Here is a 110,365-nt window from a genome sequence, read left to right on the forward strand (position 1 = left end):
GCCTCGACCGCCGATCGGATCGGCGGGCTGCAGCTTATGTCAAAGGCCATTGTCAGCAATCATGAGAGTGGGGAGATTGGATGTCGCATTGGCTTTCGCCAATCTCCAATGCTTGCGGATAAGCGAGACGCTGAAGCTGCCATCTCCCCCCTTGAGGGGGAGATGTCCGGCAGGACAGAGGGGGGCGCTGTCCCGCCATCATGAAAACATCTTACCGAACAGCAGCATACGTCCAACACCTGCCACCATGATTCAATGCCGCGAGGGTGAAAAACAATGACCCGTCACGTCACCTTCATGACCATCGACGATGCCGAGCATTATACGCCGCAGCAGCGCGCCGAGATCATTGCCGCCTATCCGGCGCATGAGCGTGAGGCGCGGGCCAAAGGCATTCCGGTGCTCGGCTCCGGCCGCATATTTCCGGTGGCCGAGGAGCTGATCGCCTGTGAGCCGTTCCCGCTGCCGCGCTATTGGCCGCGGCTCGGCGCACTCGATTTCGGCTGGGACCATCCCTCGGCGGCGGTCGAGCTCGCCTGGGATACGGAGGCCGACGTCGTCTATATCACAAAGGCCTGCCGCGCTTCGCAGCAGACTCCCGCCATGCAGGCGCTGACTCTGAAACCGTGGGGCGAATGGCTGCCATGGGCATGGCCGCGCGACGGCCGCCGCGAGACACTGGAGGGTGCCGGCACCGCGCTTGCCAAGCAATATTCGGCACATGGGCTGAACATGCTCGCCAGCCATGCGCAGTTCGCCGACGGTTCGGTATCGGTCGAGGCCGGGCTGATGGACATGCTCGATCGCATGCAATCAGGCCGCTTCAAGGTGTTTTCGACGCTTTTGCCGTGGTTCGAGGAGTTCCGGCTCTATCACCGCCGGGATGGCCAGGTGGTGAAGTTGCGCGACGATTTGATGGCGGCGACCCGCTATGGCGTGATGATGCTGAGGGAAGCGGTGGTCGACCCGGCGGTGTTCAAAGCCGCGCGGCGGAAGGCGGGGCAGGCCGATCCGCTGGGGGCGTTTCGGTGACCATCCGCATCATCCCCGCCACACTGCGCGATCTCTCCTATATCGCCGCCAACCTGCGGCCGGAGGACCGAGCCGAGATCGACTGCCAGTTCGACGAGTGGTCGCCGGCTTTGCTGGCGCTGACGGCGCTGCAGGGGTTTGCCTATGTTGCCGAGCTCGACGGCAATCCGGAGGCCGGCTTCGGCGCCGCCGAACAGCGCAGCGGGCTGTGGATCGCCTGGAGCTGGGGCACGCGCCGCATGAGGCGCTGCGTGCCTGGGATTACGGAATTCTTTCACGCCGTGCTCGGGCCGCAGGTTGCGGCGCACGGCGCCTGGCGGGTCGAGGCGCGAGCGCTGGCCGCCAATGAATTGGCGCTGCGCTGGCTGGCCCGGCTTGGTGCCACGCAACGCTGCCGCCTGCCGGGCTACGGCCGGAACGGCGAGGATTTTCTGCTCTACGACTGGACGAGAATCTCTCACTTTGGAGAAAACCATGTGCCTTTTTCAAAAGCCGCCGGCGCTGAAGCCGTTGCCGCCGACACCGACCATTGCCGACAAGGACGTGCAGGCGCGCGAGGCCGCGTTGCGGGCCCAGCTGGCGGCCAATGATGGGACCGCGGGAACGGTGAAGACCGATTTGTCGCCCAGTGAGCTCACCGGCCAGCGCCGCGTGCTGCTGGGGGTTTGACATGGGCGCGATGAGAAGAGTGTTCCGCAACCGCGTGCTGGCGTGGTGGTACTGGCGCCGGCACGCAAGGTTGGTGAAGAAGAGAGGCGGGTGATGCTGCCGATCTCCCCCCTCGTGGGGGAGATGCCCGGCAGGGCAGAGGGGGGCACTGTCCCGCCGGCCTTGGTGATCAATTTGTAAGTTGCCGCCATCGGCTCATTCCGGCGGGAAACGAAAACAGAGGCTGGCGTTCCTTCGCGCCCCCCTCTGGCATGCCGGCCATCTCCCCCACGAGGGGGGAGATCGCAGCTTCCGCGTTTTCCGTAACAACCGAGCGCAAATCGTGTTCCTTCCGCACGGTTGACATTCTTCCCTCAGCCGCCATGCTGCATTGCAACATGGCTATCGAGAAGTTCGGCATGACGGAAACATCGCGCATCGAGTGCCTGGACGGGCTTCGGGCGCTCGCCGCGATCTGGGTGCTTATCGGGCACTGCCTGCTGCTGACCGGCTGGCAGGTTCCTATCCTCGGCGAACCGGACCTCGGCGTCGATCTGTTCATCATGCTGTCCGGCTTCCTGATGGTGTTCCATTACCAGCTGCGCCAGGACAAGGAGCCCTGGCAAAGGCCGGAAACCTGGCTGAAATTCTGGACCCGCCGCTACTTCAGGATAGCGCCGCTGTTCTACGTCATGCTGTTCGCTGCCCTGGCGCTTGGCCCCTATCTCTACCAGTCGAGGATGGTCATCGACGAGTTCCTGCTGAGGTCGCCGCAGGCGCCCGAGCGTTATCTCGACAGCGGCCTGAAGAATATTGGCGCCCATCTGCTGTTCCTGTTCGGCCTGGTGCCGAATTTCGCCTATCGCACGCCGCTGCCGGACTGGAGCCTCGGGCTGGAGATGCAGTTCTATGCGGTGTTTCCGGCGATCATGCTGCTGGTGCGCAGGCTTGACTGGGTATGGAGCGCCATTCTGGTCGCGGCCACCGGCAGCGCGATCGTGTTGTTGATGGGGCAATTGTCGGTGCATTTTCCGATGCCGTCGTTCCTGCCGCTGAAGATGCAGATTTTCCTGTGCGGGATGCTGCTGGCGGGCGTCGTCCATCAAAGGCAAAAGCGGCCCTTCGCATATCTGGCGTTGGCCATGGCTCTGGCCGCGCTGCCCTTCGGCGGCGGCTATGGGCTTGGCAAGCTTTTGATGCGGGAAGCGCTCGTATTGGGTTTCTTTGCCCTGGTTCTCTACCGGATGCTGCCGGGAATGATGGGCATCGTGGCCAGAAAGATCGCCATGACGCTCGCCAACAGGTTCTTTCATCTGATGGGTGAGCTTTCCTTCAGCATCTATTTGATCCATCTGCTGGTTCTCCAGCCGGTCGCGGCCCTGGTCATCACCCAGTTCGGCCACGAATTGTCGGCGCCGCTGCGCTTTGCGGTCGTCACTGTCGTCGTTCTGCCGGTGGTGTGCCTGCTGTCCTGGATCACCTACACGCTGATCGAAGTGCCCGGCCAGAAGATGGGACGTTTCGTGGTGCAGCGTTTTGGGCGGAGCCCGGCGCTCGAGGGCAGCGCATGATCAGCTGAAACTGCCGATTTCCCCCTCGTGGGGGAGATGCCCGGCAGGGCAGAGGGGGGCGCTGTCCCGCCGGCTTGTGGATCATTTGTAACGCGACGTTAGGCGAATTCCGGTTGGGCGAATCCGGTCGGAAAAACATAAAAAACGCAGGCTTGCGATCCTTCGCGCCCCTCTGTCCTGCCGGACATCTCCCCCACAAGGGGGAGGTCGGCAGCTTCGGCGTCCCGCCGCTTCTTTTCAATCAAATCCATCAAGCGAGGCTGACCATGAGCGATTCCCGTGCTCGCGATATTCTGTCGCGACAGGCAGAACTGGAGAGCGAACGCAGCCAGTACGAGCATGTCTGGGAGGCGGTGTCCGAATTCTGCGACCCCGATGCGCCCGATATGTGGAGCGGCCGCCGCCAGGCCGGCACGGATTCGCAGGCCGAACGGCAGGAGCGGCGCGGTGCGCGCGTCTACGCCAACACCATCAACTCGGCCGCCAACCGGCTGGCCGCCGGGCTGGAAAGCCTGATCATCCCGCAGTCAGAGAAATGGCATGGGCTGTCGACTGCGGCAATCAACGACGAGGAAACCGACGAGGAAAAGGAATGGGCGGAAGCGCTGCGCGATTTCCTGTTTTCGCTGCGCTACTCCGCCAATTCGAACTTCGTGCCGGCAACACAGGCATGCCTGCGCAATGTCGTGCGCTACGGCCCAGCCTATCTCTACGCCGAGGAGGGTTTTGGCGGCACGCTGATCCGCTATGCCTCGATCCCCGTGGTCGAGGGCTATCTCTCGCGCAACCGCTGGGGCCAGGTCGATATTTTCCACCGCCGCTACGAGCGCACGGCGCGGCAGGCGGCGCAACTGCTCGGCTATGAAAAGCTGCCGGTGCGGATCAAGGTTCTGGTCGACGACCCCTCGAAATGCGAGACGAAGATCTCGCTGATCCAGTGCATCCAGCCGCGCGACGAGCGCAAGATGTACAGTCTGAGCGGCACCTATCAGTATCTCGATACGGCGTTCGCTTCCTATCACGTCATCGAGGACGAGGAGGTGATCGTCAGGGAAAGCGGTTTTCGCTCGTTCCCGGTATCGTGCTTCAACTGGCGCCGCTACGAGGGCGATCCCTACGGCATCTCGCCGACCATCGAGGCGCTGACGACGGTGCGCGAGGAGAACGCCGTGCGGCGCTCCGGCCTGCGCGCCCTGCAGCAGATCACCGATCCGGCGACCGCGTCCAAGGCGCGGCTCGACTATGTGCCGGTGCTCAATCCCGGCGAGAATTATCCGGGCCTGATCGACGATGCCGGCCGGCCGCTGATCGCGCCCATCGCCACCGGCCAGAACCCGACCTATGCGTTCAATTATGCCGACAGCCGGGCCGAGGAGATCCGGGACATGATGTTCGTCAACCTGTTCCAGACGCTGGTGCAGAACCCGCAGATGACGGCGACCGAGGCCTTGATCCGGCAGGAGGAGAAGGGCGCGCTGCTCGGGCCGTCCGGCTCGATCATCCAGGCCGGCTTTGCCAGCAATCTCGACCGCGAGCTGGGTATTCTGGAAGACAAGGGACTTTACGAGGAAGACAGCCGCTTCCTGCCGCCGGCGAGCCTCGCCGGCAAGGCGCTGCGGCCGACCTTCACCGGCCCGCTCGACGTGCTGCGCCGCTCGGCCGAAGCCCGCGACACCATCCAGGTGGTGACGACGGCCATGCAGATGGCGCAATTCGATCCCGGCATCATGGACAATATCGACGGCGATGAAGCACTGAAGATCGTGCAGGGCGCGGGCCGCAGCCCGCAGCGCATCTTTCGCCGCCAGGACGAGGTGGCCGGTATTCGCGATGCTCGTGCCAAGGCCCAGCAGGAACAGGCCGGCATGGCGGCGGTCGCCGCCGCCGGCAAGGTCGCCAGGGATGCGGTGCCGGCGGCCGTACAGGCGCGCGATAGCGGCCTGCTGGATGGACTCGGCGAGCTGATGCCGCAGGGTGTGCAAGATGCTTCGGGCGGGCAGGGCGTATGAGTGGCAAACGCTTCGCCCATTCCAGCCAGGCCGGCGGCCCGGCCAAGGCGCAAGATGCGCTGGCCAAGGCCTATCTCAGGGTGTTCTCAGGCCAGGACGGCGAGATGGTGCTGGCCGACCTCACGGCTGCGACCGGCTATTACCGCCGCCCGTCCTATGGCGAGTGGCTGGCCAAGACCAAAACGCCGAACGGCTTCGAGCTGCACAGTGCGCTGAGCAATGCGCGGGCCGAAGTGGTGCAGCACATTATGGGGTTTTTGACGCTGGACGAAGCGCAGCTGGCGGCGCTGGCAAAGGCGGCGAGGCTGGAGGGGAGGTAGGGTGGTGGAGGACCTGTGGCTAAGTCTTGCTCAAATCTACGGTGAGTCGCAACGGGCTGGTTTTGACGCCTGGCGGCCAACACCTCTGGACCGATTTCGAAAGTTGTCGGGCCGCTTCCGCCGCTGCTTCCGAATGAGGTTCGTAGGATACAACCGTAACCGACTTGATCTTGCCGGCCTTGTCCAGTGTCACCTCGAAAGTGGCTTTGACACGATTGTCGACAGCGGCCACCGGCAAGACCAGGCATTCGTCAATCCGCTCAACACTGACAGCCTGTCTGGCGTGTGCGGAAACCGAACAAACAGCCAGCAGTGAGGTCATCAAAAATCGCATCGTCGCCCCCTTTGGATAGCAGACGATAGCGCCGACGTTTAATCAGCGGAAGGACCAAATCATCGGGGAAAAAGGATGCGCCGAGGCTGAAGCTGCGCCCCTCTCCCCGTTCTACGGGGAGATGATGCCGGCAGGCAGGTGAGGGGCGGAGCCGGCATGTCAGAAGTTTGCGCTGCCCCTCATCCCCCTGCCGGGACCTTCTCCCCGCAGAACGGGGAGAAGGGGGCACGCTCAATAATCGCCGTTATAATAGCGGTCGTCACAGGGGGCGGTGTAGATGCGGCCGCTGTTGCGATCCTGATAACGGCAAAGCTGTTCGCCGCGCGGCTGCGGCGTGGTGGCGTTGCCGACGACGGCGCCCAGCAAGGCGCCGGCTCCGGCACCGATGACCGTGCTCTTGGTGTTGCCGCCGATCGCCTGGCCGGCAAGCGCACCGGCGCCGGCGCCGAGCAGCGCACCGGTGCTGGTTCTCTGCTGTGCTTCGGTCTGCGCGCAGCCTGCCAATGCGGCGGTTACGAGCATGGCGGCAATGGCTCTGGAAATGGTCATCGTCTGGTACTCCCTTGAAGTCTATGAACTAATACACGGGCCGATTTTGCCAAGTGCGGTGGCATTTGCGGCGGAACATAGGCACTGAGCCTCACGAAATAAGACATGGTTGTTTTAGTCTGACAGCTCGGTTTCGGAAAGAAATGTAACCGAACAAGACGACGGAGCTTCATCTCAAATCGACCTTCGAGGGGCTACGCTGCCTCGATCTGCATCACCTTTTTTGCCGCAGCGGTCAGAAATCCGGATCGGCTGTAGCCGTGGCGCTCTGCATATCGATCGATCTGATCGAGGATATCTTCCGGAATGGTGACATTGACGCGCACGACTTTCGCCGCTTCGGCTTTCAAGGGAACCAGGATGGCGACACCGCTCAGATTGTCCTTGTCCGACATCACTTCCTCCAGGGACGACGGCTCGGGAATTGCTTCGCCATCCTCGACCAGCCCCTCGACATGAAAGGCCAGTGCTTCCTCGGCCATGGCGCGGGCATCATCCAGATTGACGCCTGCTGTCACCAGGCCCGGAAAATCGGGGAAGGAGACGCCGAAGTCGCTGTCCGCTTGCTTGTGGATCAGTCCGATGTAGTTCCGCATTTCTCTACCTCAGCTTCAAGCCGGATTGTTTTTCGATACTCTTGAGAGTGCCGATCGGGATGTCGCGCTTGGGATGCGGAACCGTCACCCGGCCCGGCTTGGCTTTGTGCTTGAACTGGGCGTGACTTCCTTTTCGAGCCACTTCGTACCAGCCATCCGCCAGCAGCCTATGAATGACATCGGCGCTCTTCATGTTGTGTATAGATACACACAGAAGGGCTAAATGTCCATGAGATTTGCGGCAGATTACGTGCCGCGGTCCAGTTGAACCTTCCTCAAATCCCCAAAAAATGGAGATACCAGATGACCCGAGGTCTTCCCCGGACGCTTTCGCGTGCCGCCGCCAGAGAAGCCGGCCTTGCCCCGCCCAAGGCGGGGCTTACCGCCAGGACGACCGGGCAGGGCGGCGCCTACCGCACCGTCTTCTCCTTCAATGCCATGCCGGTGCCGGTCACCGATGCACTGGCCTATGCCAGTCAGAAGCTGTTCGATTTCATCGATGGCAAGATCCGTATCAAGGGCGGCACGGCAAGATTGCAGTTCGCCGTGCTGACGCCGCGAGCCTCGACCATCAACGACAATGCCGCGCTAACCTGGTCGCTCGGCTCGACGGCAGCATTGAGCGCTGTGCTTGCCGGCACCATGGTCAATGTGCTGGGCGCGACCGGCCGTACGCTGGATGGCGCGGGTGCCGCGCTGTCGAGCGCATCGATTGCCGATGTTGCCGCAGCCGCTACGCTCGACGGCACCGTGACGCCGGTCGACCTCTATCTCAACCTGGCGTTTGCCACCGGCACGGATATCGACGCTGACGGCACGGTTGCCGTCACCGGCACTATCACGCTGCTCTGGGAGAACTGGGGCGACAATATCTAGGTTCCCTCCAGATATGGGTGATTGGCGAAAGCGGAAGTGACGGCCAATCTCCCCCCGCGTGGGGGAGATGCCCGGCAGGGCAGAGGGGGGCGCTGTCCCGCCGGCTTATCCAGCTGATTCGTGCTTGCAATCTTTCCCGGGGCGTTGGTGACGAAGTGCACCGGATCCTCGCGTTCCTTCGCGCCCCCCTCTGTCCTGCCGGACATCTCCCCCACGAGGGGGGAGATTGGCAGCTTCGCCGCTGGCTCTCTCTAAACCTCAACATAAGGAATCTTTTCATGACAGATCTGGCAGACGCCGGGTCCGCGGTGGCGGCGCCACCGGCGGGCAACCTTGCACGGCCACCGGCCAACGGGGACAACGGGTCCGCCCCGCCTGCGGCCAAAAGCTGGTTTGACGGTCTTTCCGAAGGCAACCGCAAGCTTGCTGAAACCAAGGGCTGGACCAAGCCTGAAAGCCTCGATCGGGTTTTCACCTCTTATGCGGAGCTGGAGCGGCAGCAGGGTGAGAGCCTGCGCGTTCCGGCAGCCGATGCAGCCGCGGAAGACTGGGACAGGTTCCATGCCCGACTGCCCGAGGCGATGCGTCCGCTGACCTCGCCCGACAAGGTCGAGTACAGGCGCCCCGACGGGCTCCCCGAAAACTTCGCCTATTCGGACGAGCTCGCCAATGCGTCCAAGGCCTGGGCAGTCGAGGCAGGTGCTACCCCGAAGGTCGCGCAGGCCTATCACGACCGCTTCGTCGGCTACATGGCCGAGCAGGCCAAGGCACAGCAAATCGCCGTTGCCCGCTCGGTCGAGACGACCCACGACGACCTTGTGCGGGATTGGGGACCGACCGGCAGCGATGGCTTTCGCCAGAAGCTCGAGGTCGCCAACAGGGCGATGAAGAAGCTCGGCCTGGTCAATGCCTATAAGGCGAAGGGCATCCTTCTGCCGGATGGCGCCTTGACCGACCCGCAGATCGCCAAGGCGTTCCACGCCATCGGCGAGGCGATGTTCCGCGAAGACACGATCGACGGCGGCGCGGCCTTGAGTGGAGGCAATCCCTTCAAGCGCAATGCTGCCGGCGAGCGCAACCTGACCGGCATCTCGGCGCTGGTCAAAAGCGACCCCGCCCGTGCCCGGCGGCTGGCACGCGAGGCCGGCGAAAACCCCGATCTATGGATGCCCAACAACCCTCTCTGAAATTGGACCATGATCTTTTCCGAAAACCGGTTTCCACTTTTCTGGATCATGGTCCGCCAATCTCCACAAACCTGAAGGAAGACAAAAATGGCAGACGCCTATACCCGCATCGCGGACGCGATCGTTCCGTCCGTCTATGCGCAATACTCGTTCGAAGAGCATGTCCAGTCGCTCGACATCTACCAGGCCGGGATCCTGTTTTCCGACCCGGCCATCGCCTCGAAGCTCTCCATGGGCGGGCGTTCCGTCGACATGCCCGGCTGGAAGGATCTCGGCAACGATCCCTCGGAGCCGGTCAATGACGACCCGGCCGACTCGATCGAGATGAAGAAGATCGGTGCGCGCCGCGAAGTCGCGGCCCGCAATGTGCGTGCGCAGGCCTGGGGCATCCCGGACCTGACTTCGATCCTTGCCGGCGACGATCCGCAGAAGCTCATCGTGCGTCGCCAGACCGACTACTGGCAGCGCGCCAACAAGCTGACGCTGCTCGGCATCCTAAAAGGCGTGCTGGCCGACAACATCGCCAATGACGGCAGCGATCTGGTGCGCGTTACCGGTGCTTCCATCGTCGACACCGACATCATCGAGGCCGCCTATCTGATGGGCGACCGCGCCGACAAGTTCAAGACGATCTGGATGCATTCGAAACAGATGAAGGCGCTGAAGCTCGCCGACCTCATCGACTATGTGCCGTCGTCCGAGCAGGGCGGGCCGCTGATCCCCTACTACATGGGGCTCAGGGCCGTCGTCGATGACGATATTCCGGTCGCCGGCGGCGTCTACACCGCCTTCATGTTCAAGGACAAGGCGATCCTGTGGAACGAGCTGCCGGTCAACACCGAAGGCGGCCCGCTCGAGTTCGACCGCAAGCCGCGGCAGGGCCATGGCGGCGGCGTCACCGAAATGGTCGGCCGCCGGCATTTCGTGCCGCATGTGCCGGGCACTCGCTTCCTCGACGCGTCCTCGGCCGGCGAATTCGCCACCGATGCCGAGCTGGCACTGGCGGCAAACTGGGACCGCACGGCGTCGAGCGTCAAGCACATGACGTTCATCGCGCTGAAAACGATGGAGGCCTGATCCGGCCGGAAGGGGCGGGCATCAGACGTCCCGCCCCTTCTGGACACCAGGTCGGCCGGTGTGGCGAATCCCAAGTTCACCCGCTGCGCCGCGCCGGAGTGATGCGAATTTTGCGGTTCGCCACAACGTTCATGTTGCTCGTTTGGCCAATCGACGGCACCAAACAGTTACAAGAAAGGGCGATGCTGCCTTGTCTGAGCAAGGGAGGTAACTATGAACGTGAAGTACAAAACAGTTCAGGAAGTGCTCCGAAAAGCGGGCATTGTCATGAGCAAGAAGGGGGAAGTTCATCGCATAAACTTCTTCAGCGGTCTGGAGGACACCGCCTACTACACACCAAGTCTTCAAGATGCCCTGGACAAGGGCTTGGCTATGGCGGGAGGTATCGGAAGGGTGAAAGCAAGCGTCTTTGCCAAGTCAGCCGAAACAGGGATCTCGACCAGCGCACGCATCGGCTGACTCAATCCAGGCAAGACATCGCCGCATTGTGCGGCGGTGTCGTGAAACCGCAATAACCGAAGGATTGCCGTCTTCCTTGCTCGAATGGAAAAAAGACGGATCACGCAGCACGTGCCACCCATTCCCTGACGGGCGGCTGGCATCGTGACCGCTCCCTGCACGAGACGTGCAACGTTCTGCCCAAGCCACAATCACAAGAAATCCCCAGCCGCCTTGAAGCGGCTTTTTGCCGTGGAGACACCATGCCCCGTTTTCCCCGACCAACCACACAGACAGAGGCCTGAGCCATGGCCATCACCCCGCTCGACATCGCCAACATGGCGCTCGCCGTGCTCGACGAGGCGCCGATCGACAGCCTCGACCAGGACGCCAAGGCGGCGCGTCTGCTCAATCTGCACTTCGACCTGACCCGCGAGGCCGAATTGACCAAGCACGCCTATGTCTTCGCTATCCTGGCGGCCTCGGTCGCCGGCTTCGACACCGGCAGCGGCGCTGGCACGCTGAACTTTGCCTATGAACTTCCCGCCGACTGCCTGCGGCCCTTGCCGCTGACCCATAATGGCGAGCCGGACGGCGTGCCGCTCTCATGGCGGCAGGAGGCCGGGTTGGTCTATTCCGATCAGGCCGGGCCGCGCATCATCCGCTATATCGCCAACCTGACCGACCCCAACGACTGGGACGCGCTGTTCACCGAGGTGCTGATTGCGGCGCTCGCCATCAAGATCGCGCATCCCTTGACCCACAAGTCCGGCATGATCGACGTCGCCCGCAGCGCCTATGACAGGGCGCTGGATGCCGCCTACTCGGCCAATGCCATCCAGCGCGGCGGCAGATTTTCCAATATGTCCTGGGCTTTCCAACGCGGCGACAACAGGTTCGCCGGCCGATGACCACGCTCTATCCGGTCCAGGACGCATTCATCCGCGGCGAGATTTCTCCCCGCTTGCACGCTCGCGCCTCGCTCGAGCTCTACCGGGCGGCGCTGTCCAAATGCACGAACTTCGTCACGCTGCCGCATGGCGGCATCAGAAAGCGCGGCGGCACGTATTTTTGCGGGGAGGTGAAGGACTCGTCAAAGGCGACACGGCTGATCCCGTTCATCTTCTCGGCCGATCAGGCCTATGCGCTCGAATTCGGCGATCTTTACATCCGCGTCTACGCCTATGGCGCCCGCGTCGGTACGGTCGAGGTGGCGGCCCCTTATCTCGAGGCCGATCTCTTCGACCTGCAATTCGTGCAGTCGGCAGACCAGATGTGGATCACCCACAAGGATTATCCGGTCAAGGTGCTGACGCGCACCGCGCACACGACCTGGACGCTCGCCGATTTCGTCTTTCTCGACGGTCCATACGACAAGATCAACACCACCGCCACGACGTTGACGCCGGCCGCAACCGGCAACGCCATGCCGGTCATGGCCTCGAATACGCTGCCAAGCGGCACGGTCAGCAACAGCAACGGCTCATCCGACGTGTGGCAGGTGTTCGACGGCGACAAGCAGGAGGGGGTGGACATAGCGGGATTTCCGAGCGGGTATCTGCGCTACCAGTTCGGCGGCGGCGAGGCCAAGACAGTCGACGCCTACTGGATTACCGCGACGAATGATCACTCAGACACTGTCTCGCCGACCCAGTGGCAATTCCAGGCCTCGCACAACGGCACCGACTGGACGACGCTCGACAGCCGGGACGGAGAGACCGGCTGGTCCAAATCGGAAACCCGCTTCTTCGACGGCTTCAACAACACGGTTGCCTATGAATATTATCAGCTGCTGTTTTCGGGCGGCGACAGCGACGGAACCGCCATCGCCGAACTGGCCCTGCACGAATACGCGCCGTCGCAAACGCCGTTTGATCTCTCGGCCTCCTCGATCGTCGGCATCAATGACGGCACTGGTTTCCAGACCAGCGATGTCGGCCGCGCCATTCGTCTGCTTGGCGCGGATGGCTTCTGGCGCTGGGCAAAGGTCACTGCCCGCACCAGCATGACGGTGGTCACGGTCCAGTTGTATGGGCATGCTCTGCCCGATCTCAGCCCGATCATCCGCTGGCGTCTCGGCACGTTCGTGCCCGGCAAGTACGTGCAGAGCGGTTCGCTTTACGAGGAGCGCCTGGCGTTCAGCCGAAAATTCTCGGTCTATGCCTCGCAAACCGGCGATTTCGACAACTTCGCCACCGGCGAGAAAGACACCGACGCGCTGGAATTCGTGCAGGCCGGCGGCGGTCAGGCCAATGACATCACGTGGGTGGCGGAATCGGACGGTGCGCTGATCATCGGAACGCTTGGCGGGGTGAGGGCGCTGTCCGGCTCCGGCATCGACGAGGCGCTGACACCGTCCTCGTTCAAGAACCGCCGGTCGCGGACCTTCGGCTGTGCCCCGATGCGTCCTGTCGATGCGGGGCAGTCGTTCCTCTATGTCACCCGCTCCCGCAAATCGATCGCCGAGTTGACACAAAACGCCACCGGCCGCTTCACCTCCGACGACGTCGGTCAAATATCGGAGCACATTCCGAAGAAAGGCGTCGTCGAACTCGCCTTTCAGACCGACCCCGACCCGCTGCTCTGGTTCCCGCTCGGGAATGGCGAACTCGGCGGCTACACGCACCAGCCGTCGCAAGACGTGCGCGGCATGCATATCCACCAGATCGCCGGAAGTTTCGCAGGATCCAACTGGGCCGTTGTCGAAAGCGCCGTGGTGACGCCCGGCCAGGACGGCAATGACGACCTGTGGCTGATCGTCAAGCGCACGATCGGCGGCGTGACCAGGCGCTATATCGAAATAAAGACCGTGCCGTTCGAATATGCGGCAATCGAGGACGCTTTCGAGGTCGACTGCGGGCTGACCTATTCGGGTGCTGCCGTCAATGTCGTCTCCGGCCTCGATCATCTCGAAGGCCAGGCGGTCGACGTGCTGGCCGGCGGCAAGGTCTACAAAGGGCTCACGGTCGCTTCCGGCCAGGTGATGCTGCCCGGCGGCGCCACCGCCGCCAAATGGCAGGTCGGGCTCGGCTACCAGTCCGAGGCCAACACGCTGGAGCTGGACGTCGGCGGCCGCGACGGCTCGATCGTCGGCCGGCGCAAGAAGGTCGCCAAGCTCATTCTTTCGCTGCTGGAAACCGACATCGCCGGGCTTCAGGTCCAGTCGTTTATCCGCGGCCGATGGGAGCAGGTTCGCATCCCGTCCGTGGTTGCTCCGGGTGCCATGGCGAAATTGTTCACCGGCAATGTCGAGGTGCCGATCGACGACAGCTGGGAAGGGCAGGGGCGGGTGAAGATCCGCCACGTCAATCCGACGCCCTGCACGATCAGGGCGATGACACCGGTGTTCGACGCCGAGCCTTAGACGCATTGCAGGTTGGCGAAACTCTTGACGACGGCCGATCTCCCCCCTCGTGGGGGAGATGTCCGGCAGGACAGAGAGGGGCGCTGTCCCGCCGACCAATCGTAATTACGTCCTTATCCATTCTGGCCTGACCGCAGTTAGCTAAAGCCGCGATCCTTCGCGCCCCCCTCCGCCCTGCCGCGCATCTCCCCCACAAGGGGGGAGATTGGCAGCTGCGATGTCCTCCCTCAAGAAGGAAATTCTCCAGTGACCCAACTCCCCCATGCCGAAGACTTCGGCAGGGCGCGGACGGCTGCCGATTTTGCCGCCGTCATCGCCTTGCTCGACACCGACCTCAACAATGCGATCGCCCGCAAGGGCGAGCTGGAAACGGAAAAGTTTCACGCGGTCGTCGGCGCCGGCAATTTGACGGCGGCGCGTGCCGCATTGGACGACTGCAACGCTGAAATTGCGCTGATCGAGAAGACCATCGAGGACGCGTACGAGCGCCGCGTTGGCGTCCCCCTGGACGAACCCCCCGCCGAACCCGTCGCCGCCACGCCGGCGCCCGGCGACGAGGTCAGGACAAACGCCGAGGCTCTCGGCGAGCGCTGGCGCATGGTCCACTGGCTGATCGAGGAACTGCGCCAGGAGCTGTTCGCGGCCGATGCCTTGAGCCGCGCCGTCACCGCCGCCAACGGCGTGTCCGACGGCGACGCCGGGGTCAAGGTCAACCTGACCACCATCCGGCGCACGGCCATGGCCGGCCCGCGGGCCACAGCACCCACGCGGCTCAGCCGCCCGGCGATCCAGGCCGACCGACTGCTTTTGTCCTTTCTCAGCCCCGGCGGCGTGCTCGACCGGCGCCCTTCGATCGGCGCGCCGGTCGACGGCATCAAAAGCAAATTCATTCCCGCCGGCGAACGAGGCTGACCATGTGCACACTAGCTCTTATCGGCACGGCGCTTTCCGTCGGCGGCGCGCTGGCGGAAGGCCAGCAGTCCAGGCAGATGGCCGACTACCAGGCCAAAGCCTATGAACAGCAGGCGCGGGCCGACGCTCAAAGCTCGGCCTTCGAGCAGGGCCAGGAGCGCCACAAGCAGGACCTGCTGCAGGCGCAGGCGCGTGCCCAGGCCGGCGCTTCGGGCGTCGCCATGGCGGGCTCGCCGACCGAGGTGCTGGCCGCCAATGCCAGGCAGGGCCAGCTCGACCTCAAGGCGATCCAGTACGGCTCGCAGCTGCGCCAGAACGGTCTCGGCACGCAGGCGGCGATCGCGCGCTTTTCCGGCAGGCAGGCGGTGGGCGCCTCGATCTTCAAGGCCGGCGGCAATCTCGTATCGGGCATCTCCGGGCTCTACGACCCGGCCAAGGCGGTGACGTTCGGCAGAAGCGCCTTCCCGCCGGCGCCGGGCGGAGGCCTCTACTGATGGCCACCATCCCGCTCCAGCTTGCCCAGCGCCGGCTCGATACCGGCACTGTGGCCTCCTATCCGAACGGCTCGCCGGTGGGCGCGGCCATGCAAGGCTTTGGCGACGAGCTCTCGGCGGTGGCCGAGCGCTTCCGGCAGCAGCAGAAGCAGCAGGATGCGTTCGACGCCGACATTATCGGCCGCGAGCTGAACGCTCGCATCGCCCACGCCGAGGCCGTGGCGGTGCAGACCGCGCCGGCCGACGGCGGCGGCCTGCACGACTTCATGTATGGCCAGCTCGATCCGCGCAGCGACGGCGTCCTCAAGCCCGGCCTGTTCGACCAGATATTCGACGACACCGCGGCGAAAGTGCCGGAGGGCGAACGCGCCAATTTCCTCGCGCAAAAGCAGGCGTTGCGGCTCGCCGGCTCGGCGCGCATGGCCGCGCAGCAGCATGCGCGGCGCCAGAACTATGAGCAGGCCGAGTGGAGCAAGGTCGAGGACGGCTACACGAGCGCCATCGCGCAGGGCGATCCGGACGATAGCGACACGTTCGACGCGATCAGGCGGAGCGGGCTCGAGCTGATCGGCAAGATGGGCAACCCGGTGGCCCGGCAGGCGGCCGAGGCCGCCTGGCGCGGCAACACGGCCAAGGCGCTCGTCCAGGCGATGATCGCCAAGTATCCGAAGGGCGCTGCGGAGGTGTTGGGTGAGGGGTCGGACCCCCGCCTCGCTGATCTCACGCCTGACGATAGAAAGGAGTTCGCAAACATGGCTCGCATAGCCTTGGCTGAAGCGGGGTAAATGTGGGCGTGGGGCCAGCTAATTCCTTGGCAGGCTGTGTATCTCAAGCCGAACAGGGCCACCTCGATCGCAACTCGTGCAGAAGAGTGCCCTTTCCACGGTGCTGAACAGCGCATCCTTTCCGTATCGCCGGATGAGGCTCGCGGGCTTTACCTCGGCATGGTGCGAACAGTTTTTGCACCACGCCCGCAGCGAATGCCATTCGCGTAGATCGCCAAGGGAGGCATCGAGGCCGGCGTGGACGCTGCCGTCGACTATGGTCTGGGGCTCAACCTTCGTTTCGCCGGGCGTTATAATCTTTTCCATCACATGCCGGCCGTTGTAATGAATTAGCAGCATTCCCGGCCGCCGGCGGATAGCTGCCTGCCAGGCAGCTTGGCTGACCACCGAATCCGGCGACCGCCCGATGGTCTCGATCAGTCGTTTTTCATCGCGGTCCCAAACCTCGATCCGGAAATTGTCCTCTGCTGTTTTTGCCATAGCTTCGCCGGCCAGCGCTTCTGGCGCCTCGCCACCGTTTCCTTCCTGCTGAGATGAAGAGGAATAAGGAATATTTTCCTCTCACGTCAAGAGGCTCTTGACTCTATAGTTCTCTTTTTGTTCACTATGGGCAAAATGGAGACATGCAATGAAATCGATCACTGTCACTGCGGCCGAGCAGCCCGAAATCTACGCAACAGTGAGGCGTGAACGGCCTGCCATACATCGCTCCGTCATCAAGATGGCAAAGCAAATGCGCGGCCTATCTGATGTCAGTCAGAAACAGGCGATCGCTGAACTTACGGCCACTTGGATTCTAGCGATCTACCCGGAAAGCTTGGAGCTGGCATTATCGCTTTCAGACGCGATGCGCGAACAGACCGATATCTATCTGAGGGAAAGCAAAAAGAAGCCAAACGCGCCGCGCCATCACTAAACGTCAGCGAAGCCAATGTGCACCGCTTCGCGATCTAGCTTGATCGCAGAGCGATCTCAGTGGGTATCGATGTTTTGGACGAGATCAGAGTTCTCAGCCGAACAGTGATATAACGAACTGGGCCAGTGTCGTTAACGCGAGACCGATATTAGCTGTGCGGTAGAGTGGATTGATCTCAATCTTCTTAATGGCTTCGGTAATTCCGGCACCTGCCTTCAAGTCGTCGAACACATGCACGGCCAAGTCTGCGTCGACAGGGGACAATTTGGCATGAAGAGCGTCGGCGAGAGCCTTCCTATCGGCTCTCCCCATTGCTGATTCAAAGCTGCTCGTCGCAACAAGATTCCTGAATGTCGCGTCCCGGCCATTCGCGACGACCGCCGTGTCGGTATCCGATATGACGAGATTGTTGAAACTGTTCCCCACTCCGTTATCTTCTACCCCGACCTCGAAACCAGAAATTTGAATTCCGATAAATCGGTTCCCTGAAGAACCGGGACCTATAGAAATTCCCCTAGAACCAACTGGCTTTTTCATTGTTGTTGTCCCCTTGAGCAAGAAGTGCCCGCAGATAACATAAGAACGACGGTAGACACCAACAAGGGATGTTGGGCGCTCTCGCCGTGGCCGCGCGGGTCTATCTTGACGATTGACGGGCGGGCGCCAGATGGCGCTCAGAGATGAACAGGACCGACAACATCGCGACCGGGTATAAGGGAAAGCCCCACGACGGGCCTGTCGACGACGAGTCAAAACACTTCATCTACTGTCCGGTTTGCGGGCAGACATTTGATGCGCGCGACCTAGGGCAGGTGTTCCATCATGCCGAGCCGGAACACCAACCGCTTCCGGCGGAGCAGTAGAAAGCTGATTACTCGTCCCAGAAGTCTTGCAGCGAAGCGTGGCGAAGGTCTTCCTCGCCCCTGAGATGCTTGACCCGAGCTTTGATCCCCGGCTTGACCCATTGCGTTGCCGGCCGCTTTGGCATGTTCTTTGGCGGTGGGCCGGCATGTTCCTGGACCCGCTTCCACAGCCGCTCGCGCATTTCACGATTGACGCTGACGAAAGCGCTGCCGACATATTTGCGCGTGCCGGGCTCGGCCATCAGGGCGAAAGCCGGTTTGCCGCGCTCGCGTTCAACGCCGAGCAATTCGTATTCGCCAGTTGTGTAGCACTTGGTTTTCAGCCAGTTGTTGGTCGGGCCGCTGACATACTTGCTCTCTATTCGCTTCGAAACCATGCCCTCTAGGCCGGCCTTGTCTACCAAATGGTAGATCGCGTTTGCTTCGCCTGGCAGCGCCTCGCTGAACTGAATACGGCCACCGGCCTCGATCACGCCGGCGAGGATTTCGCGGCGCTCCTCCAAGGCCATCTCTCGAAGATCATGGCCGTTGAGGTGCAGGAGATCGAAGGCGACGAAGTAGAGATCATGCTGGCGCCGCGTTATTGCTTTCCGCAGTTCGGCAAAATCGGAGAGGCCATTCTCATCGAGGACGATGATTTCGCCGTCGATGATCGCGTTCTGGACGTCCATCTCTTTGGCTGCCGCAGCCAGGTCGCGGTATTTCGATGTCCAGTCCAAACCACGCCGCGTGAAAATTCGCGCACGGCCGGCGTCGATGATGATCTGGGAGCGGTAGCCGTCGAACTTGACCTCGTGACTCCATCCGCCGCCCTGGGGCGGCTTCGCTACCAGAGTAGGCATCATCGGAGGGATGAACTCTAGACCTCCGGCAGTCGATCCCTTAGTCACCGACTAGGGTCTAGGTCTTGGTATGTCGGAACGCATCCCTCGAACGGGGGATGATCGTCAAAGGTCGTTACCCGTCGTCGATAGCGACAAGCCGGTAGCGGAAGTGATTGCGAATGTGCTCGTTAAAATACCGGCCCTTGGCGAAGGCCGCTTTGAACGCAGCAAAGGTCTCCGGCGGTACGCCCTCAAACTCATACCGTTTGCCGCTGGCCACGAACCATACCGAAAGGATTCTGTTCTCCGGATCGTATTCAGTTTTGCGTATCGACGTGGACGGCATCACGGCGGCTCGACTAAAAAGCTATCAATGATCAAGCAGCCAGTCGCGTTCCCTAAAAAGCTGCTCGCTAAGTCTTCGGCGCGCCACAGCGACCCTTGAGAACTGCAATTTCTGCTTCGTGGTCGCCTCCTGAAAGAGAATCGGCGGCTCGGGTGGTTGGCGGCGGCCCATTTAGCCTAGTCTATCTAGACCAGATCGTTCAGGTGTGGCAGATGTACTGGTGGGTAGTGCTTGGGGTAAAAAAATTGCATCATTTTTTCAAGCCGGTCATTGGCATGGCCAGGGTTGCGTTGGGGCGGTCGCGGACGGATAGGGAAGCTGAGTTGATGGCTCAGCTGAATTACTCGCCGAGGCCTTCCATACTGTTGTTGGGCGATAGCTTAGTCGCCGCATCCCAGGCGCAGAGCGGAAGCCCTGATGTTACAATGGGTGCGGTCGGCAGGTCTCGCATTGCCGACGTCCACGCAATCGTCAGCCGGACCAAATCTAACGGCCTATGGGATAAGGTCGAGGGTGTTGTAGTCGGAGTGGGTATCAACGATGCGGAATTGAGCGAAGGGGACAACCTGGAATCTAGGGCGATTTACTTCAGGTCGATGTTGGATGCTCTGATCCGTACCTGTTTGGACCGCCCCCTTGCGATACTGACAATCACCGAGCCAGACGAAAAAGGTGCCCAGGTCGATCGGTTCAGCAGAGAACTGATTAAACGCCAGAACGCCGAAATTCGTCGGGTTGGCCCACGGGCTGTCGTGTTCGATATGGACGCCAGGTTTAGGGGCTCAATGGCCAAGGCCGGGCGTCCAATTTCGTCCGGTTTTCTGGATGGTGTCCATATTTCAGAACTTGGCTATGGACACTGGAAGCCCTTGTTGCACGAGTGCATTCAGGCGCTGCGTTCGCGTCAAATTTCCACGAGGCCACTGGGCCGGAAACGCAAAGCTTCGTTTTGAACTGGCTGCTGATCTGCGGCAGTCTGATTGTGATCACGATGCTGGCTTATGGCCTGCTAACCGCAGAGCTGTCCCAATTGGTGGATTGTCGCAGGATCGCAGTAAATCGCCTCCTAAGTTTTTGGCGCGCCACACCGCCCCTTGAGAATTGCAATCTCGGTTTCGTGGTCGCCTCCCGACATCGAGGAGACGGGCACGCCGATGAGAAAAACGCCCAAGGCGTCGCCAGTCGCAGCCTTGTTTTGCTGATTTGAAACAACGGCTAAACGCTCTCTGTCAGCCTGAGTGCAAGGGCCGGCATTCGGGACTCCTGCAATTTTGTCAGGGGGCGTGGCGCACCCTGCCAAGCCGGCCAATACCGATATCGTCAAAACTACTCGCTTCATTGTTTCCCCCGTTATCCCTCTAACCCGATGGCAACATCACCTACAGCAAGGCGACGCACACGCAAGGCCTCACCGGCGCCACGGACATGCATTCCTTGGTCATGTTGCGATGAAGTCTGATTGTGGTCACGATGCTGGCTTACGGCCTGCTAACCGCGGAGCGGTCCCAGTTGGCGGTGCCCTCTGGATCGCCTCCTGTTTCAGATGAAGGATTGACCTGTTGCGCACCGACTCTTTTGCGACCATGGCAAGGATCGCTTTTCTGCTTACCTTGGCTGCTGTTCTCCTGCTCGCGCTTTCGCCGGTGCGCTTCCTGCAGGAGTTGGACATGGGCTTCACCTTCCACCATGACAAGCTCAATCACGCCGCGGCGTTCGCTGCGTTGGCGGCGCTCGGAAGCCTCGGCTGGCCGGAACACAAGACGAGGCTGGTCGTGCTCCTCGCCATTACCGGCGCGGCGATCGAGCTGCTTCAGGGCGCGCAGCTGATCGCGCGCGACATGGATATCCTCGACTGGGTCGCCGACTGCGCCGGCATGGCCTGTGGGCTGGCGGCGATCGGCGGCACAAGAAGGCTTGTCGGCGGATTGCTGTAGCGCTGCGCCGCGTTGCTCGCTGTCCGCAAAATCGTCCGTGAATACACTGGCCGCGCCGGATAGCGCGGTGTCCGGCCGCGTAGCTTAGCTTTCCCACCGCCAGTACCGAACCCTTCCGGCCTCGCTTATGCGGGGCTTTTTTCATGGAGCAAGCCCTCATGTCCCGCCCTGCAACTGCCGCCGTTCGTCTCCTCACCGGCGAACGCGAACCCGTGCGCCTCGCAACCACGGCCGACATCCTCCTGCACGGCCTGCAGGCCATCGACGGCGTGCCGGCCGAAATCGGCGACCGTGTGCTGGTCAAGGACCAGACCGACCCGACGCAAAACGGCATCTACACGGCGAGCGCAGGCGAATGGTTCCGTGCCGCCGACGCCCGCACCACGCGCACCGTGCAGAAGGGCACGACGGTTCACACCCAGGTCGGATCGGTCAACGCCGACCGCGTGTTCGAATTCACGGCCGACGAGCCGGCCGTCGGCGCCGATGCCATCACCATCGCCGCATCCGTTCCGCCCGACATCGCCGACGTGGTCGAAGAGGTCGAAGCGCTGCGCGATGAAACCCAGGCCTTGAAGGATGCTGCGGCAACCAGCGCCGGCCAGGCATCGGCCAGCGCAGCCGCTTCCGCCGCGAATGCCAGCCAAACCACGGCCGACCGGGCTGCCACCAATTCCGATGCCGTCGCCGCCGCGGCGGCCGTCGTCAGCGCCCAGGCCGCACGCGACGCTTCGTTCTACGGCAAGGGCATTTTCCCGACGACTGCGGCGGCAATCGGCTTCGGCGTCGTCGGCAATGGTGCGATCACGGCAGGCTCGGGCGGCGCCAATGGCACGTTCGACCTGGCGTTTGCCGGCGGCACAGGTTCGGGCGCGGCCGGCCGCTTCGTGGTGGCGGGCGGGGCGCTGACGCAGATACTGATCACGGCGCCGGGCTCCTACACGGTGGCGCCGACGTTCAGCTTCGGGGCGTCGGCGGGGCTGGCCGGCGCCGCGGCGGTGGCGGTAATGGGCAGGAATGTCGATGTCGGCGAGTATTTCTGGACGGAGGTCAGCGCCGGCATTGTGGGGCTGTACAGCGTCGGGGCAGGCCCGATTGCCGTCGACACCGGCATTCGCGCGTCACCGGCGGAAATTGCCCTGATCAGCTCACGGACTGTGGGGCCAGTCCCAATCACTGGTTCTGTCGGCGGCACGGTCGTTGCCAACGACAACGTCTTTTTCTGGCCAGGGTCGCTGTCGGCTGTCGATGAATATCTGTCGACGCTGGAGCTTGGATTTGGCGCCGTGCCGGGGACAGCACATATCGTCTTAGCCCACGTTGAGGCCGACGGGACGCTTAGCCTGGTTTCCGAGCAGACGATATCCGCTCCAGCCGGCCCGTCGTCAGTTGTTTCGGGGCTCGCGATCCTGAAGCCTGCCGGCAGTGTCATGGGCGTCCAACGCACTGGTGCTGGCAGCTGGTACTACACTGCCGGGGCAATTCCGAACGGCGAAGTCGAGTGGTTCACAGGGGCAATTCCTGGGTCGCACATGGTCAAGACTATAAGCGCGATAAATGGTCCACAATGGAGGGCAACCTTTAGCGGCGAAGTAGCCGGCAAAGCACGCGCGGCTGCGGCGGCACTTGCCGGCATTAATCAGGCGATCGGCACCACGCAGATGATCGGATGGCCAACGCTGGTCAACACGGGGACGGATACACCGGCTAGCTACAGCGTCATCCCTGAAATCCCGTCTTCAGTCAGTGGCTACATCACTGAAGTTAATGTCGGAGCCGCAGCCAACGGCGCTGCCAAGATCCACGTTGTTGATATTGCGGCTGGCCCCACCGTCAATGTGATTAGCACCACGCCCGTCGACTTGTTGAATGGCGTCGCCAAGCTATCGCTCGGCATTCCGATTGCGGTCGGGCAATATCCAGCGATCAGTGGTGGCGGCTACAAATATCAGGCGAACAGTAATCCGCTCGGCATTCGAGCGTGGGTGAAATCGGGAGCACTGTCGAATGGCGCAGCCGTCATCGAGCAAGGGGCGCACCGTTTCGAGGTTTCATTCACGATCAAGACTGGCATCATCGCCGATGTCTCGCGCGCCTTAAATCCGCCAACGACCAATGGGGCGGCGGCCGCCGGCATCGGCTTGTTGAAGGATGCCGATCACACCGGCGTCTCTGACGCCACCGCAATTTTTGCGGCCGCCGCGGCGCAGCATCCGCAACCCTATGTCGATCACGGCAGTTTCGCGCTGACTGCAATGCCCGCAACCGGCGATGGATTTTGGGGACCCGGAAAGCCATCTGTCGGCGGGCGCCGGTTCTTCATCCCAAGTCGGCCGTCGCTGCAGAATCTGTACGATGGCTTTCGGGCGAAGATGGCGGAACACATCGCCAACAATGACGTGCTTTGTCTGATCGCGGACAGCATCGGTCTTTGGGCGCTTGCCAGCGATGGGCCGAAGCACTGGTTCAACCATGTCACCAGTTTCGCCAACATCGGCATCGCTGCCGACGAGCCGGGCATGACCGCTTTGCGGCCCTCTTCCAGCTATACGCCGGCTTTCTATGGCGTCACGGCTGCTGGAACCATCTCGACCGGAACGCGCGGGCCGATCGGCGAAAGCATCATCTTGGCGGCCGGCGCGTCTCTCACGTTCACCGGCGCCTATGAACAGGTCGACGTGCACTATACTCAGGACGCCGGCCAGGGCTCGCTTGCCTTCGCCTTTAACGGTGGCGCGGCCTACAAGACGGTCAATGCTGCCGGGGCTCTGGTGCTTGACCAGTTTTCTGGACCGTCGCTTACCGGGCAGGCCGCGAGTGGCAATTACACTCTTACAACGGTTGGCGGGCCGGTCGAGATCACCGGGCTTATCCGGCTTGGCATAAAGGCAACTGCTTCGCGCGCACGTTTGCGCACGCTGCGCGCGGCACATGGGAGCTTTACCTTCTCGTCCTACAATACGGCGCGTCTTACCTCTGCCATTGTTCAATGTGGTTATGCCGGTGGCAAGATCGTGCCGGTTCTGGCGCTCGGCATCAACGATAGCTTTGGCACTGCGCCATCGTCCATTTCGTCCACCATCGCGACGATCCTCAACACGCTGGAAGCGGCCTTGGCTCCCCGCATCATCGTGATGCCGCCCACGCGGCCATCGGCGGCATGGGATGCAAGCTACACGTCAGGCCGTACCTACGATGCCGCCCTCGGCGCAATCCGTCAGGCCTATAGGTCCCGCAATGTGCTGAGCATCCCGATTGATGGGTTCGACTATATTAGCTCGGGCAACTACCAAGAGGGTTTGCATTTCAACGATGCCGGCCATGACGGCAACGCGCAGCGCTTCATCGAACACGTCGCGGAAAGGGGATAACTAGTCGACACTGGACGCGGTTCGTGGGTTATGGCAGGGTTTCCCCGAAGGGGAGCCCAGTGCCATGGCCAACGCCGACAGCATTATTGCGATATACGATGACTACTATGCCGGCGACAAGGTGCACGCGAAACGCGAGATTGCTTCTGTTCAGTCAGTCGACCACGTCGAAGACTTTGTCCAAGGCGAAATCTTCGACACGATACTCGATATCGGCGGCGGCGAAGGCGCCGTGCTGGACAAACTCAACAAGCGTGGGATCGGAAAGACCTTGGCGGTGGTCGAGATTTCTTCTTCGGGTATCGAGGCGATCAACTCGCGGAAAATTCCCAATCTCAAAAGCGTCTTGCGTTTTGACGGATATCACATCCCCCATCCCGACAAGTCCTTCGACCTGGGATTGGCAATCCACGTGGTCGAGCATGTCGAGCACGAACGGATGTTTCTGAGGGAGGCGGCTCGGGTTTGCAAGAAGCTCTATATCGAAGTGCCTTTGGAACATACGCGAGATCTTAGCAAAGCCATTCGGATGTCGGGGCCGTTTGGGCATATCAACTTCTACACGATCCAGACGTTTGAAAACCTTCTCAAAACATCCGGGCTAAAGGTCGAACGGCTAAAGGCTTTTGGCCAAAGCTTGCCCTATGAGCAGTATCTGGCGGGCCGCTCAAAAGGTTGGCTAAAGCACCAAATCCGAACGGGGTCGTTGAAAATCGCACCCAAAACCGCGATGCGCAGCATGGCCTACATGGCTGGGGCACTATGCTCGACCAGCTGATGGATTTTTCGCGCCAATAGGTTTTGCTGGATTGCCCCCGACCATAGTCAAGGGGGGCACGTCTTTGGTCACTACAGATCCCGCACCGACGACAGCCCCTCTGCCGATCGTCACACCTTTGAGAATGATAACATTGAAGCCGATGAAGACGTTGTCTTCAATTTTCACCGGCGCCATTGTGATATTCGTCCAGTCCTTCTTGCCCTGATGCCAGTCAGCGACGTCAGCCGTCCGATTTTGCCATGCTGTTGCATGGGAGTTGTGGTCAACAATCGTTGTCCCCCAACTTATGATCACGTCATTCCCGATCTCGATGCGGTCTGCTGCCACTAGATGGCTCTTGCCGATGTAGGTTCCATTTCCGATAACGATCTGCGCGTCAGGCCGGTCGAACGAAAAATACGAGCTTAAGATGCAACGTTCGCCGATGGAGTGACGGCCGCGCCGAGCGGTGTGTACGCTGCGCAGGTCCATCTTCGTGCCGGCACCGGCCTTGATGCCGGCTAAGCGCTGCAAGAACGGTGGCACGAAACGCATTTATTGGTTTTGCCCGAAACGAGATAGCGATGTGCGACCGGTCTGGATTATCTAAATCGCGCTGTCAACCAATGAGCACTGTCAAGCGAGAGTGCAAGCATCCAGCGCAGCGGGAAAGTAGCGAGTTCACAAGGCAAGATCTTCGCCGTCACCGAAACTGCGTCCGCCGCCGCCAGCGGCTAGCGCCTGCTGTCCTGCGGCTTCTCGTGAGATTCCTGGCCTTTCGACCACCAGACAAAATACAGCGAGCCCATCTTCATCACAGGCACGCGGCGGTCGCGTTCCCGGGCCCGCAACTCACGATAGGTCTTCATCTTCAGAGTGCCGCCCGGCAATCTGATACGCACTGCCATCGGTCCAACTCCCGTTGTGCAACGCAGCAATTGTGTGCAATGCGGTAAGTAGAGACCTTCCGTTACGGAAGAGTCAACAGCGGCATCATCAACTTATTTTGCGCGCTGGCCGGCGGAGGCTTCGCGGTGCCGGGCGGGCAGGCCTGGACGAAAGGAGCTTCATCCTGGCGACTGATCGTCAATCAGGCGCTGGCGGTTCGACCACCAGGTGAAATAGACCCGGCCGAGCCTGACGACGGGTATGCGGCGGGCGCGTTCGCGATCGCGCAATTCGCGGTATACTTTCACCTTCAGTGTGCCGCCAGGCATCCTGATACGCACCGCCATCGATTCTGCCGCCCCATTGTGCAAAGCAGCACAAGAGACCTTCCGTCACGGAAGAGTCAACGCCCGCCCGCTGACTATTTTTGGGATTTGGCGAGCGGTCTTCGGAGGTTTGGCGCGCGGCGGTTCCTGATCCCGCACGGAGGCGCCAGTGCCCGGTCGGGGATCGTCGGTGCGCGGGCTATTTCCTGGGCGAGGATTTTCTGGGCGAGGATGGGCGATCGGACATGCCGCTCGGCCACCAGATGACGAAGTAATTGCCGACCTGCCAAACCGGCACCTCGCGATTCTGCTCGCGGCGCCGCAGCTCGTCCCTTTTCTTGATCTTCAAAGTCCCGCCTGGGAGTCTGATTCTTATCGTCACGTGTTCCTCCCGCACCCCCTACAGGTACGAACGATATACGCGAACAGTTTCATCCCGGCTAAGCAATTTCATCCAGGCCGAGCAATTTCGGGGCCGATACAGCGCGCCGGACCGGCGCGAGATCGCCGGAACCGGCTCTATTTGAAGAAATCCGCAATGCCGTTGATGGCCAGCACCGCATAGACGATCGGTCCGGCGATAAACGCACAATAAAGGCAGAGGATCGCTGCCAGCACCGCGAGCAGCGGCTTGTCGCGACCGACGGCGCGGAGCTCGGACCTCACCGACCAGCGCGCCGCAGCGGTTTGTTCATCATCAGGCATATGCAGACGTCCTATGGCCTGTGCCGGACCGCGCCAAGGCCCCGTGTTTACGATCGCGGGCCAGAACGCTCAAGCGGCCCTTGCTGTCAGTGGCCTAACTCCTCGGGGTAATCAATCCATGGCTGCTCAGGAAAGCTTCAAAAGGAGCCGTCAGAATCTCAGATCCCTCTTCAGTGAGATGACTGTCGTCGCGATAGACAACGCGGCCATTTCTAACAGGGGTACAGTCGCCAGTCGGCCCCCCACACAGGGCATCAAAGGGATCGAACACGAAAAAGCTGCTTCTGGTACGGCTGAGACCCAGCAAGTAATCGGTAACATCACGGCGCCTGGCTAACTGCTCATTCCGGTCCTCGACAATGCCTGTGTGGCATTCTGCCGACATCGCCCAATCAGGCCGGTACCATTGGCGGCTGCACAAACCCGTCGGCCCGACCTTGTTATATTTTGGGGCGGGCAAGACGTAGATTACCTTCAAACCGGCCTTGTCCGACTCCGACAGCAGTTCTTCGAGCTGATGCGAGAAAGCAGTCAGAGACCCGTCGAGCCTACGGGGTGAGTAATTGTTTCGGATGACCAGAATATTCCGGTCGTTCGAGGAGACGTGCTTCATTATCAGCTGTGGGTACTTGCAATAGTCCGGTTCTCCGACGATCGGCGGGGTGCGGCAACCCGTCTGGAAAACGTTGAGCACCGAGGCGAGGCCATCCCGGTAAATTTCTTCCGCCATCGGGAACATATCCGCGGCATGGCTGTCGCCGACGAAGATAAGTTTCGGCTTTCCGCTCAACTCGGCAGTGCATTTAGCGAGGTTCCGTTCGAAACCCTCATCCGATCCAATGCTGACGGCCGAACAATCAGTGAGTTTGCGCTTTGTGTATTTGCCGACATATCCGGGGACCACTCCGCGCCCGGTCTCGGCAGTTTTGTCTCCGGAGAATGAAGGGATGGAATAGCGTTGCCCAAGAAGGATCAAAAATGCCGTGGCCACCATCAGAGGCAGGCCAGCTGCCAACACGCCCCAGCGCCCTCCGATCCACAGAGTTCGCCGAAAGGGGTTCTCAATGAGGTGGTAGGAGGCGATCGACAGCAAGAGCATCGCGGCGATCTGCAGAGGCAGCGACCAGAGGTGAATGCCGACGGTCCAATGGCTTATGCAGATGACGGGCCAGTGCCAAAGGTACAAGGAATAGGAGATCTTCCCGACATAGGAGGCAACCCTGTTGGACAGAAGGCGATAAACCACCGTTCCGTGGCGGACGGAGCCAATCAACATCGCGGTCGATATGACGACTACGACCGTGCAAACTATCGGATAATCCTTGGCGAGAAACATCGCCGCCGCCGCTGCCAGAATCGGTATGGCCGCATTGATCGTCAGCGACCCGCCGCCTTTGCTGGTGGCCAGAGCGAGCAGACAGCCAATTCCCAGCTCCCAGAAACGGAACGGGATCAGAAAGTAGGCAGCGGGCTGATTTGCGTCGTAGGTGGCGATGAACATCAGCAACGAGGCGGCCGAGAGTATTGCCAGGGCAGCGGTGCGGGATTGCCATCGGATCAGGAACGGAAAGAAAAAATAGAACTGCTCTTCGACGCCAAGCGACCATGTATGATTGAAGGGGTTGAGCTGCGCGCTGGCTCCGAAATAATTAATGGCCTGGGTGAACAGGAAGAAGTTGGCGAACCCAAAAATGGATGCCATCCCGGTCAGCGTCGAAACCATCGCTTCAGGATTAAACAGGCGTACCGTTGCACTCGTGATGAGAACCATGGCCAGCAAGGCCGGGACGAGTCGTTTTATGCGTCTGGAATAGAATTGAAGCAGGTGCTGCCTCAACGACAAATGGCCGGTTCGCTCAAAAGACAGTGTAATCACGTATCCTGAAATAACAAAGAAGACGTCGACTCCCAAGTATCCACCCGGCAGCACGCCGCTATACAGATGATTTATGATTACGGAAATGACAGCGATTGCCCTGAGGCCGTCGATGTCCTTTCGGTATGCTTTACTATGCACGGAAGTGCTGGGTGCGAGCGCCCCTTCAGCTTTTTCAAACGTGCTAATCGAAGAGACGGCCATAACTCTCGTTCCCGGGGTAGTCGCCGGAAGCTTTAGAGGCCCGAGGGCCGTAATTCAACAGACCCCCTCCAACATTAGAGATTAATCATGGACCTTTCATTCAAGGGCGCCGCGAGGCGCCTCGATGACATAGACTTGCCGAAACTCGGCGCCCGGATCGGCGTCGGCGAGGACGAGATCCACGCGTTCCTCGATGTTGAAACCAGCGGGCACGGCTTCGACGCCGTTGGCCGGCCGGTCATCCTGTTCGAACCGCACGTCTTCTACCGCAACCTGTCGGGTGCCAAGCGGGCAAAAGCGGTAGCCGCCGGCCTCGCCTATCCGAAATGGGGCGAGAAGCCCTATCCAAGGGATAGCTACCCACGGCTCAGGGCAGCTTGTGCGATCGACGAAACCGCGGCGCTCAAATCCGCCTCATGGGGCTTGGGCCAGGTTCTCGGCGAGAATTTCAAAGCCGCCGGCTTTCCTACCGTGCAGGCGATGGTCGAGGCGATGATGGCGGACGAGGCGCTGCAGCTCGGCGCAGCGATCGATTTCATCGTCGAGAAGCGGCTCGACGACAATTTGCGCAATCACGACTGGGCGGGATTCGCCAAGGGCTACAACGGCTCCGGCTATCGCAAGAACTCCTACGACACCAGGCTTGCCGAGGCCTATCGCAAATGGTCGCGCATCAAGGACACGCCGTGGCCGTCTGCCGGTCCGGTGTCATCGGCGGTCGTCCCCGCAGCTCCGCCAGAGTCAGCAAAACCGATTGCCGTTCTACCGCCGGCCGCCGCGCCCTCTGCGCCTCCCGTGGCTGTCGCCAAGCCCGGCTTCTGGGCAGCGCTGATCGCCGCCGTCCTGAAACTATCAGCCATCCTCAAACTGTTTGGAAGGAAATGACATGTGGACCCGGATCAAGAGCTTTTTCTGCGACAGCGAGACAATATTCTGGGCGCGGTTTCAGGCGGCCATCGGCGTCATCGCGAGCATCGTCACCTATGTCGACCCGCAGGTTCTTTCGCCGATCATTCCGGGGGAATGGTTCCCCTGGTTTCTTGTGGTCAACGGCGTTTTGACCGAGTTCCTGCGCCGCCGCCGCGCGGAGGATTTATGATGGCCGCACTCCTCGCCATTCTCAGCGCCATCATCGGCAACAAGCTCGTCATGACGGTATTCGCCGCTGTGGCCGGCGGCATCGGCCTTTATGTTGCGGGCGGCATCAACCGGGCGAAGAAGGAGGCGGCCAAACAGGCCGAGGCAAAAGTCGCGGCCGGAGAAGATCGCCTCGAAATGAACCGCGAGGCCGCCGCAGAAGAGCGCAAGGCCGCCGGCATGACCGATGCGGCAGCACGAGCGGAGGCTGGGAAATGGGCAAAGCGCTGATCCTCTGCCTGGTGCTCGCCGGCTGCACGACAACCGCGCCGGCCGGCAATCCGCGCCAGGTCTGGTGCGACCACAACCAGCCGCGCCGGCCATCGGCGGCCATCGTCGCCGCCGTGACCCGGCCCGAGCTCGACGAGATGAACGCCTTCAACGGGCAGGGTGCCAGATGGTGTGGGTGGACGCCATGATGCATGAGCTGCTCGACGTTCTGGGCATCAAGGCGCCGGTGCTGGTCGCCGGCCTTTCCGGCGGTATTTTGCGGGCTTTGTCGCGTCATCGCTACAAGGTCCGCGAAATGGTGGCCTCGCCGATCTGCGGCGCGCTGGCGGCGGCCTATCTGACGCTGCCGGTCGTGCATTATTTCCGCGCCGCCGGACTGCCCATTCCTTCTCCGGACGACGACACCACGACGCTCGCCGCGGCTTTTCTAATCGGCGTATCGGCGATGTGGATCTCGGATATCGTCTTCGAGGTGATCGTGCGCCGGTTCGGGCCGGTGAAGGAGGAGTAAGCCGCCCAAGCCTGACAAAAGAGTGATGTTCATTTGAGCCCGCCGCGTCGAAAGGTGCGGCGGGCTTTTTGCATTTTCCCTGGCATTCTGTACGATCTTTCCTTCGCGACAGGGCGGCTCGATCCGACGCCTGCCAGACCAAGATGCGCGTTAGGCTTCACGGGAGATGGTGTCATGATTGCCAGAGTCCTGACACAAGCGGCAGTCCTGACAGCCGGGGCGCTTCTGTTTGCCGCGACGGCCTACGCCCGGCCGGACAGCCGCGCGATGACGTGCGAACAGACACAGCTACTGATCCAGAGGCATCGCTCGGTAGTGCTCACCACCGGACGGAACACCTACGACCGATACGTCCGCCGATTCGGCAATGAATGCGACTGGCCGCAGGTGCCGGGCGCCGCTTATATCAAGACGCGTGACGGTCAATGTCTGGTCTATCGCTGCCAGGAGCCGGTTTTCGACCTCCCGAATTGAAGGCAGGGGCTTTTTCATCCGGCCGCCGACGCGGACAGCGAGGGCAGTGCGAAAGGCGGTGGCTCATTCTTCGTCGAAAGGACCACCTTCGCGTGCGAGATCGCGTGAAATAACGCGTTCATCGGTATCGTCCGGCAAGGCCTCGTCGCTTTCCTGGTAAGCGTTATCGTCGTCCTCCTCCGGCAGTTCGCCGTCTTTCTCGACGTCGTAACGGATGTCGCCGTTTTGCGGCACGCCGTCTGGGAGAATTCTCCCGCTCCGGATGGCATCCCAGTCCTGTTGCTGGATGGTCGGGCTCTCCGTCTCGTCGTCGGTTCGTTCTTTCCTGCGCGGTTCCATCGCTGGTTCTCCATAATGTCGGCGGCCCTGAACTGGCTCAGTGGTTGAACTCATAAGTCTGGCGGCCGGTTCCCGGGCCACTGCGGTCCGGGCGCATTGCCGCACGACGGAACCAATCGCGCCTGCCTGGCTTCACAAGTCAGACGATCCTGGCGCGAAAGGAGCTCGACATGAGACCGCTCATTTTCTTGCCGTACATGCTAGGCGCGCTGGTGCTGGCGGTGCCGGCGTCCGCGCAGCCGGGCGAACAGTCGCAATTCGACCGCTGCAAGGTCGAGCCGCCGGACAAGAACAGCCAGCAGCAGCAGCCGGCCGGCAACAATTTGTCCGATATGCTCGAGCCATGCGGTGGGGTGCTGAACCCGCCGCCAACGGGCGATCAGGGCATGGCGGCGCCGCCGCCGGATGAGGGTAGGACCCCGGTGATCAAGCCCGGCGATGTGCCGCCACAGCCGCCCAAGCAGTAGCCGCTTCATTTGCTGCCACAGGGGCTGCCCATGGGGCTGCGACGGGCGGTAACGCCGCGCCGTTCGAGCCGGCAGGTTTGTTGCAGTCGCCTAGGAACATTAGCTTGTCCTAAATGTTGTTTTAGACGCAGCCGATATCACCCCCTCCGGTATCGCTGCTGATCGGGAAACCGATCGGCCCGCGTCTTGCGACGCGGGCCACCGCAGTTCATCCGCAGTCCATTCGCCGCACGCACGGGCACTTCACCGCTATTCGATTAGCCGCCACTTACGGAACAACAAGGTGGCCTGGGCGTTTGCCTAGAGGGTTCGCCGCTTCGACCGGAATGCCGCGTCGCAACCGTAAAGGCGAGGCCCGTAACAACAGGAGTAGACGATGAAAATCCACCTTGTTCCTGCTGCGGCGGGATTGGTGTTGCTCGCCGGCGTCGGCGTGGCCACCGCAGACCAGGTGATTGTCACACCCGAACAGCAGACGGTCATCCGCGAATACGTCCACAAGCACCCGTTGGCGTCGATCAATCTTCTGGGGGTGGAGCTCAATATCGGTTCCACGTTGCCCGATACGGTCGAGCTGCAACCGATCGATGTTCCCGACGTGCAATACAGATACGTCGTCGTCGACGGTCGCACCGTGCTCGTCGACCCCGGCACGCGCAGGATCGTGCACGTCATCGAGTGACCGGCGTTCCCAAACCGCGAACCGGATTTGGAAAGGTCACGGTCTTATGAAATCGAGTTCCATCCCGAGCGATCGGGATGGAGCTGCCGCTGTCGTCTCGGAATAAGGAAGGAGCCATTCCCATGCTGCCGCATGTCGAGCCGACCAACGTGGCCGCAGCCGTCGACAAACTGCTTGCTGAACGAGGCGATGGCCTGCTGTCGATGAAGGCGGCGATAGCGCTGTTGCGCGAACGCACCGGAACGGAGCGCTCGGACGCCGATCTTGAAGGGCTGATCATCAAGAAGGCGGCGCTCCTCGGCGTTGCTGTCCTGTGTGACAGAGAGGCTCAATAACGGTGCCTGCCGCTCAAGACGCGGGTCGAAATTTCGGCTAGAACAAAGTTGCTTACGCATGAACCGAGCCGACGGAGGCAACAGTGACGGACAGGCAGGAACGGATTCGCCAGCGGGCACACGCGATCTGGGAACAGGCAGGCAGGCCCGACGGGGCGCATCAGCAGCATTGGGATCAGGCTACCGCCGAGATCGACGCAGAAACCGCCGCGCAGGAGACAGCCAGCCGGCCGAAGCCGAAACCACGCCAGCCTAAGCCGGCCACCAAGGAGGGAGCCAAACCCAAGGCGCGACCACGCAAAGCGTGAACTCGAGCGGATTTGATTCCATCGCTGGATCTCGCGGTCCGGTCGGCCCATCGTAAGGCGGGACCAGTCCTAACCAGTCCCGCTGCCGCCCACCCTCGATGGTAAGCCTGATTGTCGTGGCTTACTACTTACCGCAATTGTTGTCGTTGACAGTCGGGGAAACCGTCCCGGCAGGCTTGTTGGACGCATCGGGTTGGGCACCTTGCGGGGTTGCAGGGCAGTTTTGATCCGCATTGGAGTTCATGGCACCCGTCGTGCGCATCGTGCTGCTGGTCGTGCCAGGGTCGATGCCATTCGGCTTGCGACGATGCTCTTCTCACTGCCAGGCGCATTGTTGTCCGAGCCGGCATTCTGGGCCATCGCCGCGGTCGCCAGACCGGCTGCAAGTATGGAGGCTGTCAGGATTTTCGTAAGCATGTTGATCTCCATCATTCGGTTGTCATCGCATGGCGACCGACCGTTGGGGCGACGTTCGTCTATCGCGGCGCCCATCAGTTGACGCTCGCATTGCTTCACCCGGCAGAGGACCTTCCCGAAGTAAAACTTTCGGAAAATTTCACTACAAACTTCACTCGGCTGTTGTGTGAACAGATACCATGAGGCCAGTAAGTTGATCGGCAAAGAAACCGATAATCTTCTTGCAAATTAGTAGGTATGCCACCGGCGATGTCGCGGGCTGTTCAGCGCAACTACAGCAAGGAGAGTGTTATGACCATCATAATCAAAACAATCACCGATGCGGTGGCGGGCAGCGCAGTTGTTTTCATGCTCTCGATGCCCGTGAATGCCGCGGACGGAATTGCCGTTGGTGTTGGCACTTCCATTGGCGGCAACGGCGGCATCAAAGCCGGCCTCGGCGCGACGGTTGGTGGCCGCCGGGGCATCAACGCTGGTGCCGGCGCAACGGTTGGGGGCAGCGGCGGCATCAAGGCCGGCCTCGGTGCGTCGCTGGGCGGCAGTCGCGGCATCAACGCCGGCGCCGGCGCAACGGTTGGCGGTTCCAGCGGCATTGCCGCGGGCGCCGGCGCGTCGGTCGGGGGCAGAAGCGGCATCAACGCCGGTGCCGGCGCCACGATCGGCGGTTCCGGTGGCATTGCCGCCGGCGCGGGGGTAGGTGTCGGCAGCGGCGTCAGGGCCGGCGCGGGGGTCGGGATCGGCAGCGGCATCAATGTCGGCGCCGGTGTCGGGATCGGCGGTGGTACCAATTCGAGCAATCCGTCCAACCCGGGCAGCCCGTCCAATCCCAACAATCCCAACAATCCCAGCAATCCCAACTTACCCCAGGTCGTCGCCGACATGTCGAGCGACAAGTTGGCCAGGATGAAGAGGCGCTGCGTCGACGTGCTCAGCAGCGAAGGCACTTATGACAGCGATTTGCGCCAGTTGTGCCTGCTGATCGCGCGCCGCTAGGGCGAATACATCGGAATGAAATGTCCGACCGGCCGAGAGGCCTTCGTCCACCAAACCTCCATCAGTCCAAAGCCCGCCATAATGGCGGGCTTTTTGCCGAGCACGTGGCGGCAGCATGACGGGGGCTCACAAGAGCACGCGCCTCAATGCGTTTGACGGCCAAAATCCGGCGAAACGGTTACCCCGCCCTCCAAGGCGTCCCGACCCAGCGCGGGACTGCTTTGCATCGGTTCGGGGCACGCGAACTCCGCCAGATCGGTTTCCGCGAAGCCGTCGAACTCGATAGCTGCGCCTTGGAGCTGGGCTGCTTGCATGACGAGCCATTCGATGTCTTCGCGCGCAACATTCTCGGCAAGGTTCTGCAGTCGCGCGGCTTCGGCGACAGCAGTCAGATTGATGGCAATCCCGGACCGCAATGTAGCTCGGACTCGGGAACTGACGTCTTCGTGCAGGCGAACCGAAAATCCGTAGCGCATGGAAAACCTTCCTTTCGGGAGCGGTTTGTCCCTCGTGTTCTACCATGCGCCCAGGGTCCGCGATTGGCAAGCGAAAATCATCAAAAATCGTGTTGTGCCAAGTAGTTAGCGTATTTTGTTGATTGCCCATTTGATGCTTGATCCGCTTCATCGGACTTCTGCACGGATCATGCATCTGGAGGTCTTGACGTACTCTGCCAATATACCTAACTCTACAAAGAATTAGGAACATACTAACTCAGCTAATTTTAGCCTGGTATGGCTGGAGGCCGAGATGTCCGAACTGGAACGCCCGGAACGATTGCAGATCATGCTGACCGTCGATGAACTGGCGGCATTGGAGAACTGGCGCTTCGACAAGCGCATGCCGAGCCGGTCGGCTGCGGTACGCGAACTTTTGAGGCGAGGCCTCACAGCCGATGGCTTCCTGACGGCGGCGCATGGGACCAAGTCGCGCGACTTCGGCATTCTGCCGCATTCTGCCGATGGTGACGGGGCAGCCGAGGGGTCTTCCAGCAGCGAACAGTGAATCTCCAGCGACCCCGTTCGCCCGCCGCACCTCGCATGGCCTTCACGGCCACTGGGTATCATCAAGCAGCTTGGTTTATCTGTGTGGCCCCTCCGCCGTCGGTTGACAGAGCTGGCGTTGCAGATACATTGCACAGGACTATACAGGTGCAATGAACAGGTATGCCTATGGTCCGCCGCGTGGTCCCATCGTCTCCCGGTACGGGCAAGCCCGAACAGATCGCCACGGTTCTCGAACATGAAATCCGCTCCGGTGTTCTGGGCTTCGGCGACCGGTTGCAAAGCGAGAACGAGCTCGTCCAGCGTTTCTCCGTCAGCCGCAACACCGTTCGCAAGGGCCTCGAGGAACTGTCCAGCCGCGGGCTGATCACCACCAAGGTCGGCATCGGCTCTTTCGTCACCTTCGATGGCAAGCCCGTCGATGACTCAATCGGTTGGTCGCGGGCGCTCGCCAACGCCGGCGCAAATGCCGAGACGCGGACGCTGCGGCTCGAGGTGATCGAGGATCCTGATCTTGCCGCACTGCTTGGTATAGAAAACCCGTTTTTCATCGCTGTCGATCGGGTGCGCACCAATGCCAGCGACGGCCACGCTATCTCCATTGAGCGCAGCCGCCTGCCATTGTCACCCGAACTGGAGGACGTGCCGTTACGCGGTCTGCGCGAAGGCTCGCTCCACCAGACGCTCCGCGGCGCCGGTCTCATTCCAGACCATGGCGAGGAATGGGTCGGCATCGAAATGCTCAACCCAGAGGACGCCGCAATCCTCGGCTGCCCGCAAGGCACGCCGTTCCTGCGCGGTTGCCGCTTGACCCGCGCCGCCGATGACCGGCCGATCGAATATGTGACCAGCCTGCTCAACCCGGCGCATTTTGCGCTGCATATGAGGTTCTGAGTGATGCCGGACGACACCGGGAACATAACCGATCGGGCCATGGGAGCGCTTGTGGGCGGGGCACTGGGAGATGCGCTGGGAATGCCGACGCAGCTTTTGTCGCCGGCGCGGATTGCCGAACTCTACGGTCATGTCGAGGACTTCATTGCTCCTTTCGCCGACCATCCGGTGTCGAAGGGACTCCCGGCCGGGACGATCACCGACGACACAGAACAGGCGCTTCTGCTTGGCCGTATCCTGGTCGAATCCGGTAACCGGTTCGACCATGCGCGGTGGGTCAACGCGCTGCTCGACTGGGAACGCGATGTCAAGGCGCGCGGCAGCTACGATCTGCTGGGACCATCAACCAAACGCGCCATCGACGCCATCAATAACGGTATGCCAGCCGAGGAAGCGGGACGCAGCGGCGACACAAATGGTGCAGCCATGCGCATCGCGCCAGTCGGCATCATGATGCCGCCAGAGCCGCTTGACGCACTGGTCGGCAAAGTGGCCGAAACTTGCAGGGCGACGCACAACACGTCAATCGCAATCGCTTCGGCCGCAGCGGTCGCTGCCGCCATCAGTCGCGGCATCGCTGGCGGTGACTGGCGCGCCGCTTCCGACAGAGCCATCGCCGGGGCGAGGCACGGGGCAACGCTCGGCTATTGGGTGACCGGCGGTGACATCGCCGCGCGCATTGGGTGGGCGCAGAAGCTCGTACGCGGCAAGGAGACGAGCGACGCGATCCGGCTGATCACCGATTTGGTCGGCACCGGCGTCGCCAGTCAGGAGTCTGTTCCGGCTGCATTCGCGGTGCTGGAAGTCGCCGGCGGCGATCCCTGGCAAGCGGCAGTCATCAGCGCCAATCTCGGTGGCGACACCGACACGATCGGCGCCATCGCGGCCGGCATGGCCGGTGCCTGCACCGGCTTTTCCCGATTGCCACAAAAACACATCGCCCGGATCAAAGGCCTAGACATTGGGCGGGTGCGCGCGCTCGCCGCCGACTTGGTCGCCCTGCGGACGGCGAAGAGCAGGTCCGGCAAGGATGCGGCAGCATGAGCGGGCGTCTCGTCCACATCGGCAGCGCGGTAGTCGACTATGTCTACCGCATCGATGCCTTGCCGGCACCGGGCACGGAGAAGACCGCATCGAGCTTTGCACAAGTCGCCGGCGGCGGCTTCAACATGATGGTCGCGGCCAGCCGCACCGGCATGAAGGTGGTGTTCGGCGGCCAGCTCGGCAGCGGACCCAATGGCGACTTCCTGCGCGCGGCCTTAGCCACGGAGGGGATCGAGACACTGACGCGGGCATCGCCGGTTCTGGACAGTGGCAATTGCGTCGCCATGATCTCGAGCGATGCCGAGCGCACCTTTGTCTCGTGGCCTGGTGCAGAGAGTTTGCTCAGCCTTGACATGATGGCGCTCATTTCGGTCGCACCGGGCGACTGGGTGTTCACCTCCGGCTATACGGTTAGCTATCCGGGAAGCCGAGAGGCGCTTGTCGACTGGATCGAGGTGCTGCCGGCGGAAATTCCTTTGGTCTTCGATCCGACGCCGATCATTTCAGACATTCCGCGCACCATTCTCGACCGGGTGCTGGCGCGCACGAGCTGGCTGAGCTGCAACGCCGCCGAAGCGGCTGAGATCGCCGGCACCGGCGATGTCGAGGCTATTGCTGCCCGGCTGCTGGCCAGCCACTGCCCCAACGCGGCAGGCGTGGTCGTCCGCGCTGGCGCAAAAGGCTGCTTCGTGCGGCTGGCCGACGGCACCGCCCAAGATGTGCCCGGGTTCAAGGTCGCGGCGGTAGACACCAACGGCGCCGGCGACACTCATATCGGCGCCTTCGTCAGCGCGCTCTCGCACGGCGTGTCGCCGTTCGAAGCGGCGCGTTACGCCAATGCGGCGGCGGCGCTCTCGGTCACCCGCCATGGCGGGTCGACGGCGCCGAACGACCAGGAGATCCAGCGATTCCTCAGCCATGACGATCGACCGACGACCGTGCATGGCCGGAAACAAGAGGCCCATTTCTGACAGCCTAATGGGATAACAAGCCCGCCAACCGGGCAACAATGAGAGGAACGAACATGCGCATGCCCAAACTGACTGCTTTTCTGACGGCAACCGCTGTCTTCGCTTCGGCGCTTACGCTGGCCGCCAGGGCCGACGAGGTGCACGTACTCAACTGGAAGGGCTATGGCGCCGACGAGCCCTGGGCCATAGCCGCCTTCGAAAAGGCAACCGGCAACAAGGTCGTCAACGACTTCTTCAATTCCGAACAGGAAATGCTGACCAAGCTCAGGACCAATCCCGGCCTTTACGATGTCGTCATGATCAATGCCGCCTTCAACGATCAGGCGATGGCGGAAAAGCTCATTCAGCCGATCGACACGTCCAAGCTGGCGAACTATGCCGACATCAGCAAGGACAAGGCCGGATCATCGATGCTTGTCCATGACGGCAAGGTCTATGGGGTGCCGTGGGTTTGGGGGCTGACGGCGCTCGCCATCAACGACAAGTCATTCGACAAGCCGCCGACCAGCATCGCCGAAATGTGGGATCCCGCCCACAAGGGCCGCGTTACCATCCGTGACGATGCCGTCGAGGCCGTGCAGTTCGGCGCCATCGCTACCGGCCAGAACATCAACGACGTCAAGGACATGGAGGCGGTCAAGGCGAAGCTGACCTCGCTGATGCCGCAGATCAAGACGTTCTGGAGCTCGGAGAACGACTGGAACCAGATGGTTGCCTCCAACCAGATCGACATCGGCACCTATTGGAGCGGCTCGGCCGACCGCGCCAAGACGCATTTCAAGCTGCCGGTCTCGCTGGTCATTCCCCAGGAGGGTGCCGTCGCCTGGCTTGACGCCTTTTCCATTCCGGTCGGTTCCAAGAACGTCGCCGGGGCGCAAGCCTTCATCAACTACATGATCGACCCAAAGTTCTATGTCGAATGGGTTACCAAGGTCGGCGCGCCGGTGTCGGCCAACACCAAGGCGGTCGAAGCGCTGCCAGAGGGTTCCTTCAACCGCAAGGTGATGGGCGACCCGGCAGTCGCCAAGCGCATCCAGTTCCAGGCGCCGATTACTGACGCGCAGCGCGAGACCTATCTGGCGCTCTGGCAGCAGCTCAAGGTCGACGTGAAGTAACAGCAGAAGCCGCGATCAGCCGACCATCAATGTCGGCTGATCCTTCCTATCCTGGGAGGAGATGTCATGGCAGTACAGATCGCAGCCGCGTCGCGCAGCGGGCTGAGATCGGCCTTGCCGCTGTTGGCGCCTGCCTATCTCTGGCTGACGGTTGCAATTTTCCTGCCGCTCTCGGCCATGGTCTTCTTCTCCTTCATGACCGATCTGCCGCTATCGGGAAAGCCGTGGGCATTCACGCTCGAAAACTATGCCGCCTTCTTTTCACAAAGCCTTTACCTGACATTGCTGGTGGCCTCGCTGCGCCTCGGCCTCGAGGTGACGCTGTGGTGCATCGTCATCGGTTATCCCGCCGCTTACGTGCTGGCCAAGGTGCTGAAAGGCCGCAGCCGCGAGGCGATTTTCCTGCTCGTCATCCTGCCGTTCTGGTCGAACGGGCTGGTGCGCATCTTCTCGTGGGCGATGGTGCTGCGTGAAGGGGGCATTCTCGACACAGCGCTCAACGCCGTGCTGCCGTTCAAGATCAACATTGATCTCATGTATTCCTATCCGGCCGTCATCATCGGGCTGGTGCACTCCTACGTGCCTTACATGGTGCTGACCTGCTATCTGACCCTGCAGGCCATCGATGACTCGCTGATCGAGGCTGGGCGCTCGCTCGGCGCCTCGCGGCTGCAGGTGCTGAAGCGGGTCATCATTCCGCTGTCGATGCCGGGGCTAGTGGCGGGCGCAGTACTCATCTTCGTGCCGGTCGTTGGCTCGTTCATGGAACCGCGCATCCTCGGCGGCCGCACCGGCACCTTCTACGGCACTGTCATCGAGGACCAGTTCGTTGCCGTGTTCAACTGGCCGCTGGGTGCCGCACTGTCCTTCATCCTGCTGGCTGTGGTGCTGGTCATCCTGGCGGTTACTTCGCCGGTGCTGCGGAGGGCCGCTTAGTGGCGACGACCCGAATCCTGGAATGGCTCGGCCGGGTCTACATTCTGATGCTGCTCGCCTTCCTGTACCTGCCCATCATCATCATGGCGCTGATGTCATTCAACGTCTCGCCCTTTTACCAACTGCCGTTCGAGTGGACGACGGAATGGTATGCCTCGCTCTGGCAGAACAATCAGCTGATCGCGGCCACGCGAAACAGCGTCGAGATCGCCGTCATCACTACCATCATCTGCACCGCGCTCGGCACCGCGGCGTCGCTAGGGCTCTATCGCTACGACTTCCGCGGTAAGAAATTCCTGCAGGCGCTGCTGTTTCCGCCGATCGCCATACCGTGGCTGATCACTGGCACGGCGATGCTGATTTTCTTTTTCGGCGTTGGCATCGGCCGCGGGCTGCATGCCATCCTGCTCGGCCACGTGGCGTTGGCGCTGCCCTATGTCATCGTCGTCGTCTCGGCCCGGCTGCAGACATTTGCGCCAGAGCTCGAAGAGGCGGCGCGCTCGCTCGGCGCCAATCAATGGCAGGTGACGAACCGCGTCACGCTGCCCTGGATCATGCCGGGCGTCATTGCCGGCGGGCTGTTCGCCTTCGCCGTGTCCTTCGACCAGTTCGTCGTCTCCTACTTTCTGTCGACGCCCGGCCAAACGACGCTGCCGGTCGAAATCTACGCGGCGATCCGCAAGGGTTTCACGCCCGAGATCAATGCTGTCTCGACGATCATCATTGTTGTGTCGATGGCGCTGATGCTGCTGACGGCGCGCTTCTTCAAATTCGGCGGAGAGAAATAATGGCGGGCGTGCAGGTATCGAATGTGTCGCGCAGTTTTGGCGCGCACAAGGCGCTGGACGATGTCTCGATCGATTTCGCCGACGGCGGCTTCTACGCCCTGCTCGGTCCCTCCGGCAGCGGCAAGACCACGCTGCTGCGCCAGATCGCAGGCTTCGACTTTCCCGACTCTGGTCGCATCTCCATAGGCGGCGAAAGTGTTGAGCGGGTGCCGGTGGAGAAGCGGCGCATCGGCATGGTGTTCCAGAACTACGCGCTCTTTCCCAATATGAGCGTCTCCGACAATGTCGCCTTCGGACTGTCGGTGCGCGGCGAGCCCAAGGCGGTGATTGCCAGCGAGGTGCAGCGCGCACTCGACCTCGTGCAACTCGGCACGCTCGGTGGTCGCCGGCCGCACCAGCTCTCCGGCGGCCAGCGCCAACGGGTGGCGCTCGCTCGCGCGATCGTCACCACGCCGCGCGTGCTTCTCCTCGACGAGCCGCTCGGCGCGCTCGACAAGGCGCTGCGCGTGGACATGCAAATCGAATTGAAGCGTATTCAGCGCGAGATCGGCATCACCACGATCTTCGTCACCCACGACCAGGAAGAAGCGCTGACGATGAGCGACCGCATCGGCATTCTGCGCGATGGCAAGCTGGTGCAGGAAGGCCCGCCCGAGGAGATCTACGATCGGCCGAAGAGTGAGTTTGCCGCCACCTTCCTGGGCGACGCGAACATCCTTCGCGGCAACGCCACTGGTACGGGCATCCGGCTGCCTGACGGAACGGGGATTGCCGCAAGCGCGGGGGTTACGCTTGTCGCCGGCATGAAGGCGAGCTGCGCCGTGCGGCCCGAACGAATCCGCATCGCCACCAATGCCGGCGTTCCGGACCGAGCCCATGCCAACATACTCACGGGGCGGGTCTCCAAGCGTATCTTCGCCGGCAACAACAGCACATATTTTGTCGATCGCGATGGCCAGACAATCAAGGTCATCGTGCAGAACACCGGCATCGAAAAGCTGGCGGAAGGACAACAGGTGGTGCTGCGCTGGTCGTCCGAGAGTACGGTGCTGATCGACGCGAGCTAGCAGATCCAATCCTTCAGTCTTGCCAGGCGGTCGGCAATCGGGGAAAGCATGGTCGGGCAAACTCCGAAGCGGAATGCTCGATGCCCCTTGAATTGAATGCGGGCGACCAGTCGATGCTGCATGGCGAGCAAGGCTCGGCAGCGGCTGCCGCCATGAAGATCCTGGTCGCCTTCGCGAAGGCGGTCGACGCGCGCAAATTGCTGGACATTGCCGGTGCCCATATCGACGGCTGCCTCTATCACGGCCAGGCCAGCCTCGATTTCGTCGAAAGGCTGATCGAGGGCGGCGGCCGCGTTCGAGTGCCAACGACGCTGAATGTCGGCTCGTTCGATCTGATCCATCCTGGACTGGTGAAGATGACAGCCGCGGAAGAAGTGCCGGCGCGCCGTCTGATGAAGGCGCATCTGGAACTCGGCTGCCAGGCGACTTTCACCTGCGCGCCCTATCAGACGCGGTTTCGGCCAGGGTTTGGCGAGCAGATTGCCTGGGGTGAATCCAACGCCATCGTCTTTGCCAATTCGGTGATCGGTGCGCGGACCAACCGCTATGGCGATTTTATCGATTTGTGCTGCGCAATCACCGGGCGCGCGCCAGCCTGGGGGTTGCACCTGATCGAAAACCGGCGTGGCCAGGTACTGTTCGAGCTGACTGGCGGCCTCGAGCCTACCGACGCCCTGTTTGTCGGCGTCGGGCTGATCGTCGGGCAAAGGAGTGGCGACCGCATTCCGGTGATATCGGGCCTGCCGCCGCCGCGCGACGAGGACCAACTGAAGGCGCTGGGGGCGGCGGCGGCAACGACGGGCGCGGTGGCGCTATTTCATGCCGTCGGCATCACACCGGAGGCGAAGACCCGCGATGAGGCGTTGCACGGCCTGGTGCCGGAGCAAAAAATCCGTATCAGCTGCGCCGACATCGACCATGCTCTGGCCAGGCTATCGAGCGTCCCCGACGGTGTGCTGCTTGCCGCCGTCTCGTTAGGCACGCCGCATTTCTCCTACGAGGAATGGATGCGCCTGTTGCCGTTGCTGCGCGAGGTCGCGCCGGGCAGAGGCGTTCCGATCTATGTCAACACAGGGCGTGCCACCCTGGCGCGGCTGCAGGACGAAGGCGCACTGGCCGGCATGGGAGCATTCGGCCTCGTTCCGGTCGCCGACACCTGCACTTACGTCACCACGATCATCGAGCGGCTCGACGGTGTGGTGATGACCAATTCGGGCAAATGGGCGCATTACGCACCTGGCAATATCGGTGTCTCGGTGGCCTTCGGTGACATGGAGGACTGCGTCCGCTCGGCTGCTGCCGGCCGCGTCGTGCGAGGCGCGCCATGAGGGGGCCGGACAGAACAGGTACATTCCACCTTGCCGGCTCGGCACAAGGCCCGGCGCTGGTGCTTTCGCAGGCGCTCAGCTTCTGGGGCGGAATCGACGTCGAAACGGGCGACATCATCGACCATTCGCACCCGAACCTCGGCGGCAACATCGCCGGCAAGATCCTGGTGATGCCGAGCGGGCGGGGGTCGTCGTCCTCGTCTTCGGTTCTGGCCGAAGCGATCCGCAGGGGCACGGCGCCGGCCGGCATTATCCTGGAGCGGCCGGACCCGATCCTTGCCGTCGGCGCCATCGTTGCCGAATTCCTATATGAAATCAGCATGCCGCTGGTCGTCTGCGAGATATCAGGCATTGTCTCCGGCGACCGGATCGCAATCGATCTGGGCGAAGATGCCCAAGCGATGGTGAGCAAGATCTAGCCGGCCATCAGTCCCGCCGCGCCCCGCCGCCAGTAGGCTGCCGCCAATGTTTCGTTGCGGCCGAGCGTCAGCGTGCCACGCCAGTGTTCGCGCACGGTCCTGGCGGCGGCTGCTTCGGCCGCGAACCAGCCGAATGCCGAACCGGTCGGCCATGCGACCGACCGGATGGCGCGCGCCAGCCTGTCGTCGAGCCCGGCCGGCACGCTATTTCTCGGCAGCCAATGCAGCTCGATACCGGTCTTGTTGTCGATGGCCTGCCGTTCGCCGTCGTCGGCGATCTCTATGAAGGCCACGCCTTTGGTCTCGGCGGGCAGCGTCTCCAGCATGCGGGCCAGCGCCGGCAGGCCGGTTTCGTCGGCGCCCATGAGATACCATGATGCCGGTCGTACCGGACGGCCGACCGGCCCCATGATGCCGATCTTCATGCCAGGCGCCGCCTGCATGGCCCAGCAGGCGCCGACGCTGTCGCCGGGATGGATGAGGAAGTCGACGTCGATGATGCCGTTTTCGACGTCGAGGGCTCGAATGGTATAGACGCGCGCTACCGGGCGCCTGTCGTCCGAGGGCCAGGCCGGCAAGCCATTGCTGCCAAGCACGGGCCAGAGCGGATCGGGGACATCCCTGGTCGGGAACAGCATGCGGATATGCATGCCGCCGAATTTTGCGAAGCGCGTCAAATCCTCGCCGGCGAAGCGGATGCGGCGCATATGCGGGGTCAGGTCGCCGACCTGGGTGACGACCATCTCACGGAACTGCGCAAGTCGGGTTTCTTCGGCGAGATCGCCGGTCCAGACGATCTCGGGTTTTTCTTCCTTGGCATAGACTTCGACAGCGGTAGCCAGCAGGTCCTTGATGCGGGCCAGCCCATCGCGGTCGGCGGCGTTGGCCCGCATCACCAGCCGCTCCATGTCAAGGGACGCGTCGCCGAAGGCGAAGCGGAAGTCGAGCCGCTGCCCCTCGCGCGAGGCATCGGCATCGAAGCTTTGCAGCCTGTCGCTGATGCGGTCGATGTAATGCGGCAGGTTGCGCAGGTTCAAGCGCGCTTCGCAGGCCAGTCCGCTCGCTGATGCTTGCCTCATTCTCAACCTCCGATCCTGCCTGTGAGCGCCACCTTGAAGGTGCGGCCCTTGCCCTGTTCCGTTGCCGCCGTCGTCGACCAGGCGCTTTGCGGGTCGGTGTAGGCGGTGTTGAAGACGTTATCGACGCCGAAATCGAGCTTGGCATGGTCATTGATGCGCCAGTTGGCAAAGACGTTGACCAGGTCGAAGCCTTCATCGACCACGGGCGGCGCGTCGGGGTTGGTGCGGCTTGTCCGGGTGATCTTGCCGACGCTGAGATATTGCGCACCGACGGTGAACTGGTCCTCCAGCATGCGGAAACCGACGGTCGCCGAGAAGCGGTCGAGCGGCGTGTTGTTCAGCGCCTGGCCGGAGTAAACGCCGCTGACGACCTTGGCGTCGATCAGGGCGCCGGCGAGGTTCACGAAACCCCAGCCATAGTCGTAGACGGCCTCGGCCTCGATGCCCTTCAGCCGTGCGTCGCCGATGTTGATCACCGTGCGCGGCAACACAGTGAGGTCGACGTCGATATAATCTTCGACGGCGGTGTGGAAGACGTTGACCTTGGCACGAAACAGGTCACCCGCGGCCAGCACATCGTCATATCTAAGATTGATCCCGGCTTCCCAGTTCTTCGCCGTTTCGGGCTGCAGAAGCAGGTTGGGCTGGTAGCTGTCGCCGCCGCCATGCGCGCCGCCGCCGCGGTAGACGTCCTGCAGGCCCGGCGCCCGGTAGCCTTCCGAATAGGTGCCGTAAAGCTGGAAACCTTCCAATGGCGTTAACCCGACGGTGAGGCGCGGCGACCAGCGGTCGCCGGAAATCGAGGCTTCCGCCGGCGGCACGGTCTTTGTCTCACCGTCGAGTTGATAGCCGTCATAGCGCATGGCGGCGATGAGCTGCAGCCAGTTCTCATAGTCGCCCTGCCATTGCAGGAAGCCACCATAGCCCTGCTGTTCGCCGGCGCCGAAATGCGCGGCGTCCGACGAAGCCTTCAGATAGTAGTAATCGAGGCCGTAGGTGAGGGTGTGAGCGATCTCCCAGGCATCGAAGCGTGAGGAGTTCTTCAGGTTGAAGCCGCTCGTGGCGACGTCGTAGTAGCGGAAGTTGCCGATCGCCGTTGCCGGCCAGACCTGCGTCTGCTCGGCGCGCGTGCGGTTGTGGTAGGCGTTGACACTGAGGTCGACCAGCTCGTTGTCGTCCGGCCTCCACGTATAGCCAGCCGTGTAGGTCTGGTTGGTCGTGTCGGTGTCGTAGCGGCTCAGCGTCGGCGAGGTCGAGCCGCTCGATCCGGTGACCTGGTCGCTGTAGCGCTGAAGGATCGCGCCGAGCTTGAGCTCGTGGCCGTCGGCGGGCCGCAGGGTCGCCTTCACATAGCCGCTGGTGATGCTCTCTCCGGTCCATGGCACGGTGTCGCCATTGCCATCGGTGTAGCTGTCGCGGTCGCGGTAAATGACGTTGCCGATGATGTCGGCGTCGTCGCTGAAACGGTAGGCACCGGTGGTGCTGGTGGTGAAGCCGTCGCCATTACCCTCATAGCCCAGCTTTTCGCTCAGCGCCCAGCGTTCCTCCTGCTTGAGGAAATCGCCGGCATCCCTGGTTTCGAAGGAGACGACGCCGCCGATGCCGCCCGAACCATAGGCATTCGAGACCGGGCCGCGAATGACGGTCGCTTCCTTGATCAGTTCCGGCTCGACATAGAATGAGCCCGAGCCGTGGCCGACGCGCCAGTAATCCTGGCGGGCGCCGTCGAGCGTCACCACCACGCGGCCATATTGTTCGAGGCCGCGAATGTTGATGGCGGTCGCCGGATCGTCGCCGTTCATCGAGGCGGCAACGCCGGGCGTGGTGCGGAACATGTCGGCGGCGGTGTCTGGCTGGATGCGTTCGAGTTCTTCCTGATCGACGGCGCTGATGGCGGCCATCGATTCGATGATCGCCGTCTTGATCATCGTCGCCGAGATGGTGATCAGGTCGAGCACGGTCGGCTCGTTCTGCCCAGTCCTGGCCTGCTGGGGCGGCTTGACCGGCCGGTCGGCCTTGGCGGCGGCGCCCTTCTTCTCCGGCTCCTGTGCTGCGGCGGGCGGCGCGGCACACAGGCCGAGCGCGAAGGCGAGCGCGGTGCACGCCATCAAGGTTTTGTTGCTTGTCAGTTTCATGCGTGCAGCCCCGGAAAAGCAAAGATTGCTGGCGGCGGCCGTTGGCCCTGGCTGGCATGATGGAGAAGCCTCGACACGCGGGCCGGGCAGGGCTACTTATTAAAACATGATGATAATAGTCAACTTAATTTTACAGGCCGCGACCATGACCGAATTATCTAAAATGGAGCAGCGAAACGGCGGGGTCTGCAGCGGTAGACGGTGGAGGCAGACGCGCTGGTTTCAATTGGGCGGGATGGTGGCGGTGCTGATGCTGGCGCTTTCTGCTCTTGCGCCGTCTTGCGGCTTCAAGGCGCTGGCCGCCGAGACGATTGTCGATGCATCGGGGCGCACCGTCGCGACCGGTCCGGGAACCAGGATCCTGACACTCGGTTCCGATGTTACCGAGATCGTCGATGCGCTGGGTGCCGGCGAGCGGATCATCGCCGTCGATCGCGGCAGCAAATATCCCGCTTCCGTCGCGCAAAAGCCCAATGTCGGCTACCGGCGCAGTTGTCCGCCGAAGGCTTGGTCGCGCTTCGCCCGGACCTGATCCTGGCGGCCGAAGACAGTGGGCCGCCGGAGGCGATCGAAGTGCTCAAATCGCTGGCGATCCCGATTGTTCTTGTCCCGGAAGACAACAGTCCTCAAGGCATCGACCACAAGATTACGTTGATCGCTGCCTCGCTCCACCTCGAGGACAAGGGCAGGAAGGTTTCAAGGCAAGTGCTCGACGCCTTCCAGGCCGCTGCCGACCTGGCCGCGAAAATGCCGGCCGAGCGCCGCAAGAAGGTGGTGTTCTTCCACGGCCTCGTGCGGCTGAGTGCTGCCGGTGCGGGCACTGCGGCCGACGCGATCATCCGCTATGCCGGCGGCATCAATCGATGGCCGTAATGCAGGGTTACAAGGCAGCGTCGGAGGAGAAGCTGATCGAAATGGCGCCCGACGTCATCCTGATGATGAGCGACGGCAAGGGCGGACCCACCGCCGAGCAGGTGTTCGCCACGCGCGCGCTGAGCGCCACGCCGGCGGCGAAGGCAAAGGCGCTGATCGTATTGGACGGCGCCTATATGGTCGGCTTTGGCCCGCGCACCGCCGATGCAGTCCGCGACCTGGCGCAGGCGCTGTATTCGGAGACAGCAGACGCCGACTAAGTCATGAACTTTATGACGTCATGTTCAGTGGGTACTCGCGCCCCATCTGCCCCAAGCTTCCGTTCAGATCTCCGGGATGCTTTCCCTGAAGATCACCTGCAGCCTTGGCTGGTGCAGTTCGTAAGGCAATCCCCTGACCGCATGGGTCAAGGTGTTGAGCGCTTCGCGGGCTTCGACGCGCGGGTTCTGGTCGATGACCGCGTCGAGCGTGCCGTCGAGCAAAAGCTCCTTGGTGCCTTCCGTTACTTCATGGCCGAGAAAGACCGTCGACAGTGCACGCCCGCGTTCCCGTAGCGCGCGGGCGATGCCGGTGTTGCCGGCGCCGACATTGTAGATGGCGGCCAGGTCCGGGTGCCGATCCAGCAGGGCGGAAGCCTCCGAATAGGCCTTTTCCCGATCGTCGAGCATTTCGCGCATCTCGACGATCTGCAGATTGGGCGATTCTTCCGTCAGTATGTGGCGGAAGCCCATCTCGCGCTCTTCGTGGCCGCGGTAGGAGAGCGAACCGGCGAACAGCGCGACCTTGCCCGGACGCCCTGCACCCATGAAGCGGTTGAGCAGGTAGCCGGCGAGCCGGCCGGCGGCGCGGTTGTCGATGCCGATATAGGCGACCCGCGGCACATGCAGGATGTCGGAAGCGATGGTAACGACCTTGACCCCGCTGGCCGAAAGCGAGCGGATCGCCTCGCGCACCGTCGGATGGTCGAGTGCGATCACACCGACGCCTTGCGTCTGTCCGTGCAATTCCTGCAGCAGCCGGGCAAGCCGGTCCGGATTGAAGCCTTCGATAGTGGCGACGCGGACGTCGAGGTCCGGCCGCGACTGCGCCTGCGCCTCGATCTGGCGGTGCAGCATCTTGATGAAGGAATTGGTGCCGGCGGGCAGGGCGAAATCGAGCCGTATAACCTCACCAGGTATCGCGTTGCGCGAGTTCGGATTATTCGAATTTTCAGCGATATAGCCAAGCCGTTGCGCCGTTTCGAGCACGACCTCGCGGGTGCGCGCCCTGACCCCGGCGCGGTTGTTGAGCACACGGTCGACCGTAGCGGCGGAAACGCCGGCTTCCCGGGCTATGTCTGTCAGGGTGGACCGCACTGTCGATCACCTCATTCCAAAATGCGCCAAGGGCGCATCGAGATTACGCATTTCATGGGTCCGCTGTCGAAGCGGCAGCTTCATCGCCAGCCGCGATTCTGATGGGAAATGATGTAACCAGCCTTGGCCGATACGCAAGCTGCCGCGCTACACCAAAATGCCGAAACGGACCAAAGCGGGGAGGTGGGCAGCCTGGCTCCCTCAAATTCAAGCATCGTCCCCTCCCATGAGATGTTATGAGGTGTCTTGATTATTTATGATGTTGACAGGCTTCGTATAGTGCCGTCAATATCCATCATAAGGGCCGTGGAGGAACAAGGCCCTGAGGGAGGAGTTCCAATGTCGAATTTGATCCGCGTGTCGCGGCGCCGTTTGCTGGCGTCCGGTGGAAAGGCGGCAGTCCTTGTTGCTGCCGCAGGTATCGCACCGAAATTCATTCGCCCAAGCCGTGCCTATGCGGCCGATGCCCTGGCGCCCGGCATGATCGGTGGCCCGACGGGCTTCGACGGCTCGGAGCGCTATCAATATGGCGCCGACACGCCCGAGGGCCGCGCCATTGAGGCGGCCAAGGCGATGAAGGGCGCCGGCAAGGCGCCGGCCAAGATCGTGCTTGGCCTGTCCGATGGTTCGATCGGCCAATTGACACAGCCGTTTCCGGCCGGTGCGCCGTCGATCAAGGATCTCTGGGAGAAGGAAACCGGTATTCCGCTCGAGATCGTCGGTGTGCCGAATGGCCAGGAATTCACCAAGACGATGCAGGACATCTCCACCAAGGGTGGGGCGTATGACATCTACGCGGTCGAATGGAACCGTCTTGGCGACCTCGCCGAAACCGGGGGCATCCTCAAGCTCGACGACTTCGTCGCGCAGTACAAGCCGGAATGGGACGATCCCGAGCGCGGCTATGTCAATGGCGCCAAGGGCGTCTCGCTGCTCAATCAGTATCGCGGCTCGACCTATGGCGTGTCGCTGGATGGCGACTTCCAGACCTGGGTCTACCGCACCGATCTGTTCGGCGACGCAGCCGAGAAGAAGGCCTTCTCCGACAAATACGACTATGAACTGGCGGCGCCGAAGACCTGGAAGCAGCATGACGAGATCGCAGCCTTCTTCCAGCGCCCGGACAAGGGCCTGTTCGGCTCGACCGATCTGCGCAACCAGGGCTGGGGCTATACCAATTGGTATCAGCGTTATGTCTCAATGGCTTCGCCCAATCAGTTCTTGTTCGACGATACCGGCAAGCCGCTGATCAATTCGGAGCAAGGTATTGCGGCGACCAGCGAGTACATCGCGTCGCTTGCGCACCATTCGCCGGATGCGATCTCCTGGGGCTGGCCGGAGCAGTACGGCAATTTCGCAAAGGGCGGTGCGGCCATGACCTGCGCCTTCTCCAATCTGCCGAAATTCCTCGATAATGCCGGCAACAAGGATTCAGCTGTCACCGGCAAGATCGGCTCGATGCTGCCGCCCGGCCGCGAGATCGACGGCAAGCTGGTCAGCCGTTCGGTGCTGTGGCTCAATCTGTCGGCGTCGGTGTCTTCGCAGGCCAAGAACCCGGAGGCCTGCTACCTGTTCCTGCAATGGCTGGGATCTAGTCGCATCTATGCGTGGATGACCGCCAACCCGGGCGGTTACTTCGATCCGTTCCGGCTGTCGGATTTCTCCGATCCGCTGGTCCGCCAGACCTATCATGCTTACCACATGGACGTGGTGCGCGAGACGGTCGCCCGCACCGTGCCCACCATCAACTATCCCGGCGCCACCGCCTTCCACAATGCGCTGGACGAGAACCTCGTCGCCGCGCTGACCAAGGCCAAGACAGCAGAGCAGGCGATGGCCGACACCGAGGCCGAGTGGAAGAAGATTGCCCGCCGCACCGGCGAGGAGAAGCTTCTCGAAGCCATCAAGACCAACAAGGAGGCCTGGCCCACCGTTCTCGATCCGATCGCCTGATCCTCCCGGATCTTACCAAAGAGGGGAGGAGTGATTGCTCTTCCCCTCGATAACGAAGGACCCAGCAAAGCCGCAAGATGAAGCGTTCAGTTCCTTTCGAGATATTCCGCTATGCCGCGATCTTTGCGGCAATGGCGGTGACGCTGGTGCCGATCCTGTGGATGATGTCGATGGCGTTCAAGCCGATCGCCGAATGGTCGGCGACCGGCGCCGACCTGACCTGGTGGCCGAAGAACCCGACACTCAGCAATTTCCGCTTCGTCTTCGGTGAATCGACCAACAATCTTATCGTCGCGCTCGACCGCACAGCTTTGAAGCCGATCCTGTCGTCGCTGCTGTCGGCCACGTTCGGCACGGCGATCGCCATGTCGGCGGGCACAGCGGCGGCCTACGGGCTGTCGCGCTTCAACTCGGGCCAGAACCTGCCGCTGGCGCTGATCCAGCTTCGCCTGTTTCCGCCGATGGCGGTCATGACCCCGGTGATGATCATGTGGGCCTTCCTCAACTTCACCGACAGCTGGTGGGGGCTGTCGCTGATCTACGGCATCGTCACGCTGCCTTTCGCCTTCTGGCTGATGAAGACCTTCTTCGACGACATGCCGCGCGAGATCGAGGAGGCGGCACTGGTCGAGGGCTGTTCGCGGTGGCGCGTCTTCACCCGCATCACGCTGCCGATGATGCGGGCGCCGCTGGCCAGTGCCGCGCTGTTCGTCTTCATCCTCAACTGGTCGGACTATCTGATTGCGCTGCTTCTGACGACGCGCGAATGGGTCACGGTCCCGGTCTACATGGCCTCGCTGTCCTCCTCGATGACCGGACAGCTCTACGGCGCCAAGGCAGCTCTCGGCCTGATCGCCGCGGTGCCGCCGGTGATCATGGGCATCGCCATCCAGCGTCATCTGGTGCGCGGGCTGACCTTCGGGGCGCTCAAGCAATGAGCTCGGTGACAGCCACGATTTCGGAGGGCGACATGCAAGCCTCCAAGGCGACGTCGGTGTTGCCGGACGAGGGCGCGCGGCTCGGATTCCGGCTGACCCTGCCGGCGCAGATCCTGGTGCTGTTCATCGCCGTCTTCCCGCTGCTGATGCAGCTCTACATCAGCCTGACCGACTGGTCGCCGCTGTCGGGCACCGGCTGGTGGAATGCCTGGTCGATGTGGAACAGTTTCGCCAATTACACCGACCTTGTCGCGGACGCGCGCTTCTGGAGCGCGCTGAAGCGCACGGCCATCGTCATGATCGTCTGCGTGCCGGCGGAGTTCCTGCTCGGCCTCGCGCTGGCGACGCTGTTTGCCGACGAGTTTCCCGGCAAGCGGATCTTCTATTCGATCCTCTTGATGCCGATGATGGTGGTGCCGGCGGTGGCCGGCTACATGTTCTTCATGCTGTTTCAGTCGGGCGGCCCGGTCAACGACATCCTGTCGGCGATGTCAGGCTTTCCCGTCACCATCGCCTGGCTCTCGGATCCGACGCTGGCGCTGATCGCGGTGATGGTCGTCGACATCTGGCAGTGGACGCCGCTAATGTTCCTGATCCTGCTTGCCGGCCTGGTCGGCGTGCCGGAGGACCAGATCAAGGCGGCGACGCTGCTCGGCGCCAACCCCTGGCAGCGCTTCGTCACCATCGTGCTGCCGAAGATGAAGACGATCATCATCATTGCGCTGGCGATCCGGGTGATCGAGAACTTCAAAATATTCGACACCCTCTACATCATGACCGGCGGCGGTCCCGGGGTCGCTACCGAAACCATCTCCGTTTACATCTACAAGCTCACCACGCAGGACCTGATCTGGGGCTATGTGGCGGCAATCGCGCTGGCCATATTGATCGTGCTGTCCATCGCCGCTGTGTTTGCCATGAAACGCATGGCCCGGGTACGCGAGGTGGCGGCATGAGCACGATCCATCTGCAAAACCTTGTCAAGAAATTTGGCGACTTCACTGCGCTGCAGACGATGGATCTGGCCATTGCCGACGGCGAGTTCATGGCGCTGCTCGGGCCGTCCGGCTGCGGCAAGTCGACGACGATGAACATGATCGCCGGCATGGAAGAGCCGACCAGCGGCAAGATCCTGTTCGGCGAACGCGACATGGCCGGCGTGCCGATGGGGCGGCGCGGCGTCGGCTTCGTCTTCCAGAACTATGCGATCTTCACTCATATGAGCGTGCGGCAGAACCTCGCCTACGGCCCGAAAATGCGCGGCGCACCAAAGGCCGAGATCGACCGCCGCGTCGGCGCCATTGCCGAGATGCTGCAGCTGACGCCGCTGCTCGACCGCAAGGCCGACCGGCTTTCGGTCAACATATTGCAGCGGGTGGCGATTGGCCGTTCGGCGATCATGGAGCCGGCGATCTTCCTGCTCGACGAGCCACTGTCCAATGTCGACGCCGCCTTCCGGGCGGTGATGCGGACCGAATTGAAGCAACTGCAGCGGCAGTTCCGGCAGACCATGGTCTACGTCACCCACGATCAGCTCGAAGCGATGACCATGGCCGACCGCATCGCGGTGATGGACCACGGCGTGCTGCAGCAGGTCGGCACGCCACTGGAAGTCTACAACAACCCGGCCAACGTCTTCGTCGCCCGCTTCATCGGTGCGCCGGGCATGAACCTGCTCAAGGGCTGGTTGGCGGAAAGTGACCGTGGCCTGGTCGTCGATCTTGGCCCACTCGGGGCGACGCCGCCGCTGCCGGTCGAGATCGCCGATGCCGCCAGCCGGATGCGCGGCGAGGTGTTTTATGGCTTTCGACCGGAGCAGGTGACGCTGGCCGAAAGCGGCCGTGGCCTCTGCATGCCGGTGAGTTTCGTCGAGCGGATCGGCGCGCGCACCATCATCCATCTTGGCGAGGGAGAGACCGCGGTGAAGGCGGTGTTCGACAATGATGTCGGGCTGGCGATCGGGCAGACAGCCGTCGTCGCGCCTGCGGCGGAGGCGGTGCGCGTCTTCGACGCCGCTACCGGCCTTGCGTTGAGAGCAGGTTGAGATGGCCGATATCGTTTTCCGTAATGTGACAAAACGCTATGGCGGCACGCTGGCTGTCGACGATGCCTCGTTCGCGGTCAACGACAACGAGTTCTTCTGCTTCTTCGGGCCGCCGCTGTCGGGCAAGTCGACGATACTCCGTCTGGTGCTCGGGCTGGAAACCCCGGACACGGGCGAGATCCTGATTGGCGGCAAGCCGGTCAACACGGTGTCGCCGGCGGAGCGCAATGTCGCCATGGTGTTCCAGAATCTGGCGCTGTTCCCGCATATGAGCGCGCGCGACAACATCCGTTTTCCTTTGGTCGAGCGGAAGGTGGCAGAAGCCGAGATCGAAAAACGCGTCGCCGATGTCGCGGCCAAGCTGCATATCAGACATATCCTGCACAAACCGCCGGCGCAGCTTTCCGGCGGTGAGCGGCAGCGCGTCGCGATCGCCCGCGCGCTGGTGCGTGATCCGGCTGCCTATTTGATGGACGATCCGATCTCGGCGCTCGACGCCCGGCTGCGCGAGGAGACGCGCGTCGAGCTCAAGCGCATCCAGCGCGAGCTCGGCAAGACGCTGATCTATGTCACGCACGACCAGGAAGAGGCGATGTCGGTCGCCGACCGCATGGCCATACTGGAGAGCGGCAAGATCAGGCAGATCGGCGCGCCGGCCGAGATCTATGACCGGCCGGCCAGCACCTATGTGGCGCGGCTGCTCGGCTCGCCGATGATGAACATATTGAAGTCGGTGCACGGCGCGGAAGGCGTGGAGGCGGCCGAAGGCACGATCCGCATCGCGGACAAGGCGGCGCCGGCCGATGCCGTCGAGATCGGGCTCAGGCCGGAAGACATCAAGGTCAAGGCCTGGTCGGATGGAATCTCGGACGGGGGCGCGGGCCGCCCGGCGCGAGTGTTCGAGGTCGAGCCGCTCGGCGGCTACACCGTGGTGACGCTCGCCGCCGGGCAGGCGCGCCTGCGGGCGCTGTTGCGCGGCCAGCCGGACATCAGGCCGGACGCGATGGTGGCGATATCCTGCGAGCCGGGCAGGGTGCATTATTTCGGGCAAAGCGGGGAAGCGCTGGCAAGATGACGGCGGCTGCAAGAAACGAGCTTCGGGAGGAACATATGGCAAGCGAAGAAATAGCGGGCAACGGCTTCGAGCCGGACGTTAAAGTCCGCACCAGGGAATACAGGATCGGCTGCGTCGGCGCCGGTATGATCATGGCCGAATGTCACCTTGCCGCCTACAAGGAAGCCGGTTTTCCGGTGGTGGCGATCGCCTCGCGCACCAAGGCCAGCGCCGAGAAGGTCGCCAAGCGCTGGGATATCCCGACCGTCCATAACACGCCGGAACAACTCATCGAGGACAAGAACGTCGAGATCATCGATCTTGCCTTTCCGCCGGACCAGCAGCCGGCGCTGATCCGCCATGCGCTGAACCAAGCACATATCAAGGCGATCCTGGCGCAGAAGCCACTGGCGCTGTCGCTCGATGAAGCCGTCAAACTGCGCGACGAGGCGGCCAAGGCCGGCAAGATCCTCTCGGTCAACCAGAACATGCGTTACGACCAGTCGATGCGCGTCTTGAAGCAGATCATCGACAGCGGCGCGCTCGGCGACATCGTCTTCGCCCAGATCGACATGCATGCGATCCCGCACTGGCAGACCTTCCTCGAGGACTATGACCGGCTGACGCTCGCCAATATGAGCGTCCACCATCTCGACGTACTGCGCTTCCTGTTCGGCGATCCCCTGGAGATCACCACCCTGACCCGCAAGGATCCGCGCACCCGCTTTGATCATTCGGACGGCATCATCGTGTCGACGCTGCGGTTCCCGTCCGGCGTGTTCGCCGTATCGCTGGAGGATGTCTGGTCCGGTCCGCGCCAGGAGGGCTACCAGGACGACCAGCACATCAACTGGCGCGTCGACGGCACCAAGGGTGTCGCCAAAGGCACCATCGGCTGGCCGACGGGCGCTGCGTCGACGCTGACCTACGCCTCGACCGAGACCACCGATGGTCAATGGGTGACACCCAGCTGGGACACGATGTGGTTCCCGCATGCTTTCATCGGCGTCATGGAGCAGCTTCAGCACGCGGTTAAGACGGGCGAGCCGCCAGCGCTGTCCGTCGCGGACAATGTCAAGACCATGGCGCTGGTCGAAGCCGGCTACCGCTCGATCGACAAAGGCCGGACGGTCAAGCTTTCCGAAATATCAACTGACTGAATCACTTACAGGGAGGAATTCACACCATGATGCAGGCAGGTATTTTCACGGGTTATTTCCCGTATGGCCTCAAGGAAACCGCGCAGGAGATCCGTGCGCTCGATTTCAACACCGTGCAGCTCGACCTGCATTTCAGGGATATCGACCTGTCGTCCGGGCAGATCACCAAGGACAAGGCCAAGACCGTCCGCGATACGTTCCGCGACCACAATCTGCCGATCTGCTGTGTGTCGGGCTACACCAACATCATCCATCCGGATATGGGCGAGCGCGAGAGGCGCGTCGGCTATTTGAAGGAGATCATCCGCAACGCGCGCCATTTCGGCACCCCTTACGTGATCTCGGAAACGGGTACCTACAACACCGAATCCGACTGGGTGCATCACCCGAAGAACAAGACCGAGGAAGGGTTCGAGGAATGCCGCAAGGTCATCGCCGACCTTGCCCAGACGGCCTATGACCACGGCGCGGTCTTCCTGCTCGAAACCTATGTCAACAATGTCGTCGGCTCGGTCGAGGAGACGGTGAGGATGTTCGCGCAGGTCGACCACCCAGGCCTCGGCCTGTTGATGGACCCGACCAACTATTTCGAAACCCACAATATCGACCGGATGGATCAGATCCTGAACCAGGTGTTCGACACGCTGACCGACAAGATCAAGATCGCCCACGCCAAGGACGTCAAGCGTTCCGGCGGCGACAAGTCGGAGAAGCACGCAGACATTGGCGACGAGGACGCGCTGGAGAGCCACACTTTCCGCGGCGTCGGTGAGATCGAGCTGCCGGCGCCCGGCCTCGGTTCGCTGAACTACGACCTTTATCTCAAGCGGCTGGCCGAAAAGCACCCGAACATCCCGGTCATCATCGAGCATCTTTCGGAAGACGACGTGCCGCGCGCCAAGAAATTCCTCGATGGGAAATTCCGCGCCAACGGACTGTGATGGCGCGGTTCGGCTACGAAACAAGGGAGGAAGAGAAATGTTGAAATTCGCGTTGAAAATCGCGGCTGCCGCGACGGTTCTAGCCGGTGCAACGCTGGGTACTCCGGCGGTGGCGCAGGACGCCCAGAAGACGTTCTACCTGTTGTCGCATGGCGGCCCGTCGGATGCCTTCTGGATCGACTGGAATGCCGGCGCGACCAAGGCCTGCGACCAGCTCAAGGTGACCTGCAAGATCTCGTTCAGCGGCGGCGACATGGCGGCGCAGAAGGAAGCCTTCAACTCGGCACTCGCCGCCAAGCCGGACGGCATCGCCACGACTTCGGCGCAGCCCGGCCTGTGGACCGAGGAGGTCAAGGCAGCGAAGGCGGCCGGCATCCCGATCGTGTTCTTCAACACCGACGATCCGGCAACCCGCCGGCAAGCCTATGTCGGCGCCGACCTTAGGGAAGCCGGTGTCATCTGGGCGAAATATCTGGTCGACCACAAAATGGTGAAGCAGGGCGACAAGGTGTTCCTGCCGGTCGAAGTGCCGGGTGCCAGCTACCAGCAGCTCGAGACCGAAGGCATTGCCAGCGTCTTCGATCCGCTCGGCATCAAATATGACGTGGTCGATTGCGGCACCGATCCGGCCGGCATCATCGCCAAGATGACGGACTACATGGTGGCCAACAATCCGCCGGCAATCATCGCGCTCGGCGATTCCGTCGCGGCCAGCGTCAAGCGGGTGTTCGATGGCGCCGGCGTGCCGGCCGGCAAGATTCCGGTCGTCGGCTGGGGCAATTCGAAGGAAACGGCCGAGTCCGTCAAGGCCGGTTTCGTCAACGCGGCTGCCTGGCAGTTCCCGTCGGCGCAGGGCTTCATGCCGGTGGCGCTGCTCGGGTTGGCCGCCGCCGGCGAACCGATCGGCTACGACATCCACACTTTCAGCCTCTACGACGCCTCGAGCGTCGAACCGATCCTGAAACTCTACAACAAGTGATTGGAACTGACGCTCGCCGCGCAGGCGGCGGGCCTCACCCTGGCGTATGGTTCGAGCTGTCATGACAATTGCCGCAGAAGAGGAAATGCCGCGTGCCAAACGCAGGTCGAGCCTGATCCGCTCGCCGCAGTTCTCGTCGCTCGTCATCCTGATCGTCCTGCTGGCGGTGTTCGCGATCGCCGATGCGAACTTCCTGTCGCCGCTCAACATCTCCAACATGATGGCGTTCCTGCCCGAGCTCGGCATCATCGCGCTCGGCATGACGCTGCTTCTGACGGCGGGCGAGTTCGACCTTTCGGTCGGTGCTGTGTTCGGACTGGCGCCGGTTGTCGTCATGCTGCTGGTGCAGAACGGCGGGGTGGATATTGGCGTGGCGCTGCTGGCCGGCCTGCTGCTCTGCATAGCGATCGGTGCGATCAATGGGCTGATCGTCACCAAGATCGGCATCTCCTCCTTCCTGGTGACGCTGTCGATGCTGCTCGTGGTGCGAGGCGCGGCCCTCTACATCACCCAAGGCTTTCCGCTGAAGTCCTGGGACCAGCCCGGGTTCTTCGTGACGCTGTTGGCCGGCAGCTTCAATATCGGAACGTTCCGTTTCTATACCTCGCTGTGGTGGTTCATCGGCCTGTCGCTACTGGCGATCTATGTGCTGCGCTACGCCAAGCTCGGCAACTGGATCAGCGCCATCGGCTCGAACCGTAACGCCGCCGTGGCGCGTGGTGTGCCGGCCGATGCGGTCAAGATCTGGCTGTTCATCCTGACCTCGGTGCTGGCCGGTCTCGCCGGCATGATCAGCGCCTTCCGCATTTCTGCCGCCTCGCCGGTGGCAGGCACCGGCTACGAGCTCGAAGTGATCGCCATGGTGGTGGTCGGCGGCACCGCGCTGACCGGTGGGCGAGGCACCATTTTCGGCACCATCGTCGGCGCGCTGATGCTGCGCAGCATCCGCAACGGCATCGTGCTGATCGGCGTGCCTGGGCTCGCCTACAACATCTTCGTCGGCGTCATCATCCTTGCCATGCTCATTCTGCACGCTTTGCTGCAGAAGAACGCCGCCAGGAGCTGACCATGGAAGTGCTTCGGCTGCACAACCTGCAAAAGTCCTTCGGCAGCGTCCGCGCCCTGAAGAGCGCCTCCTTCACGCTCAACGAGGGCGAAGTGGTGGCCTTGCTCGGCGACAACGGCGCCGGCAAATCGACGTTGATCAAGGCGATCTCCGGGGTGTTTCCGGTCGACCGCGGCGACATCTATGTGCGCGGCCAGAAGGTCTCCATCCGCTCGACGCGCGATGCGATGGATCTCGGCATCGAGACCATCCACCAGGACACCTCGCTGGCACCGGACCTCAGCATCGCGCGCAATCTTTTCCTCGGCCGCGAGCCGGTCAACCTCAAATGGCTGGGTGTGTTCGCGCCGCTCGATCTCGCGCAATTGCGCGATGCCGCCTCGGCTCTTTTGAAGCGCGTCGGCATCTCGAAGAAGCTCGACGCCGATGCGCTGGTCAGCACGCTGTCGGGCGGCGAACGCCAGTCGATCGCCATCTCGCGCGCCATGCAATTCGCCGCCAAGGTCATCATCCTCGACGAGCCGACCAACAATCTCGGCGTCGAGGAAACGCACGGCGTGCTGCGCTTCGTCAAGGAAGTGCGCGACGCCGGTCACTCGGTGCTTTTGATCACCCACAACATCCATCACGTCTTCCAGGTCGCCGACCGCATCATCGTCATGCGGCGCGGCGAGATCGTCGCCGAGCAGACGGTCGCCGACACCGACCTGCTGACCGTGGAAAGTATCATCACCGGCGCCGACATGTCGGCCCTGCTCAAGGAGACGAGAGCCAAGTGAAGGACGGGAGCAAAGTGAAGGAACTGGCCGTCACATGGTAGAGCTTTACGGCAAGACGCTGTCGCGCCGGCAGGTCTCGGAACGCTCGGGCATGCTGTCGCAGTTCGCCGGCGTGCGACTGATGACGCTTGGCGACGGCGTCGAGCGCGGCATCCGCATGCTCGAATTCCGCACCGGCTCGGGCCTGCGCTTCACCGCGCTGGTCGACCGGGCGCTCGATATCGCCGATTGCGACTTCAAGGGCCAGGCGATCGGCTGGCATTCGCCGAGCGGCTTTCGCAATCCCGGCCTGCACGAGTATGAAGGCGAGGACGGGCTGGCCTGGGCGCGGTCGTTTTCCGGCCTTCTACTGACCTGCGGCCTCGACCATATATTGTTCATGAACGAGGTACCCGCCGACACCTACAACTATCCGCCGAAGAAGACGGTGCGCCATTCGCTGCATGGCCGCATCAGCACCATCCCGGCGCGGCTGAGTGGCTACGGCGAGACCTGGGACGGCGACCGCTGCGTGTTGTGGGCCGAAGGCATCGTCCAGCAATCGACTGTATTCGGCGAGGATCTGCATCTATTGCGGCGGATCGAGGCCGATGTCGGCGGCAACGAGATCCGGCTTTCGGACCGTGTCGTCAATCACGGTTTCAACCGAACACCGCATATGTTTTTCTACCACATCAATGTCAGCCATCCGGTGCTTGACGAGGGCGCGCGCTATCTGGCGCCGATAAGGGATGTCGTTTGGGCCGGGCATGCCGGCGAGCGTTATGAGGCGCAAAAGGTCGGCTATCGCACGGTCCCGGCGCCGCAGCCGCGTTTCAGCGAACAGGTCTGGCAGCACGAGCTCGGCGCTGGCAGCACCGGCGAAGTCCCGGTGGCGGTGGTCAACGATAGGCTCGGCCTCGGGTTCGAGGTGGTCACGCGCAAGGACCAATTGCCCTGCACCTACCAATGGCAGAATTTCCAGGCTGGACAGTACGCGCTTGGCATCGAGCCGTCGACGCATCATGTGCTGGGAAATCTGGCGGCGCGCGAACGCGGCGAGATGATCTGGCTGGAGCACGGCGAGAGCCGCTCGTACGATGCGGTGTTCCGGGTTCTCGACGGCGCCGGCGAGATCGCCGCCGCCGAGAGCCGGATCGCGGCAATCGCCAGGCAGCCGCAGCAGGATTATCCCCAGCCGTCGGGCCGTTTTCCTGTTCTTGGAGGCAGGTCGTGATAATGGCTAGGACGATACGAGACACCAGTTGGGAGGCTGGTCCCGGCCGGAGCGGGGAGGGTTCGCGGCCGAGCTGGAATTGGAGGTCACAATGGCTGGCACGGTAAAGCGCGATTACAGCCTGGTCGGCGAAAGCACGCGCAGGGCGATCGAGACGGGACTGGCCTCGGCGGAGTGGTACCACACCGATGTCCCCCGCAAGGCGATCAAGGAGTTGATGCAGCGCTCAGACGGCCCGGCGATCCGCGACACGATCATCTGGATCATCGCCATCCTCGGCTCCGCCGCCGGCGCCATCTATTTCTGGGGCACCTGGTGGTGCGTGCCGTTCTTCTTCGTCTACGGCGTGCTCTACGGCTCCTCCAGCGACTCGCGTTGGCACGAATGCGGCCACGGCACGGCTTTCCGCACGCGCTGGATGAACGATGTCGTCTACCAGATCGCCAGCTTCATGCTGATGCGCAATCCGGTGACCTGGCGCTGGAGCCATGCCCGGCACCATACGGACACGATCATCGTCGGCCGCGACGCCGAGATCGCCGTGATGCGCCCGCCGGACCTGCTGCGTGCCGCGCTGGCTTTCACCGGCATCCTCGATTTTCGCTATTCGCTTCCGGCGCTGGTACGCCAGGCGTTCGGCAAGCTGACGCCCGACGAGAAAAGCTACGTTCCCGAGATGGAACAGCACAAGGCCGTCATCGCGGCGCGCTGGCATATCGCGATCTACATCGCGACGATCGCGCTCGCCGTGTTCATGCGGTCGTGGATACCGGTGGTGCTCATCGGCGTGCCGCGCCTCTACGGCACCTGGCACATGGTGCTGACCGGCCTGCTGCAGCATATCGGTCTGGCCGACAACGTCGTCGACCACCGGCTCAACACCAGGACCGTCTACATGAATCCGATCAGCCGGTTCATCTACTGGAACATGAACTACCACGTCGAGCATCACATGTTCCCGATGGTACCGTATCACGCGCTGCCCAGGCTGCATGAACTGATCAAGCACGATCTGCCCGAGGCGAACCCGTCGATATGGCATGCCTATCGCGAGGTCTGGCCGGTCCTGCTCAGGCAGCTCAAATACGAGGATTATTTCCTTAAGCGCGAACTGCCGCCAACGGCACGGCCCTATCGTGGCGAGTTCCACGAAGTGAACATGTCGGCAGCGGCTGAGTAGGCACTGCACGAGCGCAACGCAGAAATTTCAGGAGAAGCAGAGATGGCCGATTGGGTCGAAGCGTGCGCCGTGGACGATGTCGAAGAGGAAGATGTCATCCGCTTCGACCATGGCGGCCGCACCTTCGCGATCTACCGTTCGCCGGACGATGAATTCTTCGCCACCGACGGGTTTTGTACGCATGAACAGGCTCATCTGGCCGACGGGCTTGTCATGGACGACATCATCGAATGCCCCAAGCACAATGGCCGCTTCAATTACAAGACCGGCCAGGCGAAGGGCGCTCCCGTTTGCGTCAATCTCGCGACCTATCCAGTCAAGGTCGAAGCTGGCAAGGTGATGATCCAGATCGCCTGACCGGCCTTCTGTCACGTAGCAAAGGGGACCAAAATCCATGAGCCGGAAAAGACCGACCGTCGCCGACCTGCGCGCCATGAAGGGCAAGCGGCAGCTGACGATGCTGCGCGTGCTGACGATGGACGAGGCCGAGGCCGCCGAACGCGCCGGCGTCGATATCGTCTCGGTGCCGCCGGAGCTGGTGCTCAATCCGCAATATCGCGATGCGGCACCCAGCCTGTTCACCATGCCGGGCGAGAATTTCTTCGAGATCGGCACCGCCGATGATTTCGTCCGCTGGGCGTTCCGGCTCTACAAGGCCAGCGCCGATGCGGTCTATTGCAGCGCCGGCTACGCCACCATCAAACGGATGGCCGACGATGCAATTCCGGTGATCGGGCATGTCGGCCTCATCCCGTCACGCGCCACCTGGACCGGCGGCTTCAAGGCCGTCGGCAAGACCGCCGATACCGCCATGCAGGTGTTCGAGGCGGTGAAGCAACTGGAGGCCGCCGGCGCGATCGGCGCCGAGATCGAGGTGGTGCCAGTCGAGGTGGCCAAGGCGATTTCGGAACGCACATCGCTGATCATGTTGTCTATGGGGGCGGGCACCGGCTGCGATGCGCAATACCTGTTCGCAGACGATATCCTCGGCCAGAACCGTGGCCACATGCCGCGCCATTCCAAGGTCTATCGCAATTTCGCCGCCGAATACGATCGGCTGCAGGCCGAACGCATCGCTGCCTTTTCCGAATATGTCGCCGATGTGAACAGCCTGGCGTATCCCGAAGACAGGCACGTCGTGCACATGGACCCGGACCAGCTCAGCCTGTTCCTGGAGAAGATCGAAGCCGCATGAGACACGCCGGCAGTGGCGCGAAGCGCCATCGCGGATCGTAAAACGCCGGTTCGGCGGCAGGGCCAGGTCATCGCATAGCCGGGCTGCGATGCCACACGAAAGTTTGTTGGTCCATGTCTGGACGGCACCGGCCAAATGCTGTTGAAACCGGTGCGTCATCGGTTTGCCGGACATTTGTGCGGCTGCCGATGGGGCGGGAGAAGATTCCCCTTCGGACAGTTCTACGCATGACCGCCATTCCCGAAGACAAAGCCTTACCCGAAACCGCGCCGGCGGCGCGGCAAGCCCGGCGGGTGGCGCTGATCGTCGCCGTCGCCTTCTTCATGCAGCTTCTAGATTCGACCATCATCTCGACCTCGCTGCCGCAGATGGGAGAATCCTTCGGCGTGCCGGCGGTGGCGATGAGCATCGGCATAACCGTCTATATGCTGACCATGGCGGTGTTCGTGCCACTGTCCGGCTGGCTCGCGGACCGTTTCGGCGCGCGCAACATCTTCCTCATGGCGATTGCCCTGTTCACGCTGGCCTCGCTCGCCTGCGGCGTCTCGCAGAACCTGGCTGAATTCGTCGCCGCACGTGCCGTGCAGGGCCTGGGCAGCGCGCTGATGACGCCGGTCGGCCGCATCCTGGTGCTGCGCAATGCGCCGAAATCCGAGCTTCTCAACGCTACGGCGCTGATCACCTGGCCGGCGCTGTTCGCGCCGGTGGTCGGGCCGGTGCTTGGCGGCTTCATCACCACCTATGTCTCCTGGCACTGGAATTTCTTCATCAACATTCCCCTTGGGGTTGCCGGTTTGGCGCTGGTCGCCCGCTTCATTCCCGGCGACCGCGAAGCTGGGGCCAAGCCGCTCGACTGGCCGGGCTTCCTGCTGACCTCGGTAGGGCTCGCCGCGATGCTCTATGGCCTCGAGCGCATCGCGCATCCGCGAGGGGGGGTGTTGCCGACCGTGGCACTGCTCGGTACGGGCATTTTGGTCGGCTGGCTGGCGGTGCGGCATCTGCGACGCGCCAACCATCCGCTGCTCGATCTCACAGCCTTCAAGGTGCAGACCTTTGCCATCTCGACGCTTTCGGCCGGCACGATTTTCCGGATCGCCATCAACGCCACGCCATTCCTGCTGCCGCTTTTGTTCCAGGTCGGCTTCGGTCTGAGCCCGGTCGATGCTGGCATGATGATCCTGGCCTATTTCCTCGGCAATCTCGGGATGAAGGCGGTGACGACGCCGACGCTGAGGCGCTTCGGATTCCGTTCGGTGCTGATTGTCAACGGAGTGATCGCCTCTTTGTCGATCATGGCCTGCGCGGCGCTTTCGCCGCAGACGCCGAAAGCGTTGGTGGTGGTGCTGATGCTGATCGCCGGACTGTCGCGTTCGATGCAGTTCACCGCGCTCAACACACTGGCCTTCGCCGATGTGGCCTCACCGCAGCGTAGCTCGGCGGCGACGTTGTCCAGCATGCTGCAGCAGGTGGCGATGCTGTTCGGCGTGGCGGTCGCGGCGGCGTTGCTCAACCTGTCGCAGATCGCCAGGGACGCTGCGGCGCTCGATCTCGTCGACTTCCGACTTGCCTTCCTGGTGATCGGCGCAATCGGGCTCGTCGCCTCGTTCCGCTTCCTGGCGCTGCCGAGGGCTGCCGGCGCCGAGGTCTCGGGCCATGTTTTGCGGATTTGATGCAGGAACTGCGCGGCGAGCGCGGACATGAATTCTGCCTGCTCCGCTCGTCCGGGAGCAAACCTTTACCAGCGGTTCGATCGGCACGATCATTGCAAAAGTGCTTGAGTTCCGGGCATTGCGCCAGCCTCGCCAATCGGTGCGTCCAACCGCGGAATTTCCTCGCAAGCCGGCCTGCAATGCGCGGATTCATTTGACGAATTGGTCTTGAGCCGATTAGCTTTCGTTCCGATGGCCGCAGAGGGAGCAGGGCGTAGCCATCGCGGGTGAAAGCGGGCAATGAACGCGACCGGCTGGCTAAACTGGAGAAGCCTGAACCAGGAGGGCATTGTCTTTGCCATCGCGGTCGTGCTGTTCATTGCCGCCGCCATCGGACTGCCCGGGTTTATCAATTCGAACAATCTCGTTGCAATCGTGCGCTCGGTCTCGGTGCTGGGCATATTGGCGCTCGGCATGGCGGTCGTCATTATCGGCAGGGGCATCGACCTGTCGGCGGTGGCGATCATGGCGATGTCGGTTGCGTGGTATCTGCAATTGCTGAATTCGGGGATGTCCGACGGGCTGGCCTTCGCCTATGTGCTAGCCGGTGTTCTCGCCATCGGGCTGTTGAACGGCATTTTGGTTGCCTACGCCGAGGTTCCGGCGATCTTCGTGACGCTGGCGACCGCGTCCTTCGTTTTCGGCTATGTGCGTTCACAACTGATCACACAGGACGCCGTGCCGGTGCCGCCCGGCCATTGGGTCGAGCTCCTGGGCGGGCTGCGCTTCCTCGACATCCCGGTCGAGGTTTTTGTCTTCGCCGGGCTGGCTTTCGCCTTTTTCCTGTTCCTGCGCTACACCAAATGGGGCCGCTACGTCTATTTCGCCGGCGACAACCCGGTTGCGGCGCGCAATATCGGCATTCCAGTGCGCCCGATGCTGGTGCTGCGCTACGTGCTCTCGGCCTTGGTCTCGCTGATTGCCGGCTTGCTCACCGCCGCCAGCCTGCATTCGATCAACACCCGCATCGTCAATTCCACGCTGCTCTACGACATCGTGCTGGTGGCGGTGATCGGCGGCATCGGTCTGTCGGGCGGGCGGGGCGGGGTGCGCAACGTGCTGGTGGGTGCCGCGCTGATCGGCATCCTGCTCAACGCGATGACCATCATCGACATTCCGCTGCTCTATCAGAACCTGATCAAGGCCGCGATCCTGCTGGCGGCGATCATCGTCGATGGGTTCATCAATCCGCGCGACGAGCAGACCGCGCAGCAAGGCGACATCTAGACTGACGCGTACGGTTGGGGCCGACCGCGAACGACAATAACCAAACCAGAGGATGTGACATGAAAATCATCAGGACATTTATGGCCGCCGCGGCAGCGCTTGCCGTCTCCGCATTCGTGGCGCCAAGCTTTGCCGCCGAAGATCCGGGTCCGGGCGCCTATTCGCAAGCGCTCAAGGGCAAGCGTGTGATGCTGGTGCCGATGGCGATGGGCTTCGATCTGGCACAGGGCTGGGCGCATTACCTGAAGACCGAGGTCGAGGCCTGGGGCGGCGTGTTCGAGACGCGTGACCCGAACTGGGTGGTCGATGCCGGCGCGCAGGCGATAACCGACGCTATTTCGTCTGACACCAGGCCGGACGTGCTGATCATCCATTCGCCGGACCTCAACTCCTATGCCAAGCTGATGAAGAAGGCGCAGGCCGCCGGCACCTATGTCCTGCTGGTCGACAATCCGGCGAACTTCCCGGCCGATGCCTTTGTCGGCAGCGACTGGGATCGGCTCGGGCAACTCGAAGCTGAAGCGGCGATAAAGGGTTGTGGGCCGAACTCCTCCAAGAAGATCGGGCTGGTGCAGGGCGACCAGGCCAACTCGTCGAGCCTCTACCAGTATGCCGGCATCATGAAGGTGCTGGATAAGAACCCCGACTTCAAGGTCGTGGCCAAGCCTGACTCGAACTGGGATGCGACGACCTCGCGCAACGTGACGACGACGATGCTGCAGCAGAACCCCGACATCTGCGCCATCATCGATTTCTGGGACGGCGACGCGACGGGCGCATCTGCTGCGATCCGCGATGCCAAGCTCGAGGGCAAAGTCTTTCTGGTCACCACCGGCGGCGGCGAAAAGACTGCCGACTGCGACAAGCTGCAGGACGGCACCTATGGCGCGGTGGTGATGACCGACCTTGCCCGCCAGTCGGGCGACATGAACGCCGTCATCAAGTTCCTGTTGCAGAGTGGCCAGCCAGCCGGCACCTCGCACACCTACATCTACACGCTGGAGAAGGCGACGACCAAGGCCGACCTCAAGCCAGACAGCTGCTGGGACTTGAAAGCACTGCAAGCCCAAGCTGCGGCCAAGTAAACCGCGGGTCCGTTGCAAGCATCGACGAGGTGGCCGGACCTTGTTCGGCCGCCTCTTTCTCTCTTGAGTGGCAGCAGCAACCGATGTCCTTTCGCGAACGCCTTCAATCCTGGCGCTACAATCTCGTGCCCGACCACCTTGTCGGCGAGATCCTAAGCAAACGCTGGACTGATAACGCCATTCCGTTCCTGGCGCTGGTGGCGACGCTCAGCGTGTTCGGTTCGATCATTCCCGGCTTCTTCAAGCCGATGTCGCTGCAGGAATCGACCCGCCAGCTCGGCGAATTTTCGCTGGTCGTCACCGGCATGACGGTGGTCATGCTCGGCGGCGGCATCGACCTTTCGGTCGGCTCGATCTTCGCGCTGTCCTGCTTTTCCGCCGTGTTCGTCTTTTTCATCCTCGAACAATCGGTATGGCTGGCGCTGGCCGCCTCGATCGCCACCGGGCTGCTGTTCGGCGCGATCAATGGCTATCTGATCGGCTATTTCAGGCTGCGCGCTTTCCTGACGACACTGGTCACCTTCATTTTCGGGCGGGCGCTGTTCGACATACTGGTCACCACCTATGCCGCCGACGTCCAGCTTTCCGATGCCACATCGGATGTGCTGGACTTCATCGGCGACGACACCTTCTGGGGCCTTTCGGTTGCGGTGTGGGCAGCGATTATCCTGGCGATCATTACCCATGTCGCGCTGACGCGCTCGCGGCCCGGCTGGCATGTGCAGGCGGTGGGCGGGTCGCGGCGATCGGCCCACAATGCCGGCATCCGCGTGCGCCGCACCGTGTTCGTGACTTATGTGTTCTCCGGCTTCTGCGCCTCGCTCGGCGGCTTCCTCATCGCCTGCCGGCTGAGCGGGGCAGGGCCGGGCACAGGCCTCAATCTCGAAGTCATGGCTTTGACGGCAGCGGTCGTCGGCGGCGTCAGCCTGGGCGGCGGCCGCGGCTCGGTGATCAAGGGGCTGATGGGCGCGATCATCGTGCTGACGATGACCAACGGGCTGATCCGGCTGGGCTATGGCACCGGCACCAACCAGATGGTGCTGGGCATCATGCTGGCAGTTGCCGTCACCATCGACATTCGCTGGCTAAAGAACCGCCACAAGGTGCTGGACGAGGTCTATGTGGCACCGGTCTATTTGAAGATGGGGGCAACGCAGTCAGCGGCACCGGGCTCCGGCACCCCTTACGAGCTCGACAACCGGCTGTCGGAGGCTGACCATATCGGGCTCGGCGAGCTGGAAGGGCCGGAAGACGTCATTCTCGACCGCGACGACCATCTCTATTGCGGCACCAGGCATGGCGAGATCGTCCGTTTCTTTGCGCCGGACTACAAACACTCGGAGGTCTTTGCCCATATTGGCGGCTTTCCGCTCGGCCTGGCCTTCGACAAAACAGGCAATCTGATCAGCTGCGTCGGCGCGATGGGCCTTTATTCGGTCTCGCCGGAGCGGGAGGTGAAGCGGCTATCGGCGGAAACGTCGCGCTCCTGGACTTCGATCGTCGACGATGCGCGGCTGCGCGATCCCAATGATTGCGACATCGCGCCGGACGGCCGCATCTACTTCACCGATTCCACCAAGCGCTATGACGCCCACGACTGGGCGCTGGACTCGATCGAGAACCGCGCCACCGGGCGGCTGCTCGTCTATGACCCGAAGGACGCTTCGACGAAGACATTGCTCGACGGCTACCGCTACACCAACGGCGTGTGCATGGCGCATGACGGCAAGTCGCTGTTCTTTGCCGAAAGCTGGGCCTGCCGCGTGCACCGCTACTGGCTGGAAGGGCCGAAAGCAGGCACCGCCGAATGCGTCATCCGCGACATGCCGGGCTACCCCGACAACATCAACCGCGCCTCCGACGGCAACTACTGGATGGCCTGGCTTGGCATGCGCACGCCGAGCTTCGACCTGTCGCTGCGGCATCCCGACATGCGCAAGCGCATGACGCGCCGGCTGCCGCAGGACGAATGGCTGTTCCCCAACATCAACACCGGCGGTGTGGTGAAATTCAACGAGAAGGGCGGCATCGTCGAAGCGATGGGCGACCTGTCGGGCGCCGTGCATCCGATGGTCACTTCGATGCGCGAGCACAAGGGTTTTCTGTTCGTCGGCGGTATCCTCAACAACCGCATCGGCCGCTACCGGATTGCCGCTGCCGATCCGAACTGGACCAGCCCCGCTTCCTATTGGGGAGCGAAGCCATGATGCTGGACCCGATCCTCGACATCTTTCGCGGCAAGGCGGTGACCATCCCGCCGCTCGATGGCGCCTTCAGGCCGAATACGCTGCTGGACGATGTTGCGGCCTTCGCCGAACTGCCCGAGCCCGATAATCTGCTGGTCGCCGACGGCCGGCTGCTGGTTTCCAGTGCCAATGCCGTCTACGCGGTCACCGCCGGTGCCGCGCCGACGATAGTCGAGACATTTCCGTCCCCGGTCATCGCGCTCGCGCGCTCGCCCGCCGGCGAACTGACGGTCGGGCTCGAAAGCGGCAGGCTGTTGATCGCAGGCAAGGACGCTTCCCTGCCGGCCGAGATCCGCTGCATCACAGCGCTCGCCTACGCAGAAGATGGCACGCTTTGGCTGGCCAATGGCTCGGCCCACCACGCGCCGTCGCAATGGGCCGCGGATCTGATGAAGAAGGGCGCTTCCGGTTCGCTGTGGAAGCGCGATCCGGCAGGCAGCGAATTCCGCAAGCTCGCCGGTGACATCGCCTTTCCCTATGGGCTGTATCCAACCGGCAAGGATGTGTTGGTCAGCGAGAGCTGGCGGCACCAACTCGTCCGCTTCGATAGCGCGACAGGCAGCCGCTCGACGGTGCTGGCGCATCTGCCTGGCTATCCCTCGCGCCTGTCGCCTGCCGCCGGTGGCGGTGCCTGGCTGGCGCTGTTTGCGCCCCGCAACCGGCTGATCGAATTCGTGCTGCAGGAAACGCACTATCGAAACGACATGCTGGCGCAAGTGTCACCCCAACACTGGATCGCGCCGGCACTTGCCTCCAACCGCAGCTTCCTCGAGCCGCTGCAATGCGGCGGCATTCGCACCATGGGCATTCACAAGCCATGGTCGCCGAGCCGCTCCTACGGCCTGGTGGTCAGGCTCGACCGGGAGATGCGGCCGCAATTCAGCCTGCACAGCCGCGCCAACGGCACGCGCCACGGCATCTGCAGCGTGGCGGAGAAAGACGGTCGCCTGTTCATTGCCCCGAAAGGCGGCGATTGCCTGCTGGCCATCGACTTGGGTCCAGGAGGACATCGCTGATGGAACCGATCGTCCGCCTGGAGAACGTGACCAAGACCTATCGCGGCGTGCCCGCGGTGAAGAATGTCAGCTTCGAGCTGCGCAAGGGCGAGATCCACGCGCTGCTCGGCGAGAATGGCGCGGGAAAATCGACGCTGACCAAGATCATCGCCGGCGTCGTCGACGCGACCTCGGGAAAGATGTTCCACAACGGGCAGGAGATCGCCTACGCCTCGCCGCATGCGGCCCTTCAAGCCGGTATCGCCATGGTGTTCCAGGAGACCAGCCTGGTGCCGTCGATGACGGTGGCGCAGAACCTTTATCTCGGCACGGAAAGCTTTCTCAACCGGCTGCGCGGCACCTACATTTCAGCGCAGCAATTCCTGCAGTCGTTGAACTTTCCCGTCGACCCGAACGCCATGGTGGCGACGCTGGGCGCGGCCAAACGGCAGATGGTCGAGATCGCGCGCGCCGTCCACCACAATGCCGAGATCATCATCTTCGACGAGCCGACGGCGACGCTGACGCCGGAGGAGAAGCGGCACTTCTTCGCGCTGATCCGCCGGCTCAAGGCAAGGGGTGTGTCGATCGTCTTCATCAGCCATGCGCTCGAAGAGGCGCTTGATGTCGCCGACCGCATCACCATTCTGCGCGACGGCGAACTGGTGATCACCGACGACACAGCCGCCTTCGATCGCGACAGGATCGTCGCCGCCATGGTCGGGCGCACGCTGTCGGGGCAGCTCTACAGCCAGCGCGACGAGGCCAAGCTGCGCAAGGCCGGCAAGAAGGTGCTGTCGGTGCAGGACATCTCGATGAGCAATGTCGTGCGCAACAATTCCTTCTCGATCTTCGAGGGCCAGATCACCGGGGTGTTCGGGCTGATCGGCTCGGGTCGCACCGAGACGTTCAAGATCGTTTCCGGCATCTACAAGCGCGACTTCCTGCGCGGCGGCACCATAGAGCTGGACGACCGGCCGGTGCGCTATCTCGTTCCGAGCGAGGCGGTGGCGGACGGCATCGTCTATGTCACCGAAGACCGCAAGAGCGAGGGGATTTTCGAGACCATGGACGTTGCCGAGAACCTGTTCGGCGGCTTTTTGGCGGCCGGGCGGGAAAAGGGCTGGGTGATCAATGCGCAGGAGATGCGGGCGCTGTCGGCCGAATGGACCAAGACGCTGAACGTCAAGGCGATCAACGACAATGCGCGGGTGGTCGAGCTCTCGGGCGGCAACCAGCAGAAGGTGGTGATCGGCAAGGGGCTGGTGCAGAAGCCGCGCATCGTCATCTTCGACGAGCCGACGCGCGGCGTCGATGTCGGTGCGATCGCCGAAATCCACCAGATCATCAACCGGCTGGCCGATGAGGGCCTGGCCGTCGTCGTCATCTCGTCCTACCTGCCGGAGATCATGAACCTGTCCGACCGCATCCTGGTCTGCCGGCAAGGCCGCATCGTCGAGGAGTTCTCGCCGGCCGAGGCGACGGAGGAGAAGATCATGTATGCGGCGGTTCATTAGGTTCCAGGCGATGCGTACTTCGACAATTGGCGGAGTCACCAGTCCATTCGTCATCGAGGGGCGAAGCAAGGAGCGCAGCGACGCGGCGCAGACCCCAGGATGACGACGGTGAGGGCCTCTGCATTTCCAGGGTTCTGGGCCGGCCTGCAAAACGTGAATCACCAGAGCAAGTTAGCCGCATTCGCTACCAAGCCGATTCAACGACCTCTCTCATCGATTCAAACCGAAAGGAGCCTGCCCATGGCCACCACAAGACTTCTGACCGATGCCGAGGTCGAGGCGATTCCCGCTGTGAAGGCCGTGTTCGACGACATCCGCGCGACGCGCAAATCCGATTTCGTCAATAATTTCTGGCGCGGGCTGGCCAATGATCCGGTCTCGCTGAAGCGGGTGTGGGAACAGCTCAAGGCGGTGATGGTCGCGGACAGCGCCATCGACCCGCTGACCAAGGAGATGATCTACATCGCCGTCTCGACCGCCAATGGCTGCTCCTACTGCGTCCACTCGCACACGGCGGCAGCCCGCGCCAAGGGCATGACCGAAGCGCAACATGGCGAGCTGGTGTCGATCATCGGACTGGCGGGGCAGACCAACCAGATGGTCACTGCGATGCAGATCCCGGTCGATCCGCAGTTCGAGGTGCGGTGAGGCGCGGCGCCTTCCCTTCTCCCCTTGTGGGAAAAGGTGGCCGAGCGAAGCTCGGTCGGATGAGGGTGCCGGAAGGATTGCTAGCTTGAAGACGTAAGTGCTTCAAATTGCCTGTATTTCCACCGCCGCGTTCCTTCCAACACCCCTCATCCGTCTCGGCGCTGCGCGCCAATCCACTTTCTCCCACAACAAGGGGAGAAGGGAATGCGCGCTACACCGGCCGATAAACCCGCTCCGCCGTGTTCCAGTAGATATCGGCCTCGGCGGCTGCGCCGTGCTTGCCCACCGCTTCCCGGTGCGCCTTGATCAGCTCGGCGTGGCTGGTCCACAGTTTCTCGATCGGGAAGTTCGATCCGAACATCAAATGGTCGCTGCCGAGGATGTCGATGGCATTGTCGACGATATAGCTGATCAGCGCCGGGTCGTTGCGGTGGACGAAGGTGCCGAGGCCGGACAGTTTTGCATAGAGGTTTGGGGCCGCTGACAGCGTGCGCAGGCCGGCTTTCCAGGCCTCGGTGGTCTCTGGCTCCATGTCGGTCAGCATGCCGGCGTGGGTGAGGATGAAATTGGTCTCGGGGTTCTCGCCGACAAGCGTCAGCCCGTCCTTCATCTGGGCGGGGAAAAGCTGCAGGTCGAAGGACAAGCCGTAGTCCTTCAGACGCGCCACATTGGCCCGCACCTTCGGGTCGATGACCTGATCGGCCGAGGCAGCGAAGCGGAAGGCCGGCATTTCGTGCCAGTGCAGCTGCATGCGCACGCCGCGCAGCAGGGGGTATTTGATCAGCCGGTCGATCTGGGAACGCACGTCGTCCACGGTCATGTCGGCATAGCCGACGATGGCGTGCGGCCAGCCGGTTTGTTCCGCGGTTTTCTGCAGGAAGGCGACCTCATTCTCGAAATCCTCCTTGGCCCAGTTGGTCTGGACATAGACCGCCTTCTCGACGCCCGAGCCTTGCTGGTCGGCGAGGAATTCCCCGATAGGATAGTCGCGGCGGATCGGCTCATACGGTCCGAAGATGCGCGGCACCATCGGCCCGACCAGCCAGGGCTGGTCCTTTTGGCGCCAGATGTGGAAATGCGCGTCGATCGCCTTCTGCATCACGAAACCCTCCTCCAGATTGCCGCGGCCGCCGGGGCTGGGCGGGCGAGCGACAGGATGAAATCGGTGAGGCCGGCGATCGACGAACCGTCGACCAGGTCGTCGAGCACTGGCAGGATGGCGCGAAGCGCTGCCGTCGCCGGCCGAAAGCGTGGATCGCCGGCCAACGGCGTCGCCAGCGAAAGCCGAAAGGCGCGGGCGCTCAGCCGGCGCATCGCCGTCTCCAGCTCGGCATGATCGCCGCGCTCCAGCGCATCCGACAGGATGACGATCGCCGCCCCGCGCGCAAAGGCCGAAAAACGCGGCACCGAGAGGAAGGCAAGCAGTGTCGGTCCCATGCGGGTGCCGCCGTCCCAGTCGTCGACCTGGGCAGCGGCGCGGGCCAGCGCCTGGTCGCGGTCGCGAATGCGCAGCGCCGAGGTGATACGGGTCAGTCGTGTGCCGAAAGTGAAGACCTCCGCCCGGTCGGCGCCTTGCACGGCCGCATGCGCCAGCTTGAGATAGTCTGAGGTGTAGAGTTTCATCGAGCCCGACACGTCGATCAGGATGAGTAGCTTGCGTGGCACTGTCTGCCGCCGGCGCAGCAGCGGCGAGGGGATATCGCCGTCGGCACTGACGATTTCGCGCAGCGAGCGGCGCAGGTCGAGCTTGCCGCGCGCATGCGTGCGCACCGTGCGGAAGGAGCGGCGGGCGGGCAAAGCGGTGGCGAGCTTGCGGCGGAAGGCGGCAAGCCCGTCGCTATCGCGGCTGAATTCGCGGACGCTCAACTGTTCGCTGGCCGAAGACAGTTCGCCGCCTTGCTCCTGGCGGACCACCTCGATTTCTTGTTCGCTGGTTTCGCCGTCATCCTTGATGCGGGTTTCCTCGTCGGCCTCGCCTCCGACCACTGCCGCGGTGCTGCCATAGAAATGGCTCCGAAAATGCGCCTCGAATTCGTCGCGGCGGTCGGGCGGCGGCGCCAGCGTGGCGAGCGCCGCTTCGCGGATGTCGGCCATCGAGCGCGGCCCAAGCAGCGTCACCGCTTGCATGAAGCCGGAGACCTGCTCGGGCGCCACTGAAAAGCCATAGCGGCGCAGCAGCCGGCCGAAGCCGAGGAAGGGCGTCGCCCCTTGAGGCAGATCCGCGGGGCTCACGCCAGCGCCTCCTCGACAATCTTGCCGAAGTCGGGCGCGATGCAGGAAAGGTCCTCCTCGTCCTTGATCAGCACGCCAATGGCGCGGCGAAACGCTTCCGGCCACGGACTGCCGCCTTTTTCGAGGATCGTCGCGGCGTTCGCCCATTCGACCGCTTCGGCGATGCCGGGCGGCTTCGCCAGCGGGCGGGCGCGAATGTCGCGCACTGCGGCAGCCACGGCGCGCGCCGTGGCCTCGGCGACGTCGCCGGCGCGCAGCATGATGATCTCGGCTTCGCGCCGGGCGTCGGGATAGGTGATCCAGTGGTAGACGCAGCGCCGCCGCAGCGCTTCGGCAAGCTCACGGGTGCGGTTCGAGGTCAGGATGACGATCGGCTGCGCAGTCGCGCGAATGGTGCCGCGCTCGGGAATGCTGATCTGGAAATCGGACAGGAACTCCAGCAGCAGCGCTTCGAATTCATGGTCGGAACGGTCGATTTCGTCGACCAGCAGCACGCGCTTTTCCGGCGCTTTCAGCACCTGCAGCAGCGGCCGCGCGATGAGAAAGCGGTCGTCGTAGATGTCGACCTCGTGCTCACCGGCATGGCGGATGGCGAGCAACTGGCGCTGGTAATTCCATTCGTAGAGCGCATGTGCGGCGTCGATGCCCTCGTAGCATTGCAGCCGCACCAGGTCGCGCCCGAGCACCTCGGCAATCGCCTTCGCAGCTTCCGTCTTGCCGACGCCGGGTGCGCCTTCGAGCAGCAGCGGCTTTCCCAGCCTGATCGCCAGGAAGATGGCGGTGGCCAGGCTTTCATCGGCGAGATAGCGCGAGGCGGCGAGGCGCGACGCCACCGCCTCAGGCGAGGTCGCGACTGTCTCAGCGCTTCTCTTGGGCATTTTCAGCACTCAGTTCGGGGCTTGCGCCTTCAGCGCCCGCAGGATGCGCTCCGGCGTGATCGGCAGCGTATCGATGCGCACACCGACAGCGTCGAAGACGGCATTGGCGACCGCCGGGATCTGCGGGTTGGCGCACATTTCGCCCGGCCCCTTGGCGCCATACGGCCCGTCCGCCGAGGGCCGTTCCAGCACGATGATCTCGGTTTGCGCGAGATCGCCAGGACCCGGCATCAGATATTGGTTGAAGTCGGTGCCGCCATGGTCGCGGTTGGGATAATAGGGCTCGGTCGTTTCGTAGAGCGCATGGCTGATGCCCATCCACGAGCCGCCAACGAGTTGCTGCTCGACCATTTTCGGGTTCAGCGCGCGGCCGATCTCAAACACGTTCTTCACCGTCAGCACGGTGACCTCGCCGGTCTCGTCGTCGACCTCGACCTCCGCCACCGTGCAGGCATGGGCGTAGCAGGTAGACGGCTTCATCGCTCCGGTCTCTTTCTCCGGATAGGAGCGGGGGATCAAAAACATGCCGCGGCCGGAAATCGAACGGCCGCGCTTGAAATGCGCCGACAGCGCGACATCGAAGATCGAGATCGATCTTTGCGGCGCGCCCTTGACCAGGATGTTGCCCTCGCCATCGGTCTCGAGGTCCGAGGCGTTCACCTCAAGTTCCTCGGCCGCCACTTCCAGCATCACCTGGCGGGCTTCCCTGGCGGCCTGGATGACCGCATTGCCGGCCCGATGCGTGCCGCGCGAGGCGAAGGTGCCCATGCAGTGCGGGCCGGTGTCGGTGTCGGCGGTGTCGACGACGACGCGGTCGGTCGGTACGCCGATCGTCTCGGCGCAGATCTGTGCCATGATCTGCTTCATGCCCTGGCCCAGGTCGACGCTGGAGAGCGTGACCATGAAATTGCCGGTCGGCGTCGAATGCACCAGCGCCTGCGTCGGGTCGCCGCCGAGATTCATGCCGGTCGGATAATTGATCGCGGCGACGCCGCGTCCGCGCCTGATCGCCATCTCAAGCTCCCTTCGCGTAAGACGACATCGTCATGAACTTCTCCGCCACCGGCCAGTTGGCGGCGCGCGAGGCTTCCTGCATGCACTCGATCAGCGCCGCCCCCTCCGTCGGCTGCCGGTGTGCCTTCATGTCGCCGTCGCGGTAGGCGTTGATGAAGCGGAATTCGAGAGGGTCCATGCCGATCAGCCGGGCGAGCTTGTCCATCTGCACCTCCAGCGCGAAGTCGCCGATGGTGACGCCGAAACCGCGCATCGCCGAGGACGGGGTACGGTTGGTGTAGACGCAGTAGGTGTCGATCCAGACATTCGGGATCGTATACGGGCCAGGATAATGCCCGGCGCCCTTCTGCGCGCCGTAGGGCGAATGGCGCGAATAGGCGCCGGCATCGGTGTAGCCGGTCACTTTCCGCGCCACGATGCGGCCGTCGTTCATGACGCCGTCCTTGATGACGACCTTTTCGGCGGCGCGCGGCGAGGAAATCTGCATCTCCTCCTCGCGGCTATAGACAAAACAAACCGGTCGTCCGGTTAGTTTGGCGCCGAGGATGGCGATCGGCTCGACGATGACGTCGACCTTGCCGCCAAAACCGCCGCCGACGGTGCCGCCGACGAAATGCAGCTTGTTGCCGGGCATCTGCAGGATGATCGAGGCGTTGTCGAGCGTGAAGAACATCGCCTGCGTGTTGGTGTAGCAGGTGAAGCGGTCGTTGCCCTCCGGTGCGACGATGCAGCCGGTCGTCTCGGTCGGCGCATGCTCGATCGGCGAGGACTGATAGGTCTGTTCGAGCACGTGGTCGGCTGTGGCAAAGCCTGCCTCGACATCGCCAAAGCGCACCTTGCGGCATTCGCCGCTGTCGTAGAGGTAATAGTTCCGGCCGTGATACTCGTTGACGATCGGCGCGTCGGGCTTCAGCGCTTCCTCCATGTCGAAGACGGCCGGCAGCACCTCGTAGTCGACCTTGACCTTGGCGGCGGCTTCCTGCGCGGCGCGCTCGGTCTCGGCCAGCACCGCCACCACCGCCTCGCCCTTCCAGCGCACCTTGCCGTCAGCCAGCACCGTCTCGTCCTCCGGCCCGATCTGGATCAGGATCAGGATGGTGTAGACATTGTGCGGCACATCCTTGGCGGTCAGCACCTTGACGACACCCGGATGCTTTTCCGCCTCGGACGTATCGATGCTGCGTATGCGGGCGTGATGGTGCGGGCTGCGCACCATCTTCAGGTGCAGCATGCCGGGAAAATTGCGGTCGGCGAAATAGGTGGTCTTGCCAGTGACATGGCCGGGTGAATCCGAACGCGGCCGCGGCTGGCCGATCTCGTGCAGATCGTCCTTGCGCTGGTCGGCGAAATAGCTCTTGCGGAGTTCCATTTTCTTAACTCCCTCAAACCGCGTTCTGCGAATTGGAGCGCGCGGCGGTCAGCACCGCCTGGATGATCGGCTCGTAACCGGTGCAGCGGCAGATATTGCCCGACAGCGCCTCGACCACGTCCTCGCGGCTGGGGTTCGGCGTGTGATCGAGCAGTACCTTGGCTGCCATGATCATGCCCGGCGTGCAGAAACCGCATTGCGTGGCGAAAGCATCGAGGAAAGCGCGTTGCAGCGGATGCAGCACGCCGCCTTCCGAAAGCCCCGACGTCGTGGTGACGGCCGCACCGTTGCAGGTCTCGGCCAACGTCAGGCAGGACAGCCTGAGCTCGCCATCGATGATGACCGTGCAGGCGCCGCAAGTGCCTTGATGGCAGCCGCCTTTTGGCGAGGTGTCGCCGATCTTGTCGCGCAGCGCGTGAAGCAGCGTCGTGCCGCTGTCGATGAACTCGGCCTTTTCGGCACCATTGAGCGTGAACTGAACCGGGACCTTCGCCATCTTTATTACTCCTTGCGCCGCAGCCAGGGCTTCAGGCGAGCAGCAGCCGGCCGAGATGGACCGGCAGGACTTCGTTGCGATACCAGGCACTGGCGATCGGATCGGTTGGCGGCGAAGTGCCGTCGTGGGCAACGGCCAGTGCCGGTGCGATGCCGTCTGCGGTGAGTTTGCGGCCAATCAAGGCTTTCTCCGCCGTCCTGGCACGGATCGGCCGGCCGGCCATGCAGCCGAGCGCGATCCGCGCTGACGTGACAGTGCCGTCCGGCGTGTGTTCCAGCATGGTGGCGATGCTCAGCACCGAGACGCCCTTTGGCTTGACCCGCGACACTTTCAGGAAGCGAAAACCGCCTTCCTTCGGAAGCGTGAAGCCGACCGCAGTGACGATGGCGTGATTGCTCTCGCGCTTTGCCAGAAAGGTTTCGATCGGCAGCTCGCCGTAGTCGGTGGTGACGGTTGCGTCCAACGCCAGCAGTGCAACGGTGAAATCGCCGTAAGGCGTTGGCGCGAAGAGATTGCCGCCGACCGTAGCCATGTTGCGGATCGCCGGTCCGCCGACGGCGCGCGCGGCGTGGGCCAGTGGAGCGAGATCCGGGTGACGGGCGATCGCCGCCATGGTCACCGAAGCGCCGATGCGGACCTCGCCGCCGGAAATGTGGATGATCGACAGCGCCGGTTCGGTCGACCGGATGAAACCGGAAATCGACACGTCGCCTTCGTTGGCGGCGCGCACGACCAGTGTGCCGCCACCGAGATAGCGGGTGCCGGCGGCCTTCAGCGCCGCGCCAGCGTCCTTCACCGTCGGGAAAGTCTGCAGTGCAAGCGCCATGGAACGCTCCTGGTTGTCAGCTCAATTCAGTTCAACCTTGCCGGCGAAATGGGCCTTCAGGGCGTTGAAGCCGCCCTGGAAGACGTTGGCGCCCATGCCTTCGGCCAGCTTGTCGGCTTCTTCGGGAGGGGCGTCGAAGCTGGCGGTCCATTCGGCATAGGTGCGGTCGCCGTCGGTCACCCGCCGCAACTGCAGCGTCGCCTTGTGGTTGGTAAGCGGTTGCGGCGTCTCCAGGATGGAGTAGCTGACGAGGAAATTCTCGTCGGAGAAATCGAGCAGCTTTTCGCGGAGGCGGGCGCCGCTGGCGAGCTGGAAATTGCGCACGCAGCCGATCGTGCCGGCATCCTTGCCGTCCTCGATATGGCTTTCGACCATGCGCGGGTGCCAATTCGGCAGACCGTTGAAGTCGCGTATGCGCGCCCAGACCTTTTCGACCGGCGCGTCGATGACGCTGGAGATGGTGACTTTCGCCATAGGATCGTTCCCTTGCAAATCAGCTGCTTGGGAGGGTAGGGCGGCAGACTCGGCGGCGCTTATCAATGCGTCTTGAACGCCTATCAATTAGTCTGAAAAACGGGCGCTCAGCTGATCGCCCGCGCCGCCTCGCGGTAAAGCGTCGGCGGAACGCCGACATGGTCGCGGAAGAAGCGCGAGAAATTGCCTTGGGTGGTGAAGCCGAGATTGCAGGCGACCGAGATCAGCGGCTCCTGCGACCACTGCAATTGCCGCACCGCTTCCTCCATGCGCAGCGTGTTCCAATAGACGTTGGGCGTCAGATTGGTCTGTTCCTTGAACAGGGCGAAGAAATGCGGCCGCGACAGGCCGACGCTGCGCGCCACGTCGTCGAAGCAGATGCGCTCGCAGACATTGGCTTTCATCAGCTGGATCGCCTTGCGGACGCGAAAATCCTGCATGGTGTTGACGCGGGCGCGCACCGTCTGCGGTGCGCAGGCGTCGGCGGCATCGAGCACGCTGTCGATGAAGCGCTCGATCTCGTAATTGGCGATGTCGTCGATGCTCTCATTGTCGCTGAGATGGTCGAGAAGGTTGGCCGCTGCCTTGTGCAGCCAAGGCTCGAGCGTGATTGCCGGGGCGGAGAACAGCGGCGCCGAGGAAGGCAGCTCGCGGCGCCTTCGAGCCCAGTCCGGATCGATGTAAAAGGCGAGGAACAGGCCGGGCGTGCCGTCGCGGGACAGAGCGTGGCTGTGCGGCTGGAAGGAATTGATGCCGGCGGCGGTGCCCGGTCCAAGCCGCACCGTCTCGCGGCCGATGGTCATCTCGCCGGCCGTGCCTTCCAGCCAGATGATGATATGCGCCTCGACATGGGCATGGGTGACGAAGTCGCTGGCGACGTTCAGGACAGAAACATGTCCGAACCGGCCCCAGTAGAGCCTGATCGCTTCCGTCATGGGTATATCCTCCCGCAGGCGACTGGCCTCCCTTCGCCTGCTGCGAGCGATTGTGCGGCTCAGTTCGGGCTTGCGTCAAGACGGATGTGCACGCCCGGGCGCCGGCCATGCGCCGCAGCGGCGGATTTTCAGACTCGGCGATAGGAAGAAGGCGAGCGTTTCCAGGCCGGTATGGCAAGACCGGTGCGGTCGACGGCAACCGGCACTCCCTTCGAGGCTGAGCAAGGACTTTTGCCAGCGAAGCAACTTTGCCCCGCCGGCGGAAAAGTTCAGTCGTTGCGCCTGAAATTGCGGATGCGGTCGAACAGCACGGCGAGCAGGATGGCGCCGCCGATGAACACGCCCTGCCAGAAGGCATTGATGCCGAGCAGGCCGAGGCTATTGCGGATGACCTCGATCAGCGCCGCGCCAACGACCGCGCCGAAGGCTGTGCCCATGCCGCCGGCCAGGTTGGCGCCACCGATGACGGTGGCGGCGATCACCTGAAGCTCCATGCCGTTGCCGAGATTTGTGGTGACCGCGCCCAGCCAGCCGGTCTGGATGATGCCGGCAAGGCCCGCCGCCAATGCCGAGATCATGTAGACGACAACCTTGATCTGGCGCACCGGAACGCCGGTCAGCGTCGCCGCATGCTCGTTGCCGCCGATGGCGAAGATGTGCCGGCCGAATTTCGTCCAGCGCAGCACGAAGCCGGTAATCATCGCCAGCACGATCATGTAGAGCACCGGATTGGCGATGCCGAACACCCAGGCGCCGCCGCCAAGCGCCAGCAGCTTGTCGTGGTCCGGCCCGAACTGGAAGACGACGGTGTTGTTGGAGGCGACCATGGCAAGGCTACGTGCGATCGAGAGCATGCCAAGCGTCACCACGAAGGGCGGAAAGCCGAGATAGGCGATCAGAACCCCGTTGAAGGCGCCGATGATCAGCGCCGTCGCGATCGCTGCGGCAATGCCGGTCTCGATGCCGTAGCCGGCATGCATGGTCACGGCCAGCACCATCGAGCACAGGCAAAGCACCGAGCCGACCGACAGGTCGATACCGCCGGTGATGATGACGAAGGTCATGCCGAGCGCCACGATGGCGACGAAGGTGATGTTGCGGGTGATGTTGTAGAGGTTCTTGGTCGTGGCGAAGGAATCCGTGGCCATGGACAGGAACAGGCAGGCGAGGATGACCGCGATCACCACCCAGAAGGTCTGGCTGGCAAACACCTTGCTCAGCAAGGTGTGCTGCTTGTGCGCGATCGTCTGATCAAGGGTGACTGCCATTATCGACCTTTTTTACTCTGGTTAAGGCGTCAATCATACCTGTTCGATGGCGCCGGTGATGAGTCCGGTGACTTCTTCCGGCGAACTCGATGCGATCGTCTTGTCGGCGACCTTGCGGCCGCGCCGCATGACGATGACGCGGTCGGCAACGTCAAAGACGTCGGGCATGCGGTGGCTGATCAGCACGACGGCGATGCCCTGGTCGCGCAAATGGCGGATCAGGTTCAATACCTCGGCGACCTGGCGCACCGAGATCGCCGCCGTCGGCTCGTCCATCAGCACGATCTTGGCCTGCGAAAGCATGGTGCGGGCGATCGCCACCGCTTGCCGCTGGCCGCCCGACATCTGTTTGACCAGGTCGCGCGGGCGGGTTTCGGATTTCAGCTCGGCGAAGATCTGGCCGGCACGCTTGTACATCGCGGCATAGTCGAGGATGCGAAGCGGCCCGAGGCCGCGGCGCAATTCACGGCCGAGATAGACGTTGGCGGCGGCCGTCAGATTGTTGCACAGTGCCAGGTCCTGATGGACGATTTCGATGCCATGCTGGCGCGCCTCGACCGGCTTGTGCAGGATCAGCTCTTTGCCGTCCATCTGCATCGTGCCATGGCTCGGTGGGAAATTGCCGGCGATCATCTTGACCAGGGTCGACTTGCCGGCGCCGTTGTCGCCCATCAGGCCGACAACCTGTCCGGCCTCGATCGACAACGAAACGTCGTTGACCGCCTGGATGGCGCCAAAATGCTTCGAGATGTTGGTGAGTTCGAGAACCGCCACCAGCCTTCTTGCCTCCCCGTGCTTTGCGGCCTGCGGTTCTGCCGCGGCCTTTCGCTCTCCCCAGTTCCTCCCGGAAGCAGCGATTTTGCCCATTTACGCATAAGCCACCTTGGCGTCAACCACGGCTTCTTTCGAAAAATCAGTTTTGTAGGACAAATAGCATTGACGTCGGCGACAAGGCGATATTAGCTAAGTGTCGGAGTAGCTTGCGCCGATCTCCCGGGTTGCCGGAAGGAATCGGTGAAGGTTTGTCGGTCAGGGATTTGGTAACCAGCAGTATCTGTCGGTGCCGGTCTGAGACTGAATATGAAAATGCTTATCGACCTGGCTTGGCGACACGAGTGCGACGTCCTCTGTCATCTTGCTCCGGGTCGATCTGTGTGTGGCGGGCACGTGGTGTCCGTTTGTTTCAAAAGGGAGGACTGACATGAGGAAATCACTATTGCTCGCTGCCGCCGCCGTCATGGCGTTGGGTGCCGGGCCGGCTATGGCCAAGAAACAGCTCGTCATCGTCGTGAAGGGTCTCGACAATCCATTCTTCGAGGCCATCCACCAGGGTTGCGAGAAATGGAACAAGGAAAACGCCAGCTCGGAATATGAGTGCTTCTACACCGGACCGGCATCGACCTCGGACGAAGCCGGTGAAGCCCAGATCGTCCAGGACATGCTGAGCAAGCCCGACACTGTGGCGATGGCGATTTCGCCATCGAACGCGCCGCTGATCGCGCAGACGATCAAAAGCGCCAATCCGTCGATCCCGATCATGACCCTCGACGCCGACCTCAGCAAGGAAGATGCGGCGCTGCGCAAGACCTACCTCGGCACCGACAACTACCTGATGGGTCACAAGATCGGCGAATACATCAAGAAGGCCAAGCCGAATGGCGGCAAGATCTGCACCATCGAAGGCAATCCGGCGGCCGACAACATCCTGCGCCGCGCGCAGGGCATGCGTGACGCGCTTTCGGGCAAGGACGGCCTCGCCGCGCTGGCAGGCGAAGGCGGCTGGACGGAAGTTGCCGGCTGCCCGGTGTTCACCAATGACGACGGCGCCAAGGGCGTGCAGGCGATGACCGACATCCTCGCTGCCAATCCCGATCTCGACGCCTTCGGCATCATGGGCGGCTGGCCGCTGTTCGGCGCTCCGCAGCCCTACCGCGACCTGTTCAAGCCGATGGCCGACAAGATCGCCAGCAACGCCTTCGTCATCGGCGCCGCCGACACGATCGGCGACGAGGTGGCGATTGCCCGTGACGGGCTGGTGACCGCGCTGGTTGGCCAGCGGCCGTTCGAGATGGGCTACAAGGCGCCCTCGGTGATGATCGACCTGGTCGAAGGCAAGCCGGTCGCCGATCCGGTGTTCACCGGCCTCGACGAATGCACCAAGGACACGGTCGACACCTGCATCCAGAAGTAGGTTCGCAGTTTCGGGGCGCCCTTCGACGGGCGCCCCGTCACAGACCGTCCATACGAACGCACGAGGCGACGCTGCTTTGGAGCGTAGGCCGCTGCTTTGTCGTGTCCTGAGTTCAGGCTTTCGACAAGCGGCTGCCGGGGAATACGAATGCCGGACGCGACATCAAAAAAGCGACCCGCCAAGTTGAAGGCAGAGGCTGAGCGGCCGGCCGGCGTTCGGCGTGCCGACGCCGCACACTTTCCCGGCTCGAGTGTGCACGCCTCGCTGGCCAACGAAATCGGGCTGAGGATCGTGCGCGGCGATTATCCGCCGGGAACCATCCTGCCCAACGAGGCCAAATGGTCGGAGACCTTCGACGTCAGCCGCTCGGCGGTGCGCGAAGCCATAAAAATGCTGATGGCGAAAAGCTTGCTTGCGTCGCGCCCGAAGATCGGCAGTTGGGTCGAGCCTAAGGAGCGCTGGAACCTGCTCGATCGCGATGTGCTGGCCTGGTACGCGACCTCGCCGGACCGCGAGGTGTTTCTCAGGACGGTGCAGGAATTCCGCCACATCATCGAGCCGGAGGCCAGCGCCTTTGCCGCGATGCGGCGCACCGACGAGCAGATGGCCGAGATCAGCCAGGCCTGTCGCGAAATGGGCGAAGCGACCAACCTGCAGGAGCGAACGCGCGCCGACACGCGGTTCCACCTCGCCATCCTGCGCGCCTCGGGCAACGATCTGCTGGTGCCGCTCGGCGTGCTGATCGAATCGGCGCTCGATCACCTCTTTGTTTTCGTCACACGCGAAACCAGCGACCAGCGTCGGGCGCAGGCACTGCACGAGGCGATCGAGAAGAACATCCGCCTGCAGCGGCCCGCCGCAGCCCGTGCCGCGGTGCACAGGCTTCTCGCCAACACCGACGATGTTATCGGGCGGTCGCGGCGGTGATGGTTGCACCAGGGCTGGCATTGCTCCGAACGATTGCAAAACTCGGCATTCCTTCGCGCCCCTCTCTGTCCTGCCGGACATCTCCCCCACGAGGGGGGAGATTGGATGCCACTTCGGCTTTCGCTAATCATCAACGTTAGGCAATGAGGGCGGCGACCTCGGATGGGCCAGGGATTCGGACTTTTTTACCGCCGCAGCGTATTTTGTTCTTGCTTTGTGCCGGCAGCTATGCTACTAATTTGGCTATGGTGCTGATTGGCGCCGACGACCCGCCCACCGAGGCGGGTTTTTTGTTTCTGGCTTTGAAATTGCAGTGTTGCCGATCTGAGGTCTGAGGGACAGCACCCCCCTCTGCCCTGCCGGGCATCTCCCCCAACAAGGCAGGGCAAATCGCGTAAGGAGTCCCCCTCATCCGGCCGCTTCGCGGCCACCTTCTCCCCGCTGGGGAGAAGAGGCTGACGCCGGCGCTGGCGATCTCCTCTCCCCTCGGGGAGAGGTTGGATTGCCCCGAATTGCCCTTCGCAATTCGGTTGGCAATCCGGGTGAGGGGGCTCTTGCCTACATGCGATTGCACTGCCTCAAGGGGGAAGATTGGCAGGTTCGCCAGTGGCGCTGACGCCTCGGAATGTTGCGGCAAGCTTGCGTGGCCAAAAGCTGATCGGCCGGCTCAGATCGTCTGCTTCTTGCCATCCCTGGTCGGCATCAGGTCGACGCCGTTGACCTTGCCGATATGCGTGGCCAGCATCGGCACATATTGGTCGGCGGGGCCGGCCGCGAAGGCGCCGGCGAAGGCGTTTTTGGTGGCGTTGCCGAGTGGGTTGGCGATGCCGGCAGCATCCGCCATCGATTCGAGATAGGTGAGATCCTTGAAGGCGTTGGCGATGCTGAATTTGTGCGCGTCGCGGTCGCCTTCCAGCGTCCAGCGCATGAAGGTCTGGTAGAAGCCGCAATCCATGCGGCCGTTGCGGATGACGCTGTCGAAGCGCGGCGGCGAGATGCCGACCTTCTGCGCCAGCGCCAGCGCCTCGGAATAGATCGCAGCGTAGCCGAGCGAAATGAAGTTGTTGAGCAGCTTCATGCGATGGCCGTCACCGGTGTCGCCGATATGGACGATGCGCCCGGCCCAGGTGTCGAGCACCGGCTTCAGCCGGGCAAAGACCGCGTCGGGCGCGCCGACCATGGCATCGAGCGTGCCTTCCCAGGCCTCCTTCGGGGTGCGGCTGAGCGGGGCATCGACATAGTCGACGCCGAGCGCCTTGAGTTCGGCGGCCAGCGCCACCGTCGAGACAGGATCCGAGGTCGAGCAGTCGACGGCGACCGATCCCGGCTTCAGGCCTTCCTTGAGGCCGCCTGGGCCGCGGATGATGGCTTCGACCTCGCGCGAGCCGGTGACGCAGATGAAGACGATATCGGATGCCGCGGCGACGTCGCGCGAGGTCGCCGCTTCCTTGGCGCCGCGGCCGAGCAGGTCTTCCGCCGGTGCGCGGTTCTTGCGGCCGAGAAACGTCAACGGATAGCCCTTGTCGACGATGTTCTTCGCTATGCCGTGCCCCATCAGGCCCAGCCCGATGAAGCCGATCTTTTCGCTCGCGGCGGTAGTGTTCATGTCGTTTCGTCCTATTTGCAGTGATGGATGACGGCGCTGCACCTTGCCGGCGAATTGTTGAAGCGGGTTTTTGCCGCATGCCGTGGCAGGCGATTGCAGAGTTCGATATTGTCTGACAATACACGTGAATTCCAGGGAGAGCAAAATGACGAAGCGGATCATGTTCACCGGCGGCAGCGGCAAGGCCGGGCGCCACGTCGTGCAGTATCTGGTCGAGCAGGGCTGCCAGGTGCTCAACATCGACACCAAGCCGCTCGACAATCCCAAGGTGCGCACGCTGATCACCGACATCACCGACAGCGGGCAGGTGTTCAACGCGCTGTCGAGCTATATCGGCCTGCATGAATTCGATCCGTCGCTGCGTTCGCAGCCGGTCGATGCCGTGGTGCATTTCGCGGCGATCCCGCGCATCATGATCACGCCCGACAATGAGGTGTTCCGCATCAACGCGCTCGGCACCTACAATGTCATCGAGGCCGCAGTGAAGCTCGGTATCCGCAAGGTGGTGATCGCATCCAGCGAGACGACCTACGGCCTGGTCTTCGCCAACGAACCGCGCGATCCGACGCATTTTCCGCTCGACGAGGAGTACGACGTCGATCCGATGGACAGCTACGCGCTGTCCAAGGTCGTCAACGAGAAGACCGCGCGGGCGTTTGCACAACGCGATGGCACCGACATCTATGCCTTGCGCATCGGCAACGTCATCGAGCCGCATGAATATTCGCTGTTTCCGAAATGGTTCGCCGATCCGGGTTTCCGCAAGCGCATCGCCTGGAGCTATATCGACGCGCGCGACCTCGGCCAGATCACGCTGCGCGCCATCGAAAAGGATGGGCTCGGCTATCAGGTGTTCAACGCCGCCAATGACGACACCTCGTCGGACCTGCCGACGGCCGAACTGCTGAAGCGGTTTTATCCCGATGTGCCGGTCGAGGGCGAACTTGGCGAATACGAGACGCTGCTCTCCAACCGCAAGGCACGCGACATGCTCGGCTTCCGGCCGGAGCACAGCTGGCGGAAATATGTCAAGACGACCTGACGGGCGTACGTGATACGGAGCCGGCACTGGGCCAGCCCCGACGCGCAACGTTGAGAAGGCTCTGACTCAACCTCGAATTTGACATAGGCTATCTGCTGGCTGGTAATAACACGTTTCCCCCTTCGAGAGGAACGGTGCGGCCTGCGGGGGAATTGTTGACTTTAAACGCAACTAACTCTATTCTGTATCAGCGGTCGAAACCGGTCGGCTCGTCGCGCGGCCTGCACTTAACCAAAAGGTGGAGGCCAAGCGGTTTCTGTATGTAACGCCAAATGTTTATAGAGGATTGGCTGGGAAGGATCCCGACTTTAAGCCATTTGCCGATGGCGAAAATGGAAGAACTGATAGCAATTTTTTGTTTCGGTTGGTTCGTGACGGCAAGCCTCAAAGGAGACCCAGACGAGCGGGGGCCAGACATCGAACGATTGCATTCTGTTGACGAGGTCTGGGTAATTTGTGCGCGAAAGCCTAGGCATGTCCAAGTGCGTCTGTTCGGTAGGTTTCTCGACGCCGGGGTATTCATAGGTTTAGGACTGCATTGCCGACATTGGCTAGGGATCAAAAAGAACTATAGCGAAACCGTCGCTGGAATCCCCGATCTTTGGGGCAACACCATGGGTAATGCGCAACCTTTTCGTGCAGCAACGGCGTTAGAGTACGTGAAGGGAATATGTCGAGATGTGGATGAAAAAATCTAATAAGGTTTCCGACCAAGCGTTCGTTGAAGAGTTCGAACGCGGGATACTTCGTTCGGCTTTTGTGAGCGCCTTTTGGGCGGTCATTCAAGCCAGGAAAGCGGAAACGGGGCTCACCCTAAGTCAGCTTGCCGATCGCCTCGGAATTAACAAGTCTGCGGTCTCTCGCTGGTTTTCAGGAACAAAGCCGAACTGGGAAATAGACACTATCGCGGACCTCGCGACTGCCCTTGAGGTAGACGTAGAGGTTGTGGTCGTAGACAGAAAAATGAACCGTCGGTTTGGGCCTGCGGGCGAGATACAGCCGCTTACGCTCGGAGCGGGGACCACACTAAGTTCCGGGCAGCATTCCATCCTGCCGGGAACCGATGCCGTGAGTGCGGTGTCAATACGCCTTGAGGCAGCATGATTTTGAACCCCCATGCTAGCGTCGTGTTTTGCGATGACCTTCGACAGGAGGCCAACGGGAAGCAACTGCACATAGGGGTCTATAATGATGCCGTTTTATTCGACGGACCTTTGCCGTGGGCATTGCCCACGGGGCTGTGGTGTCTGATTAAGTATCTTGAACCGTATCCAGAAACTTTGCCTACCCTCGCGATAAAAGTTCGTCTTGAATCCAAGGCCGGTGGGGTAGTTGATTTGATAGAAGCTCCAGTGCCGAAGACCGACATCATCCCCCAGAAAGGACCCCTCGAATTTGAGAAGGATACAGTCAAATTATTGGCCCTTAGCATGAACATTCAACTGTCAACCTTGGTCTTCCAAGAGCCTGCAAAACTCGTGGTCGTAGTCGTTCGGGACGGGGAGGAAATCTCAGCTGGCCGATTGCGCATCTCGCAGTTGAGTAGGGATGGAGCCGGCAACCCCATCCCCGCTGTTTAGGCCCAAAGGGGTCAAGGTTCTCCGATACTTCACTTGTTGAAGGGGCAATACCCTTGATCAATAAGTTCTGAGCCTAGCCCTCACTCGTTTCCTGCCGTGCGGCAAGTAAGCTACTTGTCTTTCCAGAATTCGGCCTGGAGTTGCGCCGCTTCATCGGCAAGCAGCGGACCAACGACTTCAGTCGGACGCTGCCCAGCTTCGAAGACGATCCTGCAGGGCAGGTCGAGTGTAGGATTCTCGACATGTGCACCCGTCGATGCCTTGAGGTCATGTTCGCTCTGGCCAAAGACGACCCGTCCGATGCCCGCCCAATAGATTGTGCCGGAGCACATCGCGCAAGGTTCGGCCGAAGTGTAGAGTGTGCAGGAGGCCAGCTTTTCGAGACTGAAATTCATCCCCGCCCATGAGGCCAGCAGCCTTTCGGCATGAGCGGTGCGGTCGCCCCCGCCGGCTTTGTAAGCGTTGGGCTGCTCGCGCAAAACATTGCCGTCCTTGTCAGCGAGGAGCGAACCAAAGGGATGTTCGCCGGCATCGCGGGCCTTGCGCGCGACTTCGAACGCCTGACGGAGCAGGCGCTCATCATAGGGGCGTTGTGGCATCGGCGGATCCTCCGGCTATGCCGCTGGACCATAGTGCCGAACAATCCGCCGACACAAGTCGGCGGCCTAAAACGCGTCGCGTTCGACCGGCCTCATGCTACGCGCTTCCGGTTCTTGTTTTGATGCATGTCGTATCGCAAACCCGCTGCACACTTTTGAGCGACATGCATCAGGACTCGTTCCGACTAGGGCGTTGAGCCAGCCAGATGCTGCCGATGACGAAAGCGACGCCGGCGATCTGAGGCAAGGTCAGCGTCTGGTCCAGGAATACCCATCCAAGCAGCACGGCGGTCACCGGGCTGAGGAAAAGCAGCGATGACACCACGGCAGATTCCAGTCGCGCAATGCCCCGGAACCAGAGGACGTAAGTCAGCGCCGCACCGATCAGGCCGAGCCACACCAGTCCAAGCAGGTTGGCCGCGGTCGGGAGCGGGATGGAGGGCTCGAAAAGCAGGGCCACCGGAACGAGAAGCAGACCGCCGGCGGTCAGCTGCCATGCCGTAAAGGTAAGCAGCGATACTGGCGGTTGCCACTTACGGGCCAATACGCTTCCGAAGGCCATGGAGGCCGCCCCGGCGAGGCCGGCGGCAACGCCGACCGCATCGAGCGTCGCGTTCGGGGTCAGCACCAGCAATGCAACACCGGCGATCCCGACAAGGGCGGCGACGATCGCCAACCGACGGACAGGGCTGGCAAGCAGGGCAGCGGCAAGGAAAATCACGATCAACGGCTGGACCGACAGCACCGTCGCGGCGACCCCGCCCGGAAGCCGGTAGGCGGCGACAAACAACATGCTCAGGAAGATCGAGATGTTGAGGGCTCCGAGGACGAAACTGCGCAGCCACCAGATGCCCGTCGGCAGTTGCCGAACGATCGCCAGCAGCAGCAATCCGGCTGGCAAGGCACGCAGCATTGCGACCGTCATCGGCGAAAAGTTGGGCAGGAACTGGGTGGTGACGATATAGGTGCTGCCCCATATCGCGGGTGCAATGGCTGTCAGCAACAGATCGAAACGGCGCGTTTTCATAAGATTTCCAGTACTTCGGCAAGAGGGCGGCGCGGCTTTTGCGGCCAGTTGCCGGGCGCGGCGCGGCCGACCGCGATGAGCATCACCGGCACTTCATTCAGGCCAAGGCCAAACTCGCGGGCCACGCCTTCGGCATCGAAGCCTCCCATCGGACCAGCGACGAGCCCCAGCGCTTCGGCTGCAAAAATCAGCGTTGCAGCGCCAAGCGTTGCAGAGCGCACCGCTTCGTCGCGGGCAGCCCGAGGATCGGCATATTGTGCGCGGGCGCCTTCCTGCCAGCCCGAAGCCATATCCGCCGGCATGAAGCCGGCTTCGACGAAAGGACGCAGCCTTGCATTGAGGGCGGCGTGGTCGGGCAGTACGCCGCAGACGATGAAGGTGACCGCTGCTTCCTGCACCTTGGCCTGGCCATGGGCCACGCTGCGCAACCGCGCCTTTGCTTCCGGCGTCCGCACGGCGATGAACCGCCAATTCTGAAGGTTGTAGGCGGTTGGCGCGCGCGTTGCGAGACGTGCCAGTTCCTCAACCTCGGCATCCGTCAATGCGTACGAGGCATCGAACCGATTGGCCGACATGCGTCGCTCGATAAGGGAGATTGTGGGGTTGGTCATCATGTCATTCCGAAAATGAGAAAGCCGTTCGGGAAGCAGATATGGAATTTACCAACAGACGATAATAGGTGACAATTGAAAGACATTGTTTACTGGAAGAGAATGGTGCAGTGGATCGCCTGACTGCGTTGCAGGTTTTCCGTCATGTGGCGGAACTGAACAGCTTTGCCGAAGCCGGACGGCGGCTCGGTCTCTCGCCTCCCGCGATCAGCAAGAACATCGCCGAGCTGGAGGCGCATCTGGGGGTGCGGCTCATCAACCGGACGACGCGGCGGATGGCCCTGACCGAAGAAGGCAGGATCTATCTGGAGCATGTCACGCAGGGGCTCGATGCGCTGGCCAGGGCCGACCAGGTCCTTGGCCCGATCAAGACGGCGCCGAGCGGGACGTTGCGGGTCAGCGCGCCGATGACTGTCACGTTGACGCGGCTTTCGGCTGCCATTCCCGCGTTTCTATCGCGCTATCCCGATTTGAAACTCGATTTGCATCTTGATGACAGGCGCGTCGATATCGTGCGGGAGGGATTTGACCTTGCCATTCGCGGCAGCGACAATCTCGAGGATTCCAGCCTGGTCGCCAGAAAGCTTGCGGTCATGCCGCACGTGCTTTGTGCAGCTCCTGCCTACTTCGAGCAGCACGGCCGGCCTCAAACGCCTGCCGATTTGAAGGCGGCCAACTGCATCCGGTTCAGCCTCTCGGGGCATGCGGACATATGGGAATTCCGCAAGGACGGCCGCAGCGAGCGGATCGCCATCGACGGACGATATTCGGTCTCCTCGAGCCTTGCCGTGCGCGATGCGCTGCGCGCCGGCTTCGGCGTCAGCCTGATCCCCTATCCCTATGTCGAAAGCGACCTGAAAGCAGGCCGGCTGCAATCGGCTCTGGATGACTGGGACAAGGTCGAAACCACACTCTACGCGGTCTATCCGGCACGGCAGCATCTTGCCCCGAAAATCCGCGTCTTCCTTGATTTCCTGATCGAGGAATTCAGTCGGGACAAAGAGAAGCCGTTCGTGCCTCCCCGGCGTGAACGCCCGGCAAAGCGCTGTGTCGGCGAGGCGACGGATACGGAAAATCAAACCGAGATATTGCCGTCGATTTCATCTCCTTGACACGCCTCCAAATCCGGACTTTGTGGAGCCATGCAGGACGCGAAGCCGAATAAGGGAAAGACAGCGGCCGAGGCGTTCGCCGAACGCACGAGCGGTATTCGCCGCGCCGATGCGGCGCGCATGCCGGGGTCGAGCGTGCATGCGTCGCTGGCCAACGAAATCGGGCTGAGGATCGTGCGCGGCGACTATCCGCCGGGAACCATCCTGCCCAACGAAGCCAAATGGTCCGAGACCTTCGCCGTCAGCCGCTCGGCGGTGCGCGAAGCCATCAAGATGCTGATGGCGAAGAGCCTTTTGTCGTCACGTCCCAAAATCGGCAGCTGGGTCGAGCCGAAGGAGCGCTGGAACCTGCTCGATCGCGATGTGCTGGCCTGGTACGCGACCTCGCCGGACCGCGAGGTGTTCCTCAGGACGGTGCAGGAATTCCGCCACATCATCGAGCCGGAGGCCAGCGCCTTTGCCGCCATGCGGCGCACCGACGAGCAGATGGCCGAGATCAGCCAGGCCTGCCGCGAGATGGGCGAGGCGACCAACCTGCAGGAGCGGACGCGCGCCGACACGCGGTTTCATCTCGCCATCCTGCGCGCCTCGGGCAACGATCTGCTGGTGCCGCTCGGCGTGCTGATCGAATCGGCGTTCGATCATCTGTTCGCTTTTACGACCCGGGAACTCGACGATTTGCAGCATGCGCAGAGGCTGCATGAGGCAATCGAGAAGAGCATCCGCCTGCAGCGGCCGGACGCGGCACGCAATGCAGTGCGCAAGCTGCTGGCCAATACCGACGGCGTCATCAAGTCCAGATAGCCGCCGTTCGGCTCCCGGTTTGAGTGCTCAGTCGAACGGTCCGGTCGCGAGATGCCGCCGGGTCAGCCCGAGCAGCAAGGCCTGATCGCGGGCGGCGTGTTCGGGCGGGTTGACGACGGGGTCGCCATTGACGATCGCCGCCCAGAAGCCACGCATCTCCTCGACGAAGGCTTCCGCGTAGCCGGCGCGCAAATCTTTCTTCGACAGCGTGTGACCGGGCGAGGTCGTCACCGTCAGCCGGGTCGGATGATGGTTGAGCCAGGGCGAGGGGAATTCGAGCTCCAGGCTGGCATCGTCGAAGAACAGCGTGATCCGCTCCTTGTAGTCGGCGAGCTTAGGTACGGTAAGATGGGTCATGGTCCACAGCGCCTGTCCGTCCAGCAGCTTGACGGCGCCCTGGCCGCCGTCGCCATTGGCAAAGATCTGCGCGCCGACGATCTCGCCGTCCGGCACGCCGAGCGCATCGAGCAGGCCGTGAACGGCATTGACATCGTGAATCAAGGCCGAGCTGTAAGCGCCGGTAAATCCACGGAAAGCGAGATCAGTGAAAGGCACGGCAATGGCTTGTTCGACCTGGCGCTTCTGCTTGGCGGCGACAGCGGCGACCATGTCCTTCGGGATATCGGTGCCGTGCCTGTAGGGCAGGTGGGCGATGAACGGCCAGGCGTCGGGATCGTTCACTTCCACCGAGACCGAGCGCAGCGTGCTCGATGTCCCCGGCAGCGAAACGAGCGCCAGCCGGTAGCTCGGATCGAAGCGCTTCATGTAGCCGACTTGCATGATTTTCCTGGCGGCATCGCGCGCGGCGACGATCTCGGCGATTTCCGCCAGGGAATAGCAGAGCGGCTTTTCGCAAAAGACATGCAGGCCGCGCGCCAGCGCCGCCAGCACCTGTTCGTGATGCAATGGGTCCGGCGAGCCGATCACTACCGCGTCGAGGCGCTGGTCGAAGAGCTGGTCGATCGTTTCGAAATTGGCGATGCCATGGGTGTCAGTGACGAACTGCCGTGAAATCCTGGAGGGGTCGGCGACGCCGACCAGCTCGAACAATTCACCGAGGCGCAGCAGATTGGGAATATGCTCGACCTGCGAGATCATGCCGGCGCCGACGACCCCGACGCGTAACCTGCTCATGCCATCATCCCCGCGATGTCCGATTGTCAGCTCAAGCCGCCGCAGGCGGCCGGTTGCCGATCTGGGCGAGCAGGCCGGCAATCTCCGCCTCGACCGCCTTCAGATCCTCGCCACCCGACATGATCGAGATGACCTCGTCGCGCGAGATGTCCGATTTGGCGTAGGTACCGCGATTGCGGCCGCGGTTGAGCAGCGTGAAGGTGTCGCCGACCGGATAGGCATGGTGGATGTTGTGGCTGATGAAGATCACGGCCAGGCCCCGCATGCGTGCTTCGATGATGAACTTCAGCACCATCGCCGCCTGGTGGACGCCGAGTGCCGAGGTCGGCTCGTCAAGGATCAGCACGCGCGCGCCAAAATGCACGGCGCGGGCGATCGCCACCGACTGGCGCTCGCCGCCCGACAGCGTGCCGACGGCTTGCGTCGGGTCGCGCACATCGATGCCGATATCGGCCATTGCCTGCCTGGCGATAGTGTTGGCGCGCTCCTTGTCGATGCGCGAGAAGGGCAGGCTGCTTTTGGTCGGTTCGCGGCCGAGGAAGAAGTTGCGGGTGATCGACATCAGCGAGATCATGCCGAGGTCCTGGAACACCGTTGCCACGCCGAGCTCCTGCGCGTCGCGCGGGCTGCGGAAGGTGACCGTCTTGCCGTCGACCAGGATTTCGCCTTTGCTCGGCCGGTAGACGCCGGACAGAACCTTGATCAGCGTCGACTTGCCGGCGCCGTTGTCGCCGAGCAGGCAGTGGACCTCGCCCGGATAGACCTTGATGTCGATGTCCTGGAGCGCGCGCACCGAGCCGAAATTGACGCTGACGCCGCGCAGTTCCATTGCGGGTTCGCTCATTTGGGCCCGCTCGGTCATTTGCCACCTCCGCGGCCGAGCGCCTTCAGCCTGATGTAGTTGTTGACCAGCACGGCCATCAGGATGACGATGCCGAGGAAGACCTTGAACCAGTCGGTGTCGATGCCGGTGTAGAAGATGCCCATCTGCACCAGCCCGAAGATCAGCGCGCCGAACAGCACACCATAGACTGTGCCGTAGCCGCCGGTGAGCAGCACGCCGCCGATGACGGCGGCGATGATCGCCTCGAACTCCTTGAGCAGGCCGCGCGTGGTGTCGGCGGAGCCCGCCTCCATCACCTGGATGGTGGCAAGCAGCGTCGCCGCGCAAGCGGTGTAGATGAACAGGCTGATCTTGACGCGATCGACCGGCACGCCGACGTTGCGGGCGGCGATCAGGTCGCCGCCGGTAGCGAAAATCCAGTTGCCGTATTTCGTCTGGGTGAGCACGTAGCCGGCCAGCGCCGTCAGGCCAAGCCACCAGACGATCGACATCGGAATGCCGGCGACGAAGGGAATGCCGTCGCTGCGGGTGCCGATCCAGCCTTGCGCGCCCATCCAGTGGAACAGGCCGGTGAGCAGATGGCCGTTGAACAGGCCAGCCGTCGCCGGGTCCGGTGCGCCTTCGAGGATGTAGGGAATTTGTGTGCGGCCGGTGACGGCGCGGGTGATGCCGATCGACAGTCCGCGCAGGATATAGAGCGTGGCGAGCGTGACGATGAAGGAGGGCAGGCGCGTCTTCACCACGATCAGGCCATTGAGATAGCCGGTGAGGATGGCAACGGCGAAGGCACAGGCGATGCCGCCCCATAACGGCAGGCCCCAGTATTTCACCGTCAGCCCGATGACGACACCGGCAAAGCCGACCATGGAGCCGACCGAAAGGTCGAACTCGCCGGCGATGATGAGAAGTGCTGCTGCGGTGGCGACGATGCCGAGCTCCGCCGACAGCGTCAGGAAGGTCATCGACCCCTGCAGCGAATAGAGGTTCGCCGCGCCCGGCAGCAGCGCAAAGATGATGATCGTCGCAAGCAGCCCGCCGGCAGCACCGGCTTCCGGCCGGCGCAGCCACTGGGTCAGCTTGCCGGTGCTGGCCAGCCGCTCGTCGGCGCCGGCGGCCCGCTTCGACGTCATGCCGAAGCGGTCGGTCGCCTTCAGTTCGCCCGGAGGTATCGCCTTGTCTTCCACGACCGCCATTAGGCTCTCCAATCGCTCAATTCGCAATCTTCGAACGGATCGGGAGAGCGCCTGGCGCATTCTCCCGTTCCGTCGGAGTGCTGGCCTAGCGGATGCCCTCTTTGGCGAGGGCCAGGATCGCCTTGGCTTTTTCTGGCGAGTCGATGAACAGCGGCCCGGTATAGGCGTTGTTCTGCGGCCAGAAGCCGTGCGTCGCCTGCTCGACCAGATAGATCACCGGCAGATAGCCCATCAGATATTGCTGGGCGTCCATGCCGAAGCCCATTTCGCCGGCGACGACAGAGTCGAGGACCTCCGGGCTGATGTCGAAAGTGTAGAGCTTGAGCTTGCCGAACAGTTCCTTGTCGCGGAACATCGGGATCAGCGGATTGGCGGCGGTGGCACCAAGCGCAAAGACGGCTTGGGTGTCGGGATGCGCCGACAGATAGGCTTCGGTGCGGCGCTGGATATCGGCGGGATCCGGCGCCACGGCCAGAACCTCGGTGCCGCCGCCGGAGGGCTTCAGTCCGTCATTGAGGCCCTGGCAGCGCTGGTCGAGGCTGACATTGCCGACCTCGTGGTTGATGCAGACGACCTTGAGCGTGCCTTCCTTGGCCAGCCGCTCGCCGGCCTTCTTGCCGGAATCATATTCGGAAACGGTGCCGACATAGAGCGTGGTGCCGAGCTCGGCGCCTTCCTTCTCGCCGGAATCCAGAACCACCATCGGAATATTGGCGGCAAGCCCGGATTTGACGGATTTGCCGAGTGCATTGGCGTCGGCGATGGAGACCGCGATGCCGTCCGGCTTGGTGGCGATGGCGGCGTCCAGAAGCCGGGCCTGCTCGACCACGTCGAAGACCTGCGGTGCGTAATATTCGACTTTGGCGCCGGTGAGGGCGGCCGCGTCATCGACGCCGCGCTTGACCACCGACCAATAGGGATCGGACGCCGACCCATGCACGACGAACGTGATGTGGACGTCCTTCGGATCCTTGAGGCCCGCGGCATATGCAATGCCTGTCATCAGGCCCGCCGTGACGAAGGCGCCCAATGCCGCTTTCAGAAGAGTTTTCATCTTATTCTCCCATTTGTCGTTGCAGTTCCAATCCCTCTGGCGCCGTTTTCCGGCCGCGACGATCGGCTCACGTCGCGGATCGGGTGGCCGCTTTGCGGGCCTTTGCCGACGTCAATCGCTGTTCGCCCGCGTTGTTGCCGCGGGCTGATGTTGACGATCGCCCGGCCGAGAGTGCTGCGCGAAGCTCCTCGCGCAACGGCTTCATGCCGATGACATCGATCGGCTGTGCGGCGAGCCAGTCGCGAAAGCCCTGGTCGCGGAACAGCTCGTACTCTTCGGTGCGGATATAGGCGGAGCGCGGCTCGATCAGCTCGAGTTCACCGGGCGCGTTGCAATGCAGGCAAAAGAAAGTCAGGCCCTCGCGCACACCCTCGATGAGCGCTTTGTAAACGGGCTCGATCGGCCTGGAGCGCGGCCGGCCCCAGGTCGTCTGGATGGCGGCGTCGAAAATGGCAAAGCCGCCGGCGCGGGCCAGCGCCACGCCGCGCTGGAACGCCTCCTCGGTGACGCCGACCAGATTGTCGTTGGGGGAATAAGCGGACAGGGTCTTGGTCAGCAGCACGGGCAGCTGATATTCGAGCCCGAGCTTGATGTAGATGTCGCAAAATTCGGGCGACAATGCTGCGCCCATATGCGCGTCGAGGTGGGTGACGTCGATGCCGGCGCGATAGGCGGTGTCGATCTGGGCGCGAAGCTCGGCCTCGACCGCCTGCGGCACCGCCTTGCGGCGCGTGGTCGCCACGTCGGGCCATAAGAAGCCGAACTCGTCGGTCAGGCCGGCCGCCCGCGACGGCGCGGTCAGCGGCCGCCATTTGTAGTGCTGTTTCTCGCTGTTCAGCGTCAGGTGGACGCCAAGGTCAAGGCCAGGGTTGGCTGCGGCGCTTTCGGCCATTTCGAGGAACCACGGGCACGGCACCATCACCGCGCCGGAACTGCAGACACCTAGCCCGTTCAATTCGAGAAAGGCGCTGTTGGCGCCGTGGCACATGCCGACATCGTCCTCGTGGAGCACGATCCGTTTGCTGGAGCCGGCGGCGTTCACGAATGTCGGCCTTTCCGCCGGCGCGCCGGTCTCGAGGGTCTTCCAAAGTGTGTCCCGTATTTCATGGAACCAACCGTTTGCCCAACTGGCCGGAATGGAACGCCGAAAGCTGGCTTTCCGACAGGGCCACTTTGGCGAATTCGGATGGGTACGATTTGCCTGCCGGCTGAGACACTTAGCTGCCGATTTCCCCAATCAGGGTTCAAAACCACTCATAGGAACCGTCTTCCGGGCGCAGATGGCTTGGTCGAATAGCGGCGGAGTGGTTCTTCCAAACTGTGCCGACAAGCCTACAGCTGTCCACACCATCAAGCGACCCACATTACCAAGTGACCCAAACTACCAAGTAACTTGGAGGCCTGCCATGTACACCGCCGGCGAAGAGGAAATCGAAGCCATTGCCAGGGTGATCCGCTCGGGCGCGCTGTTTCGTTACGGCAAGGACAGCGAATGCGACCGCTTCGAGGCCCGCTATGCGCAGCATCTTGGCGTCGAGCATTTCGCACTGGCTGCCAGCGGCACCTATGGGCTCGCGGCCGGCCTGATCGGGCTCGGCATCGGTCCGGGGGACGAGGTCCTGGTGCCCGCGCACACCTATATGGCGACAGCGACCGCGGTGCTGTCGGTCGGGGCCATTCCCGTCATCGTCGACATCGACGAGAGCCTGACCATCGATCCCGTCGCCTTGCGCGATGCCATCGGGCCGCGCACCAGGGCGGTCATCCCGGTGCATATGTGGGGCGCGGCCTGCAACATGAATGCGATCATGGACATTGCTGCCAAGCGCGGCTTGCTGGTGCTCGAGGATGTCTGCCAAGGCATCGGCGGCGGCTATGAGGGCCGCAAGCTCGGCTCGATCGGCCATGCCGGCGCCTATTCCTTCAACTACTTCAAGAACATGACCTCGGGCGAGGGCGGCGGCATTGCCACCAGCGACCCGAAAGTGGCGGAGCGGGCGCGCTGCGCCATCGACCCTTGCCATTTCTACTGGCAGGGCAGAAGCGACAGCATCAAACCCTTCGCCGGCATCGGCGCGCGTGCTTCCGAACTGATGGGGGCGATGCTCAACGTCCAACTCGATCGACTGGACGGCATCATCGAGGCGATGCGCGCCGAGAAGAAGATGGTGCTGGCCGGCACCCGCCATCTCGGCAATCTCGGTCTGACACCGTCGCCGATGAACAGCCCGGACGACGATTGCGCCGCACAGGTGATGTACCTACTGCCGAGCGAGCAGGCGGCGCAGACTTTTTCGAAGACCATTCCGAGCGTCGTTGCCGGCAAGACCGGCCGTCACAATTTCACCCAGTGGGACCAGGTGCTGATGCATGAAGGGGCGCATCATCCGGCGCTCAATCCTTATGCATTGCCCGAGAACCAGGGCCTGCGGCTGGATTACGCCGACGACCTCGGCAAGCGCTCGCTCGACATCCTCAATCGCACGGTGATGATCGCCATGAACCCGGCGCATGACGATACCGATATTCAGGACATGATCCACAACATCGACGCGGCGGCGCGGGTGGCGCTGGAAAATGCTTCGCTGGATGATGTCGAATTGCGCAAAGCGGCACCGGTTGATCTGCAGAAGTTCGACAGTGTGAACTAGACCAGTTCCGACGCGGTTTGCTACCCTGCGGCCGAGTTCCTTGTCCGGCGGCCGGGCGAGGATTCCGGCCGGCATAACCGGTCGTCAAAAAATCCGCAGGCCCGTGTCGGATAGGCCGGGCTCCCGCTCGTCCTAGGGGCATCGATCACCAACACGGAGGATTAACGATATGCCCGGCACCGTACGTCTGCACCGCGTTCTGACAACCAGCCCGGAGAAAGTCTACCGCGCGTTCCTCGAAGCGGATGCACTTGCGAAATGGCTTCCGCCGAACGGCTTCACCTGCACGGTTCATCACTTCGAGGCGAAAGTCGGCGGTACGTTCAAAATGTCCTTCCGCAACTTCACCACCGGCGACAGCCACTCGTTCGGCGGCGAATATGTCGAGCTCGTGCCCAATGAGCAGCTGCGCTACACCGACCGGTTCGACGACCCCAACCTGCCCGGCGAGATCGAGGTGACTGTGACATTGAAGAAAGTGTCGGTCGGCACCGATGTGAATATCACGCAGGCCGGTATTCCAGACGCAATCCCGGTTGAGGCCTGCTATCTCGGCTGGCAGGAGTCGCTGCGAAATCTGGCGAAGCTCGTCGAACCCGAGATCAAGCAGTAGGGTAAGCGCGCGCGGCTGATCCATGGGGGCGATCTCTTCGCCCCAAGAGATTGAAGCGGGCGCTGCCTTGGCTGCATCGGCGTCGCTAGCCGGGATCCTAGGGATTCCCGATCTTGCCAGGCAACATGCGCCGGCGCCGGAAAGCCCGGATTGGGGAAGCCTGGCTCTAGCTTCTGTCCAACCTTAGGAACGCGGCGCGCAGCGCCAGCACCGCGCGCAGGATCTGGCGTTCGTCCATTGCCGCATAGCCGAGCAGCAGGCCGTGCTCGGGTTCTGTGGAATGGTAGTTGATCGAGATGCCCTGGACGTCGAGCCCCTCCTTGACGGCGGCGGCGACCACGTCGCTGTCCTTGTAGGGCCTGACGAAGCTCGCCAGCAGCTGCATGCCGGAATCGTTTTCCGTGACGGTCAGCCATTCCGCCAGATGCTCCTGGCACAGCTTGACGAAGTTCGCCTGCCGGCGCGCGTAGAGCCGGCGCATGCGTTTGAGGTGCGTGGCGAAATAGCCCTGCGTGATGAAATCGTTGACCGTTGCCTGCAGGATCAGCGGCGCGAACTGGCCGGTGATGCTCACCGCCCGGTCGAACGGCACCGACAGTTCGCGCGGCACGATCAGATAGCCGATGCGCAGCGCCGGGATCAGCGTCTTGCCGAAGCTGCCGATATAGACGACGCGGTCGGCATGATCGAGCCCGCGCAGCGCCGGCACCGGCCGGCCGCGGAACCGGTATTCGCCGTCATAGTCATCCTCGACGATCCAGGCGCCGTTGCGTTCGGCGATGTCGAGCAACTGCAATCGCTCCTCGATGCGCATGATGGTGCCGAACGGCCATTGGCAGGATGGCGTCACATAGATCAGCCGCGGCGGCGGCAGCTCCGGATCGGCAAGATGCCAGCCACGCCGGTCGACCTTCAACGGTGCCAGCCTGGCGCCGCTGGCGAGAAAGGCGCTCTTGGCGCCGAGATAGCCGGGCTCCTCCATCCAGACATGGTCGCCTTCGTCCATCAGCACGCGCGAGACGAGATCGAGCGCTGCCTGCGCACCGGTGACGATGATCACCTGGTCGGCGGTGCAGCTGATGCCGCGCGACAGGCCGATGGTCGAGGCAATGGCCTGACGCAGGCCGGGGTGGCCGGCAAAGGAGAGATAACCAAGCAGGCTCTCGTCGCGGCTGCGTGCATTGCGCACCAGAAGGCTTGACCAGATGGTGAATGGAAACGACGCCGTTTCAGGCACGCCGGGATGGAAATTGATGACGCCGGCATTACGCGGCGGTTGCGGGCCGTTGACGATGGTCTGGCCGCGCCGCGACAGTTTTTGCGGCGCTGCCAGTCCGGCGCGCAGCGATGCCAAGGGACGGTTCTGCTGGATCGGCGCTACCCAGGTGCCCGATCCGGCGCGCGCCTCGATAAAACCTTCGGCAAGGAGCTGGTCATAGGCGGCGATGACCGTGTTGCGCCCGACCTTGAGGTCTTCGGCCAGCGAGCGCGTCGACGGCAGCAGCGTGTTCTGCGGGATTTGGCCGTCAAGGATGAAGCGTCGCAAGGCGCCGTAGATCTGACGATGCATCGGTTCTTCCGAAGCGCGGTCGACCGACATGATGTCGAGGGAAAGGCGCATGTGGTCGGCCAAGGCACTATTCCCCGACGAACCGGGCGGCGCGGGCGATCTTTTCCTCGTTGAGCCGACAGACGGTATCAAGCACCAGTCGCCTGGTTTCGAGGTGGACCTCGCGGCTGTTCTTCAGCGCGCGATGAACGGTGGCGGCGCCAAGTTCCGCCTTCTCGGCAATCTCCCGGATGGTGCAAAGCCGTTCCATGCCAAGCGCAGCTTCGAAAGCCATGTCGCTCCTCCTCGGTTGCATCAAGGCACGGCTTCCGGCCGGCCTCAAGCTCGAACGTCGGGGTTTGAAATCCAGAGCCGGGATTCTGCGATCCGCGCCGCGCAGGGAGCAAGGCGGCGCGGATCGCCGGGCGCATTCGCGTCGCTAACCCCATCGAGGCGCGCGCCCATTATGTTCCTCCGGCTCGCAATGCGGGCCGGTCAGTTTGCCTGCCGCGTTGCCACTTCGAAGCCGGCCTGCCGGGCGGTGGCGAGCAGCGAGAAATAGCCCTTGCTGGCATAGGTCAGCGGATGCGCCTTGGCCGGATCCTGCTCAGCCTCGACAACGATCCAACCCTCATAGCCGCGCGCGGCGAGGGGTTTCAGCAATGACAGGAAATCGACCGAGCCATCGCCGGGCACGGTAAAAATGCCGTCCACTACCGCCGCCATGAAGCTCATGTCCTCGCGGCGTGCCTTTTCCAGGACCGCCCTGCGAACATCCTTGCAATGGAAATGCACGATACGATCGAGATGCCGCTGCAACAGCGATTGCGGGTCGCCGCCCGAAAACAGGCAGTGGCCAGTATCGAACAACAGTCCGACGCTGTGCCCCGTCGCCGCCATCAGCCTGTCAACTTCATCGTCCGTCTCGACGATGGTGCCCATGTGGTGGTGGAAGGCCATGCCGACCCCGAATGCGGCCATGCGGGTGGCGAGGGCGGTCAGTTTCTCGCCATAGGCCCGCCAGTCGCCGTCGCCGAGGCGCGGACGCTCGGAGATCGGTGCGAAAATGCCGTCATGGCGACCGCGCGAGGTGTCGGCGTAGACGACGATCTTGGCGCCGAGGTCGCGCAGCAACGCCAGATGCGGGGTAATCGCCGCGAATTCCTCTTCGACCGTGCGGTCGAGGATGCGGCCATCATACCAGCCGGAGACGAGTTCCAGGCCATAGGAGGACAGGAGCGGCCCAAGCACCTCAGCCTGGCGCGGAAATTTCCCGCCGAGCTCGGTGCCGCGATAACCGGCCTGTGCGGTTTCGGACAGGCAGGTCTGCAGCGGCGTGTCGCCGCCAAGCGCCGGGACGTCGTCATTGCTCCAGGTGATGGGATTGATGCCGATCTTGACCGTCATGACGCCAGGCTTTTGCAGGCTTGCGAATGCAAGCCAGCCTGCAGACTGGCGACAAAGAGGCCCTGTCACTAGGTCCAGTTCAGCCTGATTTGGCAGAACCAATCAATAGTGACCGATTCTAGTCTTCCTTTGGGCGGCCAAAAAGGACGCGCAGTTCGTCCTTTGCGTCCTCCAGCACTTTCTTCTGCGCCGCCGGCAGGTTCTTGCCGGCGCGGTTGATGTAGAAATTCAGCATCGACATGGCGGATTGAAACGGCCCCGCCTTGCGCCGGTCGCTGTGCTCGGCCGACCGCCTCAGCGAGGCGGCGATCTTCCTCGGATCGTGGGATTCGAAGATGTGCTCCTCGAGATCCAGCGCGTCGCTATGCTCGGTGACGTCGGCAGACCATTTCCGTTGCGCGGTCATGGCAAACTCCTTCCACAAGCTCGTTCGAAAAGAAAACGCCCTATGGTGCGCCACTGTTCCACTTCGGCCCGCATCCCTGGAGCCACGGATTGGCCCGTCGTGGCGCTGCTCCGCGATGCGAATGCGCTGATAGTGGTCAGAACCGCCGATTTAAGAACTGCGGACAGGAAACGTTCTTGACCCCCATCGTCTCAAACCAGGCAGCAAGTTCCGGCATCGACAGTGCCTATGCCTGGATACGGCTCGGCGTCTCGATGCTGCTGGCAACCATAGGCGGGGTCGGCATGTGGGCGGTGGTCGTGGTGCTGCCCGCCGTGCAGGCAGAATTCGGCGTCGATCGCGCCGCTGCCTCGATGCCCTATACTGCGACCATGGTCGGCTTTGCCGCCGGCAATGTGCTGTTCGGCCGCGCCATCGACCGCGTGGGGTATTGGGTTCCGGCGCTGATTGCCGCGATTACACTTGGCGCCGGCTTCCTGCTGGCGTCGCTGACCAGTTCGATCCTGCAGTTCACCCTCGTCCAGGGCCTGTTGATCGGCGTCGGCTCGTCGGCGATCTTCGGGCCGCTGATTGCCGACATCTCGCACTGGTTCAACCGGCGCCGCGGCGTTGCGGTGACGGCTGCCGCGTCCGGCAACTATCTCGCCGGAGCGATCTGGCCTACGGCGATGCCCTATGTCATGCAGACCGAAGGCTGGCGCTTCACCTATGCCGCGATCGGCGTCGTCTGCCTGGTCACCATGGTGCCGCTGATCCTGCTGCTCCGGCGCGGCGCACCGCCCCACGCGGCTCCCGGATCGCCGGGCAGCCGCCTGGTCCAGCCGATCTCGCTGTCGCCGGCGGCCTTGCAGGCGCTGCTCATCGTCGCCGGACTCGGCTGCTGCGTGGCGATGTCGATGCCGCAAGTCCATATCGTCGCCTACTGCATGGATCTCGGCTACGGCGTGGCGCATGGCGCCGATATGCTGTCGATCATGCTGGCGGCGGGCGTCGTCAGTCGGCTTGGCTCGGGCTTCCTTGCCGATCGCATCGGCGGCGTCAAAACCCTGCTGATCGGCTCGGTGCTGCAATGCCTGTCGCTGTTGTTCTACATCCCGTTCGACGGGCTTGCCTCGCTTTATGTCGTCTCGCTGGTCTTCGGCCTGTCGCAGGGCGGCATCGTGCCCTGTTATGCGATCATCGTGCGCGAATATATGCCTGCCAAAGAGGCTGGCCAGCGCGTCGGCATCGTCATGATGGCGACCATCTTCGGCATGGCAATCGGCGGCTGGATGTCGGGCTGGATCTACGATTTGACCGGTTCGTATGCCGCCGCGTTCCTCAACGGCATTGCCTGGAACCTGCTGAACATTTTGGCCATGGTGCTGCTGCTGTGGAAGGCCCGGTGGAGCGCTGCTGTGACGGCCTGAAGCACGGCGACACGGGCACAGTCTCTCCGGCGGTCGCTTGACAATAGCCGAGGGCTGCGCGACGCCAGACAAGGTGTGGCAACGGGTTGGCAAGGCAGCAGTGGCAAAGACCCTGAACATCGTCTCACGGTCGCGTCTGGGCGGTTGCCCGGCGTCGGGACGAGTATAGTGATCAAGCCGCGCTCGCGCCGCGGCGGCGGCCGCCCGACCATCGCCGACGTCGCCCGCAAGGCCGGCGTCGGCGCCATTACCGTATCGCGCGCCTTGCGTGAGCCGGGGCGCGTCTCGGAAGATCTGCGCCGCCAGATCGAGTCTGCGGTGAACGAGCTCGGCTATGTGCCCGACCCGAATGCGCGGGCGCTGGCGTCGGCGCGCGCCGAGGTGTTTGGCGTCCTGGTACCGTCGCTTACCAACAACGTCTTTGCCGAAGTGGTGCGCGGCATCTACGACAGCCTGTCGGACGGCCCTTTCCGCATCCAGCTCGGCAACACCCACTATTCCGGCCTCGAGGAAGAGCGGCTGCTGCAGGTGTTTGGTCCGCAACGCCCGGCCGCGCTGATCGTGGCCGGCATCGACCAGACGCCGGCCTCGCGAAAACTGCTGGAAACGGCAGGCTGTCCGGTCGTGCAGGTGATGGAGACCGGGCCCGATCCGGTCGACATGATGGTCGGTTTCTCACATTTCGAGGGCGGCAAGGCGGCGGCGGAACATCTGATCGAGGCGGGCTATCGCCGGATCGGCTTCATCGGCGCGCGCATGGATCCGCGTTCGCAGCGGCGGCTTGCCGGCTATCGCGCGGCGATGGAGGCGGCCGGCCTGTTCGATCCGAGGCTCACCACCACGACGCCGGTGCCCTCCAGCGTGACACTCGGCCGCGAATTGTTCCGCGACGCGCTGGCCAAGGTGCCGAGCCTCGACGCGGTATTCTGCAACAATGACGATATCGCGCTTGGCGTGCTGTTCGAATGCCATCGCGCTTCGATCGCCGTGCCGAAGACGATCGGCATCGTCGGCTTCAACGATCTGGACATGATGGAGGTTGCTTTCCCGTCGGTCACCAGCGTTCGGACCTATCGCTACGAGATCGGCCGGCGGGCTGTCGCTATGGCGCTTGCGGCTATCGAGGGCAACAGGCCGGAGCAGCGGGTCGTCGACCTCGGCTTCGAACTCAAGCGACGTGAAAGCACGGCGCGCTGAAGCGAGCTCAACGCAATGTAAATGGCGCTTTACATAACGTCATGGTAGCGCTACCACTTTCCACGGTCGGAATTTCGCCTCGAAGAGCGGAGTCTGTTTATTATACATAAGCGACAGCTCATGCTTGTTTATTATGTATAATATGATAGTTTTTTGCGGGATTAGCCGGGCAATAAAGGAGGAAATCGGGTCGGCATTCGGCCACCTGAACGCGCAACGGGTAAGGCGGGAGGTGCCGGGCCGGGAACGCGCAAATTCATCGACGTAACAACAAACAAAACTGCAACTGGGAGGAATATCGATGATCAAGTCACTCGTTGGCGGTATCGTTGCCGCCACTGCTTTTGTCATGCTGAGCTCGTCGGCGATCGCCGATCCTGAAATCGTCAAGGGGCCATCGGCCGAGCCTGAGTGCTTCGCGCCCTGGTCTGCCGATACGCAGTTCTTCAAGTTCCCCAAAAAAGACGGCCCGTACCGCATCGCTCTGGCCAACGGCTACATCGCCAACACGTGGCGCATCCAGATGGTGCAGACGGCGAAGGCCTATGCGGCGCAGCCGGAGGTCGCGGCCAAGCTCAAGGAATTCAAGGTGGTCTCGACCGGCGAAGACGTGCCGGCCCAGATTTCGGCAATCAACAATTTCATCGATTCCGGCTATGACGCGATTGTCGTCAACGCCCAGAACCCGACCGCATTCGGCCCTGTCATCAAGCGGGCCAAGGAAGCCGGCGTCGTGCTGGTCGCTTTCGACAACATCCTCGACACCAAGGATGCCATCAACGTCAATGTCGACCAGAAAGGCCTTGGCGAATTGTGGGGCAACTGGCTGGTCAAGCATGTGCCGAACGGCGGCAAGGTGCTGGAAGTGCGCGGCGTCGCCGGCACGTCCGTCGACACCGACCGTCACAACGGCATCCACGAGGTTCTCGACGCGTCCGGCAAGAAGTGGGATGTCACCGAGGTCGTTGGCAAATGGGATGACGGCGTTGCGCAAAAGGCTTCGGCCGACGCCATTGCCACCAATGGTCCCTTCGACGGCGTTACCGGGCAGGGCGGCGATACCGGCATCGTGCAGGCGATGATCGATGCCAAGCATCCGTTCGTGCCGTTCGGCGGCGAGACGGAGAATGGCTTCCGCAAATTCTGCGCCAAGTTCGCCGCTGACGGCCTGAAATGCTCGTCGGCCGGTACCGGCCCGGCCCAGGTTGCGGTTGCCATCAAGACAGCGATTGCGGCACTTGAAGGCCAGGTCGTGCCGCAAGCGGTCAAGCTGCCGCTGGCGATCGTCGAGGATCCGAACTTCAAGGCAGGCCAGGATTACTTCCCCGACCAGTCCGACAATTTCTTCGTCGGCAATTCCTTCCCGACCTGCGGCATCAATTTCACGGCGCAGGAAATCATGGGCCAGAGCAAGGAAAACCAGTAAGCTCCAACAGCCCGACGCCGCGGGAAATCCCGCGGCGTCGGCGCTCGACATCCTGATTGCCAAGCGCCTGGGGAGGGCCGATGGACGGTGCGGTTCCGCTCTTCCGCATGGAAGGCATATCCAAGCGCTATGGCGGCGTGCGGGCGCTGGAAAAGGCCGAGCTGTCGGTCACTCCAGGCAGCATCCACGCCATTCTCGGCGAGAACGGCGCCGGCAAATCGACGCTGATCAAGGTCATGGCGGGGGTCGTCGCGCCCGACGAAGGCCGCATGATGCTGGACGGAAGCGAAGTGACCTTCGCTTCGCCGGCCGCCGCCAACCAGGCCGGCATCGTGTGCATCTTCCAGGAACTGTCGCTTGTCCCCGAACTCAGCGTGGCTGACAACATCGCCATTTCCGATCCGCCCAAGCGTTTCGGCATGATCGACCGCAAGGCACAGCGCCGCGTTGCG

121 protein-coding genes (1 of these 121 cut by a window edge) are annotated in these 110,365 nt (G+C 62.6%); 79 read left to right on the plus strand and 42 right to left on the minus strand.

The window, feature by feature from the left end; translation table 11 throughout:
- Positions 1–276: 276 nt before the first annotated feature.
- From NKI01_RS20505 to NKI01_RS20525, 5 genes are all read left to right on the plus strand, one after another.
- Positions 277–1,032 (plus strand): phage terminase large subunit family protein, encoded by a 756-nt coding sequence (locus NKI01_RS20505; protein WP_352589703.1) that lies wholly within the window; start codon positions 277–279, stop codon positions 1,030–1,032.
- On the plus strand, positions 1,029–1,622 hold the full coding sequence (locus NKI01_RS20510; RefSeq protein WP_352496074.1) for a hypothetical protein: 594 nt from the start codon (positions 1,029–1,031) through the stop codon (positions 1,620–1,622). Before NKI01_RS20505 ends, NKI01_RS20510 begins: the two co-directional genes overlap by 4 nt.
- 477 nt (positions 1,623–2,099) lie before the next feature.
- The gene (locus NKI01_RS20515; protein WP_352964407.1) at positions 2,100–3,251 is read left to right on the plus strand and encodes an acyltransferase family protein; all 1,152 of its coding nucleotides are present in this window, start codon (positions 2,100–2,102) and stop codon (positions 3,249–3,251) included.
- Positions 3,252–3,517: 266 nt separating this feature from the next.
- A complete protein-coding gene (locus tag NKI01_RS20520) occupies positions 3,518–5,260 on the plus strand; it encodes a portal protein (protein WP_352642935.1) in 1,743 nt (580 codons plus the stop codon).
- Positions 5,257–5,580, plus strand: a complete 324-nt coding sequence (locus NKI01_RS20525; protein WP_352589711.1) for a Bbp19 family protein — start codon at positions 5,257–5,259, stop codon at positions 5,578–5,580. Before NKI01_RS20520 ends, NKI01_RS20525 begins: the two co-directional genes overlap by 4 nt.
- A gap of 19 nt (positions 5,581–5,599) precedes the next feature.
- On the opposite strand, the gene NKI01_RS20530 is transcribed toward NKI01_RS20525, so the two are convergent.
- The 4 genes from NKI01_RS20530 to NKI01_RS20545 form a co-directional block, all read right to left on the minus strand.
- Positions 5,600–5,902 carry a hypothetical protein gene (locus NKI01_RS20530; protein WP_352589714.1) on the minus strand — a complete coding sequence of 101 codons (303 nt, stop codon included), beginning with the start codon at positions 5,900–5,902 and terminating at the stop codon, positions 5,600–5,602.
- A 243-nt stretch (positions 5,903–6,145) separates the two neighbouring features.
- Positions 6,146–6,463 carry a YMGG-like glycine zipper-containing protein gene (locus tag NKI01_RS20535; protein WP_023718151.1) on the minus strand — a complete coding sequence of 106 codons (318 nt, stop codon included), beginning with the start codon at positions 6,461–6,463 and terminating at the stop codon, positions 6,146–6,148.
- 194 nt (positions 6,464–6,657) lie between these two features.
- Positions 6,658–7,059: a type II toxin-antitoxin system HicB family antitoxin gene (locus NKI01_RS20540; protein WP_023718152.1), complete on the minus strand. Its 402-nt coding sequence runs from the start codon at positions 7,057–7,059 to the stop codon at positions 6,658–6,660.
- Positions 7,060–7,063: 4 nt separating this feature from the next.
- A complete protein-coding gene (locus NKI01_RS20545) occupies positions 7,064–7,252 on the minus strand; it encodes a type II toxin-antitoxin system HicA family toxin (protein ID WP_352496017.1) in 189 nt (62 codons plus the stop codon).
- Between the two features lie 110 nt (positions 7,253–7,362).
- Here NKI01_RS20545 and NKI01_RS20550 point away from each other — a divergent pair, with 110 nt between their 5' ends.
- From NKI01_RS20550 to NKI01_RS20590, 9 genes are all read left to right on the plus strand, one after another.
- The gene (locus NKI01_RS20550) at positions 7,363–7,935 is read left to right on the plus strand and encodes a hypothetical protein (protein ID WP_352964411.1); all 573 of its coding nucleotides are present in this window, start codon (positions 7,363–7,365) and stop codon (positions 7,933–7,935) included.
- A gap of 278 nt (positions 7,936–8,213) precedes the next feature.
- Positions 8,214–9,122, plus strand: coding sequence for a hypothetical protein (locus tag NKI01_RS20555; RefSeq protein WP_023718155.1), 909 nt, complete (start codon positions 8,214–8,216; stop codon positions 9,120–9,122).
- A gap of 87 nt (positions 9,123–9,209) precedes the next feature.
- Positions 9,210–10,199 carry a hypothetical protein gene (locus tag NKI01_RS20560; RefSeq protein WP_023718156.1) on the plus strand — a complete coding sequence of 330 codons (990 nt, stop codon included), beginning with the start codon at positions 9,210–9,212 and terminating at the stop codon, positions 10,197–10,199.
- Positions 10,200–10,412: 213 nt separating this feature from the next.
- The gene (locus NKI01_RS20565; protein WP_023718157.1) at positions 10,413–10,658 is read left to right on the plus strand and encodes a hypothetical protein; all 246 of its coding nucleotides are present in this window, start codon (positions 10,413–10,415) and stop codon (positions 10,656–10,658) included.
- 287 nt (positions 10,659–10,945) lie between these two features.
- Entirely contained in the window at positions 10,946–11,548 is a 603-nt protein-coding gene (locus NKI01_RS20570; RefSeq protein WP_352851174.1) for a phage connector family protein, read from the plus strand.
- Positions 11,545–14,001 (plus strand): phage tail protein, encoded by a 2,457-nt coding sequence (locus NKI01_RS20575; RefSeq protein ID WP_352964414.1) that lies wholly within the window; start codon positions 11,545–11,547, stop codon positions 13,999–14,001. The genes NKI01_RS20570 and NKI01_RS20575 overlap by 4 nt, the downstream gene beginning before the upstream one ends.
- A 246-nt stretch (positions 14,002–14,247) precedes the next feature.
- Complete coding sequence (locus NKI01_RS20580) at positions 14,248–14,913, plus strand: hypothetical protein (RefSeq protein WP_352496023.1); 666 nt, start codon at positions 14,248–14,250, stop codon at positions 14,911–14,913.
- 2 nt (positions 14,914–14,915) lie between these two features.
- A complete protein-coding gene (locus NKI01_RS20585; RefSeq protein WP_352589734.1) occupies positions 14,916–15,407 on the plus strand; it encodes a hypothetical protein in 492 nt (163 codons plus the stop codon).
- A complete protein-coding gene (locus tag NKI01_RS20590; RefSeq protein WP_352964417.1) occupies positions 15,407–16,192 on the plus strand; it encodes a hypothetical protein in 786 nt (261 codons plus the stop codon). Before NKI01_RS20585 ends, NKI01_RS20590 begins: the two co-directional genes overlap by 1 nt.
- A gap of 18 nt (positions 16,193–16,210) precedes the next feature.
- Here the strand turns inward: NKI01_RS20590 and NKI01_RS20595 are convergent, their stop codons facing one another.
- Positions 16,211–16,672 (minus strand): hypothetical protein, encoded by a 462-nt coding sequence (locus tag NKI01_RS20595; protein ID WP_352964420.1) that lies wholly within the window; start codon positions 16,670–16,672, stop codon positions 16,211–16,213.
- Between the two features lie 148 nt (positions 16,673–16,820).
- Here NKI01_RS20595 and NKI01_RS20600 point away from each other — a divergent pair, with 148 nt between their 5' ends.
- On the plus strand, positions 16,821–17,108 hold the full coding sequence (locus tag NKI01_RS20600; RefSeq protein WP_352964423.1) for a hypothetical protein: 288 nt from the start codon (positions 16,821–16,823) through the stop codon (positions 17,106–17,108).
- Between the two features lie 93 nt (positions 17,109–17,201).
- Here NKI01_RS20600 and NKI01_RS20605 read toward each other — a convergent pair whose 3' ends face one another.
- The 3 genes from NKI01_RS20605 to NKI01_RS20615 all read right to left on the minus strand — a co-directional run bounded on the left by NKI01_RS20605 (position 17,202) and on the right by NKI01_RS20615 (position 19,141).
- A complete protein-coding gene (locus tag NKI01_RS20605; RefSeq protein ID WP_352964425.1) occupies positions 17,202–17,645 on the minus strand; it encodes a hypothetical protein in 444 nt (147 codons plus the stop codon).
- Between the two features lie 334 nt (positions 17,646–17,979).
- Positions 17,980–18,816 carry an ATP-dependent DNA ligase gene (locus NKI01_RS20610; RefSeq protein ID WP_502899450.1) on the minus strand — a complete coding sequence of 279 codons (837 nt, stop codon included), beginning with the start codon at positions 18,814–18,816 and terminating at the stop codon, positions 17,980–17,982.
- 112 nt (positions 18,817–18,928) lie between these two features.
- Positions 18,929–19,141 carry a KTSC domain-containing protein gene (locus NKI01_RS20615; RefSeq protein ID WP_352964428.1) on the minus strand — a complete coding sequence of 71 codons (213 nt, stop codon included), beginning with the start codon at positions 19,139–19,141 and terminating at the stop codon, positions 18,929–18,931.
- A 212-nt stretch (positions 19,142–19,353) separates the two neighbouring features.
- Here NKI01_RS20615 and NKI01_RS20620 point away from each other — a divergent pair, with 212 nt between their 5' ends.
- The 5 genes from NKI01_RS20620 (at position 19,354) to NKI01_RS20640 (ending at position 25,224) form a co-directional block, all read left to right on the plus strand.
- Positions 19,354–20,094 (plus strand): SGNH/GDSL hydrolase family protein, encoded by a 741-nt coding sequence (locus NKI01_RS20620; protein WP_352964431.1) that lies wholly within the window; start codon positions 19,354–19,356, stop codon positions 20,092–20,094.
- Complete coding sequence (locus tag NKI01_RS20625) at positions 20,091–20,348, plus strand: hypothetical protein (RefSeq protein ID WP_352964434.1); 258 nt, start codon at positions 20,091–20,093, stop codon at positions 20,346–20,348. Before NKI01_RS20620 ends, NKI01_RS20625 begins: the two co-directional genes overlap by 4 nt.
- A gap of 352 nt (positions 20,349–20,700) precedes the next feature.
- Positions 20,701–21,075 carry a hypothetical protein gene (locus NKI01_RS20630; protein WP_352964437.1) on the plus strand — a complete coding sequence of 125 codons (375 nt, stop codon included), beginning with the start codon at positions 20,701–20,703 and terminating at the stop codon, positions 21,073–21,075.
- 158 nt (positions 21,076–21,233) lie between these two features.
- Positions 21,234–24,446, plus strand: a complete 3,213-nt coding sequence (locus NKI01_RS20635; RefSeq protein WP_352964440.1) for an SGNH/GDSL hydrolase family protein — start codon at positions 21,234–21,236, stop codon at positions 24,444–24,446.
- A gap of 64 nt (positions 24,447–24,510) precedes the next feature.
- Positions 24,511–25,224, plus strand: coding sequence for a class I SAM-dependent methyltransferase (locus tag NKI01_RS20640; protein ID WP_352964444.1), 714 nt, complete (start codon positions 24,511–24,513; stop codon positions 25,222–25,224).
- Here the strand turns inward: NKI01_RS20640 and NKI01_RS20645 are convergent.
- From NKI01_RS20645 to NKI01_RS20665, 5 genes are all read right to left on the minus strand, one after another.
- Positions 25,207–25,761, minus strand: a complete 555-nt coding sequence (locus NKI01_RS20645) for an acyltransferase (protein ID WP_352964447.1) — start codon at positions 25,759–25,761, stop codon at positions 25,207–25,209. The genes NKI01_RS20640 and NKI01_RS20645 overlap by 18 nt on opposite strands.
- A 179-nt stretch (positions 25,762–25,940) precedes the next feature.
- The gene (locus NKI01_RS20650) at positions 25,941–26,114 is read right to left on the minus strand and encodes a hypothetical protein (RefSeq protein WP_352788670.1); all 174 of its coding nucleotides are present in this window, start codon (positions 26,112–26,114) and stop codon (positions 25,941–25,943) included.
- Between the two features lie 159 nt (positions 26,115–26,273).
- Positions 26,274–26,441 carry a hypothetical protein gene (locus tag NKI01_RS20655; protein WP_352589751.1) on the minus strand — a complete coding sequence of 56 codons (168 nt, stop codon included), beginning with the start codon at positions 26,439–26,441 and terminating at the stop codon, positions 26,274–26,276.
- A 498-nt stretch (positions 26,442–26,939) separates the two neighbouring features.
- Positions 26,940–27,125, minus strand: coding sequence for a hypothetical protein (locus NKI01_RS20660; protein ID WP_023723040.1), 186 nt, complete (start codon positions 27,123–27,125; stop codon positions 26,940–26,942).
- Between the two features lie 94 nt (positions 27,126–27,219).
- Positions 27,220–29,205 carry an acyltransferase family protein gene (locus tag NKI01_RS20665; protein ID WP_352964450.1) on the minus strand — a complete coding sequence of 662 codons (1,986 nt, stop codon included), beginning with the start codon at positions 29,203–29,205 and terminating at the stop codon, positions 27,220–27,222.
- 87 nt (positions 29,206–29,292) lie between these two features.
- Between NKI01_RS20665 and NKI01_RS20670 the strand changes: the two genes are divergently transcribed.
- The 6 genes from NKI01_RS20670 to NKI01_RS20695 all read left to right on the plus strand — a co-directional run bounded on the left by NKI01_RS20670 (position 29,293) and on the right by NKI01_RS20695 (position 31,558).
- Positions 29,293–30,090 carry an N-acetylmuramidase family protein gene (locus NKI01_RS20670; RefSeq protein WP_352964453.1) on the plus strand — a complete coding sequence of 266 codons (798 nt, stop codon included), beginning with the start codon at positions 29,293–29,295 and terminating at the stop codon, positions 30,088–30,090.
- Position 30,091: 1 nt separating this feature from the next.
- Complete coding sequence (locus NKI01_RS20675) at positions 30,092–30,304, plus strand: hypothetical protein (RefSeq protein WP_352788666.1); 213 nt, start codon at positions 30,092–30,094, stop codon at positions 30,302–30,304.
- Positions 30,301–30,573 carry a hypothetical protein gene (locus tag NKI01_RS20680; RefSeq protein WP_352964457.1) on the plus strand — a complete coding sequence of 91 codons (273 nt, stop codon included), beginning with the start codon at positions 30,301–30,303 and terminating at the stop codon, positions 30,571–30,573. Before NKI01_RS20675 ends, NKI01_RS20680 begins: the two co-directional genes overlap by 4 nt.
- Positions 30,558–30,761 carry a hypothetical protein gene (locus tag NKI01_RS20685; RefSeq protein WP_023723036.1) on the plus strand — a complete coding sequence of 68 codons (204 nt, stop codon included), beginning with the start codon at positions 30,558–30,560 and terminating at the stop codon, positions 30,759–30,761. Before NKI01_RS20680 ends, NKI01_RS20685 begins: the two co-directional genes overlap by 16 nt.
- Entirely contained in the window at positions 30,761–31,084 is a 324-nt protein-coding gene (locus tag NKI01_RS20690) for a hypothetical protein (RefSeq protein ID WP_036245970.1), read from the plus strand. The genes NKI01_RS20685 and NKI01_RS20690 overlap by 1 nt, the downstream gene beginning before the upstream one ends.
- Positions 31,085–31,258: 174 nt before the next feature.
- On the plus strand, positions 31,259–31,558 hold the full coding sequence (locus NKI01_RS20695; protein WP_352496037.1) for a hypothetical protein: 300 nt from the start codon (positions 31,259–31,261) through the stop codon (positions 31,556–31,558).
- Between the two features lie 63 nt (positions 31,559–31,621).
- On the opposite strand, the gene NKI01_RS20700 is transcribed toward NKI01_RS20695, so the two are convergent.
- Complete coding sequence (locus NKI01_RS20700) at positions 31,622–31,897, minus strand: hypothetical protein (RefSeq protein ID WP_023723033.1); 276 nt, start codon at positions 31,895–31,897, stop codon at positions 31,622–31,624.
- 170 nt (positions 31,898–32,067) lie between these two features.
- On the opposite strand from NKI01_RS20700, the gene NKI01_RS20705 reads away from it, so the two are divergent.
- The 5 genes from NKI01_RS20705 to NKI01_RS20725 all read left to right on the plus strand — a co-directional run bounded on the left by NKI01_RS20705 (position 32,068) and on the right by NKI01_RS20725 (position 35,099).
- Entirely contained in the window at positions 32,068–32,364 is a 297-nt protein-coding gene (locus NKI01_RS20705; RefSeq protein ID WP_352481617.1) for a hypothetical protein, read from the plus strand.
- Positions 32,365–32,740: 376 nt separating this feature from the next.
- On the plus strand, positions 32,741–33,046 hold the full coding sequence (locus tag NKI01_RS20710; RefSeq protein WP_031195423.1) for a DUF1236 domain-containing protein: 306 nt from the start codon (positions 32,741–32,743) through the stop codon (positions 33,044–33,046).
- Positions 33,047–33,123: 77 nt separating this feature from the next.
- Positions 33,124–33,381: a hypothetical protein gene (locus NKI01_RS20715; protein ID WP_352481616.1), complete on the plus strand. Its 258-nt coding sequence runs from the start codon at positions 33,124–33,126 to the stop codon at positions 33,379–33,381.
- 83 nt (positions 33,382–33,464) lie between these two features.
- Positions 33,465–33,689, plus strand: coding sequence for a DUF2934 domain-containing protein (locus NKI01_RS20720; RefSeq protein WP_352481615.1), 225 nt, complete (start codon positions 33,465–33,467; stop codon positions 33,687–33,689).
- A 708-nt stretch (positions 33,690–34,397) separates the two neighbouring features.
- On the plus strand, positions 34,398–35,099 hold the full coding sequence (locus tag NKI01_RS20725; protein WP_352496038.1) for a hypothetical protein: 702 nt from the start codon (positions 34,398–34,400) through the stop codon (positions 35,097–35,099).
- A 143-nt stretch (positions 35,100–35,242) separates the two neighbouring features.
- On the opposite strand, the gene NKI01_RS20730 is transcribed toward NKI01_RS20725, so the two are convergent.
- Entirely contained in the window at positions 35,243–35,575 is a 333-nt protein-coding gene (locus NKI01_RS20730) for a hypothetical protein (protein ID WP_023721299.1), read from the minus strand.
- Positions 35,576–35,849: 274 nt separating this feature from the next.
- On the opposite strand from NKI01_RS20730, the gene NKI01_RS20735 reads away from it, so the two are divergent.
- From NKI01_RS20735 to NKI01_RS20780, 10 genes are all read left to right on the plus strand, one after another.
- Positions 35,850–36,104 (plus strand): hypothetical protein, encoded by a 255-nt coding sequence (locus NKI01_RS20735; RefSeq protein WP_023721298.1) that lies wholly within the window; start codon positions 35,850–35,852, stop codon positions 36,102–36,104.
- 167 nt (positions 36,105–36,271) lie between these two features.
- Positions 36,272–36,997, plus strand: a complete 726-nt coding sequence (locus tag NKI01_RS20740; protein WP_023721297.1) for a GntR family transcriptional regulator — start codon at positions 36,272–36,274, stop codon at positions 36,995–36,997.
- A 3-nt stretch (positions 36,998–37,000) separates the two neighbouring features.
- Positions 37,001–38,041: an ADP-ribosylglycohydrolase family protein gene (locus tag NKI01_RS20745; RefSeq protein WP_023721296.1), complete on the plus strand. Its 1,041-nt coding sequence runs from the start codon at positions 37,001–37,003 to the stop codon at positions 38,039–38,041.
- The gene (locus NKI01_RS20750) at positions 38,038–39,012 is read left to right on the plus strand and encodes a PfkB family carbohydrate kinase (protein ID WP_352908813.1); all 975 of its coding nucleotides are present in this window, start codon (positions 38,038–38,040) and stop codon (positions 39,010–39,012) included. Before NKI01_RS20745 ends, NKI01_RS20750 begins: the two co-directional genes overlap by 4 nt.
- A gap of 53 nt (positions 39,013–39,065) precedes the next feature.
- Positions 39,066–40,127 carry an ABC transporter substrate-binding protein gene (locus NKI01_RS20755; protein ID WP_352481612.1) on the plus strand — a complete coding sequence of 354 codons (1,062 nt, stop codon included), beginning with the start codon at positions 39,066–39,068 and terminating at the stop codon, positions 40,125–40,127.
- 66 nt (positions 40,128–40,193) lie between these two features.
- A complete protein-coding gene (locus tag NKI01_RS20760; RefSeq protein WP_352481611.1) occupies positions 40,194–41,063 on the plus strand; it encodes an ABC transporter permease in 870 nt (289 codons plus the stop codon).
- Complete coding sequence (locus tag NKI01_RS20765) at positions 41,063–41,851, plus strand: ABC transporter permease (RefSeq protein WP_031194613.1); 789 nt, start codon at positions 41,063–41,065, stop codon at positions 41,849–41,851. Before NKI01_RS20760 ends, NKI01_RS20765 begins: the two co-directional genes overlap by 1 nt.
- Positions 41,851–42,918 carry an ABC transporter ATP-binding protein gene (locus NKI01_RS20770; protein WP_023721291.1) on the plus strand — a complete coding sequence of 356 codons (1,068 nt, stop codon included), beginning with the start codon at positions 41,851–41,853 and terminating at the stop codon, positions 42,916–42,918. The genes NKI01_RS20765 and NKI01_RS20770 overlap by 1 nt, the downstream gene beginning before the upstream one ends.
- 80 nt (positions 42,919–42,998) lie before the next feature.
- Positions 42,999–44,246: an aconitase X gene (locus tag NKI01_RS20775; protein ID WP_352496039.1), complete on the plus strand. Its 1,248-nt coding sequence runs from the start codon at positions 42,999–43,001 to the stop codon at positions 44,244–44,246.
- Positions 44,243–44,665 carry an aconitase X swivel domain-containing protein gene (locus NKI01_RS20780; RefSeq protein ID WP_023721289.1) on the plus strand — a complete coding sequence of 141 codons (423 nt, stop codon included), beginning with the start codon at positions 44,243–44,245 and terminating at the stop codon, positions 44,663–44,665. Before NKI01_RS20775 ends, NKI01_RS20780 begins: the two co-directional genes overlap by 4 nt.
- On the opposite strand, the gene NKI01_RS20785 is transcribed toward NKI01_RS20780, so the two are convergent.
- On the minus strand, positions 44,662–45,744 hold the full coding sequence (locus NKI01_RS20785) for an SIP domain-containing protein (RefSeq protein WP_352496041.1): 1,083 nt from the start codon (positions 45,742–45,744) through the stop codon (positions 44,662–44,664). The two genes, NKI01_RS20780 and NKI01_RS20785, sit on opposite strands and share 4 nt — an antisense overlap.
- A gap of 2 nt (positions 45,745–45,746) precedes the next feature.
- Complete coding sequence (locus NKI01_RS20790; protein WP_352964460.1) at positions 45,747–47,879, minus strand: TonB-dependent hemoglobin/transferrin/lactoferrin family receptor; 2,133 nt, start codon at positions 47,877–47,879, stop codon at positions 45,747–45,749.
- A gap of 250 nt (positions 47,880–48,129) precedes the next feature.
- Between NKI01_RS20790 and NKI01_RS20795 the strand changes: the two genes are divergently transcribed.
- The 3 genes from NKI01_RS20795 to NKI01_RS20805 are packed head-to-tail and all read left to right on the plus strand — an operon-like array spanning position 48,130 to position 49,012.
- On the plus strand, positions 48,130–48,411 hold the full coding sequence (locus tag NKI01_RS20795; protein ID WP_352481605.1) for a hypothetical protein: 282 nt from the start codon (positions 48,130–48,132) through the stop codon (positions 48,409–48,411).
- Positions 48,387–48,752, plus strand: coding sequence for an ABC transporter substrate-binding protein (locus NKI01_RS20800; protein WP_352481604.1), 366 nt, complete (start codon positions 48,387–48,389; stop codon positions 48,750–48,752). The genes NKI01_RS20795 and NKI01_RS20800 overlap by 25 nt, the downstream gene beginning before the upstream one ends.
- Positions 48,743–49,012: a hypothetical protein gene (locus NKI01_RS20805; protein WP_352481603.1), complete on the plus strand. Its 270-nt coding sequence runs from the start codon at positions 48,743–48,745 to the stop codon at positions 49,010–49,012. The genes NKI01_RS20800 and NKI01_RS20805 overlap by 10 nt, the downstream gene beginning before the upstream one ends.
- A gap of 63 nt (positions 49,013–49,075) precedes the next feature.
- Here NKI01_RS20805 and NKI01_RS20810 read toward each other — a convergent pair whose 3' ends face one another.
- On the minus strand, positions 49,076–50,107 hold the full coding sequence (locus tag NKI01_RS20810) for a LacI family DNA-binding transcriptional regulator (protein WP_023721287.1): 1,032 nt from the start codon (positions 50,105–50,107) through the stop codon (positions 49,076–49,078).
- A 339-nt stretch (positions 50,108–50,446) separates the two neighbouring features.
- On the opposite strand from NKI01_RS20810, the gene NKI01_RS20815 reads away from it, so the two are divergent.
- The 21 genes from NKI01_RS20815 to NKI01_RS20915 all read left to right on the plus strand — a co-directional run bounded on the left by NKI01_RS20815 (position 50,447) and on the right by NKI01_RS20915 (position 74,039).
- Positions 50,447–52,060 carry an extracellular solute-binding protein gene (locus tag NKI01_RS20815; RefSeq protein WP_352481602.1) on the plus strand — a complete coding sequence of 538 codons (1,614 nt, stop codon included), beginning with the start codon at positions 50,447–50,449 and terminating at the stop codon, positions 52,058–52,060.
- A gap of 77 nt (positions 52,061–52,137) precedes the next feature.
- Positions 52,138–52,998 (plus strand): carbohydrate ABC transporter permease, encoded by an 861-nt coding sequence (locus NKI01_RS20820; RefSeq protein WP_023721285.1) that lies wholly within the window; start codon positions 52,138–52,140, stop codon positions 52,996–52,998.
- Positions 52,995–53,954, plus strand: a complete 960-nt coding sequence (locus NKI01_RS20825; RefSeq protein WP_352964463.1) for a carbohydrate ABC transporter permease — start codon at positions 52,995–52,997, stop codon at positions 53,952–53,954. Before NKI01_RS20820 ends, NKI01_RS20825 begins: the two co-directional genes overlap by 4 nt.
- Complete coding sequence (locus NKI01_RS20830) at positions 53,951–55,042, plus strand: ABC transporter ATP-binding protein (RefSeq protein ID WP_352481599.1); 1,092 nt, start codon at positions 53,951–53,953, stop codon at positions 55,040–55,042. Before NKI01_RS20825 ends, NKI01_RS20830 begins: the two co-directional genes overlap by 4 nt.
- Before the next feature lies 1 nt (position 55,043).
- Entirely contained in the window at positions 55,044–56,117 is a 1,074-nt protein-coding gene (locus NKI01_RS20835; RefSeq protein WP_352481598.1) for an ABC transporter ATP-binding protein, read from the plus strand.
- Positions 56,118–56,152: 35 nt separating this feature from the next.
- Entirely contained in the window at positions 56,153–57,256 is a 1,104-nt protein-coding gene (locus tag NKI01_RS20840) for a Gfo/Idh/MocA family protein (RefSeq protein ID WP_352788631.1), read from the plus strand.
- Positions 57,257–57,282: 26 nt separating this feature from the next.
- Positions 57,283–58,197 carry a sugar phosphate isomerase/epimerase family protein gene (locus NKI01_RS20845; protein ID WP_352964467.1) on the plus strand — a complete coding sequence of 305 codons (915 nt, stop codon included), beginning with the start codon at positions 57,283–57,285 and terminating at the stop codon, positions 58,195–58,197.
- 37 nt (positions 58,198–58,234) lie between these two features.
- Complete coding sequence (locus NKI01_RS20850; RefSeq protein ID WP_352964470.1) at positions 58,235–59,176, plus strand: sugar ABC transporter substrate-binding protein; 942 nt, start codon at positions 58,235–58,237, stop codon at positions 59,174–59,176.
- 61 nt (positions 59,177–59,237) lie between these two features.
- Positions 59,238–60,242: an ABC transporter permease gene (locus NKI01_RS20855; protein WP_245278679.1), complete on the plus strand. Its 1,005-nt coding sequence runs from the start codon at positions 59,238–59,240 to the stop codon at positions 60,240–60,242.
- A complete protein-coding gene (locus tag NKI01_RS20860; RefSeq protein ID WP_352481708.1) occupies positions 60,239–61,021 on the plus strand; it encodes an ATP-binding cassette domain-containing protein in 783 nt (260 codons plus the stop codon). Before NKI01_RS20855 ends, NKI01_RS20860 begins: the two co-directional genes overlap by 4 nt.
- Positions 61,022–61,055: 34 nt before the next feature.
- Positions 61,056–62,237, plus strand: a complete 1,182-nt coding sequence (locus NKI01_RS20865) for an aldose 1-epimerase family protein (RefSeq protein WP_023721276.1) — start codon at positions 61,056–61,058, stop codon at positions 62,235–62,237.
- Positions 62,238–62,328: 91 nt separating this feature from the next.
- A complete protein-coding gene (locus NKI01_RS20870; RefSeq protein ID WP_023721275.1) occupies positions 62,329–63,417 on the plus strand; it encodes a fatty acid desaturase family protein in 1,089 nt (362 codons plus the stop codon).
- Positions 63,418–63,459: 42 nt separating this feature from the next.
- Positions 63,460–63,774: a MocE family 2Fe-2S type ferredoxin gene (locus NKI01_RS20875; protein ID WP_352481591.1), complete on the plus strand. Its 315-nt coding sequence runs from the start codon at positions 63,460–63,462 to the stop codon at positions 63,772–63,774.
- 37 nt (positions 63,775–63,811) lie between these two features.
- The gene (locus NKI01_RS20880) at positions 63,812–64,612 is read left to right on the plus strand and encodes a 3-methyl-2-oxobutanoate hydroxymethyltransferase (RefSeq protein WP_023675787.1); all 801 of its coding nucleotides are present in this window, start codon (positions 63,812–63,814) and stop codon (positions 64,610–64,612) included.
- Positions 64,613–64,839: 227 nt separating this feature from the next.
- Positions 64,840–66,282, plus strand: coding sequence for a DHA2 family efflux MFS transporter permease subunit (locus tag NKI01_RS20885; RefSeq protein WP_352964473.1), 1,443 nt, complete (start codon positions 64,840–64,842; stop codon positions 66,280–66,282).
- 279 nt (positions 66,283–66,561) lie between these two features.
- Positions 66,562–67,548 carry an ABC transporter permease gene (locus tag NKI01_RS20890; protein WP_352496049.1) on the plus strand — a complete coding sequence of 329 codons (987 nt, stop codon included), beginning with the start codon at positions 66,562–66,564 and terminating at the stop codon, positions 67,546–67,548.
- 59 nt (positions 67,549–67,607) lie between these two features.
- Entirely contained in the window at positions 67,608–68,633 is a 1,026-nt protein-coding gene (locus tag NKI01_RS20895) for a sugar ABC transporter substrate-binding protein (protein ID WP_023721271.1), read from the plus strand.
- Positions 68,634–68,716: 83 nt separating this feature from the next.
- The gene (locus NKI01_RS20900) at positions 68,717–70,840 is read left to right on the plus strand and encodes an ABC transporter permease (protein ID WP_352964477.1); all 2,124 of its coding nucleotides are present in this window, start codon (positions 68,717–68,719) and stop codon (positions 70,838–70,840) included.
- Positions 70,837–71,895, plus strand: coding sequence for an SMP-30/gluconolactonase/LRE family protein (locus tag NKI01_RS20905; RefSeq protein WP_352964480.1), 1,059 nt, complete (start codon positions 70,837–70,839; stop codon positions 71,893–71,895). Before NKI01_RS20900 ends, NKI01_RS20905 begins: the two co-directional genes overlap by 4 nt.
- Positions 71,895–73,391 (plus strand): sugar ABC transporter ATP-binding protein, encoded by a 1,497-nt coding sequence (locus tag NKI01_RS20910; RefSeq protein ID WP_023721268.1) that lies wholly within the window; start codon positions 71,895–71,897, stop codon positions 73,389–73,391. Before NKI01_RS20905 ends, NKI01_RS20910 begins: the two co-directional genes overlap by 1 nt.
- Before the next feature lie 240 nt (positions 73,392–73,631).
- Entirely contained in the window at positions 73,632–74,039 is a 408-nt protein-coding gene (locus NKI01_RS20915) for a carboxymuconolactone decarboxylase family protein (protein WP_352788618.1), read from the plus strand.
- A 211-nt stretch (positions 74,040–74,250) separates the two neighbouring features.
- Here NKI01_RS20915 and NKI01_RS20920 read toward each other — a convergent pair whose 3' ends face one another.
- The 11 genes from NKI01_RS20920 to NKI01_RS20970 form a co-directional block, all read right to left on the minus strand.
- Positions 74,251–75,138: an amidohydrolase family protein gene (locus NKI01_RS20920; RefSeq protein ID WP_352788730.1), complete on the minus strand. Its 888-nt coding sequence runs from the start codon at positions 75,136–75,138 to the stop codon at positions 74,251–74,253.
- On the minus strand, positions 75,138–76,271 hold the full coding sequence (locus tag NKI01_RS20925) for a vWA domain-containing protein (RefSeq protein ID WP_352788615.1): 1,134 nt from the start codon (positions 76,269–76,271) through the stop codon (positions 75,138–75,140). Before NKI01_RS20925 ends, NKI01_RS20920 begins: the two co-directional genes overlap by 1 nt.
- Positions 76,268–77,149 carry an AAA family ATPase gene (locus tag NKI01_RS20930; RefSeq protein ID WP_352894128.1) on the minus strand — a complete coding sequence of 294 codons (882 nt, stop codon included), beginning with the start codon at positions 77,147–77,149 and terminating at the stop codon, positions 76,268–76,270. The genes NKI01_RS20925 and NKI01_RS20930 overlap by 4 nt, the downstream gene beginning before the upstream one ends.
- A gap of 9 nt (positions 77,150–77,158) precedes the next feature.
- The gene (locus tag NKI01_RS20935) at positions 77,159–78,163 is read right to left on the minus strand and encodes a xanthine dehydrogenase family protein molybdopterin-binding subunit (protein WP_023721264.1); all 1,005 of its coding nucleotides are present in this window, start codon (positions 78,161–78,163) and stop codon (positions 77,159–77,161) included.
- Position 78,164: 1 nt separating this feature from the next.
- Positions 78,165–79,532, minus strand: coding sequence for a xanthine dehydrogenase family protein molybdopterin-binding subunit (locus NKI01_RS20940; RefSeq protein ID WP_023721263.1), 1,368 nt, complete (start codon positions 79,530–79,532; stop codon positions 78,165–78,167).
- Positions 79,533–79,545: 13 nt separating this feature from the next.
- Positions 79,546–80,028, minus strand: a complete 483-nt coding sequence (locus NKI01_RS20945) for a (2Fe-2S)-binding protein (RefSeq protein WP_352481581.1) — start codon at positions 80,026–80,028, stop codon at positions 79,546–79,548.
- Positions 80,029–80,059: 31 nt separating this feature from the next.
- Positions 80,060–80,854, minus strand: coding sequence for an FAD binding domain-containing protein (locus NKI01_RS20950; protein ID WP_352964485.1), 795 nt, complete (start codon positions 80,852–80,854; stop codon positions 80,060–80,062).
- Between the two features lie 21 nt (positions 80,855–80,875).
- The gene (locus NKI01_RS20955) at positions 80,876–81,328 is read right to left on the minus strand and encodes an SRPBCC family protein (RefSeq protein ID WP_023721260.1); all 453 of its coding nucleotides are present in this window, start codon (positions 81,326–81,328) and stop codon (positions 80,876–80,878) included.
- Between the two features lie 107 nt (positions 81,329–81,435).
- The gene (locus tag NKI01_RS20960; protein ID WP_023721259.1) at positions 81,436–82,263 is read right to left on the minus strand and encodes an AraC family transcriptional regulator; all 828 of its coding nucleotides are present in this window, start codon (positions 82,261–82,263) and stop codon (positions 81,436–81,438) included.
- Between the two features lie 269 nt (positions 82,264–82,532).
- Positions 82,533–83,531: an ABC transporter permease gene (locus tag NKI01_RS20965; RefSeq protein WP_352908832.1), complete on the minus strand. Its 999-nt coding sequence runs from the start codon at positions 83,529–83,531 to the stop codon at positions 82,533–82,535.
- 33 nt (positions 83,532–83,564) lie between these two features.
- Entirely contained in the window at positions 83,565–84,305 is a 741-nt protein-coding gene (locus tag NKI01_RS20970; protein WP_023675804.1) for an ATP-binding cassette domain-containing protein, read from the minus strand.
- Positions 84,306–84,732: 427 nt separating this feature from the next.
- Here NKI01_RS20970 and NKI01_RS20975 point away from each other — a divergent pair, with 427 nt between their 5' ends.
- Both NKI01_RS20975 and NKI01_RS20980 read left to right on the plus strand, forming a co-directional pair.
- On the plus strand, positions 84,733–85,722 hold the full coding sequence (locus tag NKI01_RS20975) for a sugar-binding protein (protein ID WP_023721257.1): 990 nt from the start codon (positions 84,733–84,735) through the stop codon (positions 85,720–85,722).
- Between the two features lie 147 nt (positions 85,723–85,869).
- Entirely contained in the window at positions 85,870–86,649 is a 780-nt protein-coding gene (locus NKI01_RS20980) for a FadR/GntR family transcriptional regulator (protein WP_023721256.1), read from the plus strand.
- A 667-nt stretch (positions 86,650–87,316) separates the two neighbouring features.
- Here NKI01_RS20980 and NKI01_RS20985 read toward each other — a convergent pair.
- Complete coding sequence (locus tag NKI01_RS20985) at positions 87,317–88,255, minus strand: NAD(P)-dependent oxidoreductase (RefSeq protein ID WP_352641212.1); 939 nt, start codon at positions 88,253–88,255, stop codon at positions 87,317–87,319.
- A 145-nt stretch (positions 88,256–88,400) separates the two neighbouring features.
- On the opposite strand from NKI01_RS20985, the gene NKI01_RS20990 reads away from it, so the two are divergent.
- The 4 genes from NKI01_RS20990 (at position 88,401) to NKI01_RS21005 (ending at position 90,877) form a co-directional block, all read left to right on the plus strand.
- A complete protein-coding gene (locus NKI01_RS20990) occupies positions 88,401–89,297 on the plus strand; it encodes an NAD-dependent epimerase/dehydratase family protein (RefSeq protein WP_352964488.1) in 897 nt (298 codons plus the stop codon).
- Positions 89,298–89,629: 332 nt separating this feature from the next.
- Positions 89,630–89,995 carry a hypothetical protein gene (locus tag NKI01_RS20995; RefSeq protein ID WP_156948174.1) on the plus strand — a complete coding sequence of 122 codons (366 nt, stop codon included), beginning with the start codon at positions 89,630–89,632 and terminating at the stop codon, positions 89,993–89,995.
- Positions 89,982–90,401 (plus strand): helix-turn-helix domain-containing protein, encoded by a 420-nt coding sequence (locus NKI01_RS21000; RefSeq protein ID WP_198030531.1) that lies wholly within the window; start codon positions 89,982–89,984, stop codon positions 90,399–90,401. Before NKI01_RS20995 ends, NKI01_RS21000 begins: the two co-directional genes overlap by 14 nt.
- Positions 90,398–90,877 (plus strand): hypothetical protein, encoded by a 480-nt coding sequence (locus NKI01_RS21005; RefSeq protein ID WP_023721252.1) that lies wholly within the window; start codon positions 90,398–90,400, stop codon positions 90,875–90,877. Before NKI01_RS21000 ends, NKI01_RS21005 begins: the two co-directional genes overlap by 4 nt.
- 110 nt (positions 90,878–90,987) lie before the next feature.
- Here NKI01_RS21005 and NKI01_RS21010 read toward each other — a convergent pair whose 3' ends face one another.
- From NKI01_RS21010 to NKI01_RS21020, 3 genes are all read right to left on the minus strand, one after another.
- The gene (locus NKI01_RS21010; protein ID WP_023721251.1) at positions 90,988–91,476 is read right to left on the minus strand and encodes a nucleoside deaminase; all 489 of its coding nucleotides are present in this window, start codon (positions 91,474–91,476) and stop codon (positions 90,988–90,990) included.
- A 169-nt stretch (positions 91,477–91,645) separates the two neighbouring features.
- Complete coding sequence (locus tag NKI01_RS21015; RefSeq protein WP_352964491.1) at positions 91,646–92,503, minus strand: EamA family transporter; 858 nt, start codon at positions 92,501–92,503, stop codon at positions 91,646–91,648.
- Positions 92,500–93,114: a nitroreductase family protein gene (locus NKI01_RS21020; RefSeq protein WP_352481572.1), complete on the minus strand. Its 615-nt coding sequence runs from the start codon at positions 93,112–93,114 to the stop codon at positions 92,500–92,502. The genes NKI01_RS21015 and NKI01_RS21020 overlap by 4 nt, the downstream gene beginning before the upstream one ends.
- A 110-nt stretch (positions 93,115–93,224) precedes the next feature.
- Between NKI01_RS21020 and NKI01_RS21025 the strand changes: the two genes are divergently transcribed.
- Together NKI01_RS21025 and NKI01_RS21030 are read left to right on the plus strand one after the other, a co-directional pair.
- Positions 93,225–94,226 carry a LysR family transcriptional regulator gene (locus tag NKI01_RS21025; RefSeq protein WP_023721248.1) on the plus strand — a complete coding sequence of 334 codons (1,002 nt, stop codon included), beginning with the start codon at positions 93,225–93,227 and terminating at the stop codon, positions 94,224–94,226.
- Positions 94,227–94,256: 30 nt separating this feature from the next.
- A complete protein-coding gene (locus NKI01_RS21030) occupies positions 94,257–95,030 on the plus strand; it encodes a FadR/GntR family transcriptional regulator (RefSeq protein ID WP_352964494.1) in 774 nt (257 codons plus the stop codon).
- Between the two features lie 27 nt (positions 95,031–95,057).
- Here the strand turns inward: NKI01_RS21030 and NKI01_RS21035 are convergent, their stop codons facing one another.
- From NKI01_RS21035 to NKI01_RS21055, 5 genes are all read right to left on the minus strand, one after another.
- Positions 95,058–96,164, minus strand: coding sequence for a Gfo/Idh/MocA family protein (locus NKI01_RS21035; RefSeq protein WP_352964497.1), 1,107 nt, complete (start codon positions 96,162–96,164; stop codon positions 95,058–95,060).
- 31 nt (positions 96,165–96,195) lie between these two features.
- Entirely contained in the window at positions 96,196–97,008 is an 813-nt protein-coding gene (locus tag NKI01_RS21040; RefSeq protein ID WP_352788587.1) for an ATP-binding cassette domain-containing protein, read from the minus strand.
- Between the two features lie 14 nt (positions 97,009–97,022).
- Positions 97,023–98,138: an ABC transporter permease gene (locus NKI01_RS21045; protein ID WP_352788727.1), complete on the minus strand. Its 1,116-nt coding sequence runs from the start codon at positions 98,136–98,138 to the stop codon at positions 97,023–97,025.
- A gap of 148 nt (positions 98,139–98,286) precedes the next feature.
- Positions 98,287–99,255 carry a rhizopine catabolism ABC transporter substrate-binding protein gene (locus tag NKI01_RS21050; protein WP_023721243.1) on the minus strand — a complete coding sequence of 323 codons (969 nt, stop codon included), beginning with the start codon at positions 99,253–99,255 and terminating at the stop codon, positions 98,287–98,289.
- A 67-nt stretch (positions 99,256–99,322) separates the two neighbouring features.
- Entirely contained in the window at positions 99,323–100,297 is a 975-nt protein-coding gene (locus tag NKI01_RS21055; protein WP_352908842.1) for a polysaccharide deacetylase family protein, read from the minus strand.
- Positions 100,298–100,661: 364 nt separating this feature from the next.
- On the opposite strand from NKI01_RS21055, the gene NKI01_RS21060 reads away from it, so the two are divergent.
- Positions 100,662–101,906, plus strand: a complete 1,245-nt coding sequence (locus NKI01_RS21060; RefSeq protein ID WP_023721241.1) for a DegT/DnrJ/EryC1/StrS family aminotransferase — start codon at positions 100,662–100,664, stop codon at positions 101,904–101,906.
- Between the two features lie 169 nt (positions 101,907–102,075).
- Entirely contained in the window at positions 102,076–102,519 is a 444-nt protein-coding gene (locus NKI01_RS21065; RefSeq protein WP_352495776.1) for an SRPBCC family protein, read from the plus strand.
- 166 nt (positions 102,520–102,685) lie between these two features.
- Here NKI01_RS21065 and mocR read toward each other — a convergent pair whose 3' ends face one another.
- The 4 genes from mocR to NKI01_RS21085 form a co-directional block, all read right to left on the minus strand.
- On the minus strand, positions 102,686–104,152 hold the full coding sequence (mocR, locus tag NKI01_RS21070) for a rhizopine catabolism transcriptional regulator MocR (RefSeq protein ID WP_245274662.1): 1,467 nt from the start codon (positions 104,150–104,152) through the stop codon (positions 102,686–102,688).
- Positions 104,153–104,156: 4 nt separating this feature from the next.
- Complete coding sequence (locus tag NKI01_RS21075) at positions 104,157–104,363, minus strand: LacI family DNA-binding transcriptional regulator (protein WP_352964501.1); 207 nt, start codon at positions 104,361–104,363, stop codon at positions 104,157–104,159.
- Between the two features lie 200 nt (positions 104,364–104,563).
- On the minus strand, positions 104,564–105,475 hold the full coding sequence (gene iolE, locus NKI01_RS21080) for a myo-inosose-2 dehydratase (RefSeq protein ID WP_352481564.1): 912 nt from the start codon (positions 105,473–105,475) through the stop codon (positions 104,564–104,566).
- 118 nt (positions 105,476–105,593) lie between these two features.
- The gene (locus NKI01_RS21085; RefSeq protein ID WP_352481563.1) at positions 105,594–105,881 is read right to left on the minus strand and encodes a DUF3175 domain-containing protein; all 288 of its coding nucleotides are present in this window, start codon (positions 105,879–105,881) and stop codon (positions 105,594–105,596) included.
- Between the two features lie 176 nt (positions 105,882–106,057).
- On the opposite strand from NKI01_RS21085, the gene NKI01_RS21090 reads away from it, so the two are divergent.
- The 4 genes from NKI01_RS21090 to NKI01_RS21105 form a co-directional block, all read left to right on the plus strand.
- Entirely contained in the window at positions 106,058–107,290 is a 1,233-nt protein-coding gene (locus tag NKI01_RS21090; protein WP_352964504.1) for an MFS transporter, read from the plus strand.
- 168 nt (positions 107,291–107,458) lie between these two features.
- On the plus strand, positions 107,459–108,487 hold the full coding sequence (gene gntR / locus NKI01_RS21095; protein WP_352481561.1) for an HTH-type transcriptional regulator GntR: 1,029 nt from the start codon (positions 107,459–107,461) through the stop codon (positions 108,485–108,487).
- Positions 108,488–108,788: 301 nt separating this feature from the next.
- On the plus strand, positions 108,789–109,913 hold the full coding sequence (locus tag NKI01_RS21100; RefSeq protein ID WP_352481560.1) for a sugar ABC transporter substrate-binding protein: 1,125 nt from the start codon (positions 108,789–108,791) through the stop codon (positions 109,911–109,913).
- Positions 109,914–109,993: 80 nt separating this feature from the next.
- Positions 109,994–110,365, plus strand: partial view of a sugar ABC transporter ATP-binding protein gene (locus NKI01_RS21105; RefSeq protein ID WP_352481559.1) — the 5' end (the start) only. It continues 1,170 nt past the right edge of the window; the window shows 372 of its 1,542 coding nt (coding positions 1–372); it begins with the start codon at positions 109,994–109,996; the stop codon falls past the right edge of the window.

Origin of the sequence: Mesorhizobium sp. M0815, assembly GCF_040319995.1 — a bacterium.
Taxonomy (GTDB): Bacteria; Pseudomonadota; Alphaproteobacteria; order Rhizobiales; family Rhizobiaceae; genus Mesorhizobium.

What these genes read in the sequence shown, in the direction of transcription:
- NKI01_RS20505 (WP_352589703.1), top strand. Translation starts at nt 277, where the DNA reads ATGACCCGTCACGTCACCTTCATGACCATCGACGATGCCGAGCATTAT.
- NKI01_RS20515 (WP_352964407.1), top strand. Translation starts at nt 2,100, where the DNA reads ATGACGGAAACATCGCGCATCGAGTGCCTGGACGGGCTTCGGGCGCTC.
- NKI01_RS20520 (WP_352642935.1), top strand. Translation starts at nt 3,518, where the DNA reads ATGAGCGATTCCCGTGCTCGCGATATTCTGTCGCGACAGGCAGAACTG.
- NKI01_RS20525 (WP_352589711.1), top strand. Translation starts at nt 5,257, where the DNA reads ATGAGTGGCAAACGCTTCGCCCATTCCAGCCAGGCCGGCGGCCCGGCC.
- NKI01_RS20530 (WP_352589714.1), bottom strand. Translation starts at nt 5,902, where the DNA reads ATGACCTCACTGCTGGCTGTTTGTTCGGTTTCCGCACACGCCAGACAG.
- NKI01_RS20535 (WP_023718151.1), bottom strand. Translation starts at nt 6,463, where the DNA reads ATGACCATTTCCAGAGCCATTGCCGCCATGCTCGTAACCGCCGCATTG.
- NKI01_RS20540 (WP_023718152.1), bottom strand. Translation starts at nt 7,059, where the DNA reads ATGCGGAACTACATCGGACTGATCCACAAGCAAGCGGACAGCGACTTC.
- NKI01_RS20545 (WP_352496017.1), bottom strand. Translation starts at nt 7,252, where the DNA reads ATGAAGAGCGCCGATGTCATTCATAGGCTGCTGGCGGATGGCTGGTAC.
- NKI01_RS20550 (WP_352964411.1), top strand. Translation starts at nt 7,363, where the DNA reads ATGACCCGAGGTCTTCCCCGGACGCTTTCGCGTGCCGCCGCCAGAGAA.
- NKI01_RS20555 (WP_023718155.1), top strand. Translation starts at nt 8,214, where the DNA reads ATGACAGATCTGGCAGACGCCGGGTCCGCGGTGGCGGCGCCACCGGCG.
- NKI01_RS20560 (WP_023718156.1), top strand. Translation starts at nt 9,210, where the DNA reads ATGGCAGACGCCTATACCCGCATCGCGGACGCGATCGTTCCGTCCGTC.
- NKI01_RS20565 (WP_023718157.1), top strand. Translation starts at nt 10,413, where the DNA reads ATGAACGTGAAGTACAAAACAGTTCAGGAAGTGCTCCGAAAAGCGGGC.
- NKI01_RS20570 (WP_352851174.1), top strand. Translation starts at nt 10,946, where the DNA reads ATGGCCATCACCCCGCTCGACATCGCCAACATGGCGCTCGCCGTGCTC.
- NKI01_RS20575 (WP_352964414.1), top strand. Translation starts at nt 11,545, where the DNA reads ATGACCACGCTCTATCCGGTCCAGGACGCATTCATCCGCGGCGAGATT.
- NKI01_RS20585 (WP_352589734.1), top strand. Translation starts at nt 14,916, where the DNA reads ATGTGCACACTAGCTCTTATCGGCACGGCGCTTTCCGTCGGCGGCGCG.
- NKI01_RS20590 (WP_352964417.1), top strand. Translation starts at nt 15,407, where the DNA reads ATGGCCACCATCCCGCTCCAGCTTGCCCAGCGCCGGCTCGATACCGGC.
- NKI01_RS20595 (WP_352964420.1), bottom strand. Translation starts at nt 16,672, where the DNA reads ATGGCAAAAACAGCAGAGGACAATTTCCGGATCGAGGTTTGGGACCGC.
- NKI01_RS20600 (WP_352964423.1), top strand. Translation starts at nt 16,821, where the DNA reads ATGAAATCGATCACTGTCACTGCGGCCGAGCAGCCCGAAATCTACGCA.
- NKI01_RS20605 (WP_352964425.1), bottom strand. Translation starts at nt 17,645, where the DNA reads ATGAAAAAGCCAGTTGGTTCTAGGGGAATTTCTATAGGTCCCGGTTCT.
- NKI01_RS20610 (WP_502899450.1), bottom strand. Translation starts at nt 18,816, where the DNA reads ATGATGCCTACTCTGGTAGCGAAGCCGCCCCAGGGCGGCGGATGGAGT.
- NKI01_RS20615 (WP_352964428.1), bottom strand. Translation starts at nt 19,141, where the DNA reads ATGCCGTCCACGTCGATACGCAAAACTGAATACGATCCGGAGAACAGA.
- NKI01_RS20620 (WP_352964431.1), top strand. Translation starts at nt 19,354, where the DNA reads ATGTACTGGTGGGTAGTGCTTGGGGTAAAAAAATTGCATCATTTTTTC.
- NKI01_RS20635 (WP_352964440.1), top strand. Translation starts at nt 21,234, where the DNA reads ATGTCCCGCCCTGCAACTGCCGCCGTTCGTCTCCTCACCGGCGAACGC.
- NKI01_RS20640 (WP_352964444.1), top strand. Translation starts at nt 24,511, where the DNA reads ATGGCCAACGCCGACAGCATTATTGCGATATACGATGACTACTATGCC.
- NKI01_RS20645 (WP_352964447.1), bottom strand. Translation starts at nt 25,761, where the DNA reads ATGCGTTTCGTGCCACCGTTCTTGCAGCGCTTAGCCGGCATCAAGGCC.
- NKI01_RS20650 (WP_352788670.1), bottom strand. Translation starts at nt 26,114, where the DNA reads ATGGCAGTGCGTATCAGATTGCCGGGCGGCACTCTGAAGATGAAGACC.
- NKI01_RS20655 (WP_352589751.1), bottom strand. Translation starts at nt 26,441, where the DNA reads ATGGCGGTGCGTATCAGGATGCCTGGCGGCACACTGAAGGTGAAAGTA.
- NKI01_RS20660 (WP_023723040.1), bottom strand. Translation starts at nt 27,125, where the DNA reads ATGCCTGATGATGAACAAACCGCTGCGGCGCGCTGGTCGGTGAGGTCC.
- NKI01_RS20665 (WP_352964450.1), bottom strand. Translation starts at nt 29,205, where the DNA reads ATGGCCGTCTCTTCGATTAGCACGTTTGAAAAAGCTGAAGGGGCGCTC.
- NKI01_RS20670 (WP_352964453.1), top strand. Translation starts at nt 29,293, where the DNA reads ATGGACCTTTCATTCAAGGGCGCCGCGAGGCGCCTCGATGACATAGAC.
- NKI01_RS20675 (WP_352788666.1), top strand. Translation starts at nt 30,092, where the DNA reads ATGTGGACCCGGATCAAGAGCTTTTTCTGCGACAGCGAGACAATATTC.
- NKI01_RS20680 (WP_352964457.1), top strand. Translation starts at nt 30,301, where the DNA reads ATGATGGCCGCACTCCTCGCCATTCTCAGCGCCATCATCGGCAACAAG.
- NKI01_RS20685 (WP_023723036.1), top strand. Translation starts at nt 30,558, where the DNA reads ATGGGCAAAGCGCTGATCCTCTGCCTGGTGCTCGCCGGCTGCACGACA.
- NKI01_RS20690 (WP_036245970.1), top strand. Translation starts at nt 30,761, where the DNA reads ATGCATGAGCTGCTCGACGTTCTGGGCATCAAGGCGCCGGTGCTGGTC.
- NKI01_RS20695 (WP_352496037.1), top strand. Translation starts at nt 31,259, where the DNA reads ATGATTGCCAGAGTCCTGACACAAGCGGCAGTCCTGACAGCCGGGGCG.
- NKI01_RS20700 (WP_023723033.1), bottom strand. Translation starts at nt 31,897, where the DNA reads ATGGAACCGCGCAGGAAAGAACGAACCGACGACGAGACGGAGAGCCCG.
- NKI01_RS20705 (WP_352481617.1), top strand. Translation starts at nt 32,068, where the DNA reads ATGAGACCGCTCATTTTCTTGCCGTACATGCTAGGCGCGCTGGTGCTG.
- NKI01_RS20710 (WP_031195423.1), top strand. Translation starts at nt 32,741, where the DNA reads ATGAAAATCCACCTTGTTCCTGCTGCGGCGGGATTGGTGTTGCTCGCC.
- NKI01_RS20715 (WP_352481616.1), top strand. Translation starts at nt 33,124, where the DNA reads ATGGAGCTGCCGCTGTCGTCTCGGAATAAGGAAGGAGCCATTCCCATG.
- NKI01_RS20725 (WP_352496038.1), top strand. Translation starts at nt 34,398, where the DNA reads ATGACCATCATAATCAAAACAATCACCGATGCGGTGGCGGGCAGCGCA.
- NKI01_RS20730 (WP_023721299.1), bottom strand. Translation starts at nt 35,575, where the DNA reads ATGCGCTACGGATTTTCGGTTCGCCTGCACGAAGACGTCAGTTCCCGA.
- NKI01_RS20735 (WP_023721298.1), top strand. Translation starts at nt 35,850, where the DNA reads ATGTCCGAACTGGAACGCCCGGAACGATTGCAGATCATGCTGACCGTC.
- NKI01_RS20740 (WP_023721297.1), top strand. Translation starts at nt 36,272, where the DNA reads ATGGTCCGCCGCGTGGTCCCATCGTCTCCCGGTACGGGCAAGCCCGAA.
- NKI01_RS20745 (WP_023721296.1), top strand. Translation starts at nt 37,001, where the DNA reads ATGCCGGACGACACCGGGAACATAACCGATCGGGCCATGGGAGCGCTT.
- NKI01_RS20750 (WP_352908813.1), top strand. Translation starts at nt 38,038, where the DNA reads ATGAGCGGGCGTCTCGTCCACATCGGCAGCGCGGTAGTCGACTATGTC.
- NKI01_RS20755 (WP_352481612.1), top strand. Translation starts at nt 39,066, where the DNA reads ATGCGCATGCCCAAACTGACTGCTTTTCTGACGGCAACCGCTGTCTTC.
- NKI01_RS20760 (WP_352481611.1), top strand. Translation starts at nt 40,194, where the DNA reads ATGGCAGTACAGATCGCAGCCGCGTCGCGCAGCGGGCTGAGATCGGCC.
- NKI01_RS20770 (WP_023721291.1), top strand. Translation starts at nt 41,851, where the DNA reads ATGGCGGGCGTGCAGGTATCGAATGTGTCGCGCAGTTTTGGCGCGCAC.
- NKI01_RS20775 (WP_352496039.1), top strand. Translation starts at nt 42,999, where the DNA reads ATGCCCCTTGAATTGAATGCGGGCGACCAGTCGATGCTGCATGGCGAG.
- NKI01_RS20780 (WP_023721289.1), top strand. Translation starts at nt 44,243, where the DNA reads ATGAGGGGGCCGGACAGAACAGGTACATTCCACCTTGCCGGCTCGGCA.
- NKI01_RS20785 (WP_352496041.1), bottom strand. Translation starts at nt 45,744, where the DNA reads ATGAGGCAAGCATCAGCGAGCGGACTGGCCTGCGAAGCGCGCTTGAAC.
- NKI01_RS20790 (WP_352964460.1), bottom strand. Translation starts at nt 47,879, where the DNA reads ATGAAACTGACAAGCAACAAAACCTTGATGGCGTGCACCGCGCTCGCC.
- NKI01_RS20795 (WP_352481605.1), top strand. Translation starts at nt 48,130, where the DNA reads ATGCTGGCGCTTTCTGCTCTTGCGCCGTCTTGCGGCTTCAAGGCGCTG.
- NKI01_RS20805 (WP_352481603.1), top strand. Translation starts at nt 48,743, where the DNA reads ATGGCCGTAATGCAGGGTTACAAGGCAGCGTCGGAGGAGAAGCTGATC.
- NKI01_RS20815 (WP_352481602.1), top strand. Translation starts at nt 50,447, where the DNA reads ATGTCGAATTTGATCCGCGTGTCGCGGCGCCGTTTGCTGGCGTCCGGT.
- NKI01_RS20820 (WP_023721285.1), top strand. Translation starts at nt 52,138, where the DNA reads ATGAAGCGTTCAGTTCCTTTCGAGATATTCCGCTATGCCGCGATCTTT.
- NKI01_RS20825 (WP_352964463.1), top strand. Translation starts at nt 52,995, where the DNA reads ATGAGCTCGGTGACAGCCACGATTTCGGAGGGCGACATGCAAGCCTCC.
- NKI01_RS20830 (WP_352481599.1), top strand. Translation starts at nt 53,951, where the DNA reads ATGAGCACGATCCATCTGCAAAACCTTGTCAAGAAATTTGGCGACTTC.
- NKI01_RS20835 (WP_352481598.1), top strand. Translation starts at nt 55,044, where the DNA reads ATGGCCGATATCGTTTTCCGTAATGTGACAAAACGCTATGGCGGCACG.
- NKI01_RS20840 (WP_352788631.1), top strand. Translation starts at nt 56,153, where the DNA reads ATGGCAAGCGAAGAAATAGCGGGCAACGGCTTCGAGCCGGACGTTAAA.
- NKI01_RS20845 (WP_352964467.1), top strand. Translation starts at nt 57,283, where the DNA reads ATGATGCAGGCAGGTATTTTCACGGGTTATTTCCCGTATGGCCTCAAG.
- NKI01_RS20850 (WP_352964470.1), top strand. Translation starts at nt 58,235, where the DNA reads ATGTTGAAATTCGCGTTGAAAATCGCGGCTGCCGCGACGGTTCTAGCC.
- NKI01_RS20855 (WP_245278679.1), top strand. Translation starts at nt 59,238, where the DNA reads ATGACAATTGCCGCAGAAGAGGAAATGCCGCGTGCCAAACGCAGGTCG.
- NKI01_RS20865 (WP_023721276.1), top strand. Translation starts at nt 61,056, where the DNA reads ATGGTAGAGCTTTACGGCAAGACGCTGTCGCGCCGGCAGGTCTCGGAA.
- NKI01_RS20870 (WP_023721275.1), top strand. Translation starts at nt 62,329, where the DNA reads ATGGCTGGCACGGTAAAGCGCGATTACAGCCTGGTCGGCGAAAGCACG.
- NKI01_RS20875 (WP_352481591.1), top strand. Translation starts at nt 63,460, where the DNA reads ATGGCCGATTGGGTCGAAGCGTGCGCCGTGGACGATGTCGAAGAGGAA.
- NKI01_RS20880 (WP_023675787.1), top strand. Translation starts at nt 63,812, where the DNA reads ATGAGCCGGAAAAGACCGACCGTCGCCGACCTGCGCGCCATGAAGGGC.
- NKI01_RS20885 (WP_352964473.1), top strand. Translation starts at nt 64,840, where the DNA reads ATGACCGCCATTCCCGAAGACAAAGCCTTACCCGAAACCGCGCCGGCG.
- NKI01_RS20890 (WP_352496049.1), top strand. Translation starts at nt 66,562, where the DNA reads ATGAACGCGACCGGCTGGCTAAACTGGAGAAGCCTGAACCAGGAGGGC.
- NKI01_RS20895 (WP_023721271.1), top strand. Translation starts at nt 67,608, where the DNA reads ATGAAAATCATCAGGACATTTATGGCCGCCGCGGCAGCGCTTGCCGTC.
- NKI01_RS20900 (WP_352964477.1), top strand. Translation starts at nt 68,717, where the DNA reads ATGTCCTTTCGCGAACGCCTTCAATCCTGGCGCTACAATCTCGTGCCC.
- NKI01_RS20905 (WP_352964480.1), top strand. Translation starts at nt 70,837, where the DNA reads ATGATGCTGGACCCGATCCTCGACATCTTTCGCGGCAAGGCGGTGACC.
- NKI01_RS20910 (WP_023721268.1), top strand. Translation starts at nt 71,895, where the DNA reads ATGGAACCGATCGTCCGCCTGGAGAACGTGACCAAGACCTATCGCGGC.
- NKI01_RS20915 (WP_352788618.1), top strand. Translation starts at nt 73,632, where the DNA reads ATGGCCACCACAAGACTTCTGACCGATGCCGAGGTCGAGGCGATTCCC.
- NKI01_RS20920 (WP_352788730.1), bottom strand. Translation starts at nt 75,138, where the DNA reads ATGCAGAAGGCGATCGACGCGCATTTCCACATCTGGCGCCAAAAGGAC.
- NKI01_RS20930 (WP_352894128.1), bottom strand. Translation starts at nt 77,149, where the DNA reads ATGCCCAAGAGAAGCGCTGAGACAGTCGCGACCTCGCCTGAGGCGGTG.
- NKI01_RS20935 (WP_023721264.1), bottom strand. Translation starts at nt 78,163, where the DNA reads ATGGCGATCAGGCGCGGACGCGGCGTCGCCGCGATCAATTATCCGACC.
- NKI01_RS20940 (WP_023721263.1), bottom strand. Translation starts at nt 79,532, where the DNA reads ATGGAACTCCGCAAGAGCTATTTCGCCGACCAGCGCAAGGACGATCTG.
- NKI01_RS20945 (WP_352481581.1), bottom strand. Translation starts at nt 80,028, where the DNA reads ATGGCGAAGGTCCCGGTTCAGTTCACGCTCAATGGTGCCGAAAAGGCC.
- NKI01_RS20950 (WP_352964485.1), bottom strand. Translation starts at nt 80,854, where the DNA reads ATGGCGCTTGCACTGCAGACTTTCCCGACGGTGAAGGACGCTGGCGCG.
- NKI01_RS20955 (WP_023721260.1), bottom strand. Translation starts at nt 81,328, where the DNA reads ATGGCGAAAGTCACCATCTCCAGCGTCATCGACGCGCCGGTCGAAAAG.
- NKI01_RS20960 (WP_023721259.1), bottom strand. Translation starts at nt 82,263, where the DNA reads ATGACGGAAGCGATCAGGCTCTACTGGGGCCGGTTCGGACATGTTTCT.
- NKI01_RS20965 (WP_352908832.1), bottom strand. Translation starts at nt 83,531, where the DNA reads ATGGCAGTCACCCTTGATCAGACGATCGCGCACAAGCAGCACACCTTG.
- NKI01_RS20975 (WP_023721257.1), top strand. Translation starts at nt 84,733, where the DNA reads ATGAGGAAATCACTATTGCTCGCTGCCGCCGCCGTCATGGCGTTGGGT.
- NKI01_RS20980 (WP_023721256.1), top strand. Translation starts at nt 85,870, where the DNA reads ATGCCGGACGCGACATCAAAAAAGCGACCCGCCAAGTTGAAGGCAGAG.
- NKI01_RS20985 (WP_352641212.1), bottom strand. Translation starts at nt 88,255, where the DNA reads ATGAACACTACCGCCGCGAGCGAAAAGATCGGCTTCATCGGGCTGGGC.
- NKI01_RS20990 (WP_352964488.1), top strand. Translation starts at nt 88,401, where the DNA reads ATGACGAAGCGGATCATGTTCACCGGCGGCAGCGGCAAGGCCGGGCGC.
- NKI01_RS20995 (WP_156948174.1), top strand. Translation starts at nt 89,630, where the DNA reads ATGGAAGAACTGATAGCAATTTTTTGTTTCGGTTGGTTCGTGACGGCA.
- NKI01_RS21000 (WP_198030531.1), top strand. Translation starts at nt 89,982, where the DNA reads ATGAAAAAATCTAATAAGGTTTCCGACCAAGCGTTCGTTGAAGAGTTC.
- NKI01_RS21005 (WP_023721252.1), top strand. Translation starts at nt 90,398, where the DNA reads ATGATTTTGAACCCCCATGCTAGCGTCGTGTTTTGCGATGACCTTCGA.
- NKI01_RS21010 (WP_023721251.1), bottom strand. Translation starts at nt 91,476, where the DNA reads ATGCCACAACGCCCCTATGATGAGCGCCTGCTCCGTCAGGCGTTCGAA.
- NKI01_RS21015 (WP_352964491.1), bottom strand. Translation starts at nt 92,503, where the DNA reads ATGAAAACGCGCCGTTTCGATCTGTTGCTGACAGCCATTGCACCCGCG.
- NKI01_RS21020 (WP_352481572.1), bottom strand. Translation starts at nt 93,114, where the DNA reads ATGACCAACCCCACAATCTCCCTTATCGAGCGACGCATGTCGGCCAAT.
- NKI01_RS21030 (WP_352964494.1), top strand. Translation starts at nt 94,257, where the DNA reads ATGCAGGACGCGAAGCCGAATAAGGGAAAGACAGCGGCCGAGGCGTTC.
- NKI01_RS21035 (WP_352964497.1), bottom strand. Translation starts at nt 96,164, where the DNA reads ATGAGCAGGTTACGCGTCGGGGTCGTCGGCGCCGGCATGATCTCGCAG.
- NKI01_RS21040 (WP_352788587.1), bottom strand. Translation starts at nt 97,008, where the DNA reads ATGAGCGAACCCGCAATGGAACTGCGCGGCGTCAGCGTCAATTTCGGC.
- NKI01_RS21045 (WP_352788727.1), bottom strand. Translation starts at nt 98,138, where the DNA reads ATGACGTCGAAGCGGGCCGCCGGCGCCGACGAGCGGCTGGCCAGCACC.
- NKI01_RS21050 (WP_023721243.1), bottom strand. Translation starts at nt 99,255, where the DNA reads ATGAAAACTCTTCTGAAAGCGGCATTGGGCGCCTTCGTCACGGCGGGC.
- NKI01_RS21060 (WP_023721241.1), top strand. Translation starts at nt 100,662, where the DNA reads ATGTACACCGCCGGCGAAGAGGAAATCGAAGCCATTGCCAGGGTGATC.
- NKI01_RS21065 (WP_352495776.1), top strand. Translation starts at nt 102,076, where the DNA reads ATGCCCGGCACCGTACGTCTGCACCGCGTTCTGACAACCAGCCCGGAG.
- NKI01_RS21075 (WP_352964501.1), bottom strand. Translation starts at nt 104,363, where the DNA reads ATGGCTTTCGAAGCTGCGCTTGGCATGGAACGGCTTTGCACCATCCGG.
- iolE (WP_352481564.1), bottom strand. Translation starts at nt 105,475, where the DNA reads ATGACGGTCAAGATCGGCATCAATCCCATCACCTGGAGCAATGACGAC.
- NKI01_RS21085 (WP_352481563.1), bottom strand. Translation starts at nt 105,881, where the DNA reads ATGACCGCGCAACGGAAATGGTCTGCCGACGTCACCGAGCATAGCGAC.
- NKI01_RS21100 (WP_352481560.1), top strand. Translation starts at nt 108,789, where the DNA reads ATGATCAAGTCACTCGTTGGCGGTATCGTTGCCGCCACTGCTTTTGTC.